The following is an 88902-nucleotide window of genomic DNA, read 5'->3' on the forward strand; positions in this document are numbered from 1 at the left end:
GGGACGGAGACGCTGTCGGGGGCGAACACCTACACCGGCCCGACCACGGTGGCGTCGGGCGCCACTCTGCAGCTTGGTGCAGGCGGGGCATCCGGCTCGCTTGATGGTACATCCGGTATCAGCGATGACGGGACACTGGTCCTTGACCGTTCCGATGCTTCTACCTTGGCGGCGCCAATCTCTGGCACTGGTGCGCTGGTGCAGCAGGACAGCGGCGTGACAACCCTGACCGGCACCAACAGCTATAGTGGTGGGACGACCATTGCCAACGGTACGCTGGCGGGCACGACCACGAGTTTTGGTACCGGCGCGATTACCGATGATGCGGCGCTTGATATCGATGTCGCCAGCACGGATACGGATAGCCTGGCCAACACGGTTACGGGCAGCGGCAGCATGACCAAGACCGGCAATGGCACGCTGGTGCTCGATAATTCAGCCGACAGTTATGGCGGTGGCACGACCGTAAGTGCCGGCACGTTGCAGGTTGATGGTAATGAAAGCCGGATCAGCGGCACGACAACGGTTGCATCGGGTGCGACCCTGTCCGGTGTCGGCACGATGGGCGGGGATGTCGTGATCGCCAGTGGCGCAACGCTGTCACCTGGAGATGGCAGCAATAGCGTCGGTAATCTTTCCATCGGTGGAAACCTGATCGAAAATAGCGGAGCCATCGCGAATTTCGATATGGGACAGGCGGGCACCGTTGGCGGAAAGTATAACGACCTGGTCAGTGTCGGCGGTAACCTGACGATTGCCGGGACCCTCAATGTCAGCCAGAGTGCGGGTGGTGATTTCGGGCCGGGTGTATATCGCCTTTATGATTATGGCGGAACACTGACCAACAATGGCGTGACGCTTGCCGGGACGAATGAAACGCTGCAGACATCTGTTGATAATGAAGTCAACCTGGTCGTGGCCGCCGCCGGTACGGCGGAGCAGTACTGGGATGGTGCCAATGTCAATGGCGACCATGGCAGCAACGGTACGTCCGGCAATGGGCAGGTCGATGGCGGCAACGGCGTTTGGACCGCACCGGGCGGCAGTGGCGATGGCAACTGGACCAGTGAGTCGGGGGTGGGCAACACGCCCTCCACACAGGGTGCGTTTGATATATTTGAAGGCAAGGGCGGCACTGTCACCGTTGATGACAGCAGTGGCGACGTGACGTTGAGCGGGGCGCAGTTTGCCAATTCGGATGCCTCCAGCGGTGCGAAATACGTCATTACGGGTGATACGCTTTATTCGTCGGGCTCTGACCTTACGCTGCGCGTGGGTGACGGTACGGCCGCAGGCGCGGATACGGTTGCGGAAATCGATTCCAAGATTGACGACAGCAAGGTCGCTGGCGGCACGACCCTGACCAAGACCGATGGCGGCACGCTGATCCTGGGAGGTGACAACAGCTATAGCGGCGGCACCGATATTCAGGGCGGCAGGCTGGTTGGTACGACGTCGAGTTTCGGTACCGGTGCGATCGATGACGAGGCTGGCGCGAACCTGACGCTGAACCAGGATACGGACGGTACGCTCAGCAACGGGCTGAGCGGTTCCGGTTCGCTGGTGAAGGACGGTTCGGGAGATGTCACGATTGCCAGCGATGATTCCGGCTTTACCGGGAATACCAGTGTCAATGATGGCACCCTGACGGTCGATGGCTCGCTGGCGAATTCCAGCGTGAGTGTCGCCGGGGGCGGGACATTGGCGGGCACCGGCACCGTGGGGTCAACCACCATTGCCGATGGGGGCGTCCTGTCGCCTGCGGGCGGCAATGCGCTGGGGATCCTGACGGTTGATGGCAACCTGAACATGAACGCGGGTTCCACCTATGTCGTCAATGGCGCGGCAGCGGGACAGAGCGATCTGGTGTCGGTCACCGGTGGGGCGACCCTGACGGGTGGCACGGTGGAGTTCACGGTTCCGGATGGCACCACGCTCAAGCCCGGAACCGAATACACCATCCTGGCGACCCAGACCGGGGTGACGGGACAGTTTGCTGGTCTGTCAACCAACCTTGCGGATGCCTATACCTTCCTGTCGCCTGAACTGCTTTATACCGCTGACGACGTGGATATTACGCTGGGACGTAACACGACGACCTTTGAATCCGTTGCAAATACGCGCAATGAACGTGATGTGGCGTCGGTGCTGGATGGCATGAGCGGTAGCAATGCTGTGGTTTCGGCGATCGATCAGTTGAATGGTCAGCAGGCGCGTCGGGCGTTCGATGCCCTGTCGGGCGAGATCCATGCGTCTGCCCGGACCGCGCTGATCGAGGACAGTTTCTATGTCCGCAATGCCGCGATCGACCGCCTGCGCAACGCCTCGTGCGATCCTGGCGCCGATGCCAACCAGAAGACGGCGACCCTGAAGGGGCGCAGGACGGATGGCACCTGTCAGCAGGACCATGTCACGTTGTGGGGCGAGGCCTTTGGCTCATGGGGGCATAATTCCGGTGACGGCAATGCCAGCGGCATGAACCATTCGGTTGGTGGGTTCGTGCTCGGAGCGGATGCGCCGGTATTCAATACATGGCGTGTCGGCGGCCTGGTCAGCTATGGCCGTTCGACATTCAATTCGGAAGGGACCGATGCCTACGGGCACAGCAACAACGTCACGCTTGGTGGCTATGCCGGGACGCACTGGGGACATCTGGCCCTGCGGATGGGCGCCACCTACACCTGGGCGATGCTGTCCACCGGGCGCAGCGCTTCTTTCCCCGGGTTCTATGAAAAGCTGAACAGCAGCTATAACGGTGGTGTGGCGCAGGGCTTTGGCGACCTGGGGTACCGTTTCGATGTGGGCAATACCGCAATCGAACCGTTTGGTAACGTCGCCTATGTCAACATGCAGACCGACAGTTTCCATGAACATGGCGGGCCGGCCGCCCTGAATGGTCGGGCTATCGATACTGGAACGACCTATTCCACCTTTGGTGTGCGCATGTCCTCTGTCTTCCATGCCGGCCGCGTCGTGCTGGTGCCCGAAGGCAGTCTGGCCTATCGCCACACCTTTGGCGCGACGGTTCCCACCACGCGGGAGGCCTTTGCTGACGGCAGCAGTGCTTTTGATGTCGCCGGCGTGCCCCTGTCACGCGATGCGGCAGTCCTGAATGCAGGGTTGCGCGCCCGTCTGACGGGGCGGCTGGAACTGGGCATTGCCTATATCGGCCAGTACGGCAACCGGTCAGTCGATAGCGGCCTGCGGGGGCGGTTCTCCCTGAAGTTCTGATCGGGCAGCGGAAACTTTATTTTGGTCAATCTACATCTGGCCGGACATCTTGTGCCGGCCGGATTTCTGTATGGGATGTCGAATAATGAACTGGAAAATCATGGCAGGCTCCGTGGCCGCCCTGGCTATTCTCGCCGTTGCGGGGACAGAGATTGCCCAGCACGCGACAGCGTCCACATCCACGCCTGCCTCCACGACCAGGGCCGCCGCGCCTTCCATCGCAGCACCGGACACGCATCTGCTGCCTGGTGGGGCGACGTCCATCAATGAAACCTATCAGGACTGGCGGGTTATCTGCCAGCAGACTGACAAGCGCGCAGGCTGCGTTATGGTGCAGCAGATCATCGACAGGAAAACGCACAGGACGGTCATGAATATGGAATTGTCCCCCGATCAGCAGGGACTGCGCGGTATTGTCGTGCTTCCTTTTGGGCTGGATCTGGGCAAGGGCGTCACGATGAAGGCGGACAATGCGGCTGTGGGACAACCCGTTGCCTTCAGGACATGTCTGCCGTCAGGATGTATCGTCCCATTTACATTTGACACATCCGTCCTTGCACGCCTGCGGACCAGTAAAGCCATGCAGATTGCAGCCGTTTCCGCAAGCGAACAGAATATTGCCTTTCCGGTGTCCCTGAATGGCTTTGCCAATGCATTTGACCGGATCAGATCAATCAGGAAGTAGGGTCCCGATTTTTCAGAAGACTGTTTCACGGGTCTGTTTGTGAAACATCTTATAAATCAGAAGGAAGTTTCAGAAGGTAGCTTTAGAGGAAAGCTGATACGCACACTGTTTTTTAAAGGGATACCCTGAAACTTCCGTTTCCGTTCAGAAGGCCGATATCACAAAAGTCGTGCTTACAGGCTGTTTGAAAAAGTAAATCCAATAATATTCAGGAATCATAAAAGTTTTTGGCAAAGCTGTTTGCGAAAAGCTTCAGAAAGATGCTGTCTTTAAAAAAGGCAGCACCCCCAAAAAATTATGATCCTCAAACAGTCTTTTATGTCGCGTGTTCATCCATCCGGATCGGGGCACGCACCATGGCAAGCGAAAGCAGGGCGGCGATAATCAGTGCCAGCGCGCACATATACCATGCCATGTCAAAACTTCCGGTCCATGAGACGATATATCCGGTCAGGATGGGCGAAAGCAGTCCCAGCGAATTGCTGCATGTCAGTGTAACGCCCGTTACAGAACCCATTTTCCGTCCATCCTGCACCATATCGGTCAGCAGTGCGGTATTGGCGCCATTCGCCGCCATAAGGCAGGCCAGCGCGCCAGACAGTACAAGCAGGATGGGCGTCATGGTATGGAAATGCGGCAGCAGCCCGATTGTCGCCGCCCCGACAAGGCAGATCGCAACGACGAAACGTCGATGGGGCGGATGGATGCCGTTGCGAAAGACAAGGTGTTCGAGTATGCGCCCGATAATGACCGCGCCAACAGCCGCCACCAGATAGCACAGGGCCGTGCTGTTGCCGGTGCCGGTAATGTTGATGTGCAATTCGTGGATCAGGTACAGCGGCATCCACGACATGACCAGAAAGTTCAGGTAATTCTGCGTGCACTGCACGACCAGTATCCCCACGAAGGAGGAAGAGCGGAACAGGTTGCGTATTTCCCGGATCGAGATGGGCTTGCGCCGGGGGGCGTCCGACGTTTCCTTCGGGTTGCGGTAAATCAGCCACCATGCCAGCGCCCATGCGATGCCGATGCCGCCCAGTGTCATGAACTCGCAACGCCAGCCGAAAAAGGTGATGAGGTAGGCCCCGGCAATCGTGCCGCCGGCAAGGCCCAGCTGCATGCCGGTCAGCAGTATGGTCATGACCGATCCCCGCTCCTGCGGCTGTGCCCAGTTACGGACAACGGTCGCCCCCACGCCAAAGGTCGGCGCCTCTCCCACGCCCAGCAGGACGCGGGTGAACAGGAACTGCGTGATGTTCTGCGCCATACCGCCCAGCAGCATGGCGAATGACCATACCCCCACGGCAAGGCTGCCGATGGCGCGCGCGCCCACCATATCGAGCACGATGGTCGATGGCAGGTTGAGCAGGAAATAGGACCACAGGAAACTGGACGAAACCCAGCCCATCTGCACCGGGGTGAGGGAAAATTCCTTGCCCATCGTCGGCAGGGCAATGGAAAGCGCGGCACGGTCGCCATAGCTGATGGCGTACATCAGGAACACAAGAAAGAAAAATACGTAGCGGGCGGGAATTGCGCGCCTGCTTCGGGCCTCGGTAGGGGTTTCACCTGTTGTCACGATCCGGGACTCCTGACGTGCCATGGATTTACAGGAAGGAAAGGGCGCATTGCGCGCGGACATGTATTCAGGGCGGCGTGCCCGTGGCGGCATCCATTGTTCCTTCGGCCACGGCCTTGCGTTTCGCGGGGCGGTCATGGCGCAGCATCCAGACGCCGGACCCGATGATCAGCAGCCCGCCGATCGCCATCGCGCCGCCGGGCATTTCCCCGAAGCCGAACCATCCGATAAGCGCGGCCCACAGCAGCCCTGAATAGGCAAACGGACCAATGGCGGAGACCTGAGCGGATGCGAACGCTTCGGTCTGCAGGACCTGCGCGATACCGGCGAAAGCCCCCACGGCGACAAGGCAGGCAGCCTCGCCCGGACCGGGCGTGGTCCAGATGAAGGGAAGGGGAAGCGCAGTCATGACCGTCATCAGGATGGCCTGCCACAGGGCGATCGTGGTGCTGGCTTCCGTGGCGGAAAGCTGTCGGATCTGCATGGTGGTCAGGGCGCCCACCGCGCCCTGGGCCAGCGCCACGAAATAGGCCCAGTACGGAACGGTGGCGTCAGCGCCATGCAACAGCCCCTTGCCCAGCGCGACCACGACCACGCCGGAAAACCCGATCGAAACCGCAACCCACCGCTGGAACGATGGCCGTTCATGCAGCAGCGGGATGGAAAGCAGGACAAGGAACAGCGGCTGCGTATAGGACAGGACCTGCTGTTCCGCCAGCGGCAGGCGCGTTACGGTTATCACGACCATGATCATGCTGATCAGCCCGATGACCGAACGCAGCACATGGCCGCCAAAATGATGCGTTTTCAGAACGATACCCGTGCGTGCGGCGATCAGCAGCACAAAAGGCAGGGAAAACAGGTTGCGGAAGAAGATGATTTCAAGGGCGGGAAGGGTCGATCCCGTCAGTTTCTGCAGGGCGTTGAGGGCGGCAGTAAAAAATGTCGCGGATGCCAGAAGTAATGCGCCACGTTTCAGGTCATGCTTCATTTTGTCCGTACCTCAATGCACGACATGGACGGGGGCGTTTCATGAAGGATCAATGCCGGCCATAACCCCTTGCGTATTTCACGTTACGACAACGTAACGCAGCGCGCGCATTCCACGTTATAGAAGTTCGTTGCGGGGCAATAAGAAATTCTTATGGCTGCGGAACGGATCAGTCCCTGATCTGGCACGCCGGGGTCAGCACGCCGCCACTGGCCTCGATTTCCGCGCGGATGGCACGGGCGAGTTCCACGGAGCCGGGTGTGTCGCTATGTACCAGGATGGACTGAGCCCTGACCGGCAGGCGCAGACCATCGATGGTGGTGACGGACCCATCCTGCAGGAACTGGTTTACGCGCGCGCGCACCTTCGCCAGGTCATGGATGACAGCACCCGGCTGTCCACGCGGCACCAGCATGCCCTGTGCCGTATAGGCCCGATCGGCAAGGAAAAGGGTCTGCGCCCGCAGCCCGGCCTTCGCGGCGGCGCGCTCGGTCGCCTGGCCGGGCATGCAGAACACGCTCAGGTCACGGTCCAGCGCGGCAATGGCACGGGTCAGGCGCAGGGCAAGACCTTCATCCGCATTTGCCATGTTCCCAAACGCGGCATGATAGCTGACATGCGTCACCCGATGGCCGTGGCGTGCTGCGATGCCCTGCAGGGCGCCGATCTGGTAACACAGCATGGATTCCATGTCCGCATCCGAAACGGCCATGGCGCGTCGCCCGAAACCGAGCAGGTCCGGCAGGCCGGGATGGGCGCCGATCCCGACGCCCTTTTCCTTTGCCAGCCGCACGGTGCGGTCCATGATGGCATAGTCGCCCGCATGAAACCCGCAGGCGATATTGGCCGAGGAAACCGTATCCATCAGCCCGTCATCGTCGGCGATGCGCCAGCGGCCAAAGCCCTCGCCCATGTCGGAATTGAGGTCGATCTTCATGCCTTGTCTCCTGACTTCGCGCCAGTTCTGCCCCCGGCGCGACGATGGGCGGAACTGCGATAGTGGGCAGCCATCATGCGCAGATCATCAAGATAGGCATTGACCGGCTGCATGGCCGCCACCCCCTGTTCAAAGCTGCATTCATGGAACTGGATGCGCGTGCCGATGCGGGCCTGCGCCAGATGCCACAGGTCAGCCTCGATCACGGTGGCGATGCGGGGATAGCCGCCCACGGTATTCGCATCGGCCAGCTGCACGATCGGCTCGCCCGCAGGCGGGACCTGCACGATGCCGGCGACCACGCCATAGGAACGCAGCTCAACCTTGTGACGCAGCGTAAGTGGCTCGCCCGACAGCCGGTAACCCACGCGATTGCTCTGCGGCGTGATGCGCCAGTGGACGTGCCACAGCCGTTCCTGTGCCTCTGGCGTAAAAAGCGTGTAATCGGTCGCGGGCATGGCGCGCAGGTGAATCAGCCGGGCGTCATCCCTGTCGGTCGCGGTATCAAGGGCCACAGTGGGGGGCAATGCGCCATATCCCGCGACATCAAGAGCGATGCCGCCGCTGCGGAGCGTGTCGCCAGCCTCCAGCGGGCGGCCATCCAGCCCGCCGAAGCCCCCGCGCAGCTGCGTGCTGCGCGAACCCAGAACAGCCGGGACATCAATCCCGCCCGCAATACAGATATAGCCGCGCGCGCCCTGCCGGGGTGGCCCCACGCGCAGGACCTGCCCCGCCGCCGCCGTTTCGACCATCCACGGCAGGATGGCCCGGCCGTCGAGTTCGATTTCGGCGTCGATTCCGGTCACGGCAAAGCTGCCCGCGGTGTCAAAGCGCAGCACGAATGGATAGGTCTGCAGTTCGATGCAGGCATCATCATCCTGATTGCCCAGCAGGATATTGCCCGCCCGCAGGGCGATGGGGTCCATCACGCCCGATGTGCCCACGCCCAGGTTGCGGTACCCGGGGCGCCCCAGATCCTGCACCGTGTTCAGGGCCGATGTTTCAAGGATCGTAATCACAGCTCTATGCTTTCCGGATAAAAGCGGATGCGATCGCCAACGGCAAACAGGGCGGGCGGCTGCCGGTACGGATCGAACAGGCGCAGTTCGGCATAACCGATGGAATTCCACCCGTTCGGCCCCGTCAGCGCGGAAATGCCCGCCTGCATGCCGCCGATGATGACGGTCCCGGCTGGCATGTTCAGCGATGGCACGGTCTTGCGCGGGGTCGCGATGCGCGGGTCCAGCCCATGCAGGTAGCCAAAGCCCGGCGCGCTGCCGATGGCGCAGACCGTGTATTCGCTGCCATGGTGGATTGCGATGACTTCTTCCGGCGACAGGTCCGCATGGGCGCATACGGCGGCAAGGTCTTCGCCCAGTGCGCCGCCATAGCGCACGCCGATGTCGAACAGGCGACCTTCGATATGCCGTTCAGGCAGGGTGTCCCATGCATGGCGCAGCCATTCGGCCACGGCCTGCGGGCTTTCGGGCGGGGCAGAAAAGATCAGCATGAGGTTGGTCACGCCGGGGATGAGTTCCTGCACGTCCGGGCGGGCCTGTGCCGCATCCATCAGCGCCCAGATCCGGCGCTGCTGCGCCATGGTGAAGTCACCCGGTGCCTCGAACAGCATGGCGCGGGTGCCGATCATGCTTATGGCAGGGGCCGCGCCCGCACCATGCTCCGCATCGTTCTTCATGTCCGTATTCAAAATACACAGTCCCCGCAACAGTGCTGGTTATATCCTGTGAATGATGGGCTTCGGAATAAAACCGGAACCGTAACAAAACAGGATTTTGCGGCACGTGGACGCCTGTCGTGAAAATATGGTCGTTTCCGTAATGATGACCAGTGCAATTCTGGCTGTGAGGCCATCGGATAATCTTATGGATCAAGGTGATAACCGGCCATCGCAATTTGTTATGGCGTGAGAACGAAGTGTTGTTGGTGCGGTTTTCACGCATTGGGTAGCATGCGACGATCATGTTGCCGGCCGGTGTTTTTTCGGGGGCGCGTGGCGTTATTTTTACTGTTTGGGATCGGGTTTTCCATCATGGGCCATCAGCCGTACCGCACCGCACTTGTCACTGGCGCTTCCTCTGGCATCGGGGCGTCGATCGTCCGCCGCCTGGCCGGAGAAGGGATCGAGGTGCACGCCATCGCGCGTGACGCGGCGCGGCTTGAGGCGCTGTCGCGCGAAACCGGGTGCGTCGTGCATGCGCTGAGCGTGTCGGATCAGGCCGGGCTCGAGGCCCTGATGAAGGGGGTGGAAATCGACATCCTGGTCAACAATGCCGGGCAGTCGCGCACGGGCAACATCACCAACACGACGGTGGAGGATATCGACGCGCTGGTGGACGTGAACCTGCGCGCGGTGCTGCAGCTGACGCGCCTTGTTCTGCCGGGGATGATCGAACGCGACCGGGGGCATATCGTCAACATCACCTCGATCGCCGGGCATTACGCGTTCGCGGGTGGCAACACCACCTATCACGCGACCAAGGCGGGGGTGCATTCGCTGTCGCAGCAGCTGCGCTGTGACCTGTTCGGCCGGCACATCCGCGTGACCGAGGTTTCACCCGCGCGGGTGGAAACCGAAGTGTTCGGCCGTCTGATCGGAAACATGGAAGAGGCGAAGAAGCGTTTTTTTGATGAGTATGATTCGCTGCTGCCCGAGGATATCGCCAATGCGGTGGCCTTTGCGGTGATGTCGCCGCAGCGCATGAATGTCAGCTTCATGGAAGTGCTGCCGACCATGCAGGTCGTGGGCGGCCTGAACTTCGCCAAGAAGACATCCGGACCGGCGTGAGGGACGTGGACCTCGCATATGTCAGGCGGCTGATCGACCTGCTGGCCCATGCTCCGGTGACGGAGCTTGAGGTGGAGGAAGGCGGCTGCCGCATCCGCATCACCCGCGCGGGCGCGCAGGCCGCGGCCACGACCACCGTGGGGACCTCGGACCCCATCCCCGCCGATACCGCTTCCGCCCCGGATGTTCCCCGGACGGCGGCAACGGACGGCCCGGCGGGTACGACGGATGGCACATCCGGGGAGGACGGGGCGGTCATCACGGCCCCGTCCTACGGGGTGCTGCACCTGTCACCCTCTCCCGGCGCGGCGCCTTACGTCACGGTGGGGCAGGACGTGCAGGTCGGACAGGAAGTGGCGTTGGTGGAGGCAATGAAGGTCTTTGGCGCGGTCCGCGCGACGGTGGCGGGCAGGATCGCGGCCGTCCTGGTGGACGATGGCGCCGAAGTGGAGGCAGGCACCCCCCTGTTCCGGCTGGCATGAGCGGGACCCCACGTTTCAGCCGGGTGCTGATCGCCAATCGTGGCGAAATCGCCCTGCGTATCCAGCGCGCGTGCCGCCAGCTCGGGCTGGAAACGGTGGCCGTGCATTCGGAGGCCGACGCCGACAGCCGCCATGTGCGCGAGGCCGACATCGCCCTGTGCATCGGTCCCGCCGCCGCCGCGCGCAGCTATCTCGATCCCGACGGGATCCTGCTGGCGGCGCGGCTGACGGGTGCGCAGGCCATCCACCCCGGCTATGGCTTCCTGTCGGAAAACGCTGATTTCGCCGATGCAGTGGAAAAAGCGGGCCTTGCCTTCATCGGGCCGACGGGCGCGTCCATCCGCATGATGGGCGACAAGATCACCGCCAAGCGCGCGATGCGCGAGGCCGGGGTGCCCTGTGTTCCCGGTTCTGACGGGCCGCTGCCCGCCGACATGGACGCGGTCAGGGCCATCGCGCTGGAGGTGGGATTTCCCGTCATCGTCAAGGCATCAGGCGGTGGCGGCGGACGCGGCATGCGCGTGGTCGAGCGCGAGGCGGACCTTGCGCAGGCGGTCGCCCTTACGGCGGAGGAGGCGCGGCAGGCCTTTGGCAATCCGACGCTGTATCTCGAACGTTTCATGCAGAAGCCACGCCATGTGGAGATCCAGGTCCTGTGCGATACACACGGCACGGCGCTGTGGCTGGGGGCGCGCGACTGCTCGTTGCAGCGCCGCCACCAGAAAGTGCTTGAGGAAGCTTCGGCACCGGGCATCGCGCCGGAGATGATCGCGCAGATTGGCGAACGCTGCGCCGAGGCATGCCGGCGCATCGGCTATCGCGGCGCGGGCACGTTCGAGTTCCTGTATGAGGACGGGGTGTTCGCCTTTATCGAGATGAATACCCGCGTGCAGGTCGAACACCCGATCACCGAGGAGACGACGGGCATCGACATCGTGGCCGGGCAGCTGCGCGTGGCGCAGGGCGATCCTCTTGGCATCGCGCAGGCGGATATCGCGTTGCGGGGACATGCCATCGAATGCCGCCTCAATGCGGAGGATCCGTTTACCTTCGCGCCTTCGCCCGGCACCATCACGCGCTGGGACCTGCCCGGCGGGCCGGGCATCCGGGTCGATACGCATGTGGTGGCGGGCTATACGGTGCAGCCCTATTATGACTCGCTGATCGGCAAGGTCATCAGTCATGGCGCGACCCGTGCGGAGGCGATCGCGCGGATGCGTGTGGCGCTGTCGGAAATGCGGGTGGAGGGGGTTTCGACCAACATCCCCCTGCATCTGGACCTGCTGGCGGACCCGGCGTTCCAGCAGGGTGGGGTGGATATCCATTACCTTGAACGCTGGCTTGCGCAAAGGACGGCATCATGAGCAACCGCCCCGAACATCTGCTGCCGCCCTTTGAAAAGCTGCCCGCCCCCGAGGAGATTGAACAAATTGCGCAGTGGCTGGCGCAGGCGGGGCTGGAGGGGCTGGAACTGTCGAATGCGGCGGCGGGGCTGAAGCTGCGCATTCGCGTGGGGCAGGACGCGGTTCCTTGCGTTGTCGCCCCACGGGACGGCGCTGGCATGGATGGCGGGGTTGGCACGGTCGCGGTGACGGCCCCGTATTTTGGTCATCTGTGCCTTGCGCACCCGTTGCGCGATGCCCCCTTCGCGCCTGTCGGGGCGAGGGTGGGGAAGGGGGATGTGGTGGCACTCCTGCGCCTCGATACCCTGCTGCTTCGCGTGGTTGCCCCGGTGGCGGGCAAGGTGACGGAGGTTATGGGCCAGCACGACGTGCTGCTGGGTTATGGTGCGGAGATCATGCGCATCCGTCCTGACTGAGGGGATGTGTCAGGACCGTTGATGAAAAAAAGCCGGGGCTTCTCCTTTGGAAAGTCCCGGCTTTTTTTGGTTCAGGCCCTGGAGACGGTCTGAAAATCATAGGGAAGTTTTTGGTGAAGCTTTTTATCTAAAAAGCTTCGAAGAACGCCGCCTTTCTGAAAAAAGGCGGCACCCAAAAATTCTTATTATTTCTATAAAGATTTTATTTCGAATGGTTTTTTTACTTCAGCCCGTCAATGAAGGCTGCGATCCGGCGGCAGCCTTCACGCAGGGTGGCCGTGTCGGTGGCATAGGAAATACGGAAGAATGGGCTCATGCCATAGGCCGCCCCCTGCACCGACGCCACCTGCTGTTCCTCCAGCAGCGCCATGACGAAATCGGCGTCGGTGGCGATCAGCCGCCCGCCTGCCGAGGTTTTGCCCATGCAGCCGCTGATGTCGGGATAGACATAAAAGGCACCCTGCGGCGTATGGCACTGCACGCCGTCAATGGCGTTGAGCAGGCCGACCACAAGGTCACGCCGGGCCTGGTATTCGGCAGCGCGATCCTTGAGAAAATCCTGCGGACCGTTGAGCGCGGCGACGGCCGCCGCCTGCGCCAGCGTGTTGATGCCGCTGGTTGACTGCCCCTGCATGTTGTTCATGACCGCGATCAGTTCGCGCGGCCCGCCGCAGTAGCCCACGCGCCAGCCGGTCATGGCATAGGCCTTGGACACGCCGTTGACGGTCAGGACACGTGGCTTCAGGCGGGGCTCGACCTCGGCGATGGTGGAGAAGGTAAGGCCGTCATAGATCAGGTGTTCGTAGATGTCATCGGTCATGATCCACACATGCGGGTGCTTCAGCAGGACGGCGGCGATGGCCTCCAGGTCCGCGCGGGGACAGCACGCGCCGGTTGGGTTGCCGGGGAAGTTGAGCACCAGCCATTTTGTTTTGGGCGTTATGGCGGCCTCGAGCGTCTCGGCCGACAGGCGGAAGCCGCTTCCGGCGGGACAGGGCACGGGCACGATGCTGGCCCCGGCAAGGCGGGCAATGTCGGCATAACTGATCCAGCTTGGCGTCGGGAGCACGACCTCGTCGCCCGGATTGATGGTGGCCATCATCGCGTCAAAGATGATCTGCTTGGCGCCGTTTGCCACCAGGATTTCGTCAAGCGCGTAATCAAGGTGGTTTTCGCGCTGGAATTTGTCCTGCACCGCCTTCTTGAGCGCGGGCTTGCCATCCTGCGGCGGGTATTTCGTATCGCCCGCCCGTGCCGCGGCAATCGCCGCCTCCACCACGTGTTCAGGCGTGGGAAAGTCCGGTTCGCCCGATGACAGGCTGACAATCCTGACACCTTCCGCCTTCAGCACCGATGCCCTGTCGGTCATCGCGGCGGACGCCGAAATCCCGATCCCATCCAGTCGATCCGCAAACCCAGACATCAACCCTCATCTCCATTTTCTAAAATCCCATCATTCACCTAAGGCCTTTTTCCCCGTTCTGGATACCGACGAAAATCGTCTGGCCCCATACAACAATCATATGAGGGAAAGAGGCGCCCTGGCCCCTAGGATCGACGGGAAGGCAGGGATGATGCGGGTTCAGGCAATGTTTCTGGATCGCAAGGATCCGTGTCTGTGGCATTGTTTGAACGTGGATGGATCGAAATGACCAATATGCCTCCCCCAGCGACAGCTTCCACGAACCGTGTGCCTGCTGGTCAGGCCGGGCCTGCGGTAGGGGAGGCGCGGGCGTCCGGAGGTCGTATCGAGCGTGACCTTCTGGGGAACGTCACGATTCCGGCTGGTGCGCTGTGGGGCGTGCATACAAAGCGCGCGCTTGAGAATTTCCCCATAAGCGGCACGTCAATCGGCACGTTCGGGGAACTGGTGCAGGCGCTGGTAACCGTCAAGCAGGCGTCGGCGCGTGCCAATTTTGTGCTGGGGTATCTGGACCGGACGCGCGCCGACGCCATTGATGCCGCCTGCCGTCAGATACTGGCCGATCCCGCCTATCGCGATCAGTTCGTTGTGGATGCCATGCAGGGCGGGGCGGGGACCTCGACCAACATGAATGCCAACGAAGTCATCGCCAACGTCGCCCTTGTACTGATGGGTAAAGAGTCGGGTGCGTATGCCGTGCTGCATCCCAATGACCATGTCAATATGGCGCAGTCCACCAATGACGTATATCCCACGGCGCTGCGGCTGGGCATGTTGCAGGCGGTTGATCCGCTGCTCGTGGCGCTGGAGGGGCTGCGTGACGCGCTGGATGAAAAGGCAAGGGCTTTTGCCGGGATCCTGAAGGTGGGGCGCACGCAGTTGCGCGATGCCGTCCCCATGACGCTGGGGCAGGAATTCGGGGCGTTCCGTGCGGCCATTGCCGCTGAAATCCTGAACGTGAAGGAACATGCCGCAGCTTTCGAACAGGTCAACCTGGGGGGGACGGCCATCGGGACGGGCCTGAATACGGATCCGCGTTATGCCCCGACTGTCATGGCGGAACTGCGTCGCCTGACCGGGCGGCCGATGGTCGGTTCGCCCGACCTGATCGAGGCGACGTCCGATGTGGGGGCTTTTGTCCTCTTTTCCGGGGTGCTCAAGCGGCTGGCGCTGAAACTGTCAAAGATGTCCAGCGACCTGCGCCTGCTGTCCAGCGGGCCACGGACGGGGCTGGGCGAAATCGTGCTGCCGGCGGTGCAGGCCGGTTCCTCCATCATGCCGGGCAAAGTCAATCCCGTCATTCCGGAGGCCGTCAATCAGGTGGCCTATCTGGTGGCAGGCCATGACATGACCATCACCATGTGCGCCGATGGCGGGCAGCTGCAGCTTAATCCGTTCGAGCCGATGATCGGCTACTGCCTGTTTACCTCCATCAGGATACTGCGCGCGGCGATCGAAACCCTGACGACGCGGTGTGTCAGCGGCATCATGGCCGACCGGGAACGTTGCCAGTATCTGTCTGATATCAATATCGGGATCGTCACGGCGCTGGTGCCGGTTCTGGGATATGACACGTGTTCGGCCATTGCCAGGCGTGCCCTTGCCGAAAACCGCAAGGTGACGGACCTGATCGTGGAGGAAAAACTGCTCTCCCCCCAGCGTCTTGCGCAACTGCTGCGTCCGGACGCGCTGACCACCCCGAACGTGGGGCGGCAGGCGGGATGATCCGTCAGGCGGAAGGGCGCGTTCCCGGCCAGTTATGCGACGCGGCCATTGCCTTTGCCAGATCGATGAGCAGTTCGCGCACGGCAACCGATGCTTCCGTTTCAGGGATGATTTCAGGAACGCAGAGCGACACGTCCTCCTGAATGATCGGATTGTGCAGCGGACAGATGCGCGACTTGCCCGGCACCACGATCCGGCTGGCGACGGACCATGGCAGGATGGTGCTGCCGATGCCTGCCTCTATGGCCCCCTGCAGGGTGATCAGCGCCTCGATCTCGGCGACGATGCGCGGCGTCAGCTGCTTGCGCATGAAGGCCATGTCCACGCTCTTGCGCACGAAGTTATGTGCGGGCGGCAGCAGCAGGGGAGTGTCGGCTATATCCGCCAGTTGCACGGCTCCGGTCTCATCCCTTGGGAAGTCCAGCGACTGCGGTGCCAGCAGGAAGAATTCCTCCTTCATCAGGGGTGTGAAGATCACCCCCTTGATCGGCCCGGCGCCGTGGATGACGGCCATGTCCAGCCGCCCTGTCATGATCAGTTCGCTGTAGATGTCATCAAAGCTTTCGGTCAGGTGCAGCGTAATGTTGGGCAGGCGTTCCCGCACGAGCTGCAGCAGCTTGACCGACAGCGTGGATCCCGCGCTGTAGGGGGACAGCCCGACCGAGACCTTGCCCACCAGCGGACCCACGCCCTGGGTGATTTCAACCATGGCCCGGTCGAACTGCTTGGTCAGGGTCTGCGCATGCCGATACAGCTCCATCCCCGCCGTGGTGGGTGTGACGCCGCTTTTGCTGCGGATGACGAGCTTCTGTCGGAAGGCATTTTCAAGGGTTGCCAGTTGTTGGCTCAATGCGGGCTGGGCGATGTTGAGGAGGTCAGCCGCACGGGAAATGCTGCCGAGGTCGATGATTTTAACAAAAGCCTGCAGTCGCCGTATATCCAACTGGAACTCCATGATTTTTATGGGGTAAAGGCTTTACTCTATTGATAATACATATTTTTCTTTGATTGTCAATAATATTGCCCTGCGTCGGGGGCGGGCATTCCGGAAAATCGGCATGTCCTGCATGCGGCTTCCCGCGGGGAGCGGGATCCGGTTTCGAAACAAGTTCGACGATACTTGCGATGCGTGCATCGAAAGCGCGATCGTTTTGAAAAAATACGAATAATTTCAATTGTATGATCGTATTTTTCAGAAAAAAACCGCTGTGGGGAGCAACATATCAATAATCCATATGACGCCAAATCATAACGAATGCGCATCATAAGTTTGCGCATATTCGTGACGGACATTCGGCGAGTTCCAGGGGGAATGCAGATGGCGGGCCTATCAAAGCGGAAGTTATATCTGGCTGCGGGGGTAGCTTTCGGCACGTTTGTGCCGGTGGTGGGCAAGGCCGCGACGACGACGGTTGCCGCCCCTGGAACACATTACAAGGCGGATGCCCGCAAGAAGACGACGGCCACGAGCCATGTCCAGGGACATGCCAAGGCTGCGGGCCAGATCGCGGCCGCCAGACCGGAAGTCATCAATGTGGGCGGGCATTCGACAAATTCCGTGTTCTCGCCCGGCGCAGCACGGCACAGCACCACGCAGGTGACGGTCGTCACGGGCGAGGAACTGCTCAAGACCGGGCAGAGCAACGTGCTGTCCGCGCTGGCGCAGGCCAATCCGGCCATCACCACCGCGGCCCTGCCGGGCGGTGGCGCGAGTTCCTTTGTCCAGACCATGCAGCTGCGTGGTCAGTCACCTGACGATACGCTTATTCTGGTGAACGGCCATCGCCGTCATATCGGGGCGAACTTCAACTCCAACGCGGGCACCAACTGGGGCAGTGAACCGGCCGATATCTCGCTGATTCCCATCACGGCGATCGATCATATCGAGGTCATCACCGAAGGGGCATCGGCGCTGTACGGACAGGACGCCATCGCGGGTGCCGTCAATATCGTGCTGAAGCGTGACACGCACGGGGGCACCATCAATTTCAAGAACAGCGGTTATTATGCCGGTGATGGTCAGGCGCTTGACGGTTCGGCCAATTATGCCATGGCGCTGGGGAACAAGGGCGGCTACCTTGATCTTGCGGCACAGGTCACCCATCAGCTGCCGACAACGCGGGGCGGTGATTTCTATGGCACCATGTTTGCTGACCCCGTCCGCAATGCCACGGCGGATCGCGACGTGCAGCGCGGGCTGGGCCTGCCCAAGAGCACGCTTGAAACCCTGAGCGAAAACATGTCCATTCCCGTGACGCACGGGTTCAGTTTCTACAGCACGTCTACCTTCTCGCACCGTCGGGCCAACGTGCCGGAAACATTCCGGGCCAATTCGGGTTCCGATATATGGATCAATCCGTCACTTTATCCCAATGGTGACCAGCCCTACATCACCATGGACCAGTATGATTTCGAAACGGATAACGGTATCCGTGCGCGCAAGCTCGGTTTCGCATGGGATGCTTATGTAACCTATGGACGTGATGAGCAGACATACGGCACCAAGGATTCCGAAAATGCGTCGCTGACGGGGGATGCTTACACTTACAACCCGACGCAGACATCCTTTTATGATGGCAAGTCGATCTCCTCCGAGCTGACGGCCGGGCTCAAGGGATCGCGTTCGTTCCATACCGGTCTGCTGCCCCGGGATATCAATCTGAAATTCGGGGCGGAATATCGCCACGATACCTTCCAGATGACCGAAGGCGAGACCGCGTCATGGGGCGGGCAGGGTGCGACGGATCACCCCGGCAACGTGCCGATGGCGGTTACGAACCAGAACCGTGACGTGTACGAAGGTTTCATAAACCTTGATTTCTACATAACGAAGAAATGGGAATGGACGTTGGGAGGTCGTGTCGACAGCTACAACAACCTGGCCACTGTCGCGACCGGGTCCGTTGGCACGCGCTACAACTTCAACAAGCGCTGGGCGATCCGGGCCAATATCAATTCCGGGTACCGTCCGCCGACGCTGGGTGAAATGTCCTATTTCTATTCCGCGCCCTATCCCGGCTACACCGTGGATCAGGTACCGGCCAACAGCGCCATTGCCAAATATCTTGGCGCGGGCAACATGAAGGGTGAATACTCCCGCAGCTATACGATCGGGCTTGATGCGACGCCCGTGAACGATTTCCACATCACGGGCAACCTGTATTACATCGCGATCAATGACCGTCTGGGCAGCACCCAGTCCTATACGGTCAATCAGAATGACACCACACTCAAGGAACTGCTGGCGCAGGCCAACATTTCAAGCGCGACATCGCTGTCGTACTATGCCAACCTCTATAACACCCAGACGTTTGGCGGCGACCTGAGTGCGGATTACACCCTGCATACGCGCGGGTTCGGCAAGTTCCGGTTTGCCATGGGCATCAACTTTTCCGATAACGAAATACGTTCCGCCCGCAGCAACCTTGTGAATGAATACACAAAGGAAATGGTGCTGCATTCCGCCCCGAAAAACCGGGAGCAGATCAGCGTGAACTGGCAGTACAAGAAATGGTCGGTTTTCGTGCAGGAAATGCGTTACGGCTCCATTACCTACATGGCCGCGCCGACCGGTCCGGGTTCCGTGCCGTTTGAGCAGAACCCGGCCTTCATCACCAATGTCGAGGTCAATTACAAGCCCGTGCCGCGTTGGACCATCGGGGTGGGTGCCAATAACATCGGTAACAAATATCCGACCCGTATTGCCAGTTCGATTGCAAACTCGCAGCAGGGTCTTGCAAAATATGCTTCCTACTCCCCCTACGGGTTCAATGGTGGCATGTATTATGTCAAGACGTCCCTCGATTTCTAAGGGATTCTGAAATGCAGGAAATGTTGCAACCGATGGCTACAGGCTGAGTGGTATGCAACACGTGAAGATGACGGCATGAAGACCTGCGGGTGCTGAGGCTTGGCGTTTTTTCGTCCTGAAGAGCCTGTGGCCTCGCATGTCCCATGCAACAGGTCGCCCAACGATCCGGTGACGGGGCAGTGGAACAAAACCCGTGTTTTTGCCCCGGATGATCTGGCGGTTTCAGGGGCAGTCCGTCGATTCTGGCTGCCCCGACCAGATTTTCGCTTGCGGATCCCTGATCGATAATAGGTCGTCCTGATACTGTTCCCCCATCGAAACCTGAATGGTGGCTGTCAAATGCCGCCCGCATCCGGAAAACTTTCGGGGCATCCCTATGGAAGGGTAGCGTCCGGTTTGGATGGTCGTTTGTCAGGACAGTGCTGTTGCATGGCGGAAGTTCGGACTCCCGGCCTTGTCCTTATGTCTTTTGTCTGTATGGGCCATGATGTCTGTTTGATCGTATGGCGTCGTCATGCCGGCAGTTGATTGACCGGGCGCATATCGCCTGTCGTCCATATTCCCAGTTGCTCCATTCCTCGGTGAACATATCAGACGGAAGCGTTGTGCGCCTGCGCCTGCGCCTGCGCCTGGGATGGAGAGGGGAGGACATAAAGATATTTATTGTGAATTTTTTAAGACGGTTACGTGAATTAAAGATGAAACGTGGTTTGTACTGTGTAAATTAAGTAAATGATTTGATAGATGGGCTCCATCAAGATTCATTATGGAATGCCCCATAGCAATGAAGAAATTTTTACTGCTGAGCGCTGTCTGGGTTTTTGCGTATGAGACCCCTTCAATTGCTGAAGAAAAACCTGACAATCGTCAGGAGGGGCAGAAACGGACCAACCTGACCAAGGCAAAAAGCCACACGAACGATATGAAATCAGGGGCCGAAAAAATCGCGGTTCTTTCGCGTCGCAAGGTGGCGGGCGGTGGCATGATGGTGAAACATACCACGCCCAAGACGGTCAGTTCGCTCTCACACGATTACATCGCCATGCAGTCGCCCACGTCGACGATCGAATCCCTGATCCAGAACCTGCCGGGGGTTGTATCCGCAAGCGAGGGGCCTCTGACGACATCCTTCTCGACCATACATATCCGTGGCATGGCGCAGGCGGAAATCGGTGTCACGCTGGAAGGGATGCCTGCCGCCAATCCATTTACATACAGCACCTATACGCCCTCACTCGTCGATAGCGAGAATATGGGCCAGGTCAATGTCATGCAGGGGTCGGTTGATATCAATTCCCCGACCTATAATGCCACGGGTGCCGAGATTTCAGCCTCGATACGACGCCCTTCTGACCAGCAGAACATCTATGTCGCCGCGTCTGGTGGGTCTTATGGGACAAACAAGGATTTCATTCGCTATGATACCGGGGAAATCGGGCATTCCGGTGTGCGTGCCTTTGTCTCCGGTTCTTATTCGCGCAGCGACATGTGGCGCGGGGTAGGGGATATACGACGCTGGCATGTGGATGCCGCGCTTACAAAAAACTGGTCGCCGGGAAATGACTCGGAAGCAATATTTGGGTTTACGCAGGCAGCGCAAGGAGAATGGCTTTACCCGTCAATGGCGAACTGGAAAACATATGGCGTCAATTATGGCCTGAATGACCAGTATTCTGCAGGGGACACGCATTATGTCGGCCTGAATGGTAAAAATACCGGCGCAATCTATGGCGCGCTGAAAAATCATTTCAGTTTCGGGCATGGACTGAGCCTTGATGCGGAAGCGTATTCCGTCGAATTTCATGGCCCCTATTATTATGGGGAAAGTGTTCCCGTCTCGAACGGGTATGTCGGTGCGGAAAAATATACGCACCTGGACGATTATCAGAATCTTCCAGGATACAACCCGGCCAATAGCAAATTGACATCTGTCGAAGTTTCAAACTGGTACACAATTTCTTCCGGACTGACCCTTGTGGGACACTGGAAGCACAGGTTCAACACACTGAATTTCAGTTACTGGTATTCGTACGCTCAGGAAGCCGCGGATGAACGGTTTTATGCAGTCAACAGCCAGGGGAAATGGAACGGACATGGCACCCCGCTGACAGCGAATGGCGGCATTCCCATAGACGAAGATAACGAAAACGGCCTGCAGCAGTTGAGCAGTTTTGCCGTGGACGATAAAATGTCGTTTTTCCATGATCGCCTGACAATCGATGGCGGCATCAGGATGGCAATGGCGAACCGTCAGTATACCCAGGACCTGCCGGATGTCACGGCAAGAAAGTCCATTCATAATGTGTTCGTTCCGGCGCCACAGGTTCTGATCAGCTATCGCTTCAACCCGCGGCATCAGATCTATGTCAACGGCACAACTGGCTATCACCTTCCTGCGGCATTGAGTTCGCAGCTTGCCTCCTACAGCTATTCGACCGGCAAGGCTGAGTCATTGCCGATGTCGGATTACAAGCCGGAATATATGATCACCGAAGAAGTCGGTTATCGCTATAATGGTCTTTTAATGGCCAATGTCGCAGGGTTTCATTACAACGTAACGAATCATCAGGTCTCTGCCGAAAGTTATGAGCCGGGTTCAACATCGACAATTTCACAGCTGATCAATGCAGGCGGCCTGGAGGCTTATGGTATACAGACCGAAATTGCCACGCATCCCTGGCATCATCTGAGCTTCTATGCATCAGGTCAGTATATGCATACCAGGAATGGCAACAATATTGCCTATGAAGGTGACTATCTGGCGACAAAGGGAAAGCAGGAAGTCGGCGCGCCCAAATTCTCCGGCTCCCTGGGACTGACATATAATGATGGGACATGGTTTGGAAATTTCACGCTGCAATACACGGATTCCCAATACTCCACCCTTATGGATGACCAGAGCATTCCAAGCTACATAACGGCAAACCTTGGCGTGGGTAGAAACCTGCCAAAAATTGGCAGGGTCGCGCCGAAGATCAGGTTGAATCTCGTCAACCTTGGTAATGAGCACTATCTGTCATCCATGTATGGATATACGACCAATGCGACGACGCAGCACGGTATTGTCACAGGAAAGACCTTTACAGGGTCGCAGCCTACCTATGTCATTGGTTCCCCATTTGTGATCATGGCAACACTTTCAGCCAATTTCTGAAAAATGATAAAGCGTTAAGGTAGTAATGAGCATAAAATTTTAGATATGAAGAAATGGAGGTAATTAGAGGTGGGTTGTTCGGTCGAGCAAATGGATTTTGCTCTTGGTATGCCTGTCATTGAGTTTTCTGTTCAAAAAATAACCATCATTCCTGAAAATGATTCCCCGTAGTTTTGAAAAAACTTCTTCCTGATGCGAGTGAACGATGACGACACGTAGAGATTTTCTGAAGTATGCGCTTTGGTCCGGTACTGTCGGTTCAGCCGCAGGATTGCCTGCCTCCATCAGTCGCGCATTCGCCATTGCGCCCGATGTTGGCGCAACCTGGCAGGATGCCGAGCATGTGGTGATCCTGATGCAGGAAAATCGCTCGTTCGATCATGTTTTTGGAACGCTTCAGGGGGTGCGCGGGTTCAATGATCCACGCGTCATGCGACTGCCTGATGGGAATCCGGCCTTTGTTCAGGGCAGCAAGACAGGGGAAACCTATCTGCCGTGGCGGCTTAACATTCGTGACACGCGCATTACATGGATGGGGTCGATCCCGCATTCGCGCGACAGTCAGGTGGATGCCTGGAACAATGGTGGGCACGACAGGTGGATTGACGCCAAGAAGTCACATCGGAAGGAATATGCCGGCTATCCGATGACCATGGGCTATTATACGCGCGAAGATCTGCCGTTCTACTACGCACTGGCGGATGCTTTTACCGTCTGTGACCAGAATTACTGCGGCGCAATGACCAGCACCACCCCCAACCGTCTGCTGTTCTGGACCGGGACCGTGCGTGACAGGCAGGATCCGGCGTCCAGGGTCTATATGCGCAATGGCGACATACTGGAAGGCGGAATGCGGTGGACCACGTTCCCCGAACGTCTGGAACAGGCCGGGGTGTCGTGGAAATTCTATCAGAACGAACTTTCCCAGACTGGCGGCATGAGCCATCAGGAGCGTGCATGGCTTTCAAATTTCGGATGTAATGTACTGGAATATTTCGATCAGTATGCCGCCATGACCAATCCGGGGTTCAGTGTATGGCTTGAAGAGCGTATCAGTGACTGTCAGAAGCATATCAACGGACTGAACAGTCAGGAAATGCTTGTTTCGGAGACACGCGCGGAGCAGCTTGCCGAAGCGCATCAACTGCTGAATGTCCTGATGCGTCGCCGTGCAACGGTAACCGGCCGTTCACCGGAACAACTGACGCTCCATGAACGCGGATTGTTTGAAAAGGCTTTTGTCATCAATAGCGGCGATAAGAATTATCGCAAACTGGAAAAGCTGAAATTTCATGATGGCAAAAAAGCCATGCATATGGACGCCCCCAAGGGGGATGTGCTTTATCAGTTCAGGCAGGATGTAAAGACAGGCAGGCTTCCGACCGTATCATGGCTTGCCGCGCCAGAGCATTTTTCAGATCATCCGACGTCACCATGGTATGGCGCATGGTATGTTTCCGAAATCATGGATATCCTGACTGAAAATCCCGAAGTCTGGAAAAAGACGATTTTCATCATGACCTATGATGAAAATGACGGTTATTTTGATCATTGCTGTTCTTATGCCGCACCAGATCCCCGGCAGCCGGAAACGGGTGTGTCGTCACATGGTATCGGTCATGCCGGACTGGAATATACAACGGCACAGGATGAAATAAATCGTGGGGTGCCCGGTCATCTGGCGCGTAGTGGACCAATCGGTCTGGGGTTCCGTGTGCCGATGATCATAGCCTCTCCCTGGAGCAGGGGAGGGTATGTCAATTCGCAGCTGTTTGAGCATACATCCACGCTGCGTTTTCTTGAAACTTTCGTTGAGGCCAAATTTGGCAGGAAAATCAGGGAGACGAATATTTCACCTTGGCGTCGGGCGATAAGTGGTGATCTGACCTCATGCTTCCAGCCTTATGACGGGAGTGTTCCTGCCCTGCCTTTCCTGGAACGCGATGCCTATCTGCGCACTGTCGAGGATGCCCGTAACCGGCCGATGCCCGGTGGTTTTCGCACGTTGGATACAACCGAAATCGCGGCATTGCGTAATGATCCGGCAAAAGTGCAGGAAACTGTGCGGCAGGAAGCCGGCACCCGTCCGGCCTGCGCCCTGCCTTACGAACCATATTGCAATGGCGGGATATCGGCAGATGGCAGGCAGGCTGTCATTCATCTTCGGGCTGGGAAGGAACGTTTTGGCGCCCGTTCTGCCGGCGTGCCATTCAATATCTATCGTCATGACGTGAAATCCGATAGTGGCATGCATGCAGGCACCTATGCCGTGGCAGCGGGTGATATGCTCAATGTCTCTTTTCCTATCTCAACCTTTGTGAATGACATCTATGATATCGATGTCCATGCGCCTAATGGTTTCTATCGGCGGTATAAGGGGCGCAAGAATGGCCTGCGCCTGCAGGTGGAGTGTGTCTATCTGCGCGGTCCGGGTAAGGAGCTGGTCCTGAGGATAGGCAATCATGGGACGAAAAGTGTTGGTGTGGCATGCATGTTGTCTGGACCTGACACGATGCGTTCACTGCGGATAGCCGCCGGTCATAGTATTGATGTGGCATTCGATCTGTCACAGACCATGCTTTGGTATGATATATCCCTCACCAGTTCGGATGAAAGCGAACTTTTGTACCAGTTTGCCGGACGGATTGAGACGGGGAGGGCCGGACGTACGGATCCGGGGATGGGAGCGATTTCCCATAAGAAGTAGAAAGTAAATATTGCATGTGGTAAAATTTCGTGGATTGAAGAGCGTCATTCCGGGCGTTGTGCATGTATGGCGGCACTGAATCCGGGACTTTTTGATGTTGCGGCCTTCAATGTGCTCCCAACACTGACTGTATCCGTTGGACAATGCGTGCCTGACGTCTGCATGTCCTGCGGCGCTTGCAAACAGACAGGCTTTCCTTGTGCTTCGGTCTTGGAAAAAGGCTATGTGACCATTGCCTACCTTGCCGTCCTGACAGGATATGCAGACACTGCCATGTAAATGCATGGAATATGTCTGGCGGGTTGATGCCGGTATATGGCTTCAACAGGGCCGAACCAAGGGCATGAGTGGTCAGGCCGATCCCGCAGAACTCGCCTGCAAATACTCATGATAGCGGAGAGCGGCTGGCGTAATGGCAATCAGGCAGGCGGATTGTCGCGAAAACGCTGCATCCACCGGGCGAGTGCCCTGTCAGGATGGTTTGCGACGATTTCGGAGAAGATTTCCGGCGTTTCGTCCTGGCCGAGTTTGAAAGCGGCATCGATCCCGTCAACCTCGATTGTAAAGGCCACGATATGCTGGGCCAGCCGGGTCGCGCGCTCCCCGGCTTCGTCGAGGGTCCATGGATCAGGCTGTGCCGTTTCCATGACATGGACAAGATCCTGAACGCTCTGCCATGTCTGCTCTTCGTGGAAGCGCAGGATGCCACGCAGTTCCGCGCGGGCGTAGTTCCACGTGGGGATCCAGTTCCGGTTCGTCACCAGATGGGGCGAGACATAGGCCTGAGGGCCGCAGAACAATGCCCTGACGCTGTATGGCGCCTGCAGGTCGGCAGGGGGGAAGCGTCTGCGGGCGAGATGCCCCTCCAGCCGGATGATATGACCTTTATCGTCCGCATGGGCCAGTAGCGGCAGAAAAAGCGGCAGGCTGTCCGGCCATGAAGGACTGCTGATGGTGGCAAGCGGAAATTCCCGTATCAGGGCAAGGACATCCCGGCTGTCCCATTCGCGCACGGCAGACGGAGGAGACATGATTTTCTTTGCCGCGTCGGGTCCGCTCGTATGCGCCAATTCCAGGGTCCTTCGTCCAACTCTGCTTCTGAAATCTTTTTTGTTGTTTCATACGCTCCTGCAAGAGCCAAGTTTCAAAATGCCAGGGGGCCATCCGGCAGGCGGGGGGAAGCGGTTTTCGGGAAAGCGGTTTTTTTTGAAATTATTCTCGACATGGACCTCATGGCCGCACAAAAATAAGGCATGCAGGGGACCAGACGGAGGGATGATTTCGATGTTGCGACCGTGGCGCATGCGACTGGACATACAGATAGATCAGAAATCGCAGACCCCTTTGTACCTGCAGATCGTGCATGGGATCATTCATGAAATCGAACGGGGCCGCCTTGAATCCGGGGAATTCCTCGCCAGCAGCCGGGAAATGGCGCTTGCGCTGGGGGTGAACCGCAAGACGGTTGTCCTTGCCTATGAGGACCTGATCGCGCAGGGCTGGCTCATTTCCGAAGGGACGAGTGGCACAAAGGTTTCCGATGCCATTCCCGTCAGGAAAGTTTCCACATCGCAATGCAACGTGTCGGCGGGCGATGACGGATCCGTCCCCCTGTATGATTACGCAGCCCCGCCCGAGCGTTCTCTTGCAATTTCGGGGAAGGGAGGGACAAAACTGGATGAAGGATCGCCCGACGGCCGCCTTTTCCCGGCGGATGTGCTGTCGCGCGCCTATCGGTCCGCGATCCTGCGCGCGTCGCGTCATGATCATCTTTCCTATTCGGATCCCCGTGGCTCGTCCTTCCTGCGGGAGGAAATCGCAAAAATGCTGACAAGCGAGCGCGGCCTTGTCGTGAGCGCCGACAATATCTGCATCACCCGCGGCAGCCAGAACGGGATTTTCCTTGCGGCGAAGACCCTGTTGAAGCCCGGCGATGTCGTCCTGGTCGAGGACCTGACTTATGAACCGGCGCTCGAAGCCTTCAGATCCTGCGGGGCGCATATTGTTTCGGTAAAACTGGACGAACTGGGCGTCGATGTCGAAGACGTGGAGCGTAAGTGCCGCGAATATGATGTAAAAATGATTTTCCTTACGCCGCATCATCAGTTTCCGACGACGGTTTCGCTTTCCCCGGAGCGTCGGTTGCAGATTATTCATCTGGCAAATCATTACAGGTTCGCGATTCTTGAGGATGATTACGACCATGAGTTCCATTTCCACTCACAACCGCTTCTGCCAATGGCCAGTTACGCGCCACAAAACGTGGTCTATGTCGGTTCCCTGTCGAAAATGGCGCTGCCTGCCCTGCGGGTGGGGTATGTCGCAGCGCCTGTACGCTTTGTCGAAGCGCTTGCCCATCAGGTTTCCATTTCCGATGGTATGGGAAATATCCTGACGGAAGATGCAGCCGCCCTGTTGATGAGTGAGGGGGAATTGCGACGGCATGCGCGCAAGGCGGCGCGTGCCTATGCCGCCCGGCGGGAGTTTTTTGCAACCTCCATCCAGACGCTCTTTGGCGAACACGTCACCTTCAGGATGCCGGCAGGTGGGCTGGCCTTCTGGGTGCGGTTTCCCGACATGCGGATTCTGGACCGTATCGAACGCAATGCCACGCGTGAAGGATTGCGCTTCGCCCCATCCCATTCCTATTCCGTTACGGGAAAGGCGTGTGATGGCCTGCGGCTGGGCTTTGGCAGCCGCACTGAAAAAGAGGCGCGAAAGGCGCTCGAAATGCTTGCAAAGGCTGCGGATCTTCCCGCGATTTGAAACGGGTCCGCAATGGACCCGTTCTGGTAAAAAAATTGGACGTTTCGATATGCCAAGGATATTGGGCATAGTTCTCCTCGCACGTATTGACGGGGAATATGTGGATGTCTTGGTATCGGACCACAGCCTATACGCAAAAGCAGGACGCGCAGCGGGGTGATGCCGTGCGCCTGCTGAAGATTGTTCTGATGGCGGGTGGTATCGGTTTTGCAACCAGTGCCGCCCTCCCCATGCCTATGGCTGTTGGCGCGGAAATCCTGCCTGCGGATATTGCCGCTCTGGTTCATGTGGAAGACCCGCAGATTTCACCGGACGGCAGGAACGTGCTTTATGAAAAACTGTCTCCCCCCGCGCCAATGGCACCGGCAAAGTCGCGTCTGTGGGTTGTCCCGACACAAGGCGGGGGCGCAGACCGGCCACTGCCGGGGAGTGAGGAAGGGGACCACGCCGCGCGCTGGGCGCCCGATGGAACCACGCTGGCGTTTATTGGTCAGAGGGGGCATGCGGATACGCAGCATGTCATGCTTGCCCGGCCCTGGACCGCACCCGCCCATACTGTCGGGGAACTGAAGGGAAGTCCGCTCTCCCTGCGCTGGTCGCCTGATGGCCGCTTCCTTGCCGTCATAACCACCGAAAAGGCTGCTCCCGAAGCACGTGGCGCCGTCATGGAGGGGGCAAAGGGCGCGACGCATCTTCTGATTGTCGATGTGCAGACCGGCAGGTCCCGGGAAGTGCCCATGGACGGGAAACAGGTGTTTGACGTTGACTGGTCGCCTGCCGGGGATCGCCTTGTCCTGCGAACGGGAGAGGAAGGGGGGCTGGATTATTACTGGTATCGTTCCCGTATCGAAGTTGTCACCCTTGATGGTCATCAGGTCGCGCTCCTGCCGCATCGCGCGACGGCCGTGCATCCGTCTTTTTCCCCTGACGGACAGTCTGTTCTCTACGGTTTCTTTTCCGAACACGGGATTACCGGAAGTGTCGCGCGGTTTGACCTGAAAAATCATGCGGAAACATTGATTGGCAAGGATTGGGATGGCTCCCTGCGTTATCTTGAATGGGACAGGGATGGTCATGGCCTGACCGCGCTTGGGCTGGAGGGGCTGTCATCCTGTCTTGTTCATGTGTCCCTCGATGATGGAAAAATATCGGTCCGTTCCCGCGTGCTGGGCGAGCAGTTCAGTTTTTCCAGGTCACGCGACGGCAGCGCGATCGCGCTGGAAGCCTCCACGCGGGAACATCCTGATGAAGTATGGCTGTATCAGAATGATCAGGGGCATCCCCTGACCGATAACAACCCGCAGGTGGCAGGCTGGCCATTGGGGGAACAGCGCCCCGTTCACTGGACAGGACGCGACGGCACCAGGCTGGAGGGACTGCTGATCCTGCCTTCCGGCTGGAAAGCGGGACAGAAACTTCCTTTGTTCGTGCAGGTTCATGGCGGCCCCCTCGAAGCGTGGAGCGACGGGTGGCTGGGGTCGTGGCATAACTGGGCCCGTCTGTTGGCATCGCATGGCATCGCGGTTTTCCTGCCCAATCCGCGTGGATCGGAAGGGCAGGGGGATGCCTTTGCCGAAGCCAGCCGCCATGACTGGGGCGGTGGGGACTATCAGGACATTCTGTCGGGTGTTGACAGCCTTGTTCATGATGGCATTGCGGACCCCGCCCATATGGCGCTGGGAGGATGGAGTTATGGTGGCTTCATGGCGGCGTGGGCTGCGGGCCATAATGACCGTTTCCGGACATTCATATCGGGCGCCGGGATATCCGATCTGTTGTCCATGGCGGTCGCGACGGATGTGGGATACAGCTTCATTCCCGCCTATTTCGGTGATCCGCTGACGCATCGTGAAGAATATGCAGCGCATTCACCAGTAAGTTTCGCAAAAGATATCCATACGCCCATGCTTCTGCTGCATGGGGATGGAGACGCACGTGTTCCGACGGGGCAGAGCCGCATGCTGTATGCCGCCCTGCATGAAGCCGGAAAGCCGGTGACATTCGTCCATTATCCCGACGCGCCCCACTGGTTCGGGGGAAGCGTAGGGAGTGATTATGAAGTCGATGTTCAGGAAAGGGTTCTGAACTGGCTTCTGAAATACATGTAAAACAGACTTTTATACCATTTTACTGACGTATTTATTCTGAAATCGCTAAGGCGCTATCCTTGATAGGAGGAATAGAGTGATGAAGGGCATCCTGCCAGTTGTTGGCCGTGGTCGTCTGCTGTGTCTGCTGACCTCTGTTGCTGTAACTCCCGTTCTGTGTGGGGTAACGGCCTCGGCGCAGACCGTATCTGTGGCGAAATCTGAAAACCATCAGAAACCACATGCAAAAGACACGAAAGGTCAGGCGCCCAAAGCGCAGGACAACCTGCTGGAAGGCGAAAACATTACCGTATCCGCCACGCGCCGGAAACAGTCGACTCATGACGTGGCGGATTCCGTAACCGTCCTGACGGGAAAGGATCTTCAGAAAATCGGCGCCCAGTCCTTCAAGGACTATATTTCGCAGATCCCGGGCGCGAATTTCAACGCGACCGTTCCGGGCATATCGACGGTTACCTTCCGCGGGATATCGACAACGGCGGGACTGGATCAGGGACAGGGAACGACCGGGTATTTCCTGAATGACATTCCACTGACCGAACCCGGTTTTGCAATCGCCATACCTGATATCGATACATTCGATGTTGCCCGTGTCGAGGGCCTGCGTGGTCCGCAGAGCACCCTGTTCGGTTCCGCGACGCTGGGTGGCGCGCTTGACTATATTCCCAATGAGGCGGATTCGAAAAAATGGGATGGTGCAGCGGAAAGTTCCATTCTGGGCATGCCCGGTCATGAAGTCGGTTATGCCGAGAAGGGAATGGTCAACATTCCCATTATCAAGGGGAAGCTTGCGGTTCGCGGCGTGCTCGATTACCGGCAGGACCCCGGATATATCGACAATATAGGCAACGGCAGGAACAGCAATACGACCTATACCCGCAACGCCAGGGCAAGCGTCGTATGGACGCCGACCGACGATACGAAACTGTCCTATACCTATCTGGGGCAGAGCACGAATGTTTCCGATGACCCGTATTCGATGTCGGACGAATTCGGGGCCTATACAAAAAGCCGCACCATCCTTGAACCGGTCCATACGCAGCTGCAGATGCATGAACTGCGGCTGGATCACACGTTCAATTTCGCCACCCTGACGGCCATGGCCTCCTTCATGCGCAAGGGGCAGAGTTCCGTTTGGGATTATACGCCCTATTACGTCGGTGTGTTCCCGGGCCTCAGTTCCCCGACCTATGCCCCCCAGAATGGCGACAGCAAGTCGATGTATTACGAGGTACGGCTGACGTCCAATTCAACCGGCAGGTTCTCATGGCTGATCGGCGCGGCCTATTATGATACGTGGAAACGGATTAACGCGCCTGCCGAAACGCCGGGCATCCAGAATTACCTCAGCAATATCTATGGTTCCGGCCTTGCGTCCAAGATGGTGATGGGAACCGATGACTGGGGGGATGCGAACGCCAGTTACGATGGCACGGAAAAAGCCATCTTTGGTGAAATGTCCTATCATTTCCCGCATCATATCACGGTGACCGGTGGCGCGCGCGTGTTCAACATGTCGGAAACATCCTCGACCGAACTGTGGGGATATTCCGCCTATGCCGCGTATGGCAGCCTGTATCATCATACAAGCGGCGTGACATCACAGACCAGCGCCCTGCCCAAGGGGGCCATCCGGTGGGAACCCAACAAGCAGATCATGGTCTATGGCCTCGTCTCCGAAGGGTATCGCTTTGGCGCGCCCAATACCAACAACCCCAATCCGCTTTACAAGACGCCAGCGGGGACATCTTCCGACAGTCTGGTGAACTGGGAGGTGGGCAGCCGCCTCAACCTTCTGAATAACCGTCTTATTCTTGAACCCACCTTCTTCCTGATCGACTGGAGCAACATGCAGGCGCGCCTGACGCGGCCTGACGGCATTACCTATGGCGCCAATGTCGGCGAAGCGATCAGCAAGGGCGCGGAGTTTTCAGGAACATGGTTCACCCCCGTTCCCGGATTTTCCATCAAGGTCAACGGCACCTATACCGACGCCCACACGATTGATACGACCAACCTGGGCAACGGCGCCGTCATCCCCAAGAATTCGCAGCTGGCCTCCAGCCCCAAATGGCAGTTCAGCGAGATCCTGTCCTATCGTATCCCTGGCGTAGCTTTCCATCCGCAGTTCACGCTGGTGCATCATTATGTGGGCTCGTCCCCCGGGCTGCTCAACAACGCGTTCCGGATCGGCAATTACAATACGATAGACCTGCGTTTCTCAGGGGATTATCGCACCAGGGTGGGAACGACGACGCTGAGTGTCTATGTCAATAACGTCAATGGTTCCCGTGGGGTCACCATGGGCTATATCAGTGGCGCGCCGTCCCTGAATGATTATTATCTGGTCCAGCCACGCAGCATTGGCATGACATTGGGCTGGCACCTGTGACGAAGGAGGACTACGCAGCATGATTTCCCGTCGGAGCTTTGTCGCAGGGACGCTTTGCGCAACATCCATTCTGGCGGCCAGCAGGGCGCGGGCCGCCGAAAGCCTGGATGTGGCCTATGTCAACGCAACAGTGTGGGATGGCATATCCGATGCCCCCCGCGCGGGCGCGATTGGCGTAAGCGCGGACCGGATCGCCGCCGTGGGAACGGATGAGGTTCATGCGCGGATAACATCCAAAACGCAGCTGATTGATCTGCATGGCGCGTTTGTCATGCCGGGAATGACGGATTGCCACACGCACTTCTCACTGGCTTCCCTCGGCCTGTCACAGATCAACCTGCGCAATGCCCATACGCCGCAGCAGTTCAGCGCCCAGATCGGGCAGGCCGCGCATGCGGCCAGACCCGGCCGCTGGGTGCTTGGCGATGGCTGGGATGCGGATCAGTGGGGTGGCCAGTTACCGGACAAATCGTGGATCGATCCACTGACAGGTGACGTGCCTGTTGCCGTGACGCGGTATGACCTGCATATGATGCTGCTCAATTCGGCGGCGCTCAGGCGTGCGGGCATTGATCGCAATACCCCCGACGTGCCGGGGGGCGTCATCGTGCGTGACGCGCAGGGAAACCCGACCGGCCTGATCAAGGACGGGGCCACGATCCTTGCCAAACGGGCCATTCCGCTGCCAACGGATCAGGACGTTGACGAAGCGGTACGGCGGGGCATCGCGCTGGGCCTGTCAAAGGGCCTGACAAAAGTGCATACGCCGGAACTCGACTGGATGACGCATGACAGCCTGCGCAGGCTGAGGGCGCATGGCGAGACGGACCTGCGCTTTTATTCTTTCGTCCCGCTGAAGGACTGGGAACGTCTTGTCCAGCTGATCCAGCAGGAAGGGACAGGCGATGACTGGGTGCGCTGGGGTGGGGTAAAGGCCCTCGCGGATGGCTCGCTCGGGTCGCGGACGGCCCTTTTCACCGCGCCGTATGATGATGATCGCACCACACGGGGCATACATGTGACCTCGCCCGCTGATCTTCGGGAATGGATCGGGCAGGCGGATCGCCACGGGCTTCAGGTGGCGACCCATGCCATTGGCGATGCGGCCACGCATGAAGTTTTTGATATCTATGCCGAAATAATCAAGAAAAATGGACAGCGGGACCGCCGTTTCAGGATGGAGCATGCGCAGCATCTGCTGCTGAAGGATGTGCCGCGTTTCCGTGAACTCAATGTCATTGCGTCCATCCAGCCATATCACGCCATTGACGATGGCCGGTGGGCCATCCGCAGGCTGGGGGCGGCGCGCCTGAAGGGCAGCTTTGCCTATCGCACGATGGTGGATGCCGGGGCGCATGTGTGCTGTGGCTCCGACTGGCCCGTCGCGCCCCTTGATCCCCTGACGGGCATTCAGGCCGCGGTGCTTCGGCAGACATTGGATGGCAAGAATCCCGGGGGATGGCTGCCGGACCAGAAACTGACTCTGCGGCAGGCATTGAACGGTTATGTGCGCGAAGCCGCCTATGCCGCGTTTGCCGATGACCGGATGGGGACGCTTGCCCCCGGCTATCTGGCGGATTTCATTGTGATGGATCAGAATCTGTTCACGCTGGATCCCGCCCGCATCACGCAGGCCAAGGTCTTGCGGACGGTCGTTGGCGGCCGCGCCCGTTTTGTTGCGTAAGCTCAATCGATCATGTTTCGGGATGGCGCTTCTGAAAGCCTGTCCACGAGACATCCTGTGATTACGGAAAGGTTTCTGGTGAAGCTTTTTTCAAAAAAGCTTCCCACGAACCGGGCGGTCAGAAACCGGTCTGGGCAGAAAAATATACACCGGTCTGGTTCCTGAATGTGGCAATCGTCCCCAGCGAGACATAGGCGGCTGTAATGTTAAGGTGTTTGTTGACGAAATAACTTGCATAGACGTCAAACCAGTTGCTTTCTGGCGTGAAGTTCTGGTTTCGGGGTTTCGTGCGGTATTCCACCCCCACCACCAGGCCCGGTGCGAACCACGGGAGGTAGCCAAGGGATCCTTCGAACTGGGGATAGTAATTGTCATTCCTGTCGCCGCCAAACCCGAGTATTCCCCACTGGTTCCCCTTTGTAAGCCGCATTGTCGTATCGACAAGCAGGCCGATTTTCGGAAAAAGTTTGGTTACGGCAACATATGCGTCCCCGCCATTGACGTGTTTGGAGCCGACTTCGTGTATGACCTTTGAATCACCGTCATGCTTGTACATGCCCCCGATCGAGATCTGGGGGATAAGGGTCTTGTCGGCAATATGACCAAACAGGCGCACCTTGATGCCGCCAGTATCCAGATCGAACTGATAGCCGCGACCTATGCCAAGGAGCGCGCCGGTGCCTCGTGTCTGAAAGAAATTGTGGGAATATGAAATTTCCACCCGGTCATGAATGCCCAGCACGGCGCCAGCATTCTGATCCCAGTAATTTGTTATATTTACATAGCTGTAGTGAAAAGCCATCCCCATGCTTTTGTTGCTGCCATATCCCCCGATGGTCGCCCAGGTTGCGATCCCGCCGCCGCTTGCGCCCTCAAGGGAACTGAGGCCCGATGTGCCCAATGCCCTTTTCCCGTCGAAGAGCGAGCGGAAAGTCAGGTTTTCCTGATCCGAAGGCTGGGCCTCATCGGGAAAAGCCGGAGCCTGCGATTGCCTGAGGCGGGTTGTGACGGGCTGTGCCAGCCCGGTTGCGGTCATCCCCAGAAGCATCATCAGCGCGACGATACCCGCCAGGTTCCAGCGTAACAGCCATTCTGAATATATCCGTTTCGCCAATATATTCATAAATACAATCCATTTTTGATATTCTTCGCATGATACAGAATGAATCGAGCAGGACAGGTAACATTTCTGATACTCACGATTATATTTTATCAGAAGTATTCAGATAATTTCTGTCCGGGAATGGATGTAATATTTTCAGAAATTCAAAAAGATATGCCATGACCATTGTCCGTCATGCAATTGCCATGACAACGGCGTAAGGCATGAGCAGAAAAGCAGGATTGGTCATGTTCCGGATATGCACGATCATGACAGGAAATTTACAAATCTGGACATCGTGATTGCATGTTTCCTTGCACAATCGTCCTGAAAGAAATTGCAAGAAGAGGAAATCCATTGACGTCATGGTCATGATGAAAGGCGTGGAGCCTTCGGGATTTCATGCCCATCCTTACGCATTGGATCGCGCTTCCAACCTCAGGGTATCTTGCATCTGTGCTGCCCCGTAAGAAAATGACCGGAAATGTACGGAGTGATCTCGGCCGGATATGATCCATGGAATTGCAACGACCCAGTACAGTATCACGATGGCCTGACGTGTAATCACCCGTGCCCGGTATCGGACGTCGCAATGCGGAACAGTGACCGGGGATTCGTCCATCAGACCCGTATTCCTGCCGTCAATACGCGTGGGATTGGCATCCGTTCCAGCAGAAAAGGCATGTAATGGCGTTCCAGCGCCGTTCTGTGATATGAGGCCCGTGCTTTATCAGACCCGAGGCAACCGAAGGACAGGAAATGCCTGACGCACTATCAAGGCCCCAGCATACAGGTGGACGTCCGTCACCGGAAATGTCGGCGCAGCTTGACCGGCAGGTTCTTGAGGTTGCGACAGCCCTTTTTGTCGAGCAGGGATATGCCGCCACGTCGCTTGAGAAGATAGCGCGCGTCATAGGTTGCAGCAAAGCCACGCTCTACCGTCGCTATTCATCGAAAGAGGATCTGTTCAAGGCCGTGGTGGCCGAACGCGGCAGAATGCTGCTGGATGAAGCCGGCGCGGTCGAGGCATCGTCCACGGATCCGCTGGTGGCGACAAAAGAGATCGCCCTGTTCTTTCTGGATTTCATGCTGCGTCCCGAAACGCGGGAGGCCTACCGGATCATCATCGGGGATGGGCACCGCATACCCTTCATCGCTGACGAGATGATGGAAACCATCGTGGAACCCTTCGTGGCGACCCTCAGCCGCCTTCTCAAGGCGGCGGCGGACGCGGGACGCATTGAATCCACGAACCATGAGGAGACGACGCGCGTCCTCATGAGCCTTGTGATCGGCTGGCCATTGCAGAACACCATGCTGGGGCAGAATCAGGTGCAGGACGCCGATGCGCGACAGCAGTTTTTCGACCGGGCGTGGGGCATCTTCCTCGGCGGCATAGGCTGCCGGGACAAGGCCTGATCCGGCTGCGTTTCATTCAGGAATTGCCTGACTGCCGCTGTGACATCCGCTCCATCGGGCCATAAACAGGCTGGACGTGGCCGCGCTGTTTCCATGCCTTTTATCATATTGCGATACGATACGGCACCGTATATGTAAATCCTGACGGCCGGATCCTGCTGCCGGGTTCGGGAACTGATTGGGGATGGTGCATATCCATGCAAACCAGAAATGCTGGCAAAAAGGTCATGGGTCATGCAGGGCCTCCTTCATTCCTGGGCACCATCCTGTTCCCGATCATGCAGGGCAGGGGACGCGCCGCGCCGGACATGCGCCCCGACCCCGCAACGCAAAAGGCGGATGACCGGCAAAGGCCCGTCCTGATCCTGCTCTGCCTGTTGCTGTTGCTCTCGGCATGCCATAAGAAGGCACCCGTCGAAGAAGTCCGCCCCGTGCGTTCGGTTGTCGTTCAACCCGCGCCCGATACGGATGGGGAAGTGGTGACCGGTCAGGTTGCGGCCCATCGCTATATCAACCTTGCCTTCCGCCTGCCTGGCAAGGTCGTGGAACGCACGGTTCTGGTCGGAAGCACCGTGCATGCCGGCGATGTGCTGGCGCGACTGGATGACACGGTCCAGCAGCAGGCCCTGCGCACCGCACTGGCGGAGGCCGCGACGGCAAAGGCCGCGCTGGATCAGGCAGTGCCCCTGAAACAGCGTGCGGCGGCGCTCCTGCCAGCGCAGGCCATTTCACGCAATGAATATGATGATGCGGTCCGTCGGTACAAAACCGCGCTGGATCAGGTGCAGGCCACGCAGGCACAGGTGCGCGTGGCGCAGGAACAGCTTGGCTATACGCGCCTTCCTGCCCCCGAGGACGGCCTTATGACCGACAGGCTGGTGGAAGCGGGCGAAGTGGTCGCCGCCGGTCAGCCCGTACTGCGCATGGCGGCCAATGACGGGCTGGATGCGCAGTTCGACATGCCCGGTGATATCGCACATGCCCATCTGGCCGTGGGCATGACGATGAAGGTCTGCCTGGACGCGTCCCCGCATGTCTGTGCGCCCGCCGCGATTTATGAAATCGCGCCCGACACCGACCCGGTGACCCGAACCTACCATACCAGGGCCCTGCTGCATGCCACGCGCGACATGTTGCCGCTGGGCGCGGTGGTGACGGGTCATCTGGTCATGCCGTCGGCATCGACCGTCCATCTGCCCCCGTCGGCGCTGACAACGCAGGATGGCAGGCCCGCCGTGTGGATCGTCGCCCCCGACACGCTGCGTGTGTCGCAGCGTCCTGTTGCCATTGCCCGGTACGCAACCGACGACGTGGTGATCGCATCCGGCCTGAACGCCGGGGACCGGGTCGTGACGGCGGGCGTGCAGGCGCTCTACCCACAGGAAAAGGTCAGCCTGCTGGATGAAGCCGATGTCCGCCCCTGAGCCCGCCCCCCCGGGAGGGGTAAACCTGTCCGACTGGTCCATCCGCCATCGCGCGCTTGTGCTGTTTTTCATGATCCTGATCAGTGTCGCGGGCATCCGGTCCTATTTCGGGCTGGGCCGGAACGAGGACCCGCCCTTTACCGTCAAGACCATGGTGGTGCAGGCATTCCTGCCCGGCGCATCGGTGGAGGAAACCACCCACCAGCTGACGGAGCGCATCGAAAAGAAGCTGCAGGAAACCCCTGACCTCGACTACATCAAAAGCTATACGCTGCCGGGAAAGACCACGATTTTCGTCAACCTGCTGTCAGGCGCGCCCAAGGCGCAGGTGCCCGACATCTGGTATCAGGTGCGCAAGAAGGTGGGGGATATCAAAGCGCAGCTGCCTTCTGGCGCGGTCGGTCCGTTCTTCGATGACGAGTTCGGCGATACCTACGGCATCATATACGGCTTTACCGCCGAAGGCTTCTCCCACCGCGAACTGCGCGATTATGTCGAGACGGTGCGCGACGAACTGCTGCATGTACCCGACGTCGCCAAGATCGACACGCTGGGCGCGCAGGATGAGAAGATCTATGTCGATTTCTCCACCCATCACCTTGCCCGGCTGGGCATAAACGGCGCGACGATCGCAGCCGCCCTGCTGGCGCAGAACGCCACGGTTCCGTCCGGCGTGATCGATACCGGGCGCGAGCAGATACAGGTCCAGCCAACCGGGCAGTTCGGCTCGGTTGAGGATATCGCCAACGTCACGGTGTACGCGGATGGCCGCAAGATCCGCCTGGGCGATATCGCGACCGTCACCCGTACCTATTCCGATCCGCCGCAGACGATGTTCCGGGTGGGCGGGCATGACGCGATCGGCCTTGCCCTGTCCATGCGCAGCGGCGGCAACGTGCTGGAGCTGGAAAAGAACATCACGGCGAAGATGGCCGAACTGCATGCCCGGATGCCCATCGGGATCGAGGCGCACCTTGTCGCCAACCAGCCCAAGGTCGTGCACGACGCCGTAGGCGATTTTACGGAGGCCCTGTTCGAAGCCATCCTGATCGTGCTGGGCATCAGTTTCCTCAGCCTTGGCGCGCGCGCGGGCACGGTGGTGGCGTTTTGCATTCCCTTCGTGCTGGCGGTCGTGTTCGTATGCATGAAGATGTTTGGCATCGACCTGCAGCGCGTCTCGCTCGGTGCGCTGATCATCGCCCTTGGCCTGCTGGTGGATGACGCCATGATCACGGTCGAGAGCATGGTCAGCAAGCTGGAGGAAGGCTGGAGCCTGACGCGGGCCGCGACCTATGCCTATGTCTCGACCGCCTTTCCGATGCTGACCGGCACCCTTGTGACCGTGGCGGGATTCATTCCGGTGGGGTTCGCCAAAAGTGTCGCGGGGGAATACACGTTCTCGCTCTTCGCCGTGGTTGGCATCGCCCTGATCGCGTCATGGTTCGTGGCCGTGCTTGTCGCCCCGCTGGTGGGTGTCACGATCCTGAAGCAGCGCCCGGCAGCATCCCCCCATGCCCCGCCAGAAGGGCGGCTGCTGCGCGTGTTCAGCCGCGCGCTGCTGTTCACCATGCGCCGCCCGCGCACGACCGTGCTGGTCAGCCTTGCGGCACTGGTCGTGGCCATTGCGCTGTCCCCGCTGGTGCCGCGGCAGTTCTTTCCCGCATCCGACCGGCCGGAACTGCTGGTTGACCTTTCACTGCGGCAGGGGGCGTCGATCAAGGCCACGGCGGATGTATCGCGCCGTCTGGACGCCATCCTGCGCAATGATCCCGACATCGATCACTGGAGTTCCTATGTCGGGCGCGGGGCCGTGCGCTTCTATCTGTCGCTTAATGAGCAGCTTCCCAACGACTTCTTTACCCAGACCGTCATTGTCGCCAAGGATGCCGTGGCGCGTGAGCGCCTGCGCAAACGGCTGGACGTGGCGCTGAGCCGCAACATGCCCGACGTGGTGCATGGGCTGTTCCCGCTGGAGCTTGGGCCGCCGGTGGGCTGGCCGGTGCAGTACCGCGTCACGGGCCGCGACCCGGACCGGGTGTGGCATTACGCGCATGACGTGGCGAAAATCATGGCCGACGGCAATCAGCTGCACATGATCAATTTCGACTGGGGCGACCCCGCGCGCAAGCTGAAGATCGACGTGCGTCAGGATGAGGCGCACCGGCTGGGCCTGTCATCTGGCGCGATCGCGCTTGCGATCAATTCGGCGGTGACCGGGCTTACGGCGACCCAGATCCGCGACAGCATCTATCTGGTGGATGTCGTGCTGCGGGCCAACCATGCGCAGCGCCTGTCGATCGAGGACCTGCGCAATCTCGACATCCGCCTGCCCAATGACCAGACGGTGCCGCTGTCCACCGTGGCGAGCGTCTCCTACGTCGAGGATTATCCCCTTATCTGGCGGCGCGACCGGCTGCCGACGCTGACCATACAGGCGCAGTTGCGCGACGGGGTGCAGGCGGATACCGCCGTCGCCACGCTGGCGCCGAAAATCGCCGCCTTCAACGCCGGCCTTCCGGTTGGCTATCATGTCGCGGTGGGTGGCACGGTTGAGGAAAGCGCGAAGTCACAGAATTCGGTCATCGCCGTGATGCCCGTCATGGTGCTGGTCATGCTGGGCGTGCTGATGATCGAATTGCAGAGCTTCAAGCGCCTGGCGCTGGTCATCAGTGTTGCGCCCTTCGGCCTGATCGGGGTGGTCGGCGCGCTATTCCTGACGCAGCATCCCATGGGCTTCATCGCCATGCTGGGGCTGGTGGCGCTGATTGGCATGATCATCCGCAACTCGGTCATTCTGGTCCACCAGATCCAGATCGAGAAGGATCTTGGACAATCGGAATGGGACGCGGTCATGAACGCTGCCAAGATCCGGTTCCGGCCCATCATGCTGACCGCTGTCGCCGCCATCCTTGGTATGCTGCCGATTGCATCGAGCGTATTCTGGGGGCCGATGGCCGATGTCATCATGGGCGGCCTTGCCGTGGCGACGGTGCTGACGCTGATTTTCCTGCCTTCGTTGTATGTGCTGTGGTTCCGGGTGAAGGAAACGCCATCGCCACAGGCCGGGGAACATGCCTGATGAAACGCTCCCCGATCCTTCTGCTTCCCGTTCTGCTTGCAGGCTGCGCGTGGCTGGCGCCGACCTATCACCGGCCGCAGATGCCCATGCCTGACAAATGGGGGACGGCGCAGACCGCCACCATGCCGGACGACAGCGCATGGTGGCGCAGCTATGGCGATCCGGTTCTTGATGAACTGGTCGATGAGGCCCTGAAGAACAATGACGACCTTGCGCTGGCCGGTGCGAAGCTGCAGCAGGCGCGCGCGCAGTACAAATATGCCTTCGCAAACCAGTTGCCGTCCATTTCCGTCGCGGGCGCGGATGCCTATGGCCGCGTGCATCTGAAGGATGATCTGCCGACGCCGCACAGGATGAGCAACCTTGGCTTCGTCGGCGGCATGCTGAATTACGAAGTGGACCTGTGGGGCAAGAACGCCAGCCTGAGCAAGGCGGCGAAGGCCGGGGTGCGTGCCGCAGGCTATGGCCATGCGGCGGCCCGGCTGTCCATCGCCGCCGCCACCGCAAAGCTGTATTTCAGCCTGCGCGCGCTGGACAGTGAACGCGACATCCTGCAACGGACGATCCAGACCCAGACGGAACTGCTGGCGCTGGTGCGGCGGCAGCATGAAGTCGGCGCGGTCGATGCGCTTGCGGTGCAGAACGTGACGGAACAGCTTGATGCCGCGCAGGCGGCACTGCCGGATGTGGAGGACCAGCGCGGCAAGGCGGAAAGCGCGCTTGCCGTCATGCTGGGCCGTTCGCCCGTTCAGATCATCGGGCAGGCGATGGCGCGGGGCAAGAATATAAACGAGCTTACGGTCCCCATTCCGACGCCGCCGGAAATCCCCTCCACCCTGCTGGAACGCAGGCCGGATATCGCCATGCATGAACAGAGCCTGATCGCCAGCAACTTCAATATCGGCTTTGCCCGCGCGGCCTATTTTCCCACCATTTCGCTTGCCAGTCTGGCGGGCGTCAACAATATCGATATCGACAACCTCTATCGCGCGACAACCCGGTCATGGACGCTGGCGGCGTCAATGGCCGCCCCGGTGCTGGATTTCGGTCGGACGGCAAGCGGGGTGCGGCTGGCGAAGGCCGAAAAGAACGAGCAGGTCATCCTGTATAAACAGAGCATCCGCACAGCCTTCAGGGAGGTGCATGACGCATTGCTGGAACAGAACAACGCCCATGATCGCGAACGCGACGATGGCGGAAAGGAAACTGCGGCCGAAAAAACAGTGGAACTGACCCGGTTACGGCTGGAGCACGGGTATTCCAGCCGGCTGGATGTGCTGTCGGCCCAGGTGATCGAACAGCAGGCGGAACTTGCACATACGACAGCACTGTTAAGCAGCCTTGATGCGTCCGTTGATATGTACAGGGCGATCGGGGGCGGGTTTCATCTGACCGCCCATGAAAACGGGAAACGCGAATAATCGCAGACTGCCCCAAGATAAAATTCCGAACGGCCACTTCTGAAGGCTGTTTTAAGATCATCGTCTGACAGGAAGTTTTCGGATGCCGTCTTTTTTCAAAAAGGCGTTATTATTCAGGGATTTTTTAGATTTTACTGGGGCATGACGCAGGCGAAGCTGGAGGCCTGATCCATATCGCCGTGTCCGTCATGGCGGGCAACCTTTGGCCAGGCGCAGAGCGGGCGGGTACGGACGACCTTGCCATCCGATATGCGCGAGGCGATGATCGTTTCCGGGGACTGTCCACGGACGACCCAGTCATCAATGGCGCCAAGCTTGCTGAACGTATCGCATCCCGTCCCTCCGTAGCAGTGCCCCATGCCCGGAATGGTGATGAGGCGCACGGAATTCCGGTCGGTGGGGCCGGCATGCCGCATGACGGATTGATAATAGCTGGCCAGCTGTTCGGGGTTGTGGCCGTCATTCCAGCCAATATACATCAGCAGCCTGCCGCCATGGCGGAAGAAAGGCGTCAGGTTGTCGTCAACATGCAGCAGCGGCCCGAGCCTGCGGGTGGCCGTGGCAATATCCGTATCCCAGTTCAGCGTGGTCCAGTTCCAGTCAGGGTTCTGGAAGGCTGCGTATTTGAAAAGATCCAGGGCGACGGGAAAGGCTTTTCCGTCAGCTGAAAATCCGTCCTCGCTGCCCTTGGCCGGACCAGGAAAAATGACCCTGCCGGTTTCGGGATTGATGGGACCGCGATAGATCTGTTCCACCGATTTTACTTCATTATCCGTCAGACAGCCTGATGTATCCTGCCCCTTGCACAGAAGCTGGCGTGGCTCGAAACCGCAGCGGTCAGGTTCGTCAAGAAAGCCCTGTTTTTTGCCGACAGGCGATGCGCAGGCTGCCATGACGGCATTGTTGAGCAGCTGGAATTTCTGCCGACTCACACGAAGCGCCGGATCATGATAGCTCATCCATCCGGCCCACAGCTGTTCCGCATTGAAATTCACGATCGGATTGGGCGGGGCACCGACGACAATGCCGTCATAATCCTCAGGATAGCGTCTGGCCTCGATCAGTCCCTCCAGACCGCCAAGCGAACATCCGATCCAGTAGGCATGCGATGCGGCCTTTCCATAAAAGCGCCGTATGATCTGCCTGGCCGTAACCGTCATCAGGTGATCGGCCCGATAGGCGTAATCGATAAGCTTTTCCGGATGGCCAAGCGTGAAGCGGCCGCCTTCGCCCTCCGGCGTGGAACTGTCATGTCCGGTATCGGTGCTTGCGACCGCGTAACCTTCCCCCACGCCGGTGACCATGCCGTCATACATGAGCGAACCGGCCCAGCCGAAATTCCCGACACCAAGGAATTTCCCGTTCCATCCCCGCAGCGGCAGCCAGATTTCAGTGCGGATCAGGGAATCCGAAGTGGGGTGGAGTGTGACGGCAACGCGGCAAAAGGCAGGATTGGGGGCCTGCACCGGATGTCCCGCAAGGTTCATGCCCGAAGATGTCATGATCCGGGTCAGGTGCGTCTGGGGACTGTGCCAGGCACCGGCCTCCACGGTTTCGATTTTGGTATAGGTGGCATCCGGAAGCGCGAAATGCACCAGATCGGCGCAATCATCCGCATGGGCCCCGGACGACAGCAAAGGCAGGGCACAGGCCGCAAGGACTGCCCCCGCGGCAAGCGTGACCACATGCGGGCGAGGCAGCTTTGCAAAAGGAAGGGGGCATCGGTTTACAGACGGCATGACGGTCCTCGACTTTATCTTCCTGTATCGTGACCTTTCCGGAGCGGGAAAGGCAAAGCCTTGATTTCATGCCTGACGCCATACAATGTTTCAACACTGGCGCCCGGATCAGGGGTGACGGCCGGGAAAGGTTAAGACTGGGGTGATGACGGGATGAAGACCGGATTTTGGGTGATCGGCAGTCTGTTTCTGGCGGCCGCTCCGGCCCTTGCGCAAGGCGTTCCATCGCGCTCTTCCGTCATGATGGCAAAAGGCAACCTCGCGACAGATCCGACCCGTGAGGCCGTTACCGCCGCCCGCGCGTTCCTCGCGACCTTCGATTCCCATGGTCGGGAAATGGTGCAGTTTCCCTTTGTTACACAAAAGTCCGGCACTCTTGCCCGTTTCCGCAGAAGCGCGCCCGATCAGCCATCATTGCCCGTAACGGATGCGCAGGCCGCGGCACCGATGAAACGCGGCCCCGGCATGGGACCGCCGGGCGGCTTTGTCGGGGAACGATATGGCACGGCGGTGTGGTCCAATTATCCCGTCAGCGACGTGCCCCGTCCGGGCCTGCAGATGGGCCATCTGACACCACAGCAGCATGCCGCCGCCCTGCATCTGTTGCAGACCCTTCTGAGTGCGAAAGGATATCATAAGGTGCAGGACATCATGGGGGCCGATCAGGCGCTTGCGGACAGCGGCACGCCATTCGCCTCGGGCCGGGCGGTCTATACCATCGCGGTTTTCGGACAGCCTTCCGAAACATCGCCATGGATGGTGCAGTTCGGTGGCCATCATCTGGGCCTGAATGTCGTGATCGATGGCGCGCACGGCGTGATGACCCCGACGCTGACGGGTGCGCAGCCAGCCATCTATTCCCGCGATGGAAAGACCGTCCGCGTGCTGGCCGGTGAAAATGACAGGGCGTTCGCGCTTCTCAATTCCCTGAATGCAGGGCAGAGACAGCAGGCGATCCTTTCCTACAGGGTGGAGGATCTTGTTCAGGGGCCGGGTCATGATGGGGAAACCCTTGTCCCCGAGGGCATTCGGGGAACTGCCTTGGATGCCGCCCAGAAAGGGATGCTGATGGACATCATCGCGGAATGGGCCGGGATCATCAATGATGCCTATGCCGCGCCGCGTCTGAAGGAAATCCGCGAGGGGCTGGACGAAACCTGGTTCGCATGGAGCGGGCCGACCACCTGTGAGCCCGGTCATAACGGGTCGTCCTATTACCGGATCCAGGGGCCGCGCCTGCTGATCGAGTTTTCGCCGCAAGGGGTCGGTGGGGATCCCACCCTGCATGTCCATACGGTCTATCGGGATCCGACCGACAGTTATGGCAGCCGCTTTACCGTTCAATGAACCGGGTAAGGATCGCGCTGTTCGCCGCAGGTGTCCTGCTGCTTCCCTGCGCGTCGGCCATGGCGCACCGGCTGGATGAATACCTGCATGCGACAACCTTTGACCTGACGCGGACGCATATCCTGCTGCATCTGCGGCTTACGCCAGGCATGGATGTTGCCGATCGCATCATCCGACAGATGGACCGGAACAGTGACGGGCGCCTGTCGCCGGTTGAACAGCGGGCCTATGTGTCGCAGATCATGCAGGGCCTTTCGCTGTCCCTGAATGGACGGGCGGCCCGGTTGCGGATGGAAACCTTTACCTTTCCCACCATTGCGGAGATGCGGGCGGGCACTGGCGTCATCGACCTTCGTTTCGGCGTGAAAACCGATCTTCAGACCGGCAGTTACCGCCTGACATATCATGACAGGGGCGGAGGGACCGGGACGGTATGGCTGGTAAACTGCCTGCTGCCGCAGGATCCCACGATACATGTCACCGAGCAGAAGCGTTCAGAGGATCAGTCCTCCTATATGCTAGATTTTTCCATCAGCCCGCCGTGATGATGCCATGCGGGCAATGTCTGCTTTTCGGAAATGACCTGTTATTTTATGGGGGGCAGCATGCGACGATCGGTTTTTGTCCCGTTGTCTGATCGGGAATAATCCGTCAAAGTAATAATAAAAGTTTTTGGGTGCCGCCTTTTTTCAAAAAGGCGGCGTCTTCTGAAGATTTTTGAAAAAAGCTTCACCAAAAACTTCTTGATAATCAGATGTGCAAAGGTCGCGCCGGATTGCCTGCCACGGTTGCGCCTGCCGCCACGTCGCGCGTGACGACGCTCCCGGCCCCGATTATGGCGTCATTGCCGATCGTGATTCCTGGCAGGATGATGGCACCGCCGCCGATCCAGACATTTTCGCCAATAGTAATGGGGCTACCAAACTCCAGCATTTTCCGGCGCTGGTTCGGGTCGCGGGGATGATCGGCCGCAAGGATCTGTACGCCGGGGCCGATCTGCGTGCCGTGGCCGATCCTGACCGGAACCACATCCAGAATGACGCAGCCGAAGTTCAGGAACACATTGTCGCCTAAAAAGATATTATAACCATAATCACAGTGGAAAGGCGCGCGTATGATCGTATTCTGCCCAACCGCGCCCAGCCGGTCATGTAGCACCCCGTCATGATTGTTATACCGGCCAAGCCATGCTGCGCATTGCGCCATGTCCTGCTGCAGTTCAGGATCACTGGCGACATACAGCTCACCGGCGAGCATTTTCTGCTTTTCGCTTCTTGGGGCGGTCATGTCAGGTCATGCAACGCCTTGCCAAGCGGCGCGCCAAGTTTCCAGTCCGAAAAACGGACCTTGAGTCCCTGCCGCTCAGGCGTGCAGCACATCGGGCCGACCAGATAGGATTCAGCCTGAGGGAAAGGGGCCAGGCGGACCAGCGGCCATATCCTGCCATCACCCGAAACCTGCAGCCGCAGCACGCCATCGGCGACGGTCGCGCGCATCCAGAAATCTTTCGGATCACCCTCATACGGGGCCGTTGCCCAGTCCGAACGGCCATCCGTCAGAACGCTGCTGAGCATGGCGCGCCCATCCGAAAGCTCGATCCCGGCCTTGACCCAGTGTTCTTCGTCAATACGGACCATGAGGCCCGCCTGATCGTACAGCTTTTCATATTCAGCGCGAATACGAAGCTGCGCCGTAAAGCGAGACGGCGCATGCATGCCGTAAAAATGGCCGCTGTCGCGCGTGAATCCATAAAAGGTCTCGCGCCAGAAATCGGAGCCCTTGTCGGTCGTCATTTCGAGGGTATCTGCCGTGATGACGCTTTTGCGCGGCCTGTTGAGCCAGATACCGCCGCGCCATGGACCGGGCGTGCGGGCCTGCGCCCGTCCCCCCAGAACCATGCCGCCCGCCACGGCACCCGCCGCGATGACCGTTCGTCGCGTCATGCCGGGGGGATCGTTCCTTTTGCCTTTATCGCTCATTGCCAGACCTCCCATGCCGGTTGGAATTTTTCTTTAACTACAAAACTGGCATAGATCAAAATCCGAGGGTTGTCTGAGAAGTTTTTTCAAATGCGAGCTTCCCTGAAGCTTTTTGGAAAAAGCTTCACCAAAAACTTCTTTAAAATTGAAGAATGTTCCTGGAATGAATTTTGAAATATCCTTCCTGTGCCGGGGGAAATATCAGCCGTCAATGCGTGGGCACGCCAGCGGGATCATCCTGTCTGATCGGCCTGTCTATCTTGCGACATCAACCAGAAGAACAATCCCATTTTCCTGCGCGATGACCGTCAGGGTGTTTTCCTCTTCAATCGCTGCCGCGTCTCCCGGCATCAGCACTTCGTCCCCAATCCGCATGACCCCTGAGACGACGACCAGATAAAGATCGCGGGCCTCGGCCGTTTGATAGGCCGCACCTTCGCCAGCCCGAAGCGTGGCCTGCAGCAGGCGGGCACAACTGCTGAGGGGAACGGGGCTTCCATCCAGCACCATCTCTGTCTGTTCAGGGTCGTCTTCCGGAAAACCGGAGGCCAGGATGCGGAATGAACCGTCATCCATGGCCGGACAGAGCGCGCGGACTGCCTGAAAGGGGAAATCGCCTTGCGTATCCGCCACGAACCAGAACTGAAAGACAGCAGCCGCCGCGTCGGTCGTTTTCCATTGCAGGTCCGAACATCCGGACCCGGTACTGATCAGGTGCAGGCCACCTGTCTGGATATGTTCATGGGAAAAATGATCCACCTGAACGGCGACATCGCCATGCGCCACCCATGTCGCGATATCCATGCTGGCTTCGGGGCCAAGCCGACAGGTTGTACCGGGTGGCAGGGTGGCCTGATTGACCGCGCGCAGCCGCCCTTCATGCGCATGCCCGGCGGAGCGCCAGTCGGCAAAGTCGAAATGACAGCGAAAGGTGACGCCGCCATCATGGGCAGTGCCCAGCGTGCTGGCGCGGCGGATGGTGATCATGCGTGCTTCCCCGGTTTTTTACGGACGGGATAGATATTTTCCCACCCTCCACCTAACGCACGATAAAGGCGGGTCACGCAATCCGCGACCTGCCCGGTGGCGGTCACCAGTTCACTCTGGGAATTGAGGAGCGCGTTCTGCAGGGTCAGCACGTTGAGGAAGTCGGAGGCACCCTGTACATACTGTGCCTGTGCTGTCTGTACGGCGATCTCGTTTTCATGCACGGCCTCCGTCAGCCTGTCGCGCTGGTTCTGGGCGGCGGTAAAGGCGGCCATGGCATTGTCGATTTCTTCCCATGCCTTGAGAACCGTGCGCTGGAAAAGCGTTGCCGCCTCCTGCTGCTGCGCCTTGCGCAGGCGAAGCTGCCCGGTCAGGCGCCCCCCCTCGAAAATCGGCAGGGTCGCGGTCGGGCCAAAGCCATACTGCCGTGACGCCCACGAACCCAGTCCACTGAACTGGAGCGCCTGCACATCCAGGCTGCCGGACAGGGTGACGCGCGGAAAGAAGTCCGCGATTGCAACACCGATATTGGCCGTCGCGGCATGCAGGCGTTCGGACGCCATGCGGATGTCCGGCCGGCGTTCCGCCAGTTCCGAGGGAAGGCCTGCCGGAACTTCGCCCGGAACGGACGGTACAATGGCTGCCTTGCCAAGTTCCGCATTCAGTGCGCCGGGTTCGCGCGCCACGAGAAAGCTCAGGGCATTGAGGAGATGGATTTCCTGACTTTTCAGCGGTGACAGGCGGGATTCGAAATTATGCAGCTGTCCCGTCGCTTCCGCCACGTCCAGTCGCGTCGCGGCACCCTGTTCAAAGCGCAGCCGGGTCAGCTGTACGCTGTGGCTGGCGATATCGATATTATGTTCTAGAATGGCAATCTGTGACTGCGTGGCGCGCAGATCGATATAATCCTGCGCGGTCTCGGCCATAAGGGAGACCAGCACGTCACGCTGCATTTCCTGCGTGGCGTGCATGGCGGCGGTGGCGGCCTCGACCTGTCGGCGGACATGCCCCCACAGATCGACCTCCCACGACGCATTCAGGCCGTATTGCGGCAGATTGAATGACGGGTTGCCAATGCTGCCGGGAAAGGCGACAGGACCAAAACCCTGCGTTCCACTGGCGATGGTGCCGGCCGGTTCGCGCTCCATCGTGCCCAGCAGGCCCAGAAGCCCGTTCGTGCTGGCCCGTTCGCGGGCATAGGACGCGTTGGCCTGCATCTGGGGAAACTGGGCCGCGCTGGCGATGCGTCGCTCCGCCGTGCTTTCAGCCAGACGGAATGACGCCGCCTTCAGGTCAAGGTTCGAACGCGCGACATCGTTTTCAAGCCGGCCAAGAAGCGGATCATGAAACAGATTCCACCAGGCCGGGTCGGTCGATGCCGTCGTGACGCGGCTTTCGGCGGCAGGCAGGGGATCGTGCCATGTCGCAGCACTTTTGACCTGTGGTTTATGGAAATCAGGTCCCACCGTGCAGGCCGCCAGCGCCCCCAGCGCAAGGCACGTGACAAGCCCGCGTCCCGTCGCGTTAGCGCCAGACATAGCGGTCATCTCCGGCATGGGGGCCTTCGGGTTCTGATTGGGTGTCGATGTTGACTTCCACCGACATGCCGACGCGCACTTTGGCGGCAAGCGGCTGGCCCGCGTCGAATGTCAGCTTTACCGGAATGCGCTGTACCACCTTGGTAAAGTTGCCGGTGGCGTTATCAGGCTGGATCGGCGCGAAGGCCACTCCTGTCGCGGGCGCAAGGGAGTCGACATGCGCCCTGAGGGGATGGCCGGGAAACGTATCGACCCAGATGGTGGCGCGCTGTCCCGTCTGTACCTTCGTCAGCTGCGTTTCCTGAAAATTCGCCAGGACATAGGCCGCCTGCGTCGGTACTACGGCAAGGATGCCGGTGCCGGGATGAACATAGGCACCGACACGCACGCCACGTTCGCCCACCACGCCACTGACCGGGGCGGGAATGGTGCAATAGGACAGATTGAGTTCGGCCTGTTTCTGGTCGCCCTGCATGCGCAAAAGGACACCGCGCGCGCGTTCTAGCTGTCCCTTCAGGACGGCAATCTGCCGGATCGCGGCGTCCACGGCGGCCTGATCGCGGGCGATGGCGGCCTGTTCTTCCTTTTCATGCGCTTCGGACGCCTGTTTCTGTTCGATGGTGCCCGCGCCGCCCGCTGACAGGTTCCGGTAACGGGCACTGTTCTGCTGCGCGAAAAGCAGGTTGGCCTGATCGGCAAGGACGGCGGCGCGCGCCTCTGAAATCACGGCGTCCTGCCGGGCAAGTTCCGCCTCCAGATTCGCCACGTCACCCTGCGCGGCCAGAACGTTGCCCTTTGCCACGTCGAGTGCGGCGCGATAGTCGTCATCCTCGATATGGGCAAGCTCCTCTCCCGCGCGGACCTGTTCGTTGTCCTGCGCGATCACGCGGTCAATGCGTCCGGCGACCTTGGGCGCGACCGTCGTGAAGTCGGCCGTGACATAGGCGTCGTTGGTGTACTGGTTGACACCATCCCCATTGACGAGACGCGCCCCGCCCCATGCGACACAGGCAAGGACTGCGGCCGTGCATCCGGCATACAGAAGAGGTTTTTTGTAGATCATGGCGGGATACCCAAGATTCAGCGCGCGGGCGCGTTGGCGGAGGGCGCGCGTGGCGGATAGACGCGGTGCGGCAGGATCAGGTTCATGACGGCATAGCCGAGGCAGACCCAGATCAGGATGTAGTATAGATCATTGAGCGCGAGTACGAGCGCCTGTTCATGGACATAGGTGTGAAAGACCTGAAGCGAATTGCGGGCGACATGCATGCTGTCGGGGGAGGTGCCCGACAGCTGCCGGCCGATCGGGTCGCCCATGCCCTGCAGTGCAAGGCCGTGCGTGCCGTGATGGTCGAGCAGCATGGTGGAATGGTACTGCTCCCGCCGGCGGGTCAGGCTGGAAAACAGCGCGAAGGCGACGGCATTCGCCAGTCCCTTGAGCATGTTCACCATGCCGGAGATGAAGGGGCCGTCCGCCGGTCCCATGGCCATTGTCGCCAGCATGAGCGTGGGGATGACGGTCATGGGCTGTCCAAAGACCTGCAGGATCTGGGGCAGGTAGAAATTGTCCCGCACCCAGTCCACCGTCAGCCATGAACCCAGCCAGGCCGAGGCCGCAAGGCACAGCATGCCGCCAGCCAGAACAAAGCGGCAGTCCACCTTGCGGTTGTTGCAGATGGCCGCGATCAGCGGCAGCATGACAAGCTGCGGCAGGGCAACGACAAGCGACACCGGGGCCGCCTGAATGGGGCGGTAGCCACGCACCGCTTCCAGATAGGTCGCCGGAATGTCGCCCATGATGGCGCAGATGGCGAGGATGCCGATCAGCGAGAGCAGGGAGGCCTGGATGTTGCGCGATTTCCAGTACTGGATGCGGAAATAGGGGCTGGGGTGAAACGCCTCGTTAATGACAAAGACGATAAAGGCCGCCCCGCCCCAGAAGGTCAGGTTCGTGATGATGGGGGAGCGGAACCAGTCCAGCCGGTCGCCCTGATACAGCACGATGACCACCGAACAGATGGCGGGCAGCCCGACAAGGATGCCGAACCAGTTGAACTGCCTGAACCGTTCAAAGTGCATCGGATCTTTCGGCAGGCCATATGCCATCATGGCAATGGCGAGCGCCGCAGTGGGGATGATTTCCCAGTAAAGCCAGTGCCAGCCGACATGTTCGAACCAGAATGCCTCCAGCGGCAGGCCGAGGTTCGGGCCGAAGGTCGCGCTCATGGCATAGCCGCCGATGCCGAACACGCGGATTTGCGGCGGAAGGTATTTCAGCATGACGGTCATCAGCACGGGCGGCAGGCAACCGCCCGCCAGTCCCTGAAAGGCGCGCAGGATACACAGCGACGTGACATCCGGCATGAACGGCGCGGGAAGGGAAAGCAGCGCCAGCATCGCCGTCATGAAGATGGAAAAGCGGTAGATCGAGAACGTCATGTAGAACCATGGCGTAAAGGCCATGGCGGCGATGTTGAACGCTTCGTAGATGGCGATGACCCACGTGCCTTCATCGTGCCCGATATGCATCGCGCCCCGGATGTCGGACAGCCCGATTTCGGTAACATGTTCGTTGAACCCCGCGACATGCACGGCAAGCAGCATGCCCAGGCAGCCCATCACGGTCCGCAGGCCGAATGGCGGGATATAGGACGGCATCGCGGGTGAGGCATGGATCACCGGCGCACCATCTTTCGGGGCGGGGGCAGCGGTTGTCATGGACCTGTATCAGCAGCATTGGACGGCGTCTGACCACCCACGTTTCGGGCAAGAGATGATTCCACTTTCCGGAAGGGTTTGTGCTGGCCCCTGCGCGCAGTGAAGCTTATATTGGAAAGAATGCGAGGATATGATCTTGACCTGCTGCGCTATCTTCAGGTGCTGATCGAAGAAGAAAGCGTTTCAGCCGCGGCGCGGCGCCTGAAGGTGAGCGAACCTGCGATGAGCCGGCATCTTGCCAAGCTGCGGGTCGTTTTTTCCGATCCCATCCTTGTGCAGTCCGGACGCCGGATGATGGCATCATCCTTTGCCACCGGCATCCTTGATCGTGTGCAGAACGTGGTCCGGGCGGCCGACAGCCTGGTGGAGACCCAGCTTCTGGCCGATCTGGCCAACATGGCCCCCACGTTTACCATCCGTGCCAATGACCTGATCGTGGCCGCGCTGGGGCTGCCACTGCTGCATGCCTTGCGGCGGGAATGTCCGAAATGCGAGATCCTGTTCGCGCCGGAGGTGGATGACCCGGCGTCGGATCCGCTGCGTCATAACAGCGTTGACCTGTATATCGGGGCGACAGGCGTCATGAAGCCGGAAATCCGCCGACAGACGCTGTTCCGTCATCAGATGTTCGGGCTTGTGCGGAAAGGACACCCCATCCTTGCCGAACCCATCACGCCGCAGAGCATGGTGCTTTACGATTATATCAGTGTTTCACGACGCGGGAGGGCCCGTGGTCCCATCGACTGGGTCCTGCGGGATCATTACGGACTGACCCGTCGTATCGTGATGGTGGTGCCAAACTATCACGCCATGGTCGAAAGCATGCGGCATACGGACCTGATCCTGACGGTGCCCGACCTTGTGCTGCAACATATTTCAATGGATCGGCTGGGGCTGGCTTCCTTCGCATTTCCGCTGTCCCTGCCGTATGTCGAGGCATTTCAGGCATGGCACCCCCGTCGCGACACGGACCCGGTTCACCGGTGGCTGAGGGAGACCCTGTTCCGTGTTGCACGCCAGCTCTTCCAGAGCTCCGGTGGGGGGAAGGCCTGACCCGGAAGCCCAGTCAGAGGGCCGATGTCATCAAGGCAGAACCTTTTTGCTGAATGAAGTCGATCCCAAAATCTGTATTGCCGACATCGCTTGTGACGCCGACCAGATATCCCGAAGATATGACCGTCATCATAGGCCAGTCCGACTGCCGTCGTGAATTTCGGGCTCTGCACCGCGATTTTCCCGGCTGTTGGCAGATATATCTGTTGGCCTGCTGTGTTGATGGCGGCGAAATTGTCCGGCAAGGATGCTCTCCGTTGTGCATCATGATTTCCCTGAAAGGCGCGGAATCTCAACAATGTGCACCGGCTTGTGTTCTTGCCTGTCCCTTGATGATGTTACAAATCTCATGCTGTAAGGCAGGTACCAAGATGGGTAGAGAATATGAGCAGATTGTCACCTCAACAGCTATCAGCCCGCCGTGTGGCGCCCCTCAAGAATGGTGTCATCTCTGATGGGGGCAACCTCTGGCTTGTTGCCCGGCACCCGTCGAAGGTCTGGATCTTTCGCTACACCAGCCCGGTTTCAGGCAAACGTAGGGAGATGGGGCTGGGATCAGCTCACACCCTCAGCCTGGCCGATGCCCGCCGTCACGCGGCAGAGGCCCGCAATCTGTTGATCGAGCGCATAGACCCGCTAGGCTCAGGACCTATTGATTTGAGGTGAGAAATCTGATTCAGGCTCTGTGAGGAGACTGAAGATGAGTGATCTGTATTGGCTGACGGACGAGCAGATGGAGCGTCTTCGGCCTTTCTTTCCCAAGAGCCACGGCAGGCCTCGTGTTGATGACCGTCACGTGCTGAGCGGCATCATCTTCGTTAATCGGAACGGTCTGCGCTGGCGCGATGCGCCCCGGGAATACGGTCCACACAAGACACTCTACAACCGCTGGAAGCGCTGGAGTGCGATGGGGATCTTCGCCCGGATGATGGACGGTCTGGCTGCCGGAAAGGCAGGGCCCCAGACCATCATGATTGATGCGACCTATCTCAAGGCACATCGTACGGCTTCGAGCCTGCGACTCAAAAAGGGGATCCAGGTCGCCTGATCGGTCGCACAAAAGGCGGTATGAATACGAAGCTGCATGCCATCACCGATCAGAACGGATGGCCGCTGAGCTTCTTCATGACGGCGGGGCAGATCAGTGATTATACAGGTGCAGCAGCCCTTCACGATACGAGATAGAAGTTCATTTCACGGCGTGCCTAGACCACCCTCATCATGTTATTTGCATGCGTAAATAGCGCCACAGGTTACAAAATATGAGCATCTCAACACCGATCGGTTTAAGGCTAAAAAATACCTTAGATGCGGAATACCAGCATATGCAAAATACCTGGTTCTTCAAATGGCAGCGCATAGGAGGCGCTACGCCTGTCGAAATTGAGGGATTTGATGGTAGAATGATCCGTTATGCAGGTGTCGAATTCAGGGGATCAGCGCAAACCGTTTATTGGAGCACTATTCAGCGTTACGCGAAGAAAAAGGTTCAAGAGCTATTTGATAACCTAGAGCAGCAATTAAAGCAGTATCCTGTCGAGGTCAGGGCGCAATCTATCTCTGAATCTGAGTCCCTTATTCGGCATTTTATAAACAAAATTCGCAAAACTGCGATCGAAAATGACCGCATCCTGCGAGGAAATGGCCATCGGTTCCCCAGTCCTTGCGACAAAGGAAGTTGGGTAGGTGCTCAAGACCAAGACATTGAAAATAGATCGGCCCAAATACGTCATATATATTACGATATTGAAGTATCACGATTGGTAGAAAATATAAAATCCCATGTTGATTTTCTTCCTGCGAGACAAAGCGATCAGATACTTATTGCGGTAGGAGAAATGGAAAAAAATCCTTCAAAAATAAAAGAATTTCTGAAGTCCATTCAAACGATAGCCGAGGGCGCTGCAAGTAATGTGGTTGCCACCTACATACAAGAGTTTCTAAAGCCATTTTTAGGACCATAATAACCATTCGTTTAACGATGGGTACCAAGACGGGTCTATTATGCTAAACTACCAAAAATTTTTGTAAAACGGCCATTTTTAGAATAAGAATGAGGAGAAATTGGAATCCATCATTGCATGCAGGTATTGTGCGGAGACATATGGACTGAAGTAATGCCAGGGGCGCAGCCCGAATTCCGCCTGCACGCCACGTGACGTCTTGCCCCCGTAATGCAGGACGCGGGGCAGGAACAGGCTGCTAGGCTGGGGCGAGGTATATACCTGATTGTTGGTAATGTTATAGTTGAAAAGTGCGACAGAGAAATTGAACAGGCCATAGTGCCGGTATCCTATTTCCTCCTCGATCGAATACTCGCCCTTAAGTTTTGTGTAGCTGGTAAGCGGAAACGGCGCGATTGGCTGAAAGAACTGACCATATGCCTGTACGGAGGCAGGGGCGCGGAACGCCGTCGTTCCGTTGACATAGATCTGCTCATGCGGCGTCAGCTTATAGGAAATGGACACCTGCGGCAGCGGCTGTGAATATGTCCCGGTTCCATAATGGACGGCGCCGGGCGTATTGTTGCCCTGATCGCGGGAGATCATGAGGTATTTGATCCTCGCCAATCGTCAGGCGGTCGTAAAGGAAATGCATTTCATCGGTCAGGTACAGGCTGTTCATTTGTTGCTGGAAATGCTGATCGACCTCCTCATGCCGGGAACCATTAGTCATAGAGATTTTTCAAAAATACTTAAGAATACGTAGAATTTTTGAAAAATGTATCACTCAAAAACATTTTGATCATTTATCAATAAGCTGTTTTCAAGCGGTCTTTTAAACGTCCTGATCGACGGTTTATAAGAAATCGTATTGATGAGGCGCTGGCGTTCGACCTGCATGCTGTCTTGTTCATGGCTTCCAATCGCGGAAGCAAACCACGACCGTCATCCCGACAATGCTGCCCACGATGGGGCAATGACTGCAGATGGCTATGGATCTGCCTTGGCTGCAGCTGTTTACGCGTGCCATTCAGCCCGGGGGATCGTGCCGAGGCCGGATATCGTGTCGCTGCCATTTCCTGAAGCATCATGGATGGTCAGCTTGCGGTGATCGGGGGCATGAGGTTTGGCGGAGCCGATTTTCAGATCCTGTGGATGGGGATATGCGGCCATCATGGCGTGACAATCCGCATGATTTGTTCAGGAACCGGAAATCCCATGGAAATCAGCATCATGCTCATCAATCCAGCCTCATGCAGGACCATAAATAACTATATAAAATAGTTATAAATAAAAAATATCACAAACATGTTGAGAAAATTATTTACCTTTCAAAAATGATAAAATAAAGGACTCTCAAAAGCACACTCATTCACGAGGAAAGGAGAGGCGCATGTCAGGATCTCTCGTTCGGACCACATTCGCGGTAGCGGCCAGGGGAGGCGTGCGTTCCCTGTGGCGTATCAGGCCGGGTGTCCTGACGCGCTATGCATCTCCTTTCGTGCTTGTGCTCCTCTGGCAGGCGGCCTGTTCAGCAGGATTGCTGTCCTCGCGCCTGATGGCGTCTCCGGCCCAGATCATGGCAACGGGCTGGTCCCTGACGCGGGATGGCACGCTGCAGACCAATCTTGCAGTGTCGCTGATGCGGGCCGGGTGCGGACTTGCGATCGGGGTTTTCGCCGGGGTCAGCCTGGGGCTGGTGGCCGGACTGTCTCGCGTGGGGGAGGATATCGTGGATGCCCCCATGCAGATCCTGCGTACTCTGCCGACGCTGGCGCTGGTGCCGCTTTTCATCCTTTGGTTTGGAATCGGGGAACCCCCAAAGGTCGCCCTTGTGGCGCTGGGGTCGAGTTTTCCCATCTATCTTAACCTTTACAAGGGGATCCGTTCCATAGATCCCAGGCTTCTGGAAATGGTGCGTACCCTTGGCCTTTCGCGGGGACAGACAATCCGTGACGTCATCCTTCCCGGGGCCCTGCCGGATCTGCTGGTGGGGTTGCGGTTTGCCGTGGGGATTTCGTGGCTGATGCTTGTGGTGGCGGAACAGATCAACGCCGAAAGCGGGATCGGCCACATGATGATGGATGCGGAGGACTTTCTCCGCACCGATATCATTCTTCTCGGGCTGGTGATCTATGGCCTGCTCGGCCTTGTCTCTGACCAGATCGTGCGCTTTCTGGAAAGCATGCTACTGGTCTGGCGCCCGTCCCATCGTGTTGCGAGGGCAGGATGAACAGGATTACGCAGGAGGTGAGGGGGGCAAGGCTTCCATCACGCAATGAGGCCGCCGTTATTGTCCAGGGCCTGACCCGCAGGTTCGGGGGCGGGCCTGCCGTGCTCGAACATCTTGATCTTGCCATTGCGCCGGGGGAATTCGTGGCGTTGCTGGGGCATAGCGGATCTGGAAAATCGACCCTGCTGCGCACGCTGGCGGGGCTGGATCCGGTAGTCGAAGGGTCCGTCAGCCGCCCGGCCGAAGTCTCCGTCGTGTTTCAGGAAAGCCGTCTGCTGCCGTGGAAACGGGTCTGGCAGAATATCGTCCTTGGTCAGGCCGGGGCGAATGGGCGTGAACGTGCCGTGGCCGTGCTGCAGGAAGTGGGGCTTGGGCACCGGGTTGACGCGTGGCCGCTGACCCTTTCGGGGGGGGGAGGCGCAGCGGGCGGCTTTGGCCCGTGCATTGGTTCGTGAACCCGCGTTCCTGATGCTGGATGAACCTTTTGCCGCGCTGGATGCATTGACCCGACTGAAAATGCAGCGATTGGTATCGGATTTATGGGGCCGTCACCGTTGTTCCGTGCTGCTGGTGACGCATGATGTTGACGAAGCCCTGCTGCTGGCGGACCGTGCGGTGGTTCTGGAACGGGGACGTATCCGTATGGATCTGCCCATCCCGATGGAGCGCCCCCGTCGTCATGCCGATCCCCGGTTCGAGCATTTGCGGACCGTTCTGCTGGGTGCGCTGGGCGTACATGATGACTGATATGGATTTACGGGAAAATCGAAGCCTGTCCGGTATGCGGACCAACCGGCCGAAGCCAGCGATATAGCACGTCCGGTTGGTGAAGAATGCGGGACGTTGCGTAATTCGCAGCGGGCTGGGCGCAGGGATGAAGCGGGCAAGGGCTATGCCGCTTATCTTCATGGCCGGATATTGACGATATATCCCGAAGATATAGACGCTTTTGCAGCATATCTGCCCTTTGGAGGTATCTTGGTGAATTGCCGCCTTACCTCATGAAAAGTCATGTCATGAGGTGAGCAGGAGGTATCCTCTGCCATCCGGAAAATTGTCCGATCGTCTGTAAAAACAGGGGGGTGGCGTGTTTTTGTATGCTCATTCAACTAAGTAAAATAGTTTAAAATAATTTCCACAAATAATAATTGACTACGCTTGGCGTGAATATATCATTGCAAATGTTGTTATATAATTATACGTCATAATGTAGTTATTTGGGGGCGGTATGAGTAGCTCAAAAGCTCGATCGTTGCGACTTCACGCTGGGCTTTCGTCCAGGGAATCTCTGAATCGAGGCCTGCTTTTCTGCTGCGTTCTGACCGCCACCTTCTCATCTCAGGAAGGAAAGGCCGCAGCCACGCAGGGAAATTCGTCTCTTCCCTTTAAAAATGGCCACGCGCGCGTGGCTTCGCCTGCTCATGCACAAACGGTGAAACCTGCGGCCAAAGGGGGGACGTCTCCTATCAGCCAGCCTGAAATCCTGCATGTGCGGGCCAGCGCTTCGTCGGCACGGCGTCAGCTTCTTGCGCGGCAGAACGACCCTGTGGCCGTGACGACGATTACGGAAAAGGACCTTCAGACCCACCAGATCACCAATATCCAGCAGGCAACGAAATTGCTGCCTGCGGTTTCCCTGCAGATCACAAATCCACGCAATACCGCCATTAATGTACGTGGATTGGGAAATTTCAGTTCAAGTGCCCAGGACGGGCTGGAAAATGGCACCGCTGTTTATATCGACGGTGTCTATCAGGCACGTCCCGGGGCCGTGCTGGGCGATGTCAGCGACCTGATGGGGATAGAGGTTCTCAAGGGGCCTCAGGCGACGCGGGGCGGCGTGGATAATGATGGCGGTACCATCAACATATCCACGCTGGCACCGTCCTTCAGGCGGCAGTATTCGGTGATCGGGGATTACGGTAGCTATAACACCGCAAATATCCGCCTGAGGGCGACCGGCCCCATCGGGAATAGTGATAAGGTAGCGTTCAGCCTGTCGGGATTTTCCATAAACCGCGACGGGTATGTAAAGAACGTAACAACCGACCGTTATTATCAGGATTATCATGATCTGGGCGTAAAGGCGCAGATCCTGGCAAAGCCGACGGACCGGCTGACGATACGCCTGATCACGGATTATTCGCACCTCAGGGAAAGCTGCTGCGTTACACCCATGTCCACCGCGCTGACGCATTATGCGGACGGGGCGGTCATTGCAGGAAATTACTGGGAACGGGCTGCATATGCGGGCGCGGAACCCCTGCCCGCGCATGGGGTGCGTGACATGCTGATCAGCGCCCCATCCACCGGCAGCCAGGCAGTCGATCAGGAAACGTATGGGGTTTCTCTGAATGTTGGCTACCAGTTTGCCAATCAGTGGAAGCTGGAAAATATTGCGTCATGGCATACATGGTTCTGGTATCCCCATAACGGTTTTTCGGGCGGTCTTGGTACCATACCCGGCCTGCGGACATTATCGGCGGGCAACAATCAGGTTTATGAACAGCACGCGACCGAAGAACTAAAGATTTCCTCGCCCACGGGACGGAGGTTCCAGTTTTCTGGTGGAATTTTCTATATGTATGAGGAGGTGCCGGATTATTCCTACTGGTCCATAACGGATCAGGGCGCGAAATATTATGGTTATGGATACACTCCGGCGGTCTATAACGCCGGGTTGAACGGGGCGACATTCTCATCCCATGACAATCCGATCACCAACGAAGTGGCTGGGTATGTCCGAGCCAGCTATGCGATTACATCCCGGATTTCGCTTGAAGGCGGCTTCAGATACTCCTTCGTGACAAAATCCGGAAGTTATGCGTCAAAGATCGTGGGGTCCCAGTATCCCGCGTTGGCTGCTGCCGTTCTGGGACAGGAAGTTTCCTATCATGCGTTTCATCGTGAACATGAACCCAGCGGGAATCTAAGCCTTCTGTACCGGGCGGGTGCCGATCATCTTCTTTACGCAACCTACAGTCGCGGCGTACGAAATGGCGGGATTAATCTTGTAAGCCTGAATATTTCACAAGGCGCAAATCCCAGCGTCAAGCCCGAGATCGATGACATGTTCGAATTCGGTTCGAAGAATTCGTTCCTGAACAAAAGAATTCTGGTCAATATGGCGGCATTTTGGAATAATGTTCATGATTACATTACAAGTGCGTCCTATTATACCTCGACAGGAACCACGATTTCCTACCTGACCAATGCAAAGCATGTGGTGTCGCGTGGACTGGAACTGGATACCAGGGGCGTCATAATCCCGGGGCTTGAGGGACGGGTATCGGCCTCTTATACCGATGCGTTCTATGCCTCATTCAATAATGCAACGCATCCACTGGAATCTTCGAACATCAAGGGACTTTACAGCCTGACAGGAAACCAGATTCCCCTGAATTCGAAATGGAATCTTTCGGCGGGTCTGGAATATACCGTGCCCGTCAGGGATATGAGTCCGTCGGCACGTGGTTTCTGGAGCCACCTTCTGTTTTATGTAGGCGCTGATTATACATATCGCTCTGGTTATTATGCCGATGCATCGGAATCCCGCTACACGCGCATTCAGCCCTATGGCCTTCTGGATGGTCATATTGGCATTCGTCCGGAAAGCGGGAAATGGGATCTCAGCTTCTGGGGACATAACATGCTGGACAAACGGTATTTCGTAACCATGACACCTTTGGCAACCGGGGCGGTCTTTTATGGACAACTGGGCGATCCGGCAATGTTCGGTGGCGAATTCAGCTACAAGCTGTAGGGATTGCGGACAAAATGGACGCATCATTAATCTGTCTACGGAAATGGCATGTAATGGAACCATTATGATCCTGTCGTGGGAAAATAAGATATGGTTTGAAAATTATCCGCGGATTCCATCTTCTTTCAAGATCGGCATCCGGAAATTTTATTAAAGGGTAATTTTTTAAACAGGCCTGAAGGAAATTGGGCGTTTGCGTCTGCATTGGAAAAAACAAGCAGCCGCCCTGAAAAAAGGAGACATGAATTGCTTTCAAGACGCGCTCTCGGAAGGCTGGCACTTTCGCAAGGTCTGGTCACGCTGCTTGGCAGCAAGGCGTTTGCCCAGCAGAATAGTGTCAGGATCGGTTATCAGAAATATGGCACGCTCGTTCTTCTGAAGGAAAAAGGGTTTCTGGACGAAGCCTTGCGACCCAAGGGAATATCGGTGCAATGGGCACAGTTTCCGGCAGGACCGCCATTGCTGCAGGCTATGATCGCCGGGGCGCTCGATTTCGGTACGACAGGGGATCTGCCCCCGGTGTTTGCGCAGGCAAGCGCCCCGGATGCCCTGATCTATGCGGGGAACGAAAATCCGACTGGCTCCAGCGAAGCGATCATCGTGCCGCAGGACAGTCCGATCCGAACCGTCAGCGACCTGCGCGGCAAACGTGTCGCAGTGACCCGGGGGTCGGATGCCAACTGGCTTCTTCTTGCATCACTGAGGCTCAATGGCCTGAGCCTGCATGATATCAAGGTCTCCTATCTGCTGCCTGCTGCGGCGCGTCCGGCGTTTGAGGCGGGACAGGTTGATGCATGGTCGATATGGGACCCTTATCTGTCGGGGGCGTTATCGAGTGCCGGGGGACGTGTCCGCGTGCTGGCCACAGGGGATGAGGTAGGGGGCGGAACTCCTTTCTATCTCGCGCGCAAGGGATTCTTTACCGAAAATCGTGACCTGCTGCGCGATATCATTGCTGCCGTGGAAAAGTGCGATGCATGGGCGCAGGAAAACAGGCCAGAAGTCGCAGCCATGCTTGCCCGCAGCACGGGGCTGGAACTTGGGGTGGTGGAACAGTCGGTGGCAAAAATCCATTTTGGATTTCACCATATTAAGCCACAGGTCATAGCCAGCCAGCAGCATATCGCCGATACGTTTGTGGCGGCTGGCCTTCTTCCATCAGCGCCGAGGATAAGTGAAGCAGCCCCCGATATATGAGGGATGGCCTGAAAATGATAAAAATTTTCGGTGCAGCCTTTTTTAAAAAGGCGACGTTCTTCAAAGCTTTTTGAAAAAAGCTTCACCAAAAACTTTTTGAAAGTGTCTGATACAGTGGGCGATCTTGCGCGCACGTATCGTCAGGACCAATCTTCATTGATCTTCCGATGTCCAGCATTCTCAGGCCGACTGGTCCATCGTGGCGAGAGAGTCCAGAACATGATGCGGGTTGACCTGTGGAAGCAGATGGGCCGCATCCCCGAAATAGTTCAGTCCACCCCACAGCTTGCGATCACCGACCATGTAAAAGCGGCGTTTGGCGCGAGTGACCGCGACATTGAGGATATTGGGTTTTGATGCCGCCCATTGGGCGGAACCGCGTTTTGTTTCATCCGCCCCAAGAACCATTATGACGGTATCTTCTTCCTTGCCCTGAAAAGTATGAACAGTACCAACGCGTATGCCAATCCATGTCCGCAGTTCACGGGGAGGATACATGTTACGGCTGGCCCAGCATGCGGGATCGCGAAGCGCCTTGCCAATAGCCTGCCTGATTTCCTTGAAAGGGGAAATGACATACAGCGCGGGCAATTCCTGATCGCGGGCGGTGCAGGCCACGATCAGGGCCACGACATAATCGACCTGTTCCTGCACCACCTGTTTGCCCATGACTTTCCCCGCGACGGAGAACCATGCGCTTTCCCCCAGGAAAGGTGAACTGTCAGGCTCCGGATCCGGATCAGTCGAACCGTGAATCATCTTTCCATCGTAAGCGATGCGATTGGCAATCGTGAACATCGGATCAAGGCAGCGACGATGCACGCGCAGGGGACTGCCGACCCAGATCGGATTTCCATCCCGGACGTTCAGGTAAGTGCCATAGGGATTGGCGGCATCGGCCAGGGTCTGCACGGAGGCTCTCGCCGGGGAACAGCGTCCATCGGCAGTATGGGGCGAGAGATCGCACAGCGCTTTGACAAGGGGGGCGGAGAGGGTGAAAACAGGCTCGATCTGCAGGGGATCGCCGATGATGACGGCGCGCCGCGCGCGGAATATCGCACCCACGGCAGCCTGTGGCATGGCCTGTCCCGCTTCGTCCACAAAAACCCATCCCAGCGTTTCGGGACCGACGCCGTGGAATTGCCGGGCGAAAGAGGCAAAGGTGGTGGAGACAACGGGAACGATCATAAAGAAATTCTGCCAGATTGCCGCAACAGTCTCTGGCGTGGACCCGTATCGTCCGGGATTGCTGATGTGCCGGCTGATTGCCGCCAGCGTATCGAAATAATGCAGGGTCCGTGACGTCATCACCGCCGCAAGCCAGGCTTCGTGCAAGGCAAGGGCTGCCTTGAACAGATCGGAGCGGAGGCGATTGAGTTCCCGATCATGCCACAGGCCAGAGCGTTGCAGCCCGTCGGTTTCAAGGTCCCGTGCGTTCTCAAACAGGGTAACGTCGGGGAACTCCTCATGGCAGGCGCGAAGCTGCTTTTCTTCCTGTGCCAGTCTGTTCTGGATCTGTCCGATTGCCGTCTGGATGTCCGTGCAGGCGCTTGTGGCTGCCTGCAAATCCTGGGTCAGGCCATTTTCAATCTGCTGCGAAAGGTCGCGGATTTCCTTGCCCAGCCTGATCTGTGCCTGGGCGTTCTCCCGTGTCGCGATGGAATGCTGCTCCTTTTCCCTGGAGTTGAACAGGGATTTCCATAAGGAAGGTTTCAGACGGTCAATCTGTTCCTGTTCGGCGCGCAGGCTTTCCAGTTCAGCGGTCCTGCGCGTCAGTATATGCCGTGCCTCCGCAAGGCTGTCGGCACAATGCTGCTTACGGGCCTGCGCGACATGAAGCCGCCCTGTCTGTTCTGACAGCTGCTGCCGAAGGAGGCCATGTCCCGAAGACGCATGCAGGTTGGCAAATGCTTCAAGTCCCGCCAGACGGGCGGAGACCTGTTGATCCAGATTGCGGAAATTTTCTGCCGCGTCCCTGAAATTCCGCTGTGCGCTGGCGGGAGACGTCCCTTTTACCCATTGCCATATTGTGGCCGGGCGTTCGTTGCCGCTCCATGTTTCCTCTGCATCGTCGGGGACCTTCCTGAAAAAGACGCTGTCACAGAAACGGGAACGGTTGGTCGAATTTCCCAGTGTGCAGGTGATCAGGCCCCAAGGATATTCCTTGGGCTGGAGGGCGCGGAAGCCGCCATCCTTTTTTTCCGCCGCAAGCTTGTGGGCTACGGGACGAAGATACGTGAACTCCTCATCGGGGGAGAGATCGATCGCCGCGGATTGCGGCAGATCCTTCGAAATATTTTCAACAGCAGTATTGTTGTATGAGGTGACAACCATCTCATATCCGCTCAGGTCGGGGCGCAGCTTCCTGACACTGAACTTGTGCTCTCCGCTGTCGGCCTCGACAGAACCGATGAAGGCGTCGCCTGCGGATTTCATGCTGGCGAGGACACGGGCGCGGCGGGTGATGTTTTCCGCGAAAATATCACGCAGCAGGGTGGTTTTCCCCGTTCCGGGCGGACCATTGACCGAAAAAACGCCACGATCCTTCAGGTGACTGAATGCGGTGTTGATGGCGAACTGCTGCATCAGGCTCATGGCATGGGCAGGGTTTGATATCCAGCGCCCGCTGTTCATGAACCGGGGATGCAACGTGTCAATGATATGTTCGCGGCCCCTGTCCGTGCCCAGATCGGTCCTTTCCCTTTCGGAAAGTTCCGTCAGATACTGCCGCAGGGCCGGGGGAATGGTGCCTGCCTTCAGGGCTGCATGGGCACGTTCGATATCGGTCAGGAAGAAGCTGTTGAGGATGCCGATTTCGGGGAGCTTTTCCTGCTTTTCATCGTCATCGTCTTCCTGTGGCGACGGCTTCGTCTCCGTACTAGGGGCAGGATCCCGACGGATTTTTTCCTTTCCGTAATTGAGTTGCAGCAGGGCGGCAGGCAGGTCCCGTGGCGGGAAAAAATCGGCCCATTCCCCGAAAATCCTGATCAGATGGGGTATTTCCTCGGCTGCAAGCGGCAGGGGGACCGTCGGGTCCGTAATATTGGCCGCATGTCGCCTTTCCTCGGAAAAATTGGCCAGCATCCTTTGCAGGCGCAGTCTGTCCGCCTCGAACGCATCCCATGACAGGGCATTCAGGGAATATTTCAGGGCCTTGCCAATGGCCCATGGAAAAGTCGAGATTTCGACAGACGTAAAATCAGGCTCACCCGCTGCATTGAGGCGGATTTTGGCCATGCATGTCGTGGCGTTGGGATATCCGTGCGGTTCCTGCGTGTCGTCCTCGTCGTTACGCTCTTCCCGGTCAAGGCGGTTGAATTCGGTTTCAGCCTCCAGCCTGCTGGTGACACGCTGGACTTCTTCCCTGTCGAACAGGCCAAGGAACAGGTTCGCGCCAACCGATATTTTCCCGCGTGGCGGAGGGTAGTCATTGGGAAGCCTGGGATTGTCCGGAAGCACGAAAACGGAAAACTGGTTTTCGCTTTTCCTTTCCCTGACCTGTCGCAGGTCGAAGGGAATGAAGAATTCAATTTTGTGCCAGCATGCAAGAATATCAGAAAATGCGGCTGTTTCTGAAGTCATTCCCTGGGGTCTTCTCTATGTGGGCCCTGTCGTCCGGACACTATATATAGCATGGCAACCTGAAAGTAACAGCACGAAAGGCCGCCTTGCATAAGGTCGGAAAGTTCCCTCCTGCCCGCAGGAAAAAAGAACATGAAGCAACATTTTCCTGTGTATTGCGGTGATTTCCATCTGCGCTCTCATAACAGGGGGCGCTTTATCCAACAGTGGGTATCGGATGATGTTCATAAGGCAGGCACATGTATTTCCGATCCCATGGTCAGGCATGAAAATCATGAACATATTCCATCCCGAATATGGAACAAAAATCAGTGATTGCGACAGGATGCTGGTTTCCGGCGTGTATGATTTCTTCGTTCCCGGCGACCGATCTGCGCTTCCTGTCCACGTTTCGTGCATGTGCCAGATGGCGCGGTTCCTGCAGGCGGCGCGGTATTGTCGGTTGATGCCCCGCACGCAGGTCAGGTAACGACGCGGAATGTGAATGTCTTCCCCGGCTGGCAAATGGCAGGACATCTGCTGATGAAGGATGCGCCAGTCATGTTGTCACTGCGGCATAGGGTCATGGGCGGCGGCAGGGAACCGTCGGTCCTCAAGGCGGTGCCGTTTCCACGTGACCTTGAGCGATTTATGTTGCTGTCACGCAACATGTCCGACGATATCGGAAAAATTGTCATGCGAATGAAAATAGAACTCATGACAGAACAGAAATGAGATAGATTTTTCCATAATCGGGAATGCGCAGTGCCTGACTTGTCTTCGCGGTTGCGCGGGAACTGGCGGACATGTGCAAAATCGAAGGGAGGAATCCTCTTGCGGATCCAGTCAGGAAAGGCGCGCAACCTTGTTGCGGCAGCAATGGGGAACACGCTGGAATTCTATGATTTTACCGTTTATGCGGCTTTTTCCACCTTTCTGTCGGCGGCCTGTTTCCCTGCGGGTAATCCCCGTCTTGCCCTGCTGCTTTCGACAGTGATTTTCGGGATCGGGTTTCTGGCCCGTCCCCTCGGGACGATCATTTCAGGTCTGTGCGGCATCCTGCTGGGACTGTCCATGTCTTCGACCCAGATCGCGGGATGGGGATGGCGGCTGCCTTTCATCCTTGGCGCCATTATCGTGCCCGTGGGTATATGGATACGGCGCAACATGGATGAAACCCTTGCACCCGATCAGGTCCATCATGGCATGGGGAAAAACGTGCGTCATGTCTTCATGCGCATGCCGGGCCGGATTGCCCTGTGTACGCTGCTGGTGGCCGGGGCGACGATTTCGCAGTATTTTTTCCTGTACGGCACCATATTCGCCATCCATGATCTGCGGTTTCCGGCTGCATTCGCAATCTCGGTCAATATTGCCCTTGGGCTGACGGGATGTCCGTTCGCCCTTCTGGGCGGTTATCTCAGTGACCGTTATGATCCGTATGTCGTCACGCTTGCGGCCCGTTTTGTCTTGTGTGGCCTGTTCCTGCCGGCATTCGTCTTCCTGCTTTCCCATCCCTCCCCACTGGTATTTACACTGGTGCTGATGCTGCTCATGTCGCTGCATGCGCTGGCGTCGGGCGCGTGCATGCGGATACTGCCCGACCTGTTTCCGATGAATGTCCGCACATTGGGGACGGGGCTTTCCTATTCACTGGGGGTGACGATATTCGGGGGCACGGCCCAGACAATATTCACGCTGCTTATCGACAGGACAGGCGACAGGCTGTCATGGATATATTTCGTGACGGGAATGCTGATCATCTCCTCGTCCTCGCTTGTGTTCCTGCGGCGCATTGCCCGGCACGACAGGGAAACCGGGGATGGGGCGGGAGGATGAGGGGCGGATGCACGACCGTGGCGCAGGGCGTGCCGTTTTTCCCGGATACTATCGTCGGGCGATGCTGTATCATATTCCCTGTCATGGAGGGGACATGAAAAATATCGATGAAATCTGGGCGGTCGTGGATATGCTCGGGGGTGTGTTCTGCGATTTTTCCGATCGCATCTGGGACACGCCGGAACTTGCCTATGATGAGTACCGCTCCGTTGACACGCAGCAGGTCATGCTGGAACACCACGGGTTTCGTATCACGCGAAATCTGGCCGGGATTCCGACTTCCGTCATGGGCGAAGCCGGGGAAGGGGGACCGGTCATCGCTTTTCTGGGGGAATTCGATGCCCTGCCCGGACTAAGTCAGGAAGCAGGCGTGACGCATTGCAGCCCGGTGGAGGATGCCGATAACGGGCATGGCTGTGGCCATAACCTGCTGGGTGGCGCGGCGATGCTGGCGGCTGGCGCGCTGAAAGACTGGATGGCGGAAAAGGGAATTGCCGGCAGGGTCCGCTATTATGGCTGCCCGGCGGAGGAAGGGGGCGCCGCAAAGACGTTCATGGTGCGCGATGGCGTGTTTGATGATGTCGATTTCGCGCTGTCATGGCATCCCGGTTCGATCGCGGGTCCGTTCTATCCGGCGTCGCTTGCGAATATGCGTATTGATTTCACGTTCCACGGACGCGCATCCCACGCTGCCGCTTCCCCGCATCTCGGGCGGTCTGCCCTGGATGCGGCGGAACTGATGAACATAGGCGTCAATTACCTGCGCGAACATATGCCCAGTTCCGCGCGCGTCCATTATGCCTATCTGGATGCGGGCGGCGTGGCGCCCAACGTGGTGCAGTCGAAGGTGACCATACGTTACCTGATCCGCGCCGATGACCTGCGCCAGCTGCGGGAGCTGACTGAACGGGTCAGGAAAATCGCCCGAGGCGCGACGCTGATGACCGAAACGAGGGTGGAAGAAAGCGTGGTCAGCGCCGTATCCAACCTGATGGGCAACACCCCGCTGGAAGATACGATATATTCCAACCTGATCCGTCTGGGACTGCCGCGGTTCGATCAGGAGGATTACGAATTCGCGCGGGAAATCCAGAAAACCCTGACGCCGCAGGATATCCGAACCGCCTTTCTGTCTGCTGGGTTGCCACCGCGCGATGACGTGCCGTTATGCGATACGATCGCGCCGCGTGAATTCGTGCCGCCGCCCTTTGGTTCCACCGATGTGGGGGACGTCAGCTGGGTCGTACCTACCGTTCAGATGTGGGGGGCGACCTGCGCCATCGGGACGCAGCTTCATTCGTGGCAGATGACCGCACAGGGCAAGAGCGGCATCGCGCACAAGGGGATGATCCACGCCGCCAAGGTGATGGCCGCTACCGCCCGCGACGTCCTGATGTCCCCCGCCCTTCTGGAACGCGTAAAGGCGGATCATGACAGCCGCCTTGCACAGGAACCCTATGTCTGCCCCATGCCTGCCGAAGTCCTCCCGCCCGTTCAGGACAAATGACGGGAAAGCACGCGGGATCGGGTAGTGCAGGCGCGGACAGGCATGTGTCACCGGATGCGCCTGCGTCCTGTCATTCCGGGACGACCCATTCGACGGTTGCGGCCGTTTCCTCGTCCCCCAGATGTCTGCACAGCACGTCCAGGGCATGCCGCGCCACGTCCGCGAACCCGAAAGGCGGGTTCGCGACGATCATGCCGCTGCCATTGAGGCGCGATGGGTCAAGAGGGGGGCGTAGCGTCAGTTCAAGCGCCAGCAGGTTCCGTTCCCCCGCATCCTTCAGGGTGTTGTGAAACGCGCGGACGGGGGCGCGGTGCTTGATCGGATACCATGCCGCGATGATGCCCGTGGCAAACCGGCGCCGCGCCGTGATGATGGCTTTCGCCAGACGCTGGAACTCGTCCTTCTGCTCAAAGGGAGGATCCATAAGGACCAGCCCGCGCTTTGCATGCCGGGGCGGAAGGAGTGCGGTAATGGCTTCGTAGCCATCACGGCCATGGACCGAGACGGCGAAAGTATTGCGGAACAGCCTTTTCAGGCTCAGCTGGTCCTGCGGATGCAGTTCGCAGCAGGTCAGCATGTCGCCCGGCCGCAGAAGCCGGGAAACAAGAGCCGGGGAACCGGGATAGAACAGTTCTCCCTCATGTTCACGCATGACATGGCGCACGATGTCGAGCCAGTCGTCCAGCGCCGGATCCTCCCCCGGGGGTAACCCAAGCAGGCGCCCGATGCCGTCGCGCCATTCCCCCGTTGACTGGGCCTGTGGCCCCGACAGGTCATACAGCCCGACGCCTGCATGCGTATCGAGGACGCAGAAAGGCGCGGGCTTGCGGCAGAGCGCCTTTATCAGTGCCGTCAGCAGGACGTGTTTCATGACATCGGCAAAATTGCCCGCGTGATAGCCGTGCCTGTAATTCAATGTCGTCTGGTTCCCGGAAAATGCCTTTGCCGCCACGGGACGGCGCCCCGAGTGTTAATCCATGACCATGTTCCCTGTCATGGGGATTGATGGCCGGTCACGACAGATTTTCCACAAAGGTGGCAGACCATCCCCGGCAGGCACGTCACCCCATTTGGGCTGGATCGGCCGGATGCCCCGGTTGTTCCTTGCCGGGATATGTCCTCTCTTCTCGCGCCGGGGCATGCGCAAGGGCGGAGGATATGACACTGAGCATGAGGAAGATGACGGCGGCCATTTCGATCGCCGTCGGCAGTCGCCCGGTCCACAGGCATCCGTAGAAAAGGGCAAACAGGGTCTCGCCCACGGCCATCTGGCCGCTTAACGTCATGGGCAGCATCTGGCACGTGCGGTTCCAGAAAATGCCGCCCATGACCGATGCAATCAGGGCCACGCCCCCGCTGACGGCGGCAAAGGCCAGCCAGCCGGTTATCGGATGGGACGCCGCACCCGGATGGACGGCAAATGGCAGCAGGAGCAGCGCCTCGGTGCCCGTGGCGATCCCGGTCAGGAGGCTCCAGTCATCGGCGCTGATGGTGGACAGGCGTTTTAGCCATCGCGCATTGGAAAGCGCGAAGATGCTCCATGACGCAAGGCCACCGATCGCCAGCGCGACCCCCGTCAGGCGGGTGACATCCGTGCCGGCGGTTGCGTCGCCGGAATGAAGGGTCTGCATGGCGGTCAGCCCCAGCCCCACGAGCATCAGCAGCATGGAGGGAACAAGCCTGCGCAGGCCAAGCCCATCCTTTTCACGGGTTCCCAGTATTCCGATGATAACGGGAAGGAAGCCGGTCATGATGGAAGTAATATCAATGCCGCAAAGCCGTACCGCCGATGAAATCAGGATGTAATAACCAAGATTTCCCGTCAGGCCGAGCCATAGCAGCGCGATCCATTCTTTCGGGACGATCCGTGAATGAAGCTGCCGCCAGCGTGGCAGGACAAGAAGGATGGAAATGGCCCCATAGGCGATATAGCGGGCCGTGGAAAGCTGCAGCGGCGTGAAATCCGGCACCATGGCAGGCGCCACGAAAACGGTTCCCCAGCACGCGCCGGTCGCCACGCCATTGGCCAGGCCCGGCAGGAGGGGAAAGCGGGACCGTGACTGGGGGCCGTTCATATCCATCCTTGGATTACATGACTATCTGCTTCCCTTATGGGGCAACATGCCATGTATTGGAACGGATTCCGTGGCCCTGCCTGCCTGTCATTGCGCCCGATCCCTGTATTGGATCGGTATCGCCCAAGGAAAAAGGGACGGATGCCCCATCAGGATCATCTGTCCCAGAGCGTGATATTCCCCGAATGACGACGGGATTATTCCGGCTGGCCCGCCATTTCCAGCGTGCGGATATCTTCGTCCGACAGGGTCAGTGCCGCCGCGCGCGCGAAACTTTCGACATGGGCGCGTCTGGTGGCGCTTGCGATTGGTGCGGTCACGCCCCTGCGCGCGATCAGCCATGCCAGCGCGACCTCCGCATCCGTGGCGTCATGCGCCCGGGCAACCCGGTCAAGTGCCGCGAGAATGGCCATGCCACGGGGGTTGAGATACCTGTCAATGCCTTTGCCGCGCTGGCTTTGTGACAGGTCTGATCGCGTGCGGTATTTCCCCGACAGGAAACCGGACGCCAGACTGTAATAGGTCACGACGCCCAATCCTTCGCGCAGGCACAGATCACGCAGTGCCCCGTCATAGGAAGCGCGGTCATAGAGGTTATATTCGGGCTGCACCACCTGATAGGCCGGGAGGTCATTGCGGTGCGCGACATCCAGTGCGTGTTCCATCTGTGCCGCATCGAAATTGGAGGCCCCGATTGCATGGATCTTGCCCTCTTTCCTCAACTGGTCAAAGGCCGCCAGCGTTTCCTCGCACGGGGTTTCAGGATCGGGGCGATGGGAAAAATACAGGTCGATCCGTTCGATCCCCAGACGGGAGAGGGAGTTTTCCGCCGCCTGCAGGATCCACTTCTTCGACAGGCCCTTTTTGCCCGGAACGCCAAGGTCCCAGCCGACCTTGGTAAAGATGTGGACCTTCCCACGCATGCCAGGACGCGCCCGGAGCCATCGTCCGATGATGGTTTCCGATTCACCGCCCTTGTTGCCCGGGGCCCATGTGGAATAGACATCCGCCGTATCGATGGCATTGAACCCATGATCGACAAAGGCATCCAGCACGTCAAATCCGGTTTTCTCGTCAATGGTCCAGCCCAGCACGTTTCCCCCGAAGACGATTGGCGCGATATCAAGCCCGGTCAGGCCGAGGGGACGTTTTTCCATGATCCGTTTTCCTTGTTCCGTGGGTCGCTTTCCCCCAAACGGGAAAGGATAGGCCATTGTTGCATGGGACGGGAGGGGGCAGGGTGATCACCCCGGCCGTGCGAAGCGGGGATTCCAATCTTGCCACCTGCCGCATGTCAGGCGATGAAAGGCATCTTTCCCATTGCCATCTTGCAGGAAGACAATGCCATCCCCGTCCATGATCGCCACAGAGGTCCAGCCACCCGAAGGCAGGGGCGTGACAGCCGGGGACGAACAGGACGAGGTCGCCCCACAACCGCGAAACTGCCTGCGCGAAGGGGCCAGAAACGCGATCATAATTCTCGGGCAGGGCGTGCTGGACGCGGATCCGGCCCTGCGTGCGCAGGGCCGGGAGGACAATCTGGTCCTCTCCGCCCTGTTTGATGAACTGCTGCGCACCGTCTGTCGTCTTGTTTTCCTTGCCTGTCTCGAGGCACGCGGCCTTCTGGTCTTCCCGACAGGAACAGAAAAGGACCGGCGGCACGCGGGCATCCTTTACTGGCTGGAACGGTCCACTTCCTTCGATGCTTCCGACATGGAACATGATGGCTGGGACAGCATGATAACCCTGCTGGAGGAGCTTGAAACGGAGAATGCCCAGCACGGGCTCCCCGCGCTGGGTGGCGGTCCGTCTTCGGAGGGGATGGCCATTCTGAAAACGGCGCGCATTGCCAATTCCCGTTTTCTTTCAGCCCTTCACAATCTCGGATTCGGCGTGGCGAAGGGGGATGTCCTCACGGACTGGAAATCCCTGAAAAGTGGCGAGCTGGGAACGATTTATGAAAGCCTTCTGGAACTGCGTCCGTATATCGGCGCGGATGGCAGTTTCGGGCTGGATGGCGAAGGGCGCGGGGGCGACCGACGGATATCAGGAAGCTATTATACACCGGACAGCCTTGTAGAGGCCCTGCTCGACAGTACGCTTGAACCCGTCATGAAACGGGCGGAGGCGGCTGGCGGGGCTGAAGCCATTCTTGCCCTTCGCGTGATTGATCCGGCCTGTGGCGCAGGTCATTTCCTGCTGGGGGCTGCGCGGCGCATGGCCCGCCGCGTCGCGTCCCTTCGTGCGCCCGATGCGCTGGATTTTCGCATGGCCCTTCGTGATGTCGTCTCCCGCTGCATTCACGGGGTGGACTGCAACCCCATGGCGATCGAGCTTGCGAAAATGGCGCTGTGGCTTGAAACGGGCATGCCGGGACATCCCCTGTGTTTCATGGATGCGAATATACGCTGCGGTAACGCGCTGCTGGGCATCCTTGATGTGGCCGCCCTGGAAAAGGGCGTACCAGATGCGGCGTACAGGCCGCTGACGGGTGACGATCCCGCTGTCAGCCGGCATTACCTTCGATTGAACCAGCGCGCGCGGTCCGAAATGCAATGCCCTGGGTATCACCAATCGATCGCGTCCGTCGGCATGACGCTGACCGCGATCAGGGCCCTGCCAGAGACGACATGGGAACAGGTGGCATGCAAGCGCCGCCGGTTCGGGGATTGGTGGGGCAGAATGTCACGTTCCGCCTTTCATGTGGCCTGCGATCTCTATGTCGCGGCTTTTCTGCGGCCGCGTGCCCATCATACACCTGCCGGTGTTGTCCCGACGACGGCAGAGATGTGGTCGGAACTGGCCGGACAGGATGCTTCGCGTGACTGCGAATACGGAGCGGTGGATATCGCCCGACGGGCGCATGCCCTGCATTGGCCGCTGGCGTTCGCGGATGTCATGGCCGAACGGGGGGGCTTTGACGTCGTGATAGGCAACCCGCCGTGGGAAGTCATGCAATTGCAGGAGGAGGAGTATTTCGCCGCCCGCGCGCCTGAAATCGCGGCCCTGAAAGGTGCCGCGCGCAAGGTTGCTATTGCCGGGCTGAAAGCCTCCCGTCCCGACCTGTTCCATGAGTTCGCCACTGCGCGGCGTCTTTTTGATGCGATGAATGCCTTTGCCCGCGGCAGTGGCCGTTTTCCCCTGACCGCGCGGGGCAAGGGGAATACCTATGCCCTGTTTGCCGAACTGTTCCTGACGCTTGTCCGCCGGGATGGGCGCGCGGGGCTTATCGTGCCGACCGGCATCGCGACCGATGCCATGACCGCACCCTTCCTGAGTCATCTGATGCGTGAAAGGCGCTTGGCGCAACTGCTTGATTTTGAAAATAGCGCGCCATTTTTTACCGATGTTCATCGCAGTTTCAAATTCTGCCTGCTGACCATGGGCAACGAAACCGGGTCGGCGCGGTTTGCCTGTTTCCTGAACGATCCCCGGCAGGCAGGCGATACGCGCCGCCATTTCCGCCTGACTGCTGAAGAGATCGCGCGTATCAATCCCGATACGAACACCATGCCGGTCTTCCGTTCCAGCGCGGATGCCGAACTGACGACCGACATTTACAGTCATGTTCCTGTCTTCATCAACGAGGCGCGCGGGAATGCAGGAAATCCCTGGGATATCGAATTCAGGCAGGGCCTGTTCAACATGACGAGCGATAGCGGCCTTTTCCGTAACGCCCTTCAGCTACGCGCTGGTGGGTGGCGGCGCGAGGGCACGGACTGGGTGCATTCCGACAGGGCGGGGCAGGGGGACGATTTACGTTATCTTCCGCTGTACGAAGCAAAAATGGGATCATTCTATGATCACAGGCATGCCGGATATGGACGACGCAAGGGTGAGCGTGGTCATCGTGTCCTGCCCGAAACCACGCAGCGTGAACATTGCGATCCCGATTTCGAGATTACGCCGCATTACTGGGTCCGGCAGGAGGATGTCATACGCAAAACGGGAAACCGGACGGATATGTCGGCCTTTTTCGGATTCCGCAATATCATGTCCCCCACGAACGAACGCACGTTCATCTGCAACCTGCTGCCGCCGTGGGGGGTGGGAAACAGCATGACAGTCATGTTTCCGCGCGGGAACTGGACCGATCATAAAATGGCCTGTTTGATCGCCAATCTTTCGTCACTTCCCTTTGATTTCGTCTGCAGGCAGAAAGCAGGCGGCGTCAACCTCAATTTCTTTATCGTGCGGCAGCTTCCCGTCCTGCCACCTTCTTCATACGGTTCCGATGCCTTGGAATTCATCCTCCCGCGCGTGGTGGAACTGACATATGCCAGCCATGCCATGGCGGGCGTGGCACGGGATTTTGGTTATGACGGAGGGCCGTTTCCATGGGATGAGGACCGGCGCGCATGGCTGCGGGCGGAGCTTGATGCGTGGTACGCCCGGGCCTATGGCCTCAGTCGCAGGCAGCTGGAATATGTCCTCGATCCCCATGACGTGATGGGTCATGATTATCCGTCACAGACGTTTCGCGTCCTGCGCAAGAACGAAATCGCGGCCTATGGGGAATACCGGACCCGTCGTCTGGTGCTGGCGGCCTATGACCAGCAGGCATGACCCGCCAGGATGGCGTCCCTTTGCCCAAAGACTGTTTAAAAATAAGGGCAAAATATAAAAGTTTTTTGGGTGCAGCCTTTTTTCAAAAAGGCTGCATGCTAGTGAAGATTCTCAAAACATCTTCGCCAGAAATTTTCTTATAATTACGGTGTTTTTTGCCTGAAAATGTCTGTTTCAGACAATCAGGTTTGTCATCGGCCCGCCAGTTTTGAGCGCGTCAAGATTCCTGAGCAGGATATCAACGACATTGCGTTCATAGAACTGGGTTTCGCCCGCCGTGTGGCCCGTCATGACCAGATTGGGCCGCGACCATAGTGGGGAAGAGGCCGGCAGTGGTTCCTCGTCATAGGTGTCGAGTGCCGCGCCCGCGATACGACCGGTGTCGAGGGCATGGATCAGGGCTGCTTCCTCGATCACTGCTCCGCGCGCCACATTGATGAGACATGCATCGCGCTTCATGGCATTGAAGGCCGCGGCATCGATCAGGTGATGCGTCTGTGGCGTCAACGGGCATGTCAGGATGACGTAATCCGCATCCGCCAGCCCTTCATGCAGGTGGTCCATGGTGATTTGCCGCACGCCTGCGACATCAAGCGGGCGCGCGCTGTGCCGGGCGCCGCTGACATTCATGCCCAGCGCCTGGCACAGCCGCGCAAGGCGATCGCCAATCGTGCCCATGCCGACGATTAGGACATTCTTTTCCGACAGTTCCTGCAGCCGTGGGCGCGGATCGGTGCCGGTGGTGGACCATCGGCATATTTTCTGGTTGTCGCGTGCTTCATATAGTCGCCGGGCAAGGCTGAGCATCAGGGCCAGTGCATGTTCCGCCACCGCGCTGGCGTTCGCGCCGCGTGCATTGCACAGATGGACACCACGCGCCTTCAGCCGGTTCAGGTCGAACTGCTCCACCCCGGAACTGATGGACTGGATCAGGCGGAGACGGGGGGCGATTTCCAGAAGGTCATTTTTCCACAGCATGGAAATGACAAGTATTTCGGCGTCCGCGATGACCTTTTTCAGTTCGTCCAGCGTCGTCACCTGAATGCATGGCGGCGCGGAGGGACGTTTTTCAAGTTCGCGACGGATATCGTAATACGAATGCGCGGCATAAATGCACGGGATCTGGTCGTGGGGCATGACGGGCAGGCAATCCGCAATCTGACGGGTGCCGGCGCATATGGAACCAGCCCCGGTTCGCCGGCACCTCTTCCGGGGAAGGGGCAATATGTTGCGATGCTATATCGAACCCCGCCCCGGTTCAATATGGCGGGAAGAAGTGGGCAGCGGGATGCGTCCGCTGCCCGGGGCAAGGCATCAGTGTCTGTTACTGCCTGCCGTCCTGGTAGAATTTTCCAAACCGGTTCTCCAGGAACTGCGACAGGGCGATATCTTCCTGAAGCACCAGCCCGGACGTCGGTATCTTGCCTTCCGCCAGCAGGTCGAGCACGGCGCAGATCGCGCCCGCCGTCGTGATCTGGATGCCGGTGCGCGGACGGCCATTGACGGTTGCGCCATGAATCGCACGCACGAACGTTTCCTGCGTCAGGCGTCCATCGCGCTGCCCCGACACGGTGATCAGGATGACGATGACATCCTGCGTCGTCACGGGCAGGGCATGTTCGAATATCGACTTGATGACATCGCGGCGTTCCGCCAGACGAAGGTCATTCAGCAGCACCTTCATGATCGCGGCATGACCCGGATAGCGGATCGTGCGGTAATTCAGTTCCCGCACCCGTCCGTCATAGGTATCGCACAGCGATCCCAGCCCGCCGGAGGTATTGAAAGCTTCATAGGTCACGCCATCGATGGTGACGGTTTCCAGGCCTTCCAGCGCGGGCACCAGCCGACGCTTGCCCCCGACGATGGCCTCGCAGGGTTCGATATATTCGTTGATGACGCCATCCGTGCTCCACGTCAGGTTGTAGCCCAGCGCGTTGGTGGAATATTCCGGCAGGGCCCCGACACGCAGCTGGATCGTATCCACGCTGTCGAAACGGCGCGCGATGTCGTGCGCGACGATGGAAACGGCGCCCGGCGCCAGTCCGCACTGCGGGATAAATGCCACGGTGGGCGCAGTGGCGGACAGTTCACGCACGACCTTGGTGCTGGCCACATCTTCCGTCAGGTCGAGGTAGTTGACACCCGCGGCCGCGGCCGCGCTGGCGATGGTGGTGGTCAGGTGGAAAGGGGCGGCCGAAAGGACGGCGAAACAGCCCTTGAGAAGGCCCGGCAGGACGTCAGGCGTACTCAGGTCGGCGGTGACGCGATTGACCGAGTCCGGCACGTCCGCGCCCGCGAGGGTGTTCGCATCGCGATCGGTCAGCGTAACGGCGTAATCGCCCGTGCTGGCAAGAAAATCTGCAATGGTGGACCCGATGTTCCCGGCTCCGATAACAAGTATTTTCCGCATGACCATCCTCGGCATGATTGTGGGATCAGACCCATTGATCAGACAAAGCCCGGATGTCGGCAGCAAGCCGAGGATAGACGGCAGATAGGGCTTTTATTTCGGCATAATGTTGACCATGATCGGCACTATGCACATCGACGCCACCGATCGCCTGATTCTGTCCCTGCTGGAGGAAAATGCCCGCATGTCCACGGCGGAACTGGCCCGTCGTGGCGGCCTGTCGCGCACGACCGTGCAGAGCCGGATCGAAAGGCTGGAGCGTGGCGGCGCGATTGCGGGATATGCGGTGGTGATGGGGGCGGCAGCGCGGGATGCGATCCGGGCGCATGTGATGATTACGCTCACGCCCCGTCATGTTGCATCGGTGGAAGACGCATTGCGGCAGTTTCCGGAAATCCGTGAACTGCATGCTGTCAGCGGGCATGTGGACATGATCGCCGTGGTCGGCGCCCAGACGACGGAGGCGATCAATGACGCCATCGACCGGATCGGCATGCTGCAGGGGGTGGACCGCACGAATTCGGTTATCGTGCTGTCCACGCGTATCGCACGTCAGGGACCGGCCGCAGGTTCCCTGACGCGACATCGGGCAAGGTAGCCATCCGTGCTCAGCGCAGGGGCATGGCCTGCGCAACCCTGGCGGGGGCAGGGGAATTCGACAGCCATCCGCCCTGGAATCCCGCGCGCTGCAGGCCGGTGCGGATATAGGGATTGCGCTTCATGACGTTCCACACCAGTCCCGTGCGCCAGTTTTCGATCATCAGCAGGATCGGCCCCTGATCGATCCCCAGATATTCATTATCTGACCAGAACGACTTCCCATCCCGGAAACTGGGATTGAAGGCATCCACGAAACCGTATTTCCCATAAATTCTGCTGCCGTAACGGGCCTTCATGTCATGAAGGGTCGGCAGCACGATTTCGGGCGCAAAGGCAATGGAACCGACGGCGGCGGTCGGGGCGATGGTCCCATCATCCTGTGTATAGTCGCGTCCCGCCCCCCGCGCGGAATAGGACAGGAAATGCCGGGCCTGCCCATCCATCTGCTGCGTGGTTTCGCCCGGCCCGTCACAGGCCGTCAGCCCCCACATGGTCGGCCCGTAATCCCGCCATTTTCCCGGATTGGCAATGGCATAGGCACGTTGCGCATAAACTGCGCGGCGGCTGTTTTCGAAATAATCGATCTGTTTCTGATGCGCCCAGTCATCCTGTATGCCACGGAAATCGATCCATGCGTGGCTGTACTGATGACCGAACAGGGGGGCGAAATTGAGGAAGGTCTGTCCATAATAATCGCCCCAGCGGCGGTCATTGGTGGCAAGCCACGCCTGCCATGACGTCGGTTCCAGCGAGAAGGTGGGCGACCCCAGCCCGAGGATATAGGCCATCATCCCCTCGCTATAACCTTCCCAGTAGCTGGCGATGAACTGGTGTTCGGGGCTCCATCCCATGCTGAGCCGGTTGTCGGGGCGACGTATCCACCGCCAGTTGACCCGCCTGTAAAGCTGATCGGACAGGTCGCGGATTTCGCGTTCCTGTGGCGTGTCGCGGTCATAGAAGGACTGTGAAAACAGGACGCCCTGCATCAGCAGCGCCGTATCGATGCTTGAAAGCTCGATATCGTGGTTCAGCCGCAGCCCGTCCGACTTCCTGAGGAAATGATAATACAGGCCCTGATAACCCGTTGCGTTGTCTTCGCTATCGTTTTGTGGAGAGCGCAGCAGATAGCGCAGGGTGGAAATGGTGCGCGCCACGGCCTGGTCGCGGGTGATGTACCCGCGTGTTGCCCCGATGCCATAGGCCGTCAGCCCGAAACCGATCGAGGCCACGCTCGCCTGCGTCTGAGCCGAAGGATACCGGTCGGGAACCAGGCCGGACGCCGGATCGGCGGCATCCCAGAACCACTGAAACGTCCGGTGTTCCAGATCATCAATCAGCGCCGCGTCGGTCGCTGTCGCAACCGGCATGTTGTGCGATGTGCTGGATTTCATGCCCTCCGCGTCGAGGGCATGGGCAGGAACCGGCAGGGCAGACAGCAGTGCGAGGGAAAGGAATGCCGATATGAACGAGGGGATGGTACGCCGTTGATCCGTTTTCGGACAAAGCAATGTCTTGTCTCCCGGCCTTTGATTCGCCGGTATTTATGGCGGGTTGTCCGGTTCGATGGCAATCCCGTTATGGTTTCTTTCAGGAACTGTTACAAAAGATGCAAATCAGGGCGCGGGGGGCAGGTCCGGCGTCGTATTCGCGGGACCTGCCATATCGGCATGTGCCTGCGTTTCGGGCAGACGATCGGCAAGCAGGGCGATGGGCGCGCCAAGCCACAGGCTGTCCTCGATATGGTCGCGACGGGGATGGGTGGTATTGGGATGCACAAGGATGCTGAGGCCGTTGCGATTCAGCATGAGCCACGGCACGAGCGTCGCGAACATGGAGGTTTCAAAGGCGACCTGAAACATGCTGGCGCAATGCGGCCCCACCGGCATTTCGTGAACGCGTCCCAGCCTGACGGAAAAACGCCGTCCCAGCGCCGCCCGTAGCGCAAGCGCGTGAGATGCCGTGGCAGGCGAGAAATAGACATGTGCGTGATAGCTGGCGATTTCATCAGGGGACCTGAGCGGGAAGCTGGTATCGGGCATGCTTGTCGTTCCTGCGCCATCGTCGTGGCCCATTCCATCTTCTGGCCTTCGGCGTGGTGGATGAAAACCATATATCGAGGTCAATATAACAGGGCATGCTTGCCAGCACGACAGGCATGCGCAAGATGTTGTGATCGCGTCGGGGAACCGGCGCACCATAACCGGAGGTCACGCCATGCGGCATCATTCTGTCCAGCTTGCAGTTCCACTGGCGCTTTTCCTGATGGGAACGGCCATCGTGTCCACATCGGCATGCGCGGCAGGTTCACCTTACATTCAGTTGGCCCAATGGGGCGGAGGACCGCAGCAGCAGCAGCAACAGATGCAGCAGATGCAGGAACAGTTCCGGCAGCAGCGCGAACAGCTTCGTCAGCAGCGTGAACAGATGCGTCAGCAGGCGGAACAGCAGCGCCAGCAGATGGAAGATCAGTATCGTCAGCAACAGGACCAGCTACGCCAGCAGGCAGACCAGATGCACGGTCAGCCCAACGCCGGGTTCCAGTTGCAGCAGCGCCAGCAGCAGATCGAAATGCAGCGTCAGCAACAGATGCAGCAGTTGCAGCAACAGCAGCAGCAACAGCAGATGCAACTGCGCCAGCAGGCCGAACAGATGCGTCAGCAGCAGATGCAACAGATGCAGCAACTGGGCGGACAGGGATGGAACGGGCAGCAGTGGAACAATCAGGAATGGGGGAACTGGTAAATCGCCGGTTCTATTCCTGTAACGAAAGACCTGTCTGCTGATCGGTCGGTCAGTGTGTTGTCAGGGATGGGGGTGTTTGAAAATAATCCATGAGGAAAGTTTTTTGGTTCTGATTTTTTTGGAAAAGGCATTGTTCTTCGAAGCGTTTTGAAAAAAGCTTCACAAAAAACTTTCTTATGACTGCAGAAAATATTGTGGGGAGCTGGTTTCCAGCTCAGCCTGCGAAAAGAGCCACAAAAAAGAACGCCATATCCGCATAAGGTGAAATACCGTAACGGATATGGCGGTCATGCTGGATATTACGAAATAATCAGGGGGTCTTGGCGATATCCTTGCGCAGCTTTGCGACCTGTTCAGGCGTTGCCGCATGATCGCCACTGCCAAAGGTTGTCATGACGTAATTGGCGACGCTTGCGATTTCATTATCGCTCAGGCGCTGCACATCCGAATCATGATCGAAGCCCGGCATATGGACATGCTGCCCATCCGCGGTCCTGTCCACGCCGTTCAGGATCGTCATGATCAGGTTGTCCGGACGTCCCGCCCCGGTAACGGAATTATGGAACAGGGAGGGCGCATAATGATCGCTGGTTCCCGCGCCATTGGGGCCGTGGCATGCCGCGCAGTTCGCATCATAGATATACTGCCCGCTCATTTCCGACAGGTCGTCAATTCGGGTCAGATCGCCGCTGCGCACATCGGCAGCCTCGACCGGCTGGCCAAAGCTTTCACGCGGCTTATGCTCGGCGCTGTCTTCCTTCGCGGGGACCTGAAGGATGTAGGCCGCCAGCGCATGCAGATCCTCGTCGGTCAGGTGGCTGGTGCTGTGTTCAACCGCTTCGCCCATCGGTCCGGCGGCCTGGCTCAGCCCGTCTACGTGACCGGTGTGAAGATACTGCACGAGGGTATCCTCGCTCCAGTTCCCGATCCCGCTTGTCTTGCTTGACGTGATGTTGGGCGCATACCAGCCGACCAGCGGTGCGCCGGCAAGATAACTGTCCTGTTCCTCGCTCAGCATCATGTTGCGCGGGGTATGGCAGGTGCCGCAATGTTCAAGGGCATTCGCAAGGTAACGACCCCGACGCAGCTTGTCGAACGTGGCCGAATCCCCGCTTTCCGGCGGGGTGTTGCTCGCCAGCATGTTCCATGCCGCCATGGCGACGCGCATGTTGGCGGGAAAATTGAGCGAGGTCGTCGGCGGGGTGACCGCAACCGGCTTTACGCCGTGCATGAACCACGCATAAAGCGCCTTGACGTCCCCATCCGTCAGCCCGGAATAGGACACATACGGCATGGCGGGATAGAGGTGGCTGCCATCGCGGCGGATGCCCTGACGCAGGCTCTTTTCAAAATCCTCTTCCGTGTATTTGCCAATCCCGTGGTCGGGATCGGGTGTGATGTTGGTGGAAACCACATCGCCCATCGGGGTGGCGATTTTCAGGCCCCCCGCGAAGGGCTTGCCACCCGGTGCCGTATGACAGGCCACGCAGTCACCCGCGGTGGCCAGATACTCGCCACGTGCCAGAAGATCCGCCGGGGCGTTATCGGCGTGGGCCGAAGATGCCGGCAGCGAAGCGAAAGCGGTTCCCGCGGCCAGAACGGACCACAGGATATTGCGCGTGATATCAGGCATGGACGAGTTCTTTTTTCAACGTATCGGCGACACGCAGTGCAAGTGCTGCCACCGTCAGGGTAATATTGCCGGTTCCGACCGAAGAGAAGACCGACGAACTCGCCATGAACAGGTTTTCGTGGTCATGGGTGCGGCAGAACCCGTCGACCACGGAATCCTTGGGATCGGTTCCCATGATTGTGCTGCCCGCGGGATGATCCTGGGGGAAGTAACCGGGCGTCCACTGTTCGTCCGTGCCGTGCATCAGGCCGATCAGTTCACGGAACATGCCACGGGTATGTTCGCAGCTTTTGACGGTATATTCAGGAAGCTTGTAATAGACCTCGGGATGCGGGATCCCCAGGACATCCTTGTGCGTCTGGCTCAGCGTCAGGCGGTTTTCAGGGTCGGCAATCCCTTCGTTATGACTGAAGAGACGCACGGTATGGGAGGCGAGATAACGGATCTGCTCCTCCAGTTCGCGCCCGACATAGCCCTTTGAAATCGCAAGCGCCGTGGCAAGGTCAACCTGATTGTCATCCACCATGTGCACCAGATAGGCACCGCGGGTGGTGCGCCAGTCGCCATCGCGGAAATTGTCGATGACGTTGGTTTCCAGCGGGCCACGGCCCGGCCACAATGCCTTGTCCCCGCTGATGAAGCTGACCTGGACGCCGGTATGGTCCATCATGTTGCGCCCGACATGGCCGGAACTGTTGGCGATGCCATCGGGGCTCTGGTCATCAGCGGAAACCAGCAGAAGTTTCGCGGTTTCGATGCAGTGCGCCGCGATGACGAAATACTTGCCCGTGACGCGATGGCTACCCTTGTCCGGATCATAGTAATGGACGGCCGTCACGCGCTTGTTGGCGCTGTCGCGTTCGATCCTGTACACCACCGCGTTGGGCACGAACTTCGCGCCTGCCGCTTCGGCGTGATAAACGGAATAGCTGCCGTTATACATGGCCCCGATGGGACAGATCGGCATGCAGTTGTTATGCCCCTCGCACGTCGGGCGACTGTCATACGGGCGTGTATTGCGGGCCTGCGGCTCGTGCACCACCCGCCACGGGGTCTTTTCACTGATCAGCTGGCGGAACTGCCGCGCGGCATAGGAAATCGGCAGTGCTTCCATGGGATAGGGCTGCTTGCGCGGCGATCCCAGATCCTCCACGGACGGATCGGGTCCGCATACGCCCATCATGACCTCGGCCTGATAGTAGAAGGGCTCGAGGTCATCGTATTTGAGGGCCCAGTCACGTCCCTGTCCGTAACGGGTCTTCAGCTCGAAATCGGAGGGGAGGTAGCGCCACGCGCACCCGGCCCAATGCCACGTCGTGCCCCCCATCATGCGCAGATACACCTGCTGATAGGCCTCGGCATCGGGGCCGGTGGTATGGAGGTATTCGTTCGGCGTGATCTGGTTGGGGGGATGGATGGCCCACGGGACGGAGGGGAATGGCCCCTGATACGAAGGCTTGTTTTCCAGATTGCGGAAATTTTCCACGAAATGTTGCCGATCGACCCGGGGGCCAGCCTCCAGCACGATCACGGAAATGCCGGCACGGGCCAGTTCATTGGCGATGGAACTGCCAGCGACGCCGGAGCCGACGATCACGACATCCGCGGAGAGGGATTGTTCGGAAGACATGGATAAGGACGCTCCGGCTGTCAGGTGGGTTCCACGACGAATGTGGAGGGCGAAAGGGCGGGCTCGCCGGTCGGGAGCGCCACTTCCGGCGGGGTCTTGGTCCAGTAGAACGGACCACCGCTGGCATAGGTCTTGGGATAGACGGCGTCTTTCGTGATGTCGAACATCAGCGCGGAGCGGTAGACGACCACCTTGTGATCCGCGAGGCCGCGATACCAGCCGGTCATGATGTCATGAATGGCGTCCTTCAGCCCCGGATCGGCCTGTTCGGCGGCGCGCGCCAGTTCGCGCGCGCTGGTGAAGCTGTTTTTCGTCATCAGTTCATGCAGCTGATTGACCTGGTCACGCCGCGTGGGAACCGCATGGACAATGCCCATGAACAGTGCATGCCCGATCCTGGGGTCCAGCGTGTCGCGATCCGTCAGGCGCTGCGACACGGTCATGAATGTGGCGATATCCGCGTCGTCGGGCGTGGCGGCGAAAACATTGCCGACACCGGAGGCCAGCGCGGCCCCCATGCCTGCAAGCAGGACATCGCGCCGTGACATCCGCATCAGCCGGTTCAGGCGCGCGCTGTTGGGGGTGGAAAGATGAATGTCAGCAGGAAAACAGCGCTGGTCTGTAGCCATGTAGCGTCGCCTCTCGAGGACGTTTGGTCCAGCCGGAAATGCCGGGTCATGGCATGGCCGTACGGAGTGTAGTTAAATTAGCGATAACGCCATTCCGTTCGCTCCGGCAACCTTTGACCTACTCGTCTTTGGAATGGCTGCCTCGCAGGACTTGGATGAAATAGGTGAAATACAGGGCGCGGATAAAAGGAAAAAATAGCAGGAAACGTGGGCTCAGGCCCATTTCCCGCAACGTGAAGGCAAGAAGATTTCACGTCGAACGAAAATATGACATCTTGTTTCTGCGAAAGATGCATGCGTGATGCTGGTTTCGTTGCACGATGTGGATGATTTCATTCGTGCAGGCCGCGCCATGACTGTGTGGTCAGGAAATGTCCGCCATCAGCGAAACATGTGCCGCGATAACTTTCCATCCATCCGCCGTGCGGATCCATGTCTGGCTCTGCCGTCCGATACGGGTGCTTCCGGCGCGCTGGAATTCCAGGTCAACCGTTCCCACATCCGGCCCGATCGCCGTAATGACACGCCGCAATACGGTGCGTGGTGGCGATCCGCCAGTCCGGGCGCGGCGGAAGGCAGCGATTTCATCCGCCCCGTACAGGTTTTCGCCCACCCCGTACCGGACGGTTTCGGGGCCGTCATAAAACAGACGGTCAAGGGTTTCGAGACGGTTTTCCCCGAGTGCCGTTTCATACCGGTCCGACATCGCGGTGATTTCGCTGACAATCGCGGGGTCATTCAGAACTGGCACGGATTTGTCTTTCGATCGCGGGAAACGGGCGATCACGCGAAATGACCGGACGACACGGGATCGGCCCTGTCAGCCTATTGCCAGAAGCCGCGCCCGATTGTCCAGTGTCAGGACCGTGAGGCACGCAATTATGCCAGTATCGATTGTGCCAGTAATCAGTCGGGTTTCAGGAGATGAGAAGAAAAGAGGATCCATTTCCTCCTTTCTTCTCTTGCTCAGACTGTGGAAAATGCAAATGGCAGTATCATCCGGATGGATGGGCTGCTTTTATTCTCCGTTCCTGGGGGGACGTGCATTTGCGGTGGCGACACGCCGTCCCCATGAAATCAGTTCACTGGTACAGTCATCGCGGTCGATCTGACATTCGATCAGGGTGGGGCCTTCATGATTGGCCAGTGCGGTGGCGATTGCCGCCGCCAGTTCGCCGCCCGTGCGCGCGCACAGACCGCGTCCCTTGCCGTCCTCCGCGTTGAAGACCTCCATCAGGCCGGCATAGTCCCAGTTCTTGATATTGTTGTACGGACCATCGTGAATTTCGACCTCGATCGTATATCCCCTGTTGTTGACAAGGAAAATTATGATCGGAAGCTTCAGCCGCACCATCTGCGCCACTTCCTGTGCCGTCAGCTGGAACGACCCGTCACCCACCATCGTGATGATCCGGCGTTCCGGTGCCGCGACCGCGTAACCGAATGTCGCGGGGATGGACCAGCCGATATGGCCCCACTGCATCTCCAGCTCCACGCGCGCCCCCTGTGGCAGCGTCATGCGCATGACGTTAAACCAGGAATCCCCGGTTTCGGCCAGAACGGTGGTCCGGGGTGTCAGCAGCGCCGAAATCTGGCGCGCCATTTCCGCGCGGACCAGCTTTGCCTTTGGATCGGCGGGGGGCAGGGGGGCGGGTTCGCGCGCAATGCGCCTGTATTCGACCAGTGTCGCCGGACGGCTGACCTCTCCCCTGATGCGCGCCGTCAGTGCCTGGAGATAGTCGCGAAGATGAATGCCGTCGAAGCTGCTGTTGCCCACCGTCACCTGGTGTGTATCGGCCAGCAGCACGTTCTCGCCCCTTGGCCATGCCGTCCAGCCGGCAGTGGAATAGTCGTTGAAGACAGGGGCAAGGGCGATGATGCCGTTGGACCAGTCCATCACCTCCCGCACGCCGGCGCTGCTGGCATCGCCCCAGAACGTACCGATATAATGGGGGTCATTTTCAGGATAAAAGCTTTTTGCCGCTGCCATGGTCGCGACCGCGCATCCCAGCGTCGTGCCCAGCTGCCGTGCCTCATCCTCGGCCCTTGCCGCGCGCAGCCTGCTTCCGACCAGCAGGGATACCTTTTCGCGCGTCCGAAGGAATTCGACCGTTGCGCTGACAGCCGCCTCCAGCGTGTCGGGATCGCTGGGGATATCATGCATCAGGGCACTGACCGGGCCGGGCGCGGCACAGGGGGCCGCGGAAATATTGCACGCGATTTCGATATAGGCCGGCTTCTTTTCACGCAGCGCGGTGCGGATCGCATGATCGATCAGCGCCGGCGCCTCGGTCGCGGACGTGATGGAGACGGCAGCACAGGTCAGGCGTTTCGCGATTTCCAGCTGGTAGGAATAATCCGGCGTGCCGATCGTGTGGTGCAGGATNATGCCCGCTGCCGACATCGTTGGAATTGGGCGCGCCTGAAATCAGGATGACCGGCAGGTTTTCGGCATAGGCCCCGCC

At 58.7% G+C, this 88902-nt stretch carries 65 protein-coding genes and 2 pseudogenes; 33 read left to right on the forward strand and 34 right to left on the reverse strand.

The genetic code is table 11. The features are described from left to right. On the forward strand, nucleotides 1-3231 hold a 3231-nt coding region (locus NJLHNGOC_RS07135), incomplete at its 5' end, for an autotransporter outer membrane beta-barrel domain-containing protein (protein ID WP_113595766.1). A gap of 100 nt (nucleotides 3232-3331) precedes the next feature. Beyond that, on the forward strand, nucleotides 3332-3916 hold the full coding sequence (locus tag NJLHNGOC_RS07140; protein WP_239021390.1) for an invasion associated locus B family protein: 585 nt from the start codon (nucleotides 3332-3334) through the stop codon (nucleotides 3914-3916). A gap of 316 nt (nucleotides 3917-4232) precedes the next feature. Here the strand turns inward: NJLHNGOC_RS07140 and NJLHNGOC_RS07145 are convergent, their stop codons facing one another. The 5 genes from NJLHNGOC_RS07145 to pxpB form a co-directional block, all read right to left on the reverse strand. Next, complete coding sequence (locus NJLHNGOC_RS07145) at nucleotides 4233-5495, reverse strand: MFS transporter (RefSeq protein ID WP_408890661.1); 1263 nt, start codon at nucleotides 5493-5495, stop codon at nucleotides 4233-4235. A gap of 67 nt (nucleotides 5496-5562) precedes the next feature. After that, nucleotides 5563-6486, reverse strand: a complete 924-nt coding sequence (locus tag NJLHNGOC_RS07150; protein WP_113595768.1) for a DMT family transporter — start codon at nucleotides 6484-6486, stop codon at nucleotides 5563-5565. Nucleotides 6487-6655: 169 nt separating this feature from the next. Further along, nucleotides 6656-7423: a LamB/YcsF family protein gene (locus tag NJLHNGOC_RS07155; protein WP_113595769.1), complete on the reverse strand. Its 768-nt coding sequence runs from the start codon at nucleotides 7421-7423 to the stop codon at nucleotides 6656-6658. Further along, nucleotides 7420-8442: a 5-oxoprolinase subunit C family protein gene (locus NJLHNGOC_RS07160; protein ID WP_113595770.1), complete on the reverse strand. Its 1023-nt coding sequence runs from the start codon at nucleotides 8440-8442 to the stop codon at nucleotides 7420-7422. Before NJLHNGOC_RS07160 ends, NJLHNGOC_RS07155 begins: the two co-directional genes overlap by 4 nt. Then, entirely contained in the window at nucleotides 8439-9119 is a 681-nt protein-coding gene (gene pxpB / locus NJLHNGOC_RS07165) for a 5-oxoprolinase subunit PxpB (RefSeq protein ID WP_113595857.1), read from the reverse strand. The genes NJLHNGOC_RS07160 and pxpB overlap by 4 nt, the downstream gene beginning before the upstream one ends. Before the next feature lie 354 nt (nucleotides 9120-9473). On the opposite strand from pxpB, the gene NJLHNGOC_RS07170 reads away from it, so the two are divergent. From NJLHNGOC_RS07170 to NJLHNGOC_RS07185, 4 genes are read left to right on the forward strand one after another with little or no spacing between them, the layout of a single operon-like run. Continuing rightward, a complete protein-coding gene (locus NJLHNGOC_RS07170) occupies nucleotides 9474-10229 on the forward strand; it encodes an SDR family oxidoreductase (RefSeq protein ID WP_113595858.1) in 756 nt (251 codons plus the stop codon). Continuing rightward, nucleotides 10226-10711, forward strand: coding sequence for an acetyl-CoA carboxylase biotin carboxyl carrier protein (locus NJLHNGOC_RS07175; RefSeq protein WP_239021391.1), 486 nt, complete (start codon nucleotides 10226-10228; stop codon nucleotides 10709-10711). The genes NJLHNGOC_RS07170 and NJLHNGOC_RS07175 overlap by 4 nt, the downstream gene beginning before the upstream one ends. Beyond that, nucleotides 10708-12075 (forward strand): acetyl-CoA carboxylase biotin carboxylase subunit, encoded by a 1368-nt coding sequence (accC, locus tag NJLHNGOC_RS07180; RefSeq protein ID WP_113595771.1) that lies wholly within the window; start codon nucleotides 10708-10710, stop codon nucleotides 12073-12075. Before NJLHNGOC_RS07175 ends, accC begins: the two co-directional genes overlap by 4 nt. Continuing rightward, entirely contained in the window at nucleotides 12072-12530 is a 459-nt protein-coding gene (locus NJLHNGOC_RS07185; protein WP_113595772.1) for a hypothetical protein, read from the forward strand. The genes accC and NJLHNGOC_RS07185 overlap by 4 nt, the downstream gene beginning before the upstream one ends. 220 nt (nucleotides 12531-12750) lie before the next feature. On the opposite strand, the gene NJLHNGOC_RS07190 is transcribed toward NJLHNGOC_RS07185, so the two are convergent. Beyond that, nucleotides 12751-13953 (reverse strand): pyridoxal phosphate-dependent aminotransferase, encoded by a 1203-nt coding sequence (locus tag NJLHNGOC_RS07190; protein ID WP_113595773.1) that lies wholly within the window; start codon nucleotides 13951-13953, stop codon nucleotides 12751-12753. Between the two features lie 225 nt (nucleotides 13954-14178). On the opposite strand from NJLHNGOC_RS07190, the gene NJLHNGOC_RS07195 reads away from it, so the two are divergent. Continuing rightward, nucleotides 14179-15678, forward strand: coding sequence for an aspartate ammonia-lyase (locus NJLHNGOC_RS07195; protein WP_239021392.1), 1500 nt, complete (start codon nucleotides 14179-14181; stop codon nucleotides 15676-15678). Nucleotides 15679-15682: 4 nt separating this feature from the next. Here NJLHNGOC_RS07195 and NJLHNGOC_RS07200 read toward each other — a convergent pair whose 3' ends face one another. Then, nucleotides 15683-16621: a LysR substrate-binding domain-containing protein gene (locus tag NJLHNGOC_RS07200; protein WP_165837870.1), complete on the reverse strand. Its 939-nt coding sequence runs from the start codon at nucleotides 16619-16621 to the stop codon at nucleotides 15683-15685. Nucleotides 16622-16996: 375 nt separating this feature from the next. Here NJLHNGOC_RS07200 and NJLHNGOC_RS07205 point away from each other — a divergent pair, with 375 nt between their 5' ends. From NJLHNGOC_RS07205 to NJLHNGOC_RS07215, 3 genes are all read left to right on the forward strand, one after another. Next, a complete protein-coding gene (locus NJLHNGOC_RS07205) occupies nucleotides 16997-19489 on the forward strand; it encodes a TonB-dependent receptor plug domain-containing protein (protein ID WP_113595861.1) in 2493 nt (830 codons plus the stop codon). 784 nt (nucleotides 19490-20273) lie between these two features. After that, nucleotides 20274-22643 (forward strand): TonB-dependent receptor, encoded by a 2370-nt coding sequence (locus NJLHNGOC_RS07210; RefSeq protein WP_113595775.1) that lies wholly within the window; start codon nucleotides 20274-20276, stop codon nucleotides 22641-22643. A gap of 205 nt (nucleotides 22644-22848) precedes the next feature. Next, nucleotides 22849-25350 carry a phosphocholine-specific phospholipase C gene (locus NJLHNGOC_RS07215; protein ID WP_113595776.1) on the forward strand — a complete coding sequence of 834 codons (2502 nt, stop codon included), beginning with the start codon at nucleotides 22849-22851 and terminating at the stop codon, nucleotides 25348-25350. Between the two features lie 419 nt (nucleotides 25351-25769). Here the strand turns inward: NJLHNGOC_RS07215 and NJLHNGOC_RS07220 are convergent, their stop codons facing one another. Continuing rightward, on the reverse strand, nucleotides 25770-26381 hold the full coding sequence (locus NJLHNGOC_RS07220) for an FMN-binding negative transcriptional regulator (RefSeq protein WP_133258697.1): 612 nt from the start codon (nucleotides 26379-26381) through the stop codon (nucleotides 25770-25772). A gap of 253 nt (nucleotides 26382-26634) precedes the next feature. On the opposite strand from NJLHNGOC_RS07220, the gene NJLHNGOC_RS07230 reads away from it, so the two are divergent. Beyond that, nucleotides 26635-28116: an aminotransferase-like domain-containing protein gene (locus NJLHNGOC_RS07230; RefSeq protein WP_113595862.1), complete on the forward strand. Its 1482-nt coding sequence runs from the start codon at nucleotides 26635-26637 to the stop codon at nucleotides 28114-28116. A 104-nt stretch (nucleotides 28117-28220) separates the two neighbouring features. Next, entirely contained in the window at nucleotides 28221-30224 is a 2004-nt protein-coding gene (locus NJLHNGOC_RS07235; RefSeq protein ID WP_165837871.1) for an alpha/beta hydrolase family protein, read from the forward strand. 31 nt (nucleotides 30225-30255) lie between these two features. On the opposite strand, the gene NJLHNGOC_RS15890 is transcribed toward NJLHNGOC_RS07235, so the two are convergent. Beyond that, complete coding sequence (locus tag NJLHNGOC_RS15890) at nucleotides 30256-30546, reverse strand: hypothetical protein (RefSeq protein ID WP_165837872.1); 291 nt, start codon at nucleotides 30544-30546, stop codon at nucleotides 30256-30258. Between the two features lie 3 nt (nucleotides 30547-30549). On the opposite strand from NJLHNGOC_RS15890, the gene NJLHNGOC_RS07240 reads away from it, so the two are divergent. Both NJLHNGOC_RS07240 and NJLHNGOC_RS07245 read left to right on the forward strand, forming a co-directional pair. Then, nucleotides 30550-32616 (forward strand): TonB-dependent receptor, encoded by a 2067-nt coding sequence (locus NJLHNGOC_RS07240; RefSeq protein ID WP_165837873.1) that lies wholly within the window; start codon nucleotides 30550-30552, stop codon nucleotides 32614-32616. A gap of 19 nt (nucleotides 32617-32635) precedes the next feature. Then, nucleotides 32636-34300 carry an amidohydrolase gene (locus NJLHNGOC_RS07245; RefSeq protein ID WP_113595781.1) on the forward strand — a complete coding sequence of 555 codons (1665 nt, stop codon included), beginning with the start codon at nucleotides 32636-32638 and terminating at the stop codon, nucleotides 34298-34300. A 118-nt stretch (nucleotides 34301-34418) separates the two neighbouring features. On the opposite strand, the gene NJLHNGOC_RS07250 is transcribed toward NJLHNGOC_RS07245, so the two are convergent. Then, on the reverse strand, nucleotides 34419-35423 hold the full coding sequence (locus tag NJLHNGOC_RS07250) for a DUF3034 family protein (protein ID WP_239021393.1): 1005 nt from the start codon (nucleotides 35421-35423) through the stop codon (nucleotides 34419-34421). 792 nt (nucleotides 35424-36215) lie between these two features. Here NJLHNGOC_RS07250 and NJLHNGOC_RS07260 point away from each other — a divergent pair. From NJLHNGOC_RS07260 to NJLHNGOC_RS07275, 4 genes are all read left to right on the forward strand, one after another. Continuing rightward, nucleotides 36216-36821 carry a TetR/AcrR family transcriptional regulator gene (locus NJLHNGOC_RS07260; protein ID WP_113595783.1) on the forward strand — a complete coding sequence of 202 codons (606 nt, stop codon included), beginning with the start codon at nucleotides 36216-36218 and terminating at the stop codon, nucleotides 36819-36821. A gap of 197 nt (nucleotides 36822-37018) precedes the next feature. Next, a complete protein-coding gene (locus NJLHNGOC_RS07265) occupies nucleotides 37019-38245 on the forward strand; it encodes an efflux RND transporter periplasmic adaptor subunit (RefSeq protein ID WP_113595784.1) in 1227 nt (408 codons plus the stop codon). Further along, entirely contained in the window at nucleotides 38223-41324 is a 3102-nt protein-coding gene (locus tag NJLHNGOC_RS07270; RefSeq protein WP_113595785.1) for an efflux RND transporter permease subunit, read from the forward strand. Before NJLHNGOC_RS07265 ends, NJLHNGOC_RS07270 begins: the two co-directional genes overlap by 23 nt. Next, nucleotides 41324-42745, forward strand: a complete 1422-nt coding sequence (locus tag NJLHNGOC_RS07275; RefSeq protein WP_113595786.1) for an efflux transporter outer membrane subunit — start codon at nucleotides 41324-41326, stop codon at nucleotides 42743-42745. Before NJLHNGOC_RS07270 ends, NJLHNGOC_RS07275 begins: the two co-directional genes overlap by 1 nt. 131 nt (nucleotides 42746-42876) lie before the next feature. On the opposite strand, the gene NJLHNGOC_RS07280 is transcribed toward NJLHNGOC_RS07275, so the two are convergent. After that, on the reverse strand, nucleotides 42877-44484 hold the full coding sequence (locus NJLHNGOC_RS07280) for a tannase/feruloyl esterase family alpha/beta hydrolase (RefSeq protein WP_113595787.1): 1608 nt from the start codon (nucleotides 44482-44484) through the stop codon (nucleotides 42877-42879). A gap of 240 nt (nucleotides 44485-44724) precedes the next feature. Between NJLHNGOC_RS07280 and NJLHNGOC_RS07285 the strand changes: the two genes are divergently transcribed. Both NJLHNGOC_RS07285 and NJLHNGOC_RS07290 read left to right on the forward strand, forming a co-directional pair. Next, a complete protein-coding gene (locus NJLHNGOC_RS07285; protein ID WP_408890683.1) occupies nucleotides 44725-45831 on the forward strand; it encodes a DUF3500 domain-containing protein in 1107 nt (368 codons plus the stop codon). Then, on the forward strand, nucleotides 45828-46376 hold the full coding sequence (locus NJLHNGOC_RS07290; RefSeq protein ID WP_113595789.1) for a hypothetical protein: 549 nt from the start codon (nucleotides 45828-45830) through the stop codon (nucleotides 46374-46376). The genes NJLHNGOC_RS07285 and NJLHNGOC_RS07290 overlap by 4 nt, the downstream gene beginning before the upstream one ends. Nucleotides 46377-46581: 205 nt before the next feature. On the opposite strand, the gene NJLHNGOC_RS07295 is transcribed toward NJLHNGOC_RS07290, so the two are convergent. From NJLHNGOC_RS07295 to NJLHNGOC_RS07320, 6 genes are all read right to left on the reverse strand, one after another. Next, nucleotides 46582-47118, reverse strand: coding sequence for a sugar O-acetyltransferase (locus tag NJLHNGOC_RS07295; protein ID WP_113595790.1), 537 nt, complete (start codon nucleotides 47116-47118; stop codon nucleotides 46582-46584). Next, nucleotides 47115-47774: a DUF1349 domain-containing protein gene (locus tag NJLHNGOC_RS07300; RefSeq protein ID WP_113595791.1), complete on the reverse strand. Its 660-nt coding sequence runs from the start codon at nucleotides 47772-47774 to the stop codon at nucleotides 47115-47117. Before NJLHNGOC_RS07300 ends, NJLHNGOC_RS07295 begins: the two co-directional genes overlap by 4 nt. Nucleotides 47775-48065: 291 nt before the next feature. Further along, nucleotides 48066-48797, reverse strand: a complete 732-nt coding sequence (locus NJLHNGOC_RS07305; RefSeq protein WP_113595792.1) for a pirin family protein — start codon at nucleotides 48795-48797, stop codon at nucleotides 48066-48068. Continuing rightward, nucleotides 48794-50335: an efflux transporter outer membrane subunit gene (locus tag NJLHNGOC_RS07310; RefSeq protein WP_113595793.1), complete on the reverse strand. Its 1542-nt coding sequence runs from the start codon at nucleotides 50333-50335 to the stop codon at nucleotides 48794-48796. The genes NJLHNGOC_RS07305 and NJLHNGOC_RS07310 overlap by 4 nt, the downstream gene beginning before the upstream one ends. Beyond that, a complete protein-coding gene (locus tag NJLHNGOC_RS07315; RefSeq protein ID WP_113595794.1) occupies nucleotides 50322-51398 on the reverse strand; it encodes an HlyD family secretion protein in 1077 nt (358 codons plus the stop codon). Before NJLHNGOC_RS07315 ends, NJLHNGOC_RS07310 begins: the two co-directional genes overlap by 14 nt. A gap of 17 nt (nucleotides 51399-51415) precedes the next feature. Further along, on the reverse strand, nucleotides 51416-53053 hold the full coding sequence (locus NJLHNGOC_RS07320) for an MFS transporter (RefSeq protein WP_113595795.1): 1638 nt from the start codon (nucleotides 53051-53053) through the stop codon (nucleotides 51416-51418). 120 nt (nucleotides 53054-53173) lie between these two features. Here NJLHNGOC_RS07320 and NJLHNGOC_RS07325 point away from each other — a divergent pair, with 120 nt between their 5' ends. The 4 genes and pseudogenes from NJLHNGOC_RS07325 to NJLHNGOC_RS15645 all read left to right on the forward strand — a co-directional run bounded on the left by NJLHNGOC_RS07325 (nucleotide 53174) and on the right by NJLHNGOC_RS15645 (nucleotide 56070). Next, entirely contained in the window at nucleotides 53174-54106 is a 933-nt protein-coding gene (locus tag NJLHNGOC_RS07325; protein WP_113595796.1) for a LysR family transcriptional regulator, read from the forward strand. Nucleotides 54107-54490: 384 nt separating this feature from the next. Further along, nucleotides 54491-54772, forward strand: coding sequence for an Arm DNA-binding domain-containing protein (locus NJLHNGOC_RS07330; RefSeq protein ID WP_113595797.1), 282 nt, complete (start codon nucleotides 54491-54493; stop codon nucleotides 54770-54772). A 34-nt stretch (nucleotides 54773-54806) separates the two neighbouring features. Next, nucleotides 54807-55276 (forward strand): annotated as a pseudogene (locus tag NJLHNGOC_RS07335) (IS5 family transposase); the annotation flags it as partial. A 92-nt stretch (nucleotides 55277-55368) separates the two neighbouring features. Further along, the gene (locus NJLHNGOC_RS15645) at nucleotides 55369-56070 is read left to right on the forward strand and encodes a hypothetical protein (protein ID WP_133258699.1); all 702 of its coding nucleotides are present in this window, start codon (nucleotides 55369-55371) and stop codon (nucleotides 56068-56070) included. A gap of 78 nt (nucleotides 56071-56148) precedes the next feature. Here NJLHNGOC_RS15645 and NJLHNGOC_RS07340 read toward each other — a convergent pair whose 3' ends face one another. Next, nucleotides 56149-56655: a TonB-dependent receptor domain-containing protein gene (locus tag NJLHNGOC_RS07340; protein WP_113595798.1), complete on the reverse strand. Its 507-nt coding sequence runs from the start codon at nucleotides 56653-56655 to the stop codon at nucleotides 56149-56151. Nucleotides 56656-57066: 411 nt separating this feature from the next. Continuing rightward, the gene (locus tag NJLHNGOC_RS15895) at nucleotides 57067-57225 is read right to left on the reverse strand and encodes a hypothetical protein (protein ID WP_165837874.1); all 159 of its coding nucleotides are present in this window, start codon (nucleotides 57223-57225) and stop codon (nucleotides 57067-57069) included. Nucleotides 57226-57442: 217 nt separating this feature from the next. Between NJLHNGOC_RS15895 and NJLHNGOC_RS07350 the strand changes: the two genes are divergently transcribed. From NJLHNGOC_RS07350 to NJLHNGOC_RS07365, 4 genes and pseudogenes are all read left to right on the forward strand, one after another. After that, on the forward strand, nucleotides 57443-58282 hold the full coding sequence (locus NJLHNGOC_RS07350; RefSeq protein WP_113595800.1) for an ABC transporter permease: 840 nt from the start codon (nucleotides 57443-57445) through the stop codon (nucleotides 58280-58282). Beyond that, nucleotides 58279-59029, forward strand: a pseudogene (locus NJLHNGOC_RS16600) (ABC transporter ATP-binding protein). The gene NJLHNGOC_RS07350 and the pseudogene NJLHNGOC_RS16600 overlap by 4 nt, the downstream one beginning before the upstream one ends. A gap of 481 nt (nucleotides 59030-59510) precedes the next feature. After that, complete coding sequence (locus NJLHNGOC_RS07360; RefSeq protein ID WP_113595801.1) at nucleotides 59511-62045, forward strand: TonB-dependent receptor; 2535 nt, start codon at nucleotides 59511-59513, stop codon at nucleotides 62043-62045. A gap of 204 nt (nucleotides 62046-62249) precedes the next feature. Then, the gene (locus NJLHNGOC_RS07365; RefSeq protein ID WP_239021395.1) at nucleotides 62250-63242 is read left to right on the forward strand and encodes an aliphatic sulfonate ABC transporter substrate-binding protein; all 993 of its coding nucleotides are present in this window, start codon (nucleotides 62250-62252) and stop codon (nucleotides 63240-63242) included. A 180-nt stretch (nucleotides 63243-63422) separates the two neighbouring features. Here the strand turns inward: NJLHNGOC_RS07365 and NJLHNGOC_RS07370 are convergent, their stop codons facing one another. Then, complete coding sequence (locus NJLHNGOC_RS07370) at nucleotides 63423-66824, reverse strand: DEAD/DEAH box helicase (protein ID WP_113595803.1); 3402 nt, start codon at nucleotides 66822-66824, stop codon at nucleotides 63423-63425. 435 nt (nucleotides 66825-67259) lie between these two features. Here NJLHNGOC_RS07370 and NJLHNGOC_RS07380 point away from each other — a divergent pair, with 435 nt between their 5' ends. From NJLHNGOC_RS07380 to NJLHNGOC_RS07390, 3 genes are all read left to right on the forward strand, one after another. Next, entirely contained in the window at nucleotides 67260-67538 is a 279-nt protein-coding gene (locus NJLHNGOC_RS07380; protein ID WP_133258700.1) for a hypothetical protein, read from the forward strand. Between the two features lie 99 nt (nucleotides 67539-67637). After that, complete coding sequence (locus NJLHNGOC_RS07385; RefSeq protein ID WP_133258701.1) at nucleotides 67638-68642, forward strand: MFS transporter; 1005 nt, start codon at nucleotides 67638-67640, stop codon at nucleotides 68640-68642. Nucleotides 68643-68736: 94 nt separating this feature from the next. Next, nucleotides 68737-70149 carry a M20 family metallopeptidase gene (locus NJLHNGOC_RS07390; protein WP_113595864.1) on the forward strand — a complete coding sequence of 471 codons (1413 nt, stop codon included), beginning with the start codon at nucleotides 68737-68739 and terminating at the stop codon, nucleotides 70147-70149. Between the two features lie 70 nt (nucleotides 70150-70219). On the opposite strand, the gene NJLHNGOC_RS07395 is transcribed toward NJLHNGOC_RS07390, so the two are convergent. The 3 genes from NJLHNGOC_RS07395 to NJLHNGOC_RS07405 all read right to left on the reverse strand — a co-directional run bounded on the left by NJLHNGOC_RS07395 (nucleotide 70220) and on the right by NJLHNGOC_RS07405 (nucleotide 73381). Beyond that, nucleotides 70220-71065, reverse strand: coding sequence for a 23S rRNA (adenine(2030)-N(6))-methyltransferase RlmJ (locus NJLHNGOC_RS07395; RefSeq protein WP_165837875.1), 846 nt, complete (start codon nucleotides 71063-71065; stop codon nucleotides 70220-70222). Nucleotides 71066-71210: 145 nt separating this feature from the next. Next, nucleotides 71211-72224 carry a DMT family transporter gene (locus NJLHNGOC_RS07400; RefSeq protein ID WP_206059732.1) on the reverse strand — a complete coding sequence of 338 codons (1014 nt, stop codon included), beginning with the start codon at nucleotides 72222-72224 and terminating at the stop codon, nucleotides 71211-71213. A gap of 197 nt (nucleotides 72225-72421) precedes the next feature. Beyond that, complete coding sequence (locus NJLHNGOC_RS07405; protein WP_113595808.1) at nucleotides 72422-73381, reverse strand: aldo/keto reductase; 960 nt, start codon at nucleotides 73379-73381, stop codon at nucleotides 72422-72424. A 184-nt stretch (nucleotides 73382-73565) separates the two neighbouring features. Here NJLHNGOC_RS07405 and NJLHNGOC_RS07410 point away from each other — a divergent pair, with 184 nt between their 5' ends. Then, nucleotides 73566-76790, forward strand: a complete 3225-nt coding sequence (locus NJLHNGOC_RS07410) for an Eco57I restriction-modification methylase domain-containing protein (protein ID WP_113595809.1) — start codon at nucleotides 73566-73568, stop codon at nucleotides 76788-76790. 174 nt (nucleotides 76791-76964) lie between these two features. Here the strand turns inward: NJLHNGOC_RS07410 and NJLHNGOC_RS07415 are convergent, their stop codons facing one another. Together NJLHNGOC_RS07415 and NJLHNGOC_RS07420 are read right to left on the reverse strand one after the other, a co-directional pair. Further along, a complete protein-coding gene (locus NJLHNGOC_RS07415) occupies nucleotides 76965-77927 on the reverse strand; it encodes a D-2-hydroxyacid dehydrogenase (RefSeq protein WP_113595810.1) in 963 nt (320 codons plus the stop codon). A gap of 187 nt (nucleotides 77928-78114) precedes the next feature. Continuing rightward, nucleotides 78115-79203 (reverse strand): saccharopine dehydrogenase family protein, encoded by a 1089-nt coding sequence (locus NJLHNGOC_RS07420; RefSeq protein ID WP_113595866.1) that lies wholly within the window; start codon nucleotides 79201-79203, stop codon nucleotides 78115-78117. A gap of 115 nt (nucleotides 79204-79318) precedes the next feature. On the opposite strand from NJLHNGOC_RS07420, the gene NJLHNGOC_RS07425 reads away from it, so the two are divergent. Next, the gene (locus NJLHNGOC_RS07425; RefSeq protein ID WP_239021396.1) at nucleotides 79319-79801 is read left to right on the forward strand and encodes an Lrp/AsnC family transcriptional regulator; all 483 of its coding nucleotides are present in this window, start codon (nucleotides 79319-79321) and stop codon (nucleotides 79799-79801) included. A gap of 10 nt (nucleotides 79802-79811) precedes the next feature. Here the strand turns inward: NJLHNGOC_RS07425 and NJLHNGOC_RS07430 are convergent, their stop codons facing one another. The 9 genes from NJLHNGOC_RS07430 to NJLHNGOC_RS07465 form a co-directional block, all read right to left on the reverse strand. Next, nucleotides 79812-81194 (reverse strand): glucoamylase family protein, encoded by a 1383-nt coding sequence (locus tag NJLHNGOC_RS07430; RefSeq protein ID WP_113595867.1) that lies wholly within the window; start codon nucleotides 81192-81194, stop codon nucleotides 79812-79814. A gap of 222 nt (nucleotides 81195-81416) precedes the next feature. Then, nucleotides 81417-81842, reverse strand: coding sequence for a DOPA 4,5-dioxygenase family protein (locus NJLHNGOC_RS07435; protein ID WP_113595812.1), 426 nt, complete (start codon nucleotides 81840-81842; stop codon nucleotides 81417-81419). Between the two features lie 265 nt (nucleotides 81843-82107). Then, entirely contained in the window at nucleotides 82108-82284 is a 177-nt protein-coding gene (locus NJLHNGOC_RS15900) for a hypothetical protein (protein ID WP_165837876.1), read from the reverse strand. A 9-nt stretch (nucleotides 82285-82293) separates the two neighbouring features. Then, complete coding sequence (locus NJLHNGOC_RS07440) at nucleotides 82294-82485, reverse strand: hypothetical protein (protein ID WP_113595813.1); 192 nt, start codon at nucleotides 82483-82485, stop codon at nucleotides 82294-82296. Between the two features lie 370 nt (nucleotides 82486-82855). Beyond that, nucleotides 82856-84178: a cytochrome c gene (locus NJLHNGOC_RS07445; protein ID WP_113595814.1), complete on the reverse strand. Its 1323-nt coding sequence runs from the start codon at nucleotides 84176-84178 to the stop codon at nucleotides 82856-82858. Continuing rightward, on the reverse strand, nucleotides 84171-85808 hold the full coding sequence (locus NJLHNGOC_RS07450) for a GMC family oxidoreductase (RefSeq protein WP_113595815.1): 1638 nt from the start codon (nucleotides 85806-85808) through the stop codon (nucleotides 84171-84173). Before NJLHNGOC_RS07450 ends, NJLHNGOC_RS07445 begins: the two co-directional genes overlap by 8 nt. 20 nt (nucleotides 85809-85828) lie before the next feature. Continuing rightward, nucleotides 85829-86437 (reverse strand): sorbitol dehydrogenase family protein, encoded by a 609-nt coding sequence (locus NJLHNGOC_RS07455; protein WP_113595816.1) that lies wholly within the window; start codon nucleotides 86435-86437, stop codon nucleotides 85829-85831. A 364-nt stretch (nucleotides 86438-86801) separates the two neighbouring features. After that, nucleotides 86802-87188 (reverse strand): oxalurate catabolism protein HpxZ, encoded by a 387-nt coding sequence (gene hpxZ, locus NJLHNGOC_RS07460; protein ID WP_113595868.1) that lies wholly within the window; start codon nucleotides 87186-87188, stop codon nucleotides 86802-86804. Nucleotides 87189-87455: 267 nt separating this feature from the next. Beyond that, nucleotides 87456-88841 carry an alpha-keto acid decarboxylase family protein gene (locus NJLHNGOC_RS07465; RefSeq protein WP_456306356.1) on the reverse strand — a complete coding sequence of 462 codons (1386 nt, stop codon included), beginning with the start codon at nucleotides 88839-88841 and terminating at the stop codon, nucleotides 87456-87458. Nucleotides 88842-88902 lie beyond the last annotated feature (61 nt).

The sequence above is a fragment of the Novacetimonas cocois genome (assembly GCF_003311635.1).
Lineage (GTDB): Bacteria > Pseudomonadota > Alphaproteobacteria > Acetobacterales > Acetobacteraceae > Novacetimonas > Novacetimonas cocois.

Excerpts from the sequence above, each read along its gene's own strand:
- NJLHNGOC_RS07140 (WP_239021390.1), top strand. The coding sequence starts at position 3,332 with ATGGCAGGCTCCGTGGCCGCCCTGGCTATTCTCGCCGTTGCGGGGACA.
- NJLHNGOC_RS07150 (WP_113595768.1), bottom strand. The coding sequence starts at position 6,486 with ATGAAGCATGACCTGAAACGTGGCGCATTACTTCTGGCATCCGCGACA.
- NJLHNGOC_RS07155 (WP_113595769.1), bottom strand. The coding sequence starts at position 7,423 with ATGAAGATCGACCTCAATTCCGACATGGGCGAGGGCTTTGGCCGCTGG.
- pxpB (WP_113595857.1), bottom strand. The coding sequence starts at position 9,119 with ATGAAGAACGATGCGGAGCATGGTGCGGGCGCGGCCCCTGCCATAAGC.
- NJLHNGOC_RS07170 (WP_113595858.1), top strand. The coding sequence starts at position 9,474 with ATGGGCCATCAGCCGTACCGCACCGCACTTGTCACTGGCGCTTCCTCT.
- accC (WP_113595771.1), top strand. The coding sequence starts at position 10,708 with ATGAGCGGGACCCCACGTTTCAGCCGGGTGCTGATCGCCAATCGTGGC.
- NJLHNGOC_RS07185 (WP_113595772.1), top strand. The coding sequence starts at position 12,072 with ATGAGCAACCGCCCCGAACATCTGCTGCCGCCCTTTGAAAAGCTGCCC.
- NJLHNGOC_RS07190 (WP_113595773.1), bottom strand. The coding sequence starts at position 13,953 with ATGTCTGGGTTTGCGGATCGACTGGATGGGATCGGGATTTCGGCGTCC.
- NJLHNGOC_RS07195 (WP_239021392.1), top strand. The coding sequence starts at position 14,179 with ATGACCAATATGCCTCCCCCAGCGACAGCTTCCACGAACCGTGTGCCT.
- NJLHNGOC_RS07205 (WP_113595861.1), top strand. The coding sequence starts at position 16,997 with ATGGCGGGCCTATCAAAGCGGAAGTTATATCTGGCTGCGGGGGTAGCT.
- NJLHNGOC_RS07210 (WP_113595775.1), top strand. The coding sequence starts at position 20,274 with ATGAAGAAATTTTTACTGCTGAGCGCTGTCTGGGTTTTTGCGTATGAG.
- NJLHNGOC_RS07215 (WP_113595776.1), top strand. The coding sequence starts at position 22,849 with ATGACGACACGTAGAGATTTTCTGAAGTATGCGCTTTGGTCCGGTACT.
- NJLHNGOC_RS07220 (WP_133258697.1), bottom strand. The coding sequence starts at position 26,381 with ATGTCTCCTCCGTCTGCCGTGCGCGAATGGGACAGCCGGGATGTCCTT.
- NJLHNGOC_RS07230 (WP_113595862.1), top strand. The coding sequence starts at position 26,635 with ATGTTGCGACCGTGGCGCATGCGACTGGACATACAGATAGATCAGAAA.
- NJLHNGOC_RS07235 (WP_165837871.1), top strand. The coding sequence starts at position 28,221 with ATGTCTTGGTATCGGACCACAGCCTATACGCAAAAGCAGGACGCGCAG.
- NJLHNGOC_RS15890 (WP_165837872.1), bottom strand. The coding sequence starts at position 30,546 with ATGAGTCGACTGTTTCCGGCGCGTGGCGGATACGGTAATGTTTTCGCC.
- NJLHNGOC_RS07245 (WP_113595781.1), top strand. The coding sequence starts at position 32,636 with ATGATTTCCCGTCGGAGCTTTGTCGCAGGGACGCTTTGCGCAACATCC.
- NJLHNGOC_RS07250 (WP_239021393.1), bottom strand. The coding sequence starts at position 35,423 with ATGAATATATTGGCGAAACGGATATATTCAGAATGGCTGTTACGCTGG.
- NJLHNGOC_RS07260 (WP_113595783.1), top strand. The coding sequence starts at position 36,216 with ATGTCGGCGCAGCTTGACCGGCAGGTTCTTGAGGTTGCGACAGCCCTT.
- NJLHNGOC_RS07265 (WP_113595784.1), top strand. The coding sequence starts at position 37,019 with ATGCAAACCAGAAATGCTGGCAAAAAGGTCATGGGTCATGCAGGGCCT.
- NJLHNGOC_RS07270 (WP_113595785.1), top strand. The coding sequence starts at position 38,223 with ATGAAGCCGATGTCCGCCCCTGAGCCCGCCCCCCCGGGAGGGGTAAAC.
- NJLHNGOC_RS07275 (WP_113595786.1), top strand. The coding sequence starts at position 41,324 with ATGAAACGCTCCCCGATCCTTCTGCTTCCCGTTCTGCTTGCAGGCTGC.
- NJLHNGOC_RS07280 (WP_113595787.1), bottom strand. The coding sequence starts at position 44,484 with ATGCCGTCTGTAAACCGATGCCCCCTTCCTTTTGCAAAGCTGCCTCGC.
- NJLHNGOC_RS07285 (WP_408890683.1), top strand. The coding sequence starts at position 44,725 with ATGATGGCAAAAGGCAACCTCGCGACAGATCCGACCCGTGAGGCCGTT.
- NJLHNGOC_RS07290 (WP_113595789.1), top strand. The coding sequence starts at position 45,828 with ATGAACCGGGTAAGGATCGCGCTGTTCGCCGCAGGTGTCCTGCTGCTT.
- NJLHNGOC_RS07295 (WP_113595790.1), bottom strand. The coding sequence starts at position 47,118 with ATGACCGCCCCAAGAAGCGAAAAGCAGAAAATGCTCGCCGGTGAGCTG.
- NJLHNGOC_RS07300 (WP_113595791.1), bottom strand. The coding sequence starts at position 47,774 with ATGACGCGACGAACGGTCATCGCGGCGGGTGCCGTGGCGGGCGGCATG.
- NJLHNGOC_RS07305 (WP_113595792.1), bottom strand. The coding sequence starts at position 48,797 with ATGATCACCATCCGCCGCGCCAGCACGCTGGGCACTGCCCATGATGGC.
- NJLHNGOC_RS07310 (WP_113595793.1), bottom strand. The coding sequence starts at position 50,335 with ATGTCTGGCGCTAACGCGACGGGACGCGGGCTTGTCACGTGCCTTGCG.
- NJLHNGOC_RS07315 (WP_113595794.1), bottom strand. The coding sequence starts at position 51,398 with ATGATCTACAAAAAACCTCTTCTGTATGCCGGATGCACGGCCGCAGTC.
- NJLHNGOC_RS07320 (WP_113595795.1), bottom strand. The coding sequence starts at position 53,053 with ATGACAACCGCTGCCCCCGCCCCGAAAGATGGTGCGCCGGTGATCCAT.
- NJLHNGOC_RS07325 (WP_113595796.1), top strand. The coding sequence starts at position 53,174 with ATGCGAGGATATGATCTTGACCTGCTGCGCTATCTTCAGGTGCTGATC.
- NJLHNGOC_RS07330 (WP_113595797.1), top strand. The coding sequence starts at position 54,491 with ATGAGCAGATTGTCACCTCAACAGCTATCAGCCCGCCGTGTGGCGCCC.
- NJLHNGOC_RS15645 (WP_133258699.1), top strand. The coding sequence starts at position 55,369 with ATGAGCATCTCAACACCGATCGGTTTAAGGCTAAAAAATACCTTAGAT.
- NJLHNGOC_RS07340 (WP_113595798.1), bottom strand. The coding sequence starts at position 56,655 with ATGATCTCCCGCGATCAGGGCAACAATACGCCCGGCGCCGTCCATTAT.
- NJLHNGOC_RS15895 (WP_165837874.1), bottom strand. The coding sequence starts at position 57,225 with ATGATGGCCGCATATCCCCATCCACAGGATCTGAAAATCGGCTCCGCC.
- NJLHNGOC_RS07350 (WP_113595800.1), top strand. The coding sequence starts at position 57,443 with ATGTCAGGATCTCTCGTTCGGACCACATTCGCGGTAGCGGCCAGGGGA.
- NJLHNGOC_RS07360 (WP_113595801.1), top strand. The coding sequence starts at position 59,511 with ATGAGTAGCTCAAAAGCTCGATCGTTGCGACTTCACGCTGGGCTTTCG.
- NJLHNGOC_RS07370 (WP_113595803.1), bottom strand. The coding sequence starts at position 66,824 with ATGACTTCAGAAACAGCCGCATTTTCTGATATTCTTGCATGCTGGCAC.
- NJLHNGOC_RS07390 (WP_113595864.1), top strand. The coding sequence starts at position 68,737 with ATGAAAAATATCGATGAAATCTGGGCGGTCGTGGATATGCTCGGGGGT.
- NJLHNGOC_RS07400 (WP_206059732.1), bottom strand. The coding sequence starts at position 72,224 with ATGAACGGCCCCCAGTCACGGTCCCGCTTTCCCCTCCTGCCGGGCCTG.
- NJLHNGOC_RS07405 (WP_113595808.1), bottom strand. The coding sequence starts at position 73,381 with ATGGAAAAACGTCCCCTCGGCCTGACCGGGCTTGATATCGCGCCAATC.
- NJLHNGOC_RS07410 (WP_113595809.1), top strand. The coding sequence starts at position 73,566 with ATGCCATCCCCGTCCATGATCGCCACAGAGGTCCAGCCACCCGAAGGC.
- NJLHNGOC_RS07415 (WP_113595810.1), bottom strand. The coding sequence starts at position 77,927 with ATGCCCCACGACCAGATCCCGTGCATTTATGCCGCGCATTCGTATTAC.
- NJLHNGOC_RS07420 (WP_113595866.1), bottom strand. The coding sequence starts at position 79,203 with ATGCGGAAAATACTTGTTATCGGAGCCGGGAACATCGGGTCCACCATT.
- NJLHNGOC_RS07425 (WP_239021396.1), top strand. The coding sequence starts at position 79,319 with ATGATCGGCACTATGCACATCGACGCCACCGATCGCCTGATTCTGTCC.
- NJLHNGOC_RS07430 (WP_113595867.1), bottom strand. The coding sequence starts at position 81,194 with ATGAAATCCAGCACATCGCACAACATGCCGGTTGCGACAGCGACCGAC.
- NJLHNGOC_RS07435 (WP_113595812.1), bottom strand. The coding sequence starts at position 81,842 with ATGCCCGATACCAGCTTCCCGCTCAGGTCCCCTGATGAAATCGCCAGC.
- NJLHNGOC_RS07445 (WP_113595814.1), bottom strand. The coding sequence starts at position 84,178 with ATGCCTGATATCACGCGCAATATCCTGTGGTCCGTTCTGGCCGCGGGA.
- NJLHNGOC_RS07450 (WP_113595815.1), bottom strand. The coding sequence starts at position 85,808 with ATGTCTTCCGAACAATCCCTCTCCGCGGATGTCGTGATCGTCGGCTCC.
- NJLHNGOC_RS07455 (WP_113595816.1), bottom strand. The coding sequence starts at position 86,437 with ATGGCTACAGACCAGCGCTGTTTTCCTGCTGACATTCATCTTTCCACC.